Raw genomic sequence first — 113,872 nt, forward strand, 5'->3', positions numbered from 1 at the left:
TCAGGTTCTTGCCCACCAACTCCCCCACGACCGTGTCGATCGGTCCGAGGAAGCGGTGGGAGGGCTTGAACCCCAGCGGCACGGCAGCCATGTTGATCTCCCGCAGCACCCGGGTGCGCAGCCCCGACGGGGCTTCCGCCGGTCCCTGCTGGAGCGCGAAGATCGCGGTGCGGATCTCCTGGATCGTCACGTCCAGCTCGTCCACCGCCTTGCCCACCCCGTCACGGACCTCCGGGACGATGGACCGGCGCTGGGCGCCCTCCAGCATCATCCCGGTGGCGAACAGCCTCTGGATCACAAGGTCGTGCAGGTCCCGGGCGATGCGGTCGCGGTCCTCGAACACCGCGAGCCGCTCCCGGTCGCGCTGGGCCTCGGCCATCATCAGCGCGAGGGCGGCCTGGGAGGCGAACTGCGTGGCCAGGGTCCGTTCGGCCTCGCTGAACGGCCGCTTGCCGCGCGCCCGGGGGGTGACCAGCGCACCCAGCACCCGCCCCCCGCTGTGCAGCGGCAGCATCATGCAGGGCCCGTACTGGCTGGTCAGCTTGCTGATCATGCGGGGATCGGCGGCAGCGTCGTCCACGAACACCGGCTCGCCCGCGAGCAGCTTGTCCACCACGGGGCTCTCGGCCGGGATCACCACTCCGAGCGAGGTGGCCGGGTTCTCGGCGGAGACGGCGACGATCTCCATCCCGCCCTCCTCGGCGGGCAGGAGCACGATCCCGGCGGCGGAGTCGGCCAGCCGGCGGGCCTGCTCCGCCACCACCACGAGCGCGTCGTCCGCGTCCCCGCCGGACAGCAGGGCGGTGGTGACGGCCACAGAGCCGTCGATCCACCGTTCGCGCTGGGTGGCGGCCTCGTACAACCGGGCGTTGCCGATGGCGATACCCGCCTCGGTGGCCAGCACCCGGACCATGTGGACGTCGTAGTCGTTGAACTCGCCGCCGCTGTTCTTCTCGGCGAGGTACAGATTGCCGAAAATCTCCCCCTGCACCCTGATCGGGACGCCGAGGAAGGTCTTCATGGGCGGGTGATGGGCGGGAAAACCCTCCGAACGCGGATCCTTCGTCAGGTCGGGGAGCCGCACCGTGTCGGGGTGGGAGATGAGGGCGCCGAGCAGGCCCCGCTTCCCGTCCGGCCGGTGCCCGATCTTCTTCGCCAGCGCGCTGCTGACGCCGAAGGTGACGAAGTCCGACAGTCCGCGGCCCTCGGTGTCGACGACACCGATCGCCGCGTACCGGGCATCCGCCAGCTCGGCCGCCGTCTCGCAGATGCGGTCGAGAGTGGAGTGCAGTTCGAGGCCCGTACCGACCGAGCGCATGGCCTCCAGCAGCTGCGGTACCCGAGCGGTCAGCTCAGTGGACAGCCCCTGGAGACTCCTGGTGGCCTGGGTCGCGGCCTCCAGCGGGTCCGGCGTTTCACGTGGTGGTTCCGGTGACTCCTGAGACTCCTGCACTGACATGCCCTTGAGACTAGTTAGTCCCGTTTATTGGGGAAAGTCGGCCTGAGGAATCTCGGCCAAGGCCCCGTCGGCCTGGCGCTCACGTTCCAGGAGCCGCCGCAGGGGGCCTTCGAAGGCGGCCAGCTCCTGGTACCCGCCGCGCTGTACCACCGCGCCACGGTCCAGGACGAGTACCTCGTCCACCGCCTCCAGACCTGCCAGCCGGTGCGTGATCAGCACCGTGGTCCTGCCCTCCGTCGCCGCGAGCAGGTCCGCGGTCAGGGCGTCCGCGGTGGCCAGGTCGAGGTGCTCGGCCGGCTCGTCGAGGACCAGCACGGGGAAGTCCGCGAGCAGCGCCCGGGCCAGGGCCAGCCGCTGGCGCTGCCCGCCGGAGATCCGCTCCCCGTGCTCGCCGACCAGGGTGTCCAGGCCGTCCGGAAGGCTGTCGGCCCACTCCAGCAGCCGGGCTGCGGCAAGGGCCTCGCGCAGCTGCTGGTCGGTCGCGCCGGTCCGGGCCAGGCGCAGGTTCTCCCGTACCGAGCTGTCGAAGATGTGCGCGTCCTGGGCGCACAGGCCCACGAGGCGGCGTACATCGTCGCTGTCGAGCGTGCGCGCGTCGGTCCCGCCCAGGGTGTACGAGCCTTCGCGCTGGTCCAGGAACCGCAGCAGGACCTGCGCCAGCGTGGTCTTGCCCGAGCCCGAGGGCCCCACGACCGCGATGCGCCGGCCGGCCTCCAGCGTCAGGTCCAGTCCGTGCAGGGCGTCCCGCTCCTGGCCGGGGTGCCGGGCGGCGAGGCCGGCAAGACGCAGCGGGAAGGGCGAGCCGGGCGCCTCCTGCGCCCGGTCCGGCTCCGAGACCGGGGCCGGAGCGTCGATGACCTCGTAGACCCGCTCGGCGCTACGGCGCACCCGCTGCCGGTACTGGACGGCCAGCGGAAGTCCGGTGACGGCCTCGAAAGCGGCCAGCGGAGTCAGGACGACCACCGCCATGGCCACCCCGGAGAGCCGGCCGCCGGCCACCGCGTTCGCGCCGAGGAGGGCGGCCGCCACCACGGTCAGTCCGCACACCAGGGCGGACAGGCCGCCGCCGAGGCCCGTGGCGGCGGCCCCGCGCGAGGCGATGGCGGTCAGCGTCCGGTCGGTCTCCCGCGCGGCCGCCTTCCGCCCGGCCAGCGCACCGGCGACGGTCAGCTCGGCGGTACCCGTGAGCAGATCGGCCACCCGGGTGGCGAGCTCGCCCCGGGCGGGCGCCAGCCGCCGCTCGGCACGGCGCGCGCAGGCTCCGCTGAGCAGGGGCACTCCGACACCCGCGGCGATCAGGCCGAGGGCGAGCGCGGCCCCGGCTTCGGGCAGCAGCCAGGCGGTGAAGGCCACCGACCCGGTGCCGACGAGCACGGCGGTGCCGACCGGCAGGAGCCAGCGCAGCCAGTAGTCCTGGAGGGCATCGGCGTCGGCCACCAGCCGGGACAGCAGGTCCCCGCGCCGCTGCTCGCGCAGTCCGGCGGGCGCGATCCGCTCCAGCCGCCGGTACACCGAGACCCGCAGGTCCGCGAGCATCCGCAGCACGGCGTCGTGCGATACGAGCCGCTCGGCGTACCGGAAGACGGCCCGCCCGATGCCGAAGGCGCGGGTGGCCGTGACGGCCACCATCAGGTACAGCACCGGCGGCTGCTGCGAGGCCCGCGAGATCAGCCACCCGGACACGGCCATCAGGCCCACGCTGCACCCGACGGCCAGCGCCCCGAGCAACAGCCCGAGCCTGAACCGCCCCTGCCAGGCCGCGGCCACTTCTCGTACCCGCCTGAGCGGATCACGCCCGCCCGAGTCGGTGCCCGCCGCCTTCGCCGCCCGCTCGGGAGCGGCCCCGAGGATCCACTCCCCGGGATCGGTGGCCCCGGCTTCCGGGTTCCGCACCGGCTGCGGGGTCGGCTGGACCCGGACCGCGTCCGATCCGGCCACGGGGGAGAGCCCCTCGGGACCCGCTCCCACCGCGACGACCCGGTCCGCTAGGGCCAGCAGCGCCGGCCGGTGCACGACCAGCAGGACGGTCCGCCCGACCGCGAGCCTCCGTACGGCCTCGACGACCCCGGCCTCGGTCTCCCCGTCCAGCGCGGCGGTCGGCTCGTCCAGCAGCAGCACCGGCCGGTCCGCCAGGAAGGCTCGCGCCAGCGCCAGCCGCTGCCGCTGCCCGGCCGACAGGCCGACCCCGCCCTCGCCCAGTGCCGTTTCGGCCCCCCGGGGCTGCGCGGACACGAACTCCCAGGCTCCGGCGTCCTTCAGCGCCTCGGCCACGGCTTCGTCGGAGGCCCCGGGCCTGGCCAGCCGCACGTTCTCCGCGATCGTCCCCGCGAACAGGTGCGGCCGCTGCGGCACCCACGCGATCCGCTCCCGCCACCGCTCCGGGGCCAGCTCGGCCAGATCCACACCGCCGGCCGTCACCTGCCCGGCGGTCGGTGTCACGAAGCCCAGCAGAACCTGGAGCAGCGTGGACTTGCCCGCGCCGCTCGGCCCGGTCAGGGCCACGCACTCGCCCGGCTCGACGACCAGCGAGACCGGCCCGGGTGAGTCCTCGCCCCGCCCCTCGTACCGGACGGCGACCCCGTCCAGCTCGATCCGCAGTGGCGTCCCGGCGGGCAGCACGGCGGAGCCCTGCCCCTGCGCGTCCGGGGTCTCCAGCACCTCGAAGATCTCCTCCGCGGCCGCCAGTCCCTCCGCGGCCGCGTGGTACTGCGCGCCCACCTGGCGCAGCGGCAGATAGGCCTCCGGTGCCAGGATCAGGATGACGAGCCCGGTGTACAGGTCGAGATCCCCGTGCACGAGCCGCATGCCGATGGTCACCGCCACCAGTGCCACCGACAGCGTGGCGAGCAGTTCCAGCGCGAACGAGGACAGGAAGGCGATGCGCAGTGTCCGCATCGTGGCCTGGCGGTAGTCGTCGGTGATCTTGCGGATCGACTCGGCCTGGGCCTTGGCCCGGCCGAAGACCTTCAGGGTCGGGAGTCCGGCCACCACGTCCAGGAAGTGCCCTGACAGCCGCGACAGCAGCCGCCACTGGCGGTCCATCCGGGACTGGGTGGCCATGCCGATGAGGATCATGAACAGCGGGATCAGGGGAAGCGTGACCACGATGATGGCCGCCGACACCCAGTCCTCGGTGACGATCCGGGCGAGCACCGCCACGGGAACGACCACCGCGAGGCCCAGTTGGGGCAGGTAGCGGGAGAAGTAGTCGTCGAGGGCGTCCACACCCCGGGTGGCCAGCGCCACCAGCGAGCCCGTGCGCTGCCCGCTCAGCCAGCCCGGCCCCAGGTCGGCCGCCCGGTCCAGCAGGCGGCCCCGCAGCTCGGACTTCACCGCGGCGCTCGCCCGGTGGGAGGCCAGCTCCGTGAGCCAGGCGATCGATCCGCGCCCCAGCGCCACTGCCGCGAGCAGCAGCAGTGGCGTCCGGAGCAGTTCCCCGTCCAGCCCCTTCTCGAAGGCACCGACCACGATCTCGGCGATGAGCATCGCCTGACCGACGACCAGCCCCGCCCCGGCAAGCCCGAGGGCCACCACCGCTCCCAGGAAGAGCCGGGTGGAGCGGGCGTACCGCAGCAGGCGCGGGTCGATCGGTTTCACGTGAAACATCCCCTCGGCAGGGTCAAGCGGACGGGGTTGCCCCCTGCTCGAACAGCTTGAGCAGGCTCAGCGCCTCAGTGCGCGTCAACGATGTGCTGCGTACCGATGCGCTTGCGGAACACCCAGTAGGTCCAGCCCTGGTAGAGCAGGACGACCGGGGTGGCCACGCCTGCGCACCAGGTCATGATCTTCAGCGTGTACGGGCTGGACGAGGCGTTGGTGACCGTGAGGTTCCAGGCGTCGTTCAGCGAGGACGGCATGACGTTCGGGAAGAGCGTCAGGAAGAGCATGGCCACGGCGGCCGCGATGGTCACTCCGGACAGGGCGAACGACCAGCCCTCACGGCCGGCCAGGTTGAAGCCGAGGGCTCCCACCAGTGCCGCCACCGCGACGACCATGGCGATCAGGCTCTTGCCGTCACCGCGCGAGGCCTGCGTCCAGATCAGGAAGACCAGCGCCAGGACGGCGGTGACCACACCCAGCCGGGTCGCCAGCTTCCGCGAGCGGTCCCGGATGTCACCCACGGTCTTGAGCGAGGCGAACACCGCACCGTGGAAGGTGAACAGGGTGAGCGTGACCAGGCCGCCGAGGATCGCGTACACGTTGAGCAGGTCGAAGAAGCTGCCGACGTACTCCTTGTGCTGGTCGATCTTCACGCCGCGCACGATGTTGGCGAAGGCCACGCCCCAGAGGAACGCGGGGATCAGCGAGGTCCAGAAGATCGCGTGTTCCCAGTTGGTCTGCCACTTGTCCTCGGGGCGCTTGTGCCGGTACTCGAAGGCGACACCGCGAACGATGAGGCAGACCAGGATGATCAGCAGCGGCAGGTAGAACCCGGAGAACAAGGTCGCGTACCACTCGGGGAAGGCGGCGAAGGTGGCGCCGCCGGCGGTGAGCAGCCAGACCTCGTTCCCGTCCCACACGGGGCCGATCGTGTTGATCAGGACCCGCTTCTCCGTGCGGTCACGGGCGAGCAGCTTGGTCAGTACGCCGATCCCGAAGTCGAAGCCCTCCAGGAAGAAGTAGCCGATCCACAGGACGGCGATGAGCACGAACCAGACGTCGTGAAGTTGCATGGTGTGGTCTCCTCAGCCTCAGTACGAGAAGGCCATCGGCCGGTCGGAATTCTTGTCGTCCCCGCCGATCTTGGTGGGCGGGTTGAGATCGTCCTCGGTGAGCTCGGGCGGGCCGGTCTTGACGTACTTCACCAGCAGCTTGACCTCGATCACGGCGAGCACGGCGTAGAGCAGGGTGAAGACGGCCATCGAGGTGATGACCTCGCCCTGCGAGACGCTGGGCGAGACCGCGTCCCTGGTCCGCAGGACGCCGTAGACCACCCACGGCTGGCGGCCCATCTCGGTGAAGATCCAGCCCCAGGAGTTGGCGATCAGAGGGAAGCCGAGCGTCCAGATCGCGGTGAGCCAGTACAGGCGGGTGAACCGCGGGCTCAGCGCCGTGTGGAACGGAACCAGGTGGGGCCGCTCGTCCTCACCGGTCCGCAGCGCCGCCGGCAGCAGGAACTTGCGCCGCGTCAGCCACAGGCCGATGGCTCCGATGGTGAAGGAGGCCATTCCGAAGCCGATCATCCAGCGGAAGCCCCAGTAGGCCACAGGGACCTCCGGCCGGTAGTCGCCGGGGCCGTACTTCTCCTGCTCGGCCTTGTTGACGTCGTTGATGCCGGGCACGTAGGAGTCGAAGGTGTTGTCCGCGAGGAACGACAGCAGGCCGGGCACCTCGATGGCGACCTTGTTGTGGCCCTTGTCGACATCGCCGTAGGCGAAGATCGAGAAGGGCGCGCCCTTCTCGCCGTCCCACAGCGCCTCGGCGGCGGCCATCTTCATAGGCTGCTGCTTGTACATGATCTTGGCGAGGGTGTCGCCGCTGATCGCGGTGAGCAGGCCGCCGACGACCACGGCGATCAGACCGAGCCGCAGCGAGGTCCGCATCACCGGGATGTGCTTCTTGCGCAGCAGGTGGTAGGCGGCGATGCCCACCATGAACGCGCCACCGGTCAGCAGCGCCGCGGTGAGGGTGTGGAACACCTGCGCCAGGGCGGTGTTCTGGGTGAGGACGTGCCAGAAGTCGGTGAGCTCGGCCCGGCCGGTCTCCGGGTTCATGCGGTATCCGACCGGGTGCTGCATCCAGGAGTTCGCCGCGAGGATGAAGTACGCGGAGAGGATCGTGCCGATCGACACCATCCAGATGCACGCCAGGTGGATCTTCTTCGGCAGCTTGTCCCATCCGAAGATCCACAGGCCGATGAACGTGGACTCGAAGAAGAAGGCGATCAGCGCCTCGAAGGCCAGCGGGGCACCGAAGATGTCACCGACGAACCGCGAGTAGTCGGACCAGTTCATGCCGAACTGGAATTCCTGGACGATGCCGGTGACGACGCCCATCGCGATGTTGATCAGGAAGAGCTTGCCCCAGAACTTCGTGGCCTTGAGGTACTTCTCCTTCTCGGTCCGCACCCAGGCGGTCTGCAAGATCGCGACGAGCGCGGCGAGCGAGATCGTCAGTGGGACGAAGAGGAAGTGATAGACGGTGGTAATACCGAACTGCCATCGCGCCAGGGTTTCTGGCGCCAGAGCTTGGTCCACGTCGTCGTCTCCTTCGGGTCGCCGTGGTCACAGCCGCAGTCTGCCTGTCATGTTCCGCCCAATCAGGGACGAAGCAGGACACGCTTGTGAACGCGTTCACATTCACAAGCATTATGGCGCACGCCCTTTTCGGACTTCTGAGCGGGGTCCCCTCTAGCCAACAGATTCAACAGATTGTTGAATGCGGCACATGAAGATTCGACTCTCCTGGCCTGCGGGCCAGCTCACCGCGACCCTCGAAGAGACCCCGACCAGCAAGGCACTGGCCGAGGCCCTGCCGATTTCTGCCTCCGCCAACACCTGGGGCGAGGAGGTCTACTTCGACACCGGCGTCTCCGTGGCCGTGGAGCACGACGCCCGGCAGGTCGTCGACCCGGGCACGGTCGCGTTCTGGACCGAGGGCGACGCGCTCGCGCTGCCCTACGGCCCGACACCCATCTCACGCGGAGGCGAGAGCCGCCTGGCGAGCCCGTGCAACGTGCTCGGCTCGATCGACGGCGACCCCCGCCTGCTGGCCACCGTCCGCGACGGCGACCCGATCCGCGTGGAACTCGCCTAAGCGAGTCGGACTGCTCAGAGCTCCTTGAGGAACGCCTCCGCCGTGTGCAGGAAGATGTCGTTCGCCTCGGTCTCACCGATCGTGACCCGCAGGCCCTCGCCCGCGAAGGGCCGGACCACCACACCGGCCTTCTCGCAGGCCGCCGCGAACTCGGCGGTCCGCTCCCCCAGCCGCAGCCACACGAAGTTGGCCTGCGTGTCCGGGACCACCGTCCAGCCCTGCGCGAGCAGCGTGTCGTACACGCGCTTGCGCTCGCAGACCAGCGAACCGACCCGCCCCAGCAGCTCGTCCTCGGCGCGCAGCGAGGCGACGGCCGCGTCCTGGGCCAGCTGGCTGACGCCGAAGGGAACCGCCGTCTTGCGCAGCGCCGCGGCCACCGGCTCGTGCGCCACCGCGAAGCCGACGCGCAGGCCGGCCAGCCCGTACGCCTTGGAGAACGTACGCAGCACGCACACGTTGGGGCGGTCTCGGTAGAGCCCGATGCCGTCCGGGACGTCCGTGTCGCGGACGAACTCGCGGTAGGCCTCGTCCAGCACGATCAGGATGTCCGAGGGGACCCGGTCCAGGAACCGCTCCAGCTCCGCACGGCGCACCGCGGTGCCGGTGGGGTTGTTGGGGTTGCAGACGAAAATCAGCCGGGTCCGGTCGGTGATCGCCTCGTACATCGCGTCCAGGTCGTGCACGTCGCCGTCGGTCAGCGGGACCTGAACGGAGGTGGCACCCGAGATCTGCGTGATGATCGGGTAGGCCTCGAAGGACCGCCAGGCGTAGATCACCTCGTCGCCCGGGCCGGCCGTCGACTGGATCAGCGACTGGGCGACGCCCACCGAGCCCGTGCCCGTGGCGATGTGCTCGACGGGCACCCCGAACCGCTCCGCGAGCTCGTTCACCAGCCCGGTGCAGGCCATGTCGGGGTAGCGGTTGAAATGGCTCGCGGCCGCGACCGCGGTCTCCAGCACTCCCGGCAGGGGCGGGTACGGGTTCTCGTTCGAGGACAGCTTGAACGCGACGGGTCCGCCCGCGGCCGCGGGCTTGCCCGGCTTGTAGGTGGGAATGCCATCCAGCTCGGCGCGCAGCTTCGGGCTCTTCTCGCTCACCGCAGGTCCTCCTCGACCGTCCCGTCGACGTCGCCGTCGACTCAATACTGCTCACCTTATGAGGATTCCGCCGATCCGAGAATGGCAGGCGCCAGGAACACGGGGGGAGCGCACGCATATATGCGTGCGCCGGTGGCCTGCGCCGTGGCGCGCGTCCCTCGTGCAGGTGAGTTGAGACCGGCCCGATCCCGCAGCGGTTTGGCATGCCCGTACCCACCGACAAGCCACACGCTCACTCTCAGCAGCCAAAAACCTTCTTTTCCAAGGTCATTGGGGGTGGCGAAACATGCAGAATCGTGCCTGTCAACGGGTGCATATGCACCCGGACCACCCACCCCACCGAGCCCTACTATCGGCTCGCCATGACAGCAGCAGGGAAGCATCAGGTGAGCCGGACCGAGACCACCCGGCGGGTCGGCGGTCGACAGGGCCGAGCCGGCATCAGGGACGTGGCCGCCGCGGCGGGCGTCTCCATCACAACCGTCTCCGACGCGCTCAATGGCAAGGGGCGGCTGCCCGACGCCACCCGCCGCCACGTTCGCGAGGTCGCCGACCGGCTGGGCTATCGCCCGTCCGCCGCCGCCCGCACCCTCCGTACCGGCAAGTCGGGTCTCATCGGCCTGACCGTGACGACGTACGGGGATGAACCTTTCACCTTCACCGAATTCGCGTACTTCGCCGAGATGGCCAGGGCGGCGACCTCCGCCGCGCTCGCCCGCGGCTACGCCCTCGTCATCCTCCCCGCCACCTCACGACACGACGTCTGGTCCAACGTGGCCCTCGACGGCACCGTCGTCATCGACCCCTCCGACCACGACCCCGTGGTCAGCGAGCTCGTCCGCCAGGGCCTGCCCGTGGTCTCCGACGGCCGCCCGGCCGGGTCCCTCCCCGTCACCGCCTGGGTCGACAACGACCACGAGGCCGCCGTACTCAATCTGCTCGACCACCTCGCCGCCGCGGGCGCCCGCCGGATCGGGCTGCTCACCGGCACCACCACCGACACCTACACCCGGCTCTCCACCACCGCGTACCTCAACTGGTGCGAACGCGTCGGCCAGGATCCCGTCTACGAGTCCTACCCCGCCCACGACCCGTGCGCGGGCGCGGTGGCCGCCGACCGGCTGCTCGCCCGGCCCGACCGGCCCGACGCCGTCTACGGGCTCTTCGACCCCAACGGCACCGATCTGCTCGCCGCCGCCCGTCGCTACGGGCTACGCGTCCCCGAGGACCTGCTGCTCGTCTGCTGCAGCGAATCGACCGTGTACGCCAACACCGAACCGCCCATCACCACCCTCTCCCTCAAGCCGCGCCGCATCGGCACAGCCGTCGTACAGCTGCTGATCGACGCGATCGAGGGGGTCGACACGGGCCGTCCCGTCGAACAGGTCGTCCCGACCGAACTGATCATCCGGACCTCCTCGCAGCGCAGGCAACCCCGTACGACCGTCAGCCCACCCCGCTCACCGGCCCAGGACTGAACACCCCCGACGACCGGGACCGGCCGCCACACCGGCGGGGCTGATGGGCCCGCCGAGGATTTCAACAACACCGATATCGGGAGAAATCGGCAGGAAGGACCGGCTCCGGACAGGATTCACCACCCCTGGTGCGTCACAGAGCGCGAGCCGCATTCCTATGATGGGCGCACGACATCACGGACCCTCCGCCTCGGAGGTCAGGAGGGTCCGCAGGTGTACGGCAGCGCGACGGTGGTGGAGGGGTCGATGACTCAGGGGGCCGGTCAGGGACCCGCGATGCGGACGGACACGCTGCGGGACTTCCGCGTGCCGGTCACCGAACCCGCCCCGTATGCGGCGTCCGTCGGCCTGCCCGACGAGCAGCCCGTCTACGGCGAGTACCCCGCTTACTACGACGAGGGCGGGCTTGTGCACGCACATCCCGGGTACCAGCCGGAGGTGGCCACGCACCCGGCGAACGGTCCCGCGACGCACCCCGCGGCCGACCACGTCCCCTTCCAGCGGACCGCCGCCGAGCACACGGGCACCGTTCCCGCCCCGGCGGCCGCTTCCGGCACCCCCGTGGAGCCCGAGGACGAGGAGCCCGACGAGGGGTACACCCCCACCCAGCGCGACCTCCCCGTCATCGGCCGCGGCGCCCAGGGCGGCCCCGGCGACACGGTCCAGGTCCAGTACGTGCCCCAGGACCCCGCGACCGCCGGTCCCGGCCCGCTGTACGTCGTCGGCGACGTACACGGCTACCTGGACGAGCTCGTGACCGAGCTCCAGGCCCAGGACCTGATCGACGCCGACTGCCGCTGGTCCGCCGGCAACGCCCGGCTCTGGTTCCTCGGCGACTTCACCGACCGCGGTCCCGACGGCATCGGCGTCATCGACCTCGTCATGCGGCTGTCCGCCGAGGCCGCAGCCGCCGGCGGCTACTGCAAGGCCCTCATGGGCAACCACGAACTGCTGCTCATCGGCGCCAAGCGGTTCGGCGACACCCCGGTCCACTCCGGCGCCGGCACCGCGACCTTCCAGGCCGCCTGGCTGCTCAACGGCGGTCAGCGCACGGACATGGAGCGCCTGGAGGACGTGCACCTCCAGTGGATGTCGCGGCTCGACGCGGCCACCCTCGAGGACGGCCACCTGCTGCTGCATTCCGACACCACCGCATACCTCGACTACGGCAGCTCCATCGAGGACGTCAACGACACCATCCACGAGCTGCTCAACCGCAATGACGCAGACATCACGTGGGATCTCTTCCGGAAGTTCACCAAGCGGTTCGCCTTCCGCGACGAGGAGAGCGGCCCGCAGGCCGTACGGGAGCTCCTGAGCACCTACGGCGGCGGCCGCGTCGTGCACGGGCACAGCCCCATCCCGTACCTGCTCGGCGAAGTGGGCGGGGAGGACGGCGACCAGCCCCGCGGTCCGGAGGTCGTGGACGGGCCTCACGTGTACGCGGACCGGCTTGCCATCGCGATGGACGGCGGGGTCACGATGGCGGGCAAACTGCTGGTCGTGCAACTACCTCTGCGCGACTGAGCGTTCGCTGAGCGGGGTATTTCCGGAAAGCCCCTGTCACCTCGTGGCATGGGCGCTCTACCATCGCTCTATCCGTAGCAGGCTCTCCTCCGTTTGTGCCGGCGCCCGGGTCTACGCGGGCATACCGGCTTGTACGGAGCATCGGGGGATGCACATGACCAGCGCTCCGCACCTGCTCACCGAAGACCGACCGGAGTTCGATCGGCTCCTCGACGAGGCGCTGCGCACAGCGAACGAACGGCCCGAACTCGCCTCTCTGGGCGAACGGCTGAACGCCGAACAGTTGCGCACCATGGCCATGGGGGCCAGCGCGATCCTGACGGCCGCGGCCGCCGCCGAGTACGACCACTTCGTGAAGGTCCGCGAGGAGCTGCGCGACGAGGCCCTGTCGACGCCCGGGACAGCAGGGGAGTACGACTCCACCGGGCAGGAGGGCGGCGCGGGAATCAGCGCGGTCGTCGCGGTCCTGGCGCCGGTCCTGGCCGGCACCGCCATGCTGATCTTCCTGCTGGTGGGCTACAGCCTCAAGATGATCGAACCAGAACCGGCGTTCGCCAGAACCATGCTGACGGCGGGTTGGCTCTTCGGTGCGCTCACCGTCGCCGCCCTGCTGTTCGCGGTGATCGGCCTCCTGGTGACGGCCATCCGCAACAGCTCCACCGAGGTGGCCGCCGACGAGACGGTGGCGATACCCGACGAGCTCTCGCGCGCCCGGGAGGCCTGGCGCAACGCCCTGCTGGAGCGCGGCATCATGCCGTTCCTGCGGGACGCCCTGGCCGACCCGAGCACGGGTCCGGGCTCGCGGGTCCACCGGCTGCCTCCCAGCAGAATGCCGAACCTCGGCTACACGGCACCCGACTTCACCAGTCCGGGCACTTCGGGGGAGAGCCGGCCCGGCTACTCGCCGCCGGACTTCACCAGCCCGGATTTCGGGAGCCCGGGCCGCGAACCGGAGTAGTCCACCACGGCTGCTCGCGGGCGCGCCCTCGCCCGGAGCCGGTCGGGAGTGCCCGTTTCACGTGAAACATCCGGCTCTGTTTCACGTGAAACATCGCCCCACTCCGCCGTCTAGCCCGCTGCCCGGTCCCCGAGAGCACGTCGGCGCTGCGCGGGGTCCGTCAGCGCCGGCGGACTCCAGACCCCGTCGGGGTGGTAGAGATTGCGGCCCGGAGCCACGATCTCGTCGATCCGGTCCAGTACGGCGTCATCGAGGACCAGCCCGGCGCCCTTGACCAGCGACTCCATCTGCTCCATGGTGCGCGGCCCGATGATCACCGAGGTCACGGCCGGGTGCGCGACGGGGAAGGCCACGGCCAGCTCCGGCAGGGTGCAGCCGATGCTGTCGGCGAGCTCGACGAGCTGCTCCACGGCCTCCAGCTTCGCGATGTTGCCGGGGATCGCCGGGTCGAACCGCGCGGGCGTCAGTGCCGCCCGCCCGGACGTCAGGTCCACGGGGCCGCCGAGCCGGTACTTGCCGCTCAGGAACCCGGAGGCGAGCGGGCTCCAGGTCATGACGCCCATCCCGTACCGTCGGGCCACGGGCAGTACATCGGCCTCGATACCGCGCGCCAGGATCGAGTACGGCGGCTGCTCGGTGCGGAACCGCGCCAACGCCCGCCGCTCGGAGACGTGGTGCGCCTCTACGAGCTCCTCGGCCGGGAAGGTCGAGCATCCGAAGGCCCGGATCTTCCCGGCCCGCACCAGATCACCGAGGACCGACAGGGTCTCCTCGACATCGGTCCCGTGGTCGGGCCGGTGCACCTGGTAGAGGTCGATCCAGTCGGTGTCCAGCCGCCGCAGGCTGTCCTCCACGGCCCTCACGATCCACCGCCGCGAGTTCCCGCTGCGGTTGCGGCCCTCCCCCATCTGGAAGTGCACCTTGGTGGCGAGCACGACGTCCTCACGCCGGCCCTTGAGGGCCTTGCCGACGATCACCTCGGACTCCCCGGCGGAGTACATGTCCGCGGTGTCGACGAAGTTGATCCCCTGGTCGAGTGCGGCGTGGATGATCCGCACACAGTCCTCGTGGTCCGGGTTCCCCACGGACCCGAACATCATCGTGCCGAGGCAGTGCGCGCTCACCTCGATGCCGGTGCCGCCCAGATTCCTGTATCGCATGGTCATAGCGGCGGACTCTAGGAGCTGGAGCGCACTCCAGCGCAAGGAGATATGTCAGATGCCCGATTGGAGGGCAGGCGGCGGCGCCGCCACTGTCCGATCCCCCCGGTCCGGACAGTGACAGCACCTCGCCCTGCGTCAGTCCGCCAGCGGCAGGTAGACGCGGTTGCCCGCGGCGGCGAACTCGGCGGACTTCTCCGCCATGCCCGCCTGGATCTCCTCGGCCTTCAGGTCACCGCCGTGCTCACGGCGGATGTCCTGGGAGATCTTCATCGAGCAGAACTTGGGACCGCACATGGAGCAGAAGTGCGCGGTCTTGGCCGGTTCGGCCGGGAGGGTCTCGTCGTGGAACTCGCGGGCCGTGTCCGGGTCGAGGGCCAGGTTGAACTGGTCCTCCCAGCGGAACTCGAACCGTGCGTCCGACAGGGCGTCGTCCCACTCCTGGGCACCCGGGTGACCCTTGGCCAGGTCCGCCGCGTGGGCGGCGATCTTGTACGTGATGACGCCGGTCTTCACGTCGTCCCGGTTGGGCAGGCCCAGGTGCTCCTTGGGCGTGACGTAGCAGAGCATCGCGGTGCCCCACCAGGCGATCATCGCGGCGCCGATACCCGAGGTGATGTGGTCGTACGCGGGTGCGACGTCCGTGGTCAGCGGGCCGAGCGTGTAGAACGGCGCCTCCTCGCAGATCTCCTGCTGGAGGTCGATGTTCTCCTTGATCTTGTGCATCGGGACGTGGCCCGGGCCCTCGATCATGGTCTGGACGTTGTGGCGCTTGGCGATGGTGTTCAGCTCGCCCAGCGTCTTCAGCTCGGCGAACTGCGCCGCGTCGTTCGCGTCCGCGATGGAGCCGGGGCGCAGGCCGTCGCCCAGCGAGTACGTGACGTCGTACGTCGCGAGGATCTCGCAGAGCTCCTCGAAGTTCGTGTAGAGGAAGTTCTCCTTGTGGTGCGCGAGGCACCACGCGGCCATGATCGAGCCACCGCGGGAGACGATGCCGGTCTTGCGGCGGGCGGTCAGCGGCACGTACGGCAGGAGCACGCCGGCGTGGACCGTCATGTAGTCGACGCCCTGCTCGGCCTGCTCGATGACCGTGTCCTTGTAGATCTCCCAGGTCAGGTCCTCGGCACGGCCGTCGACCTTCTCCAGCGCCTGGTACAGCGGCACGGTGCCGATCGGCACGGGCGAGTTGCGCAGCACCCATTCGCGCGTGGTGTGGATGTTGCGACCGGTGGAGAGGTCCATGACCGTGTCGGCGCCCCACTTGGTCGCCCAGGTCATCTTGTCGACCTCCTCCTCGATGGAGGAGGTGACCGCCGAGTTGCCGATGTTGGCGTTGACCTTCACCAGGAACCGCTTGCCGATGATCATCGGCTCGATCTCCGGGTGGTTCACGTTCGCCGGAAGCACCGCGCGACCTGCGGCGATCTCCTCGCGGACGACCTCGGGGGAGACGTTCTCGCGGATCGCGACGTACTCCATCTCCGGGGTGATCTCGCCCCGGCGGGCGTACGCGAGCTGCGTGACGGCGGCGCCGCCACGGCCCCGGCGGGGCTGGCGGGGGCGGCCCGGGAAGACCGCGTCGAGGTTCTTGAGGCCACCGCGCGGCGAGGTGTGCTTGATGCCGTCGTCCTCGGGGCGCACGGGACGGCCCGAGTACTCCTCGGTGTCCCCGCGACCGATGATCCAGTTCTCCCGGAGCGGGGCCAGGCCCCGGCGTACGTCGGTTTCGATCTGGGGGTCGGTGTACGGCCCGGACGTGTCGTAGAGCGTGACGTCCTTGCCGTTGGTGAGGTGGACCTGACGGACCGGCACCCGAATGTCGGGGCGGGAGCCCGCCACGTAGCCCTTGTGCCAGCCCGGCTGGCGCTCGGTCTGGCCGTCGGCGTCCTGGCTGACGGCAGGCGTGCGTGCGTCCTGAATGGTCATGAGACCTGATCTCCCTACGCCGGCATTACCCGGTAACAGGTTCGGCGGTCGACGCAGCCTCTTCCCGTACGTGTCATTTCGACGCGCGTACGGTGATCAGCGCCCTCTCAGCCCGGTGCTCCGAGCTCCCGCGTTGTGCAAAGGTGCCCCCACGCTAGCGTCATCTGTGGCGTGCTGAACAGTGGGCCCCCTCATCTCTTGCGATGATCGGCCGGTGACGTCCTCGCCGCAGACCCCCACCGACCCCACCGAGCCCCCGGGTCACACCGGCCACGGGCACTCGTCCCACGGACATGAGCCGGCGCCCTCCCACGGCCATTCCCACAGCCACGGCCACGGTCCGGCGGCACCGGTCTCCAAGCACCTGCGCAAGGTCATCGCTGCCGTACTGATCCCCTTCGCCACCGCCGTCTTCATCGGCATGGTCGTGCTCTGGCCGGGCGGCGCCCCCGGCCACGAACGCACCGGCGTCGGCTTCGACCGCCAGACCCAGCAGGGCAAGGTCGTCTCCCTGGCTCAGGTCGACTGCAAGTCCGTGAACGCCTCGCAGGTCCCGCCCACGGGAGACACCTCCACCCCGGAGGGCCGCGAGGCCCAGGCGGCACAGACCGGTGAGTGCAAGAAGGCCACCATCGAGGTGAGCACCGGCCCGGACAAGGGCCGCACCTTCATCGAGATCGTCCAGCCCGGTGCACCACGGCAGTTGACGGACGGCCAGAAGGTGGTCGTCGCGTACGCGCCGGATGCGCCCCGGGACCTCCAGTACTCGGTGATCGACGTGAACCGGAAGTTGCCGCTGGCAGTGCTGGCGGGCATCTTCGCCCTCGCGGTCGTGGTGGTCGGACGGATGCGCGGCCTGTTCGCGCTGATCGCGCTGGCCATCAGCTTCACCATCCTGACCCTCTTCATCCTCCCGGCGATCCTCCAGGGCTCGAACCCGCTGCTCGTCGCGGTGATCGGTGCCAGCGCGATCATGCTGATCGCCCTCTACATGTGCCACGGGCTGACCGCGCGTACCTCGGTCGCCGTCCTGGGCACCCTGGTATCGCTGCTGCTGATCGGCCTGCTGGGCTCGGTGTTCATCGACTGGGCCTTCCTCAGCGGCAACACCGACGACAACACGGGCTTGATCCACGGGCTCTACCCGGAAATCGACATGAGCGGTTTGCTGCTGGCGGGCGTGATCATCGGATCTCTCGGCGTACTCGACGATGTGACGGTCACCCAGACCTCAGCCGTCTGGGAACTCCACCAGGCCGACCCGGAGATGGGCTCCCGCGCCCTGTACCGGGCGGCGATCCGGATCGGCCGCGACCATATCGCCTCCGTGGTCAACACCCTGGTACTGGCCTACGCGGGCGCGGCACTCCCCCTCCTGCTGCTGTTCTCGATCGCGAACAGCAGCATGGGTTCGGTGGCGAACAGCGAGCTGGTCGCGGAGGAGATCGTACGAACCCTCGTGGGCTCGATCGGGCTCGTGGCCTCGGTACCGGTCACCACGGCACTGGCCTCACTGGTCGTCTCCGCCGACCGGCCGGGAGCCCCGGGCACCGCGCCGGCCTCGGGGCCAGTCCTCGGCGGCCGGGGCCGGCGGCGGCGCAAGCGCTGAACCGTCAGCCCGCGTTCTGCTCGTTCTGCTGCGATTCGGCGAGGATCTTGCCCAGCGCCTCGTCAAGGTTTCCCTCGAAGTCACCCAGATTGCGTTCCTGACCGAGCGGAACAAGCCGGTCGGTGCGGTCGAGGAACGCGACGAGCGGAGCCGCACCGGCCCGGAACAACGCCCGGTCACCGCCGACCTGCAGCCGGATGTGCACATCCGACAGTTCCTCCGGATGAGTGGGGGCGATGTGCACATCGCCGTCACCGCATGGCTTGTTGATGCCGTCGAGGAGAAGTTCCCGGCCGAACGCCCAGGTCACGGGCGCATCTCCGGGAAGGTGGAAAGTCAGACGCACTGCGTAGGGGTCACGAGCGTCGTATCGGAGTTCCACCGGAATCCGGAACGAGAGCTCCTCGGAAACGAGGAAGCTCATCATGACCTCTGCCTGTACCGACTCGCGCATTGCCTACCCCGCTGTTGTGGAAGTGGCCAGGAATGGTCCCCCAAGGCCCTCTTGACAAGAGTGGTGGAAGCGCTAGCAGATCACAAGGAGTGAGTTTTCAGATACTGATAGAGAACGAGAGGGTGCTCAACAGCGCGCCTACTTCACTCCGTAGTCGATCGACCGCATAGAGCAACCGATCTGCCTGGTGCAAAGGGAGGGAAATCGCCATAGTTGCGGCGGTATCGCCCGCCGTAATGGGAATGGCCGCGCATACCGTCCCGAGGGAGTACTCCTCACGCTCCGTAACGGGCTGCATCCGCTCCAGGGATCCGATGCGGTGCTCCAGAGCGCGCAGGTCCCGCACGGTATAGGGAGTGAGCGCATCGACCGGGTACCGGTCGTAGTGGTCCTTGCGCGCCTTCTCGTCGAGCTGGCCCAGCAGGCACTGGCCGATGGCGTGCGCGTGGCCGGTCTCGCGGAAATCGGCCCACTCCTCGCAGGCCGGTCTGGCCGGGGTGTCCGACACGCCCACGACCTCGATCTCACCCTCGCGGTAGACCGCGAAGTAGACGGGAGTCCCGACGGCGTCCCGGAAGTGTGCCAGCGAGTCGAGGATCATGCTGCGACGTTTCTGCTGAAGTCCCCCTTCGGCCAGCCGCCCCGCGGCATCACCAAGGACGAAGACCCCGCTCTCACGGCGCAGATAGCCCTCGTGCGTCAGGGTGCGCAGCAGGTGGTACGCGGTGGGAAGCGGGAGCCCTGCCTCACGTGCCAGCTGTTTCGCCGGGGCACCCCCGCTATGGGAACCCACCGCTTCGAGCAGCCTCAGCGCCCGCTGCACCGAACCGATCAGAGTCGGTACACCGGCGTTGGGAACCGAAGACAAAGCTCACCCCCAGGCGTGGCGGCGGGCCTTGGGGAGGCCCACCCTGCGGGGGCCGCCCCCGCTCAGGCCGCGGTCCTGGGGGTCACCATCGTCGGCTGTCCAACGTAGCCGCGGGTCGGAGCGGCAATGCCGGCTTTCGGTGCCCAGGGGGACGGCACAGATTGCCACTCTATCCGCCGATTCCCGAGGTGTGAGGGGTTTCGCGCCCCACGTTCCCTCACCTGGGTTAATCCCGGCACCGGCCGGAGCGGGAGGCTCTACCACTCCCCCGAAGAGGACTTCGCACCGCTGCCGGTGACCTTCTTGACCACGAAGATCAGGCCGCCGACAAGAGCGACGAAGAGCAGCAGCTTGAAGACGAACGCAATCAGCGTGCCGAGGATCGTGGTGATCACCCCGCCGAACACGAACAGCGCCAGCAGCGGTACGGCGACCCACTTGACCCACCAGGGCATGCTCACGAATGTCGCTCGGATCCCGTCCATGTCCTCAACCTCTTCCTCGTCCGTGACTTCCTGCTCTCGATGCTAGGAGTCCACGGCTCGGCGCGGAGGCTCGCGAGCCCCTGCAACCCCCTGATCCGCCCCCTAGGGGGATCAGGGGTCCGACCCTCAGCTCTCGGGGGGCGAGAAGACGACCATCACCTTCAACGGCTCGGTGATGTGGTGGAACTTGTGGGGCACTCCGGCCGGCACGTAGACGACGCTGCCGTTGGCCACCGTCTGCGTCTCCTCCCCGACCGTGATCGAGGCCCGGCCGCTCACCACGAAGTACACCTCGTCCTGGCGGTGCGGCTGCTGCGGGTCGGTCTGCCCCGCGTCGAGTGCGTACAGCCCGACCGACATGTTCCGCTCCCGCAGGAACTGCAGATAAGCGCCGTCGTTGGCGGCCCTCTCCGCTTCGAGCTCGTCCAGCCGGAAGGCCTTCATCGTTCTCGTACCTCTTGCTCTGTGGTGCCGTGGGATCCGCTGATCTGCCGATGTGCCACGGGAATCTTCTCTGCAACGATCAGACACATGACGAATTTCGTAGTCAAGACGCTCGCCAATGCGGCGGCCCTGGCGGTCGCCATCTGGCTGCTCGCCGGCATCACCCTCGACGACGGCAGCAGCACGGGCCGTCGCGCCCTCACGCTGATCCTGGTCGCGCTGGTCTTCGGCCTGGTCAACTTCATCGTCAAGCCCGTGGTGAAGCTGCTCTCGCTGCCGCTGTTCATCCTCACCCTCGGACTCTTCACCCTCGTGGTGAACGCCCTGATGCTGCTGCTGACCTCCTGGCTGGCCGGGAAGTTCAACCTCAGCTTCCACGTCGACGGGTTCTGGACCGCCGTCCTGGGCGGTCTGATCATCTCCGTCGTCTCCTGGGCCGTGAACATGGCCCTGCCCGACAAGAACTGAGCGGCCGGCCCATGTACCGCGTGTGCTTCGTCTGCACGGGAAACATCTGCCGCTCGCCCATGGCCGAGTCGGTCTTCCGCGCCCACGTCGCCGACGCCGGCCTCGCCCACCGGGTCGAGGTGGACAGCGCCGGCACCGGCGGCTGGCACGAGGGGGACGGCGCCGACCCGCGCACCGTGTCCGTGCTGGTGGCCGCCGGCTACGACCAGGACCACCGTGCCCGGCAGTTCCGGGCCTCCTGGTTCGACCGGCTCGACCTGGTCATCGCGCTCGACGCCGGACACCTTCGGGATCTCCGGGCGCTCGCGCCCACCCCCGAGGACGCCGCCAAGGTCCGGCTGCTGCGGTCCTACGATCCGGCAGCCACCGGCGCCCGTGCGGACGTGGCGGATGGCACGCCGGACGGCGGGCTGGACGTACCGGATCCGTACTACGGCTCCCTCGACGGGTTCGAGGAGTGCCTGGAACTGGTCGAGGCCGCGAGCCCCGGCCTGCTGAACGCCGTACGCGCGGCGGTGAAGGAGCCCATCCCGTGAACGACCAGCCCATCCCCGGAACAACCGGATACGGCGACGGGACCCGGGCAGTCCGCGCCGGACTGCCCGAGCCCGTCAAGAACGAGCCGACCCTGCCCGGGCCCGTCTTCGCCGCGCACTTCCACCTCCCCGGCGACGTGGAGGGCCCGTACACCTACGGCCGCGACACCAATCCCACCTGGACCCTGCTCGAACGGGCGATCGGCGAGCTGGAGGACCCCGGCCACGAGGGGGTCGAGACGATCGTCTTCGCCTCGGGCATGGCCGCGATCTCCGCCGTCCTCCTCTCCCAGGCCCGCACCGGCGACACCGTCGTCCTCCCCGACGACGGCTACCAGGCACTGCCGCTGCTCGGCGAGCAGCTGGCGGCGTACGGGATCCACGTGCGCACCGCCCCGACCGCCGGCGAAGCCCAGCTCGCGCAGCTCGACGGGGCCCGGCTGCTGTGGATCGAGACCCCGTCCAACCCGGGGCTAGACGTATGCGACGTACGACGCCTCGTGGCGGCCGCGCACGCCGGGGGGACCCTGGTGGCCGTCGACAACACCCTCGCCACCCCCCTCGGGCAGCGCCCCCTGGAACTCGGCGCGGACTTCTCCGTCGCCAGCGGCACCAAGGGCCTCACCGGCCACGGCGACCTGCTGCTCGGCTACGTGGTCTGCCGCGACCCCGAACTCGCCGCGGCGGTCCGCCGCTGGCGCAAGATCGTCGGCGCGATCCCGGGTCCCATGGAAGCCTGGCTGGCCCACCGCTCCCTGGCCACCATCCAGCTGCGCGCCCAGCGGCAATGGGCCAACGCGCTGGCCGTCGCGGAGGCGCTGGCGGACCGGGCGGACGTGGCCGGACTGCGCTACCCGGGCCTCGCGTCGGACCCGTCGCACAAGACGGCGACCCGGCAGATGAGCGGCTTCGGGTCCGTCGTCTCCTTCACCCTGGCGGACCGCGCGCACGCGGAGCGCTTCATGGCCGCTCTGCGCCTGGTCGAGGACGCGACGAGTTTCGGCGGAGTACGGTCCACGGCCGAGCGGCGCGGGCGGTGGGGCGGCGACGCCGTGCCGGACGGCTTCATCCGCTTCTCCGCCGGGGCCGAGGACACCGAAGACCTGGTCACCGATGTGCTGCGGGCCTTGGATTCCGCTGGTCAGAGCCTCTGAGCAGGGGCGGAAACGCGGTCCGAGCCTCCCCCCTAGTGGCTCGGACCGCTTCGGGTTCCGCGCGCGAAGAACCACGCCCACAAGGCTAGTTGACTCTGCGTCAGAGTCCAATCACGGTAACGACAGGGGCCTATCGGCATATTTATAGTTGAAGGCCCCCACCGAGAGGGGCCCTCATGGACCTGGCCCTGCTGCGTACCTTCGTGGCCGTGCACCGGGCCGGCTCGTTCACCCGGGCCGCCGCCCTCCTCGGGCTGTCCCAGCCCGCCGTCACCTCGCAGATCCGCACCCTCGAACGCCAGCTGGGGCGCCCCCTCTTCCACCGGCGCGCCCGCGGTGTCACACCCACGGCCATCGGGGACGAACTCGCCCACAAGGCCGCCCCGCACCTGGACGCGCTGCTGCGGATCACCGAGATCGAACGGGAGGCCGCCGGAGGCTTACGCACCCTGCACGTCGCCGGTCCGCCCGAGTTCCTGTGCCTGCGGGTCCTCCCCGCCCTCGCACCCCTGGTCGGCCAGGGTCAGACCCTGCGGACCGCCATGACCACCGACGCCGAGGAGACCCTCGACGGGCTGGCCTCCGGACAGCACGACATCGTGGTCACCACCGCCCGCCCCCGCGGCGGACTGTTCACCGCCACCGCCCTCTGCGACGAGGAACAGGTCCTGGTCGCCGCGCCCTACTGGGCCGCCCTCGTCGATACGGAACTGCTGCGCGACAAGAGCCCGGCCGCACCGGCCGCCCTCGACGGGATCCCGGTCGTCGAAGTCCACGAGAGCCTGCCCCTCGTCACCCGCTACTGGGCCGCCGTCTTCGACTGCCTTCCCGAGGCCGCCGCCACGGTGGTCGCACCCGACCTGAGGGCGGTACTGGAATGCGTACGGGCCGGTGGCGGTCTCGCCGTCCTGCCCCGCTACCTGTGCCAGGACGCCCTCGACCGCCGGCAGATCGTCCCGCTGCTGGAGCCCGCCGTGCCGCCGCTGCGCACCTGGTTCCTCGCCGTACGGACCGGCAGCCTCGCCCTCGCCCACCTCGCCCGGGCCCACGACCGGCTGCTGCGCGCCGCCGTGGACTGGTGAGCGGCCGGGCTCGGGCCCGCGCGTGTTTCGCAGGCCCGCGTTTCAGAAGCGGAACTGTGGGCCAACCTTCTCCCATGACCGAACGTCCCGTGGTCAAACGCACCGCCCGCGCGATCCTGCTCGACGGTGACGACCTGATCCTCATCAAGCGCACCAGGCCCGGCGTCGACCCGTACTGGCTCACCCCAGGCGGGGGAGTGGAGTCCTCGGACGCCACCGTCGTCGACGCACTCCACCGGGAGGTCCACGAAGAACTCGGCGCGAAGATCTCTGATGTGGTGCCCTGCTTCGTCGACACCGTGGAGCACATCGCCGGTGGTGGGGTGACCGGCGTGAAGGTGCAGCACTTCTTCGTCTGCCACCTCGAGTCGATGGATCCCGCCCAGCGGCACGGCCCCGAGATCGACGAGCCCGAAGGCGAGTACGAGATCGTCCGCGTCCCGTTCAGCCGGGTCGGCATCGCCGCCGTGCACCTCGTCCCGCTGTCCCTGCGTCACTACCTCGACGGCAACATCGAAGGCGTGCGCGCCATGCACGCCCCCGACCTCGGCTGAGTTCCTCCAGGAGCCGGCGGGCACCGGTCTCAGCCCGCGACGCCCGCCAGCTCCTCCAGCGCGTCGTAGCGGATCCGCTCCCCGGGGATCCCGATCCTCTTGAGCGCGTCCACACCGCTGCGGATCATCGCCGGCGGCCCGGAGATGAAGGCGTCGTACGAGCTCCACGGCCCGTGTTCGCCGACCGCCTGCGGCAGCTGCCCGGCCAGCCCCTCACCGATCACCGGACGTACCGACAGCCACGGGTGCGAGCGCTGGAGTCCGAGCAGGGTGTCCTTGTCGTACAGGTCGTGATCGCTGCGTGCCCCGAAGAACACCTCCATCGGGCGCCGCTCACCGTGCTCGGCGACGTCCTCGATCAGCGCCTTGATCGGGGCGATCCCCGTCCCTCCGCCCAGGCACAGCATGCCGTTGTCGTTCGAGTGGTCCACCACCATCGACCCCGCCGGCGGACCCAGGCGCAGTACGTCCCCCGGCTGCGCGTGCCGCACCAGGGCGTTGGAGACCCAGCCCGCCGGAACGGCCTTGATGTGGAAGGAGAGGAGGCCGTCCGCGCGCGGGGCCGAGGCGAAGGAGTAGTGCCGCCAGACCCTCGGCCACCACGGGGTCTCCAGGCTCGTGTACTGGCCGGCGAGGAACGGATACGGCTGGTCGGGGCGGACCGTGAGCACGGCGATGTCCGAGGTGCGCAGATCGTGGGAGACCACCTCCGCGTGCCACCATGCCGGGGTCTTGCGCTCGTCCTCGGCCGCCGCATCGATCATGATCTGGGAGATCGCGGTGTACGTACGCACCCACGCGGCCTCGGTCTCCGGCCCCCAGGTCAGCTCCGCGTACCGGGCCAGCGCCCCGATCAGGGCTTCGCCCACCACCGGATAGTGGGCCGCCATGGTGCCGTACTTGCGGTGGCCGGTGCCCAGCCGGCGCAGATAGGGGACGAGTACCTCGGGGTCGTCGATGTGCTCCGCAGCGGTCAACAGCGCCTTCAGCAGCCGGTCGCGCTGCGTGTCCATCGCGGCGGGGAACATGCCCCGCACCTCGGGATGCCCCGTGAACACCAGGGCGTAGAAGTACGAGGTCACCTTCTCGGCGACGGGCGCGATCTCCGCGAGGGTCCGGCGGATGAGCACGGCATCGGGGGAAGGCTCGGTCGCACCGCCCCCGGAAGGTATCCGGCCCGTCCGCCGTCTTGCCGATCTTGGGGGCGGAGCTTCCATGCGGTGCCTCGCTTCAAGCATCTCGGTCGGTCTGCACACCCCACGGTCTCGAATCCGTGGTTCCGGGTTTCACAGCGTGCCAGCCACCCCATGGCCCTGCGGGGGAATGCGAGAATTCCGGGTTTCGAACCCTCTTTCCCCTTAAGATGCGTCAACTCCCGGGCGTGCCACCCCCAGAAGCTGGTATGCCTCACGCAGGTCCCGGCCCTCGTACACGTACGTCGCTCGCGCCGCCAGATACGGCCTCGCGTTGATCGCCACCGACCTCGGCACCGCCTCGAAGAGCACGGAGTCGGTCAGGGAATCCCCGTACGCGACGCACTGGTCCCGGGTCACGCCGAACCGGGCACACAGCCGGTCCGCGATGCCGACCTTGCCCTCGGGGGTCAGGATCCCGGACACGTCCAGGGGCCCCGTGAAGGGCACCTCCGGGTAGACGGAGCCGTGCGCGGCATCCGCGCCCCATTCCAGGAGCAGCTCCACGAAGAACGAGGGGGACAGGGAGATCACCGCACAGTGATCGCCTCGTTCACGGATCTCCTGCCAGACGTCGCGGATCCCCGCCAGCCAAGGGGCGCCGTCGAATGCCGCCCGGACATGCGCGGGAGTCAGCTCCGACCACAGTGCGTGCGCCGCCACGGAGAACTCGTGCGGCCCGATCTCCAGCGCGGCGAACGCCCGCTCCAGCTCGGCGATCTCGTCGGTCAGGCCAAGCTGCCGGGAGATCTCCACGGGTGCGGCCGAGCCGTACATCAGGGTGCCGTCGAGGTCGAAAAGGTGGAGGAGCTTCATGGCTGTCGAGGCTAGCTCCTGTGTTTCACGTGAAACAGCGTGTTTCACGTGAAACGAAGCCTGCCTCACCGGAACGGTCCGATGTTTCACGTGAAACATCGAGCCGTTTCACGTGAAACGTCGAGGTCGCCCCCGCGCTCTCCTCGTTCAGCCGACTTTCCAAATCTCTGGACTCCCCGGCAGCTGATGATCCACTCTGGGCCGGTGACACCACCACAGCTCACCGACCTACCGATCCGCGCGCTGACCATGGACGATCTCCGTCACTGCGCCGACCTCTCCGAAGACCGCGGCTGGCCCCGCGAGGAACACAAGTGGGGACTGCTCCTCGCCGCCGGCGACGGCTACGGCACCGACGCCCCCGATGGACGAGGACTCGCCTCGGCTTGCGTGGTCAGCCGATACGGCGGTACCTCTTCCGCCCCGGAACTCGCCGCCATCGGAATGGTCCTCGTGGCTGACCGGTACGCCCGTCAGGGTCTGGGCCGACGTCTGATGGCCCATGTCTGCGACGATGTGCTCAAGGGCGTCGCACTCACCCTCCACGCCACCCCCTACGGCCGCCCTCTCTACGAGGAGCTCGGATTCGACACCACCGGCCGCGCGGAAATGCTCAAGGGCGCCTTCCGGCCGGAGCCCCCGGCCTCCGGGGCCCGCGCGATCCCGGTCAGGCCGGCAACGGCCGAGGACCTGCCGCGGATCATCAGGCTGGACACCGAGGTGTTCGGCACCGACCGGACGCACATGATCACGCGGCTGCCCGCCTTCGCGGACCGGCTCCTCGTCGCCGAGGACAGCGCCGGTGAGCTCACCGGCTACGCCGCCATCTGGCCCAACATGGAGACCCATGTCGTCGGCCCGCTGATCGCCCACGACACCTCCGTGGCCCAGGCCCTCGTGACCGCCCTGGCCGCCGCCACCGACCGGCCCCTGCGGACCGATGTCGACGTGCGGCACGAGGAACTCCTCGGCTGGCTCAAGGACCGCGGGCTCGACTCGGTCGCCTTCAACTCCGTGATGACCCGCGACATCCCCGGACTGCCCGGCGACTGGACCCGCCGCTGGGCACCGCTGACCGTCGCCGCAGGCTGAGAAAGGAACCACCGTATGACCGCCCCCACCACTCCCGAGCTCGCCATCCGCCCCGCCACCGAGGCCGATCTGCCCGCAGTCGTCGCCATGCTGGCCGATGACCCGCTGGGTGCGACCCGCGAGTCCCCGGACGACCTCAGCCCGTACATCGCCGCTCTCAAGCGGCTCACCGACGACCCCAACCAGCACGTCGTGGTCGCGGTCCGCGGAGACCGGGTCGTGGGCACGCTCCAGCTCACCATCGTCCCCGGCCTCTCCCGCAAGGGAGCCACCCGCTCCATCATCGAAGGCGTCCGTGTCCACGCCGACGAACGCGGCAGCGGCCTGGGAACCCGGTTCATCGAATGGGCGATCGAGCAGTCGCGCCTGGAGAACTGCCAGTTGGTCCAGCTGACCTCCGACGTGACGCGAACCGATGCCCACCGCTTCTACGAGCGGCTCGGCTTCACCGCCTCCCACGTCGGCTTCAAACTGCAGCTCTGACCGGCGTTCCGAAGGGCCGGACCGCTGACAGTGGTCCGGCCTACGATCTGGAGGATGAGCGCCAGCCTTCCTCTCGTCACCACCGCCGAGCGCCGCCACCGCCTCGGCCGCCGACATCGTCTGGCTCCATCGGCCCGCGCGGCCGGCGTGCCCGAGGCGGCGGACGCGGTCGTCGCCCTGCACGCCACCGATGCCGCGACGGTGTTCCTCTCCGCCCGGGCCCGGCTCACCGAAGGCCGTCCCGCCGTGATCGAACAGGCCCTCTACGAGGACGTGAGTCTCGTCCGGCTGCTCAGCATGCGCAACACCCTCTTCGCCGTCTCCACCGAACTGGCCCCTTACGTGGACGCGTCCTCCGCCCGGGGCATCGCGGCCAAGGAGCGCAGGGCCCTCCTCAAGCACCTCGAGGAGGACGGACAGGGCCTGGACGCCGAGTGGCTGGCCCGTGCCGAGGCGGCCGCGCTCGATGCCCTCGACGCCCGTGGCGCCACCACCGGCAGCCAGCTCTCCGCCGCCGTGCCCGCCCTGCGGCAGAAGATCACCATCGGCCGCGGAAAGAAGTACGAGACCGAGACCGGCGTGGCGACCCGGGTGATCCGCCTGCTGGCCGCCGACGGCCGGATCCGCCGTGACCGTCCGCGCGGTTCGTGGACCTCCAGCCAGTACCGCTGGGTCCATACGGAGCCGTGGCCGGCCCTGCCGGCCGCCGATGCCCGCGCCGAGATCGCCCGTCGCTGGCTGCACGCCTACGGCCCGGCCACGGAGGCCGACCTCAAGTGGTGGACCGGCTGGACCCTCACCGACGTACGCAAGGCCCTCGCAGCCGTCGGGCCCGACCGGGTACGCCTGGACGACGGCAGCACCGCCCTGGTCAGCCCCGGTGACACCGGACCCGAACCCGCCCCGGAGCCCTGGGCGGCGCTGCTGCCCGGCCTGGACCCCAGCGGCATGGGCTGGGCCGACCGCGGCTTCCACCTCGACCCGGCCCACCGGACCGCCCTCTTCGACTACGCGGGCAACATCGGCCCGACCGTCTGGTGGAACGGCGAGATCGTCGGCGGCTGGGCCCAGCGCCCCGACGGAGAGGTCGTCTGGCGGCTGCTGAGCGACCCCGGTCACGCCGCCGAGAAGGCGATCGCCGCCGAGGCCGCCCGCCTCGCCGAATGGATCGGCGAGGCCCGCATCACGCCGCGCTTCCGCACCCCGCTGGAGCGTGAGCTGGTGGTCTAGGGGGCAAGGCGGTCCAGGAGGCCGGCGGTCTAGGAGGCCGGCGGTCCGCCGGTGTCTCTAGCCGATGCCCCGCCAGCCCTCGGGGTCGACACCGCCGGGGACCGGGGACTGGGGGTCGTAGGGTTCCCGGGTGAACACGAACGACCCCAGGTCGAGGTGGCTCACCGCGCCGCCCTCCCGGCGCACGGCCCGCAGCGTCTCTCCCGCGTAGTAGCCGTTGAGGCCCGTCCAGCTGCCATCGGCCTCCGCACGGAACCTGGCCGTACGGCCCGTCGCCCCCACCGGCGCCAGTTCCAGCATCCCGTCGTACGTCAGCCGGATCACCTGGGCCGAAGTGCCCCAGTACCAGGGACCGCAGAGCTCAAGGGCCACCGGATCCGCCTCTCGGAACGGCCGCCACGGCTCCGGGAACCGGGGCTCCGCGTCCGCCACGATCGCCACCAGGTCAGCGGCCACCGCCGTGGCCGGCAGCCCCGACGTGCAGTTGGCCAGCACCACCACCGCCAAGTCGTCCGGCTCGCTCAGCCACAGCCCCGCGACGAACCCGGGCAGCGAACCGCTGTGCCCCACGAGCCGGCGCCCGCCACCGTCGATCAGCTGAAGCCCGAGTCCGTAGCCGAAGTCGGCCGAACCCGGCTCCGGGGGAGCGGCCGCCGTACGCATCTCCCGCAGCGATCGCGCGTTCAGCACCCGCTCGTCGCCCTGCACGAGGAACACCGCGAACCGGGCCAAGTCCCTTGCGGTGGACCACAGCTGGCCGGCCGCAGCCATCAGTCCCAGGTCCTCCAGCGGCTCGGGCATCATCACGTCCGCCCAGGGGTGCACCGCCCAGCCCCCCGCATGCGGGGCCTGCGGCTGCGCCGTCGTACGGTCCAGCCCGAGCGGCTCCAGGACCTCGGCCCGCAGCACCTCCTCCCACGGCTTCCCGCGCACCGCCTCCACGAGGGAGCCCAGCAGCGTGTAGCCCGGGTTGGAGTAGTGGTGCCGCGTGCCGGGCTCGTGCCGGAAGGGCCGGTCGCCCAGCACGTCCGGGAGCCCCGGCCGCAGCGCGGCCGGGGACCGTTCCCACCACTCCCCCGGCGTCTCCGCCGCCAACCCGCCCGTATGGGCGAGCAGCTGGCGGACGGTCACCTCGCCGACGCCGGTCCCCGGAAGATGCTTCTCCACCGGATCCCCGAGCTCCAGCAGCCCCTCGTCCCGCAGTCGCATCACCAGGACAGCGGTGAACGTCTTGCTGATCGAGCCGATCCGGTACTGCACGTTCCCGTCCGGGCCGTGGCCCTCGACGCTGGTCCGGGATCCCTCCCAGACCACCTCACCGCCGCGGGCCACGGCGGCCACCACGGACGGGGCACGTCCGTCGCGCTGCGCGACGGCGATGCGGTGGCGCAGAGCGCGCCGGGTGGCTGGGAGCAGTTCCAGGTCTTCAGAAAGGGCGTTCATGATCCCTAGGTTCCCCGACGGGAAAGTCACCGCGCCACTTGTATTCACCGCAGGGTGCGGGGTCTGGAGACCGCCAGGCGAGGACGGCGGGCATCGACGTGCCGGCGTCACCTCGAGATGCGGGCTTCAATGCCGTCGAGCAGGAAGTCGAGGCCCATCCGGAAGGTGTGGTCGGCGTCCAGGTGGGCGGCATCGCGCACCACCGTGGCCAGGGCGGGGAACCGGCCCGTGGCGAAGGTCCGTTCCAGATAGGGCCCTAGTGAGGCCTGCCAACGCTTCTCGTCCATCCCGGTGGCCCGCTCGGCACGCCGCTCGGCGATCTCCCGACGCACCGCGCCGATCGCGTAGGCGTTGACTGCGGCGACCACCGGCATGATGGCGTCCAAGCCGACCTCGCCCAGTGCGGCCACCACGGTCTCCCCACTGGCCAGCGCGTGCGGCCCGAGCTGGGGTCGGCCGCCCAGTAGATCGGCGAGCCATTCGTGCTCGTGAGCGGCGTGGCGAATGGCTTCGGCTAGAGACCGGAGGACCTCCCGCCAGCCGTCTCCGGCCGGCCGGATCTCGGCGTGGACGGCGTCGACCATCAGGTCGAGCAACTCCTCCTTGCTGGCGATGTAGCCGTACAGCCGCATCGGACGGACGTCCAGCGCGGTGGCCACCTTGCGCAGCGACACCGCGTCCAGGCCGTCCTCGTCGGCCAGCTGGATCGCCGCTCGCACGATCCGCTCCCGGCTCAACGGGGCCGGAACGGGTCGATTCGGCGGCTCCGGCCTCTCCCACACCAACATGCCGCTCACCATACATCGCATCGGGCGATACAGTGTATCGACCAGTACGGCGTATCAAGGGAGACGACCATGACCATCGCCATCGTCGGAGCCGGCCTCGGCGGCCTGGCTCTCGCCCGTGTGCTGCACGTGAACGGCATAGATTCCGTCGTCTACGAACGGGAATCGTCACGCGGTGCGCGCGGCCAGGGCGGCATGCTCGACATCCACTCCGGCCAGCGGGCGCTGCACGAGGCCGGTCTGATCGACCAGTTCCACGCGATTGCCCGCGGCGAAGGCCAGGACATGCGTCTTCTAGAGCCGGATGGCACCCTGCTGCTCCAGGAGGACACGCCCGACGACGCCCCGCTCGAGCGACCCGAGGTCGACCGCGCCGATCTGCGCGACCTGCTGCTGGATTCCCTCCCCGATGGCGTGGTGCGCTGGGGGCACGCGTTCCGATCCGCCGACAACGGCCTGCTGCACTTCGCCGACGGCAGCAGTGCGAGGTATGACCTGCTGGTCGGCGCGGACGGCGCGCAGTCCCGGGTCCGCGCGCTGCTCACCGACGCCCGCCCGGTACATATCGGCCAGAACGTCGTCGAGGTCGGCATTCCCGATATCGACCGCACACACCCCGACCTCGCGGCCATGGTCGGGCGCGGCAGTTACTGGGTGCTCGGCAACGGAATGTCCCTGGCGGCGCAGCGCAACGGCGACGGCCGCGTTCGCATCGGCCTCAGCTTCTACAACACCGCCGAGGACTGGTTCGCCACCAGCGGGATCCCGTTCGACGACCCGGCCGCCGCCCGGGCGCGGCTGATCGACCTTCTCCCCGGCTGGGACCCACGGTTCACCGCGCTGATCGCCGCCTGCGACGACACGGTCGTGCCACGGGCGATCACCACTCTCCCGGTCGGCCTGACCTGGCCGTCGACGCCGGGCGTCACGCTGCTCGGCGATGCCGCGCACCTGATGCCGCCGGTGGGAGAGGGCGCCAACATGGCGCTGCTCGACGGCGCCCTACTCGGTCTCGCGCTGGCCGCGCAGCCGGACGACCTTCCCGCCGCCGTCGAAGAGTACGAACGCGAGATGTTCGAACGCACCAGCGCTGCCGCCCGGATGTCCGCGGACATCCAGGAATTGCTCATGTCGCCGGACGCCGCCCAGAAAATGCTCGCGTTCTTCCAGCCTGGCTGAAGGCAGCCAAACGCGACCAGGAAACCTGGCCGCGCCTCGCCTGCACGGGACGGCTACGTGTTGGCCATGTCCACGAAGCGGGAGTAGTGGCCCTGGAAGGCGACGGTGATGGTGGCCGTGGGGCCGTTACGGTGCTTCGCCACGATCAGGTCCGCCTCGCCCGCGCGGGGGGACTCCTTCTCGTACGCGTCCTCGCGGTGGAGCAGGATGACCATGTCGGCGTCCTGCTCGATGGAGCCGGATTCACGCAGGTCGGAGACCATCGGCTTCTTGTCGGTGCGCTGCTCGGGACCACGGTTCAGCTGGGAGAGCGCGATCACCGGGACCTCCAGCTCCTTGGCCAGCAGCTTGAGGTTTCGGGACATGTCCGAGACCTCCTGCTGACGGCTCTCGGGACGGCGGGAGCCACCGGACTGCATCAGCTGGAGGTAGTCGATGACGACGAGCGAGAGGTCGTTGCGCTGCTTGAGCCGGCGGCACTTCGCCCGGATCTCCATCATCGACAGGTTCGGGGAGTCGTCGATGTACAGCGGGGCGGCGGAGACATCCGGCATCCGGCGGGCCAGCCGGGTCCAGTCGTCGTCGGTCATGGTGCCCGAGCGCATGTGGTGCAGCGCCACCCGGGCCTCCGCCGAGAGGAGGCGCATCGCGATCTCGTTGCGGCCCATTTCGAGGGAGAAGATGACGCTCGGCAGGTTGCTCTTGATCGAACAGGCCCGGGCGAAGTCCAGTGCGAGGGTGGACTTACCCATGGCGGGACGGGCCGCGATGACGATCATCTGGCCGGGGTGCAGGCCGTTGGTCAGCGAGTCCAGGTCGGTGAAGCCCGTCGGGACTCCCGACATCTGGCCGCTGCGCGATCCGATCGCCTCGATCTCGTCGAGGGCGCCTTCCATGATGTCGCCGAGGGGCAGGTAGTCCTCGGAGGTGCGCTGCTCGGTGACGGCGTAGATCTCGGCCTGGGCGCTGTTGACGATCTCGTCGACGTCGCCGTCGGCCGCGTATCCCATCTGCGTGATCTTCGTACCGGCGGCGACGAGACGCCGCAGTACGGCTCTCTCGTGGACGATCTCCGCGTAGTACTCGGCATTGGCCGCGGTCGGAACGGACTGGACCAGGGTGTGCAGGTACGAGGCCCCGCCGACCTTGCTGATCTCGCCGCGCCGGGTCAGCTCGGCGCCGACCGTGATCGGGTCGGCCGGCTCGCCCTTGGCGTAGAGGTCGAGGATGGCCTGGTAGATCGTCTCGTGGGACGGCCGGTAGAAGTCGTGGCCCTTGAGGACCTCGACCACGTCGGCGATCGCGTCCTTGGAGAGCAGCATGCCGCCGAGAACCGACTGCTCGGCATCGAGGTCCTGCGGGGGGACGCGCTCGAAGCCGCCACCGCCACCGTCCCACGAGCCGCCCTCGCGGCCCCGGTCCTGCTGCTCGTCCCCGCGGCCGCGGCCTTCGCTGTTACGGCGCGAGCGGGTGGGCAGACGGTCACCTGGACCGCTGTCGGCCCAGGGGTCGTCCATGGGCTCGGGCATGCTCACCGGGCCGCCTCCTCCCGTCCGCCAAGCGGACCTCGCCGTGTCACTCTTTCTACGACACGGCTCTGACAAATGGGGTGCCCGGATCGGCTCTCGGCGCGTCGGGGCAACGAACCACGGTAGGCCCGCGAGCGACGTCAGCCAATCTTGTTATCCACAGGGTGTGTGGATGAGATGTGGACGACGGCGCCAATGCTGTGGGTAACTCCCCCGAAGCTGTGCACGGACCGGGGGACGACGCTGTGGACAAAATCACCTGACCCACCCCCACACCCCATCTGACCTGGCATTTCTCCTCTCCCGAGCCGTGGGGAAGAAAAATCTTGGCCACGGTCTCGAGATCGCCTCCAACGGGGTGCGGAGAACGCGCAAGTCAACGCGTCGGTAAGGATCCAAAGGGTCTTGCATCCATTACCTGTGGAAGATTAGATTGAGCACATGACACAGGCCCCCACAGCACCGAAGGCTGCCCCGAGACGGCACGACCGCGAGATACTCGCTATCGCGGTCCCCGCGTTCGGAGCCCTCGTCGCCGAACCCCTCTTCGTGATGGCCGACAGCGCCATCGTGGGGCACCTGGGCACCCCCCAGCTGGCCGGCCTGGGCGTCGCAGCCGCTCTGCTCATGACCGCCGTGAGCGTCTTCGTCTTCCTGGCCTACGCCACCACGGCGGCCGTCGCCCGGCGGGTGGGAGCGGGTGACCTCCAGGCCGCCATCCGGCAGGGCATGGACGGCATCTGGCTCGCCCTGCTGCTCGGCGCGGCCGTCGTCGCGGTCGTCCTGCCTGCGGCGCCCTGGCTGATCTCCCTCTTCGGGGCCTCCGACAACGTCGCGCCCTATGCGATCACCTATCTGCGGATCTCCGCCCTCGGCATCCCCGCGATGCTCATGGTGCTGGCCGCCACCGGCGTCCTCCGCGGCCTCCAGGACACCCGGACCCCGCTGTACGTGGCCATCGGAGGCTTCACCCTCAACGGCGTCCTGAACGTCGCCTTCGTCTACGGCGCCGGTCTCGGCATCGCCGGCTCCGCCTGGGGCACGGTCATCGCCCAGTGCGCCATGGCAGCCGTCTACCTGTACGTGGTCGTCCGCGGCGCCCGCAAGAACGGCGCCTCCCTGCGTCCCGACCGGGCGGGCATCCGGGCCTGCGCGCAGGCGGGCGTACCCCTGCTGGTCCGCACCCTGTCACTGCGCGCGATCCTGATGATCGCCACCGCCGTGGCTGCCCGGCTGGGCGACGCGGACGTCGCAGCGCACCAGATCCTGCTGTCCCTCTGGACCCTGCTCGCCTTCGCCCTGGACGCGATCGCGATCGCCGGGCAGGCCATCATCGGCCGCTACCTGGGTGCCGGGGACACCGAGGGGGCCAAGGCCGTCTGCCGGCGCATGGTGCAGTGGGGAATCGCCGCGGGCATCGTGCTCGGCCTGCTGGTCGTCCTGGCCCGCCCCGTCTTCATCCCGCTGTTCACCAGCGACCCGGCGGTCGAGGACGCGCTGCTGCCCGCGATGCTGGTCGTCGCCCTCTCGCAGCCCGTCTCCGGAATCGTCTTCGTCCTCGACGGAGTCCTGATGGGCGCGGGCGACGGCCGCTACCTCGCCTGGGCCATGCTGCTGACCCTCGCCGTGTTCGCCCCGGCCGCTCTCCTGCTCCCGGCCCTGGGAGGCGGTCTGACGGCCCTCTGGTGGGCCATGGCCCTGATGATGCTGGTCCGGATGGCCACGCTCCAGCTGCGCTCCCGCTCGGGCCGGTGGCTGGTCGCCGGGGCCACGCGCTAGCCCGCGACCGCTCGGGCACCCCGGCCGCCCCGTCACTCGGCTGTCATCCTCGGGCCCCATGTTTCACGTGAAACATGGGTCCGCGCGGGAGCCGGCCGTGTTTCACGTGAAACATCGCCCCGCCCCGCCCCGGGAACGACGAAGGGCCGCACCCCCAAGGGGTGCGGCCCTTCGTGCGCAGCACTTAGGCGGCGACGACCTCGATGCCCACGTTCGCGAGGACCTCGGCGTGCAGACGCACGGAGACCTGGTACGAACCGAGGGTCTTGATCGGCGAGCCCAGCTCAACGCGGCGCTTGTCGACCTTCGGGCCACCGGAAGCCTCGATCGCCGTGGCGATGTCGGACTGCGTGACGGAACCGAAGAGACGACCGGCGTCACCCGAGCGGGTGGCCAGACGGACCTTGACGGCCTCGAGCTTGGCCTTGACCTCGTTGGCCTGCTCGATGGTCGAGATCTCGTGGATCTTGCGGGCGCGGCGGATCTGCGCCACGTCCTGCTCGCCACCCTTGGTCCAGCGGATCGCAAAGCGACGCGGGATCAGGTAGTTGCGAGCGTAGCCGTCCTTGACGTCGACGACGTCGCCAGCGGCACCGAGGCCATTGACCTCGTGGGTCAGGATGATCTTCATTAGTCGGTCACCCTTTCCTTATCGCGCGGTGGACGTGTAGGGCAGCAGCGCCATCTCACGGCTGTTCTTCACGGCCGTGGCGACGTCACGCTGGTGCTGCGTGCAGTTGCCGGTAACGCGGCGGGCACGGATCTTGCCGCGGTCGGAAATGAACTTCCGCAGCATGTTCGTGTCCTTGTAGTCCACGTACGCGGTCTTGTCCTTGCAGAACGCGCAGACCTTCTTCTTAGGCTTGCGCACAGGCGGCTTCGCCATTGTGTCTCTCCTGTGTGATCAAGAAGTGGGGATGCGAGCTGCCCTAGAAGGGCGGCTCGTCCGAGTAGCCACCGCCGGAGCCGCCGGAGCTTCCGCCCCAACCGCCCCCGCCGCCGCCCTGCTGCGCCTGGCCACCGGCCGGCGCGCTGGACGACCACGGGTCGTCGGAGGGAGCTCCGCCGCCCTGAGGCGCGGCACCGCTGGGGGCTCCGCCCCAGTTGCCACCGCCGCCGCCCTGCTGCTGACCGCCGCCGTATCCACCCTGGCCACCGCGACCGGTGGTCTTGGTGACCTTGGCCGTGGCGTTCTTCAGGCTGGGGCCGACTTCCTCGACGTCCAGCTCGTAGACCGTGCGCTTGACACCCTCACGGTCCTCGTACGACCGCTGCCTCAGCCGGCCCTGCACGATGACGCGCATGCCCCGCTGAAGGGACTCGGCGACGTTCTCGGCCGCCTGCCGCCACACCGAGCAGGTCAGGAACAGGCTCTCGCCGTCCTTCCACTCATTGGTCTGGCGGTCGAAGGTGCGGGGGGTGGACGCGACACGGAACTTCGCGACCGCCGCACCCGAGGGGGTGAAGCGCAGCTCGGGGTCGTCGACGAGATTGCCGACGACCGTGATGACGGTCTCGCCTGCCATGGATGAACCTCTCGGCGGGGATTTGCTGCTGGGCTGCTGTGCTACTCGTTCCCGATTACCGCTGAACCGAAGTTCAGTGGGTCTCGGGGCGAAGGACCTTGGTCCGGAGAACCGACTCGTTCAGGTTCATCTGTCGGTCAAGCTCCTTGACGACCGCAGGCTCGGCCTGAAGGTCGATGACCGAGTAGATGCCCTCGGGCTTCTTCTTGATCTCGTAAGCGAGACGACGACGGCCCCAGGTGTCGACCTTCTCGACCTTTCCGTTGCCCTCACGGACGACGGAGAGGAAGTTCTCGATCAGCGGGGAGACAGCGCGCTCCTCGAGATCGGGGTCGAGGATGACCATCACTTCGTAGTGACGCATGTGGAACCCACCTCCTTTGGACTCAGCGGCCACGGTCGTTCCGTGGCAGGAGGGTCGTGATGCGTACGCACGGCATCCAGAGAACAGACACCGCGCAGACCGTACAGACTACCTGCTCGACTCCTTCCGGTTGAAATCCGGCGGGAGAAGGCCACACTCTGTATCCATCGGGTGTGCTCGGTGCTATGCCTCCGACTCCTTCGGAGGCGGCCCGCAGCACCGGTCCGCTTCAGCCAGGAGGTGCCTTCCGATGGCACAGGCAATGCGACCCCAGTCCTCCATCTCGCTCTTCGCGACCGACGGCAAGCCCCACCCGCTTCAGGACACCCTGATGGCGGTCACCCTGGTCCTCGGCGCCGTGGCGTTCATCACGGGCTTCTTCCACCATCTGCACCTGCTCAGCTCGTGGACCGGGCTGATCGGGATCCTGACCGGCGCCTACGGACAGTTCATCTCGGAGACGACACGCGAGCGCTTCGCACTGATCATCGGGCTGGGCGCCGCGGCCGTGGGCTTCTACCTCGGCATGGCACACGGCGGCCTCTTCGGCGGCTGGGCGGGCTGACCGGGTTCCTCCGCGAGGGGGGCGCCGGCCGCCACAGGCCCGGGCCCGGCCCGTCCCCCATAAGGGTGGCGCCCCCGTCGCAGTAGGCTTCGCGCCATAGCCAGCGAAGCCGCCGGAGGAGACACCCCGCATGAGCCTGTCCCTGAGGACCATCAGCCGAGAGCAGCATCTGGGGTACCTCCAGAGCCTGCCCTCCGCTAGCCACTGCCAGGTCCCGGCGTGGGCCGACGTGAAGAACGAGTGGCGCTCGGAGAACCTCGGCTGGTTCGACGGGTCCGGTGAACTCGTCGGTGCCGCCCTCGTGTTGTACCGCCAGCTGCCCAAGGTGAAGCGCTACCTCGCGTACCTCCCCGAGGGCCCGGTCATCAACTGGTACGCCCCGAATCTCGAGGAGTGGCTGCAGCCGATGCTGGCGCACCTCAAGCAGCAGGGCGCCTTCACCGTGAAGATGGGCCCGCCCGTCGTCATCCGCCGCTGGAACGCGACCGCGATCAAGGCCGGCATCCAGGACCCGGACGTCAAGCGCCTGCGCGACGTGGAGGCCTCGGTCATCGAGCCCCGCGCCTTCGAGGTGTCCGACAAGCTGCGCCGCATGGGCTGGCAGCAGGCCGAGGACGGCGGCGCCGGATTCGGCGACGTCCAGCCCCGCTACGTCTTCCAGGTGCCGCTGGCCAACCGCTCGCTGGACGATGTCCTCAAGGGCTTCAACCAGCTGTGGCGCCGCAACATCAAGAAGGCCGAGAAGGCCGGCGTCGAGGTGGTCCAGGGCGGCTACGACGACCTGCCGACCTGGCAGCACCTGTACGAGATCACGGCCGAGCGCGACAAGTTCCGCCCGCGCCCGCTCAGCTACTTCCAGCGCCAGTGGACGGCCCTCAACTCCGAGGACCCCAACCGGATGCGCCTGTACATCGCGACGCACGAGGGGGAGCCGCTGGCAGCCGCCACGATGCTCACCGTCGGCCAGCACGTCTGGTACTCGTACGGCGCCTCCGCCAACCACAAGCGCGAGGTGCGTCCCTCGAACGCGATGCAGTGGCGGATGCTGCGCGACTCGTACGCGCTCGGGGCGAGCGTCTATGACCTGCGCGGCATCAGTGACACGCTGGACGAGAACGACCACCTGTTCGGTCTGATCCAGTTCAAGGTCGGCACGGGCGGCGAGGCCGTCGAGTACGTCGGCGAGTGGGACTTCCCGCTCAACAAGGTGCTGCACAAGGCGCTCGACATCTACATGTCGCGCCGCTGACCGGCACTTCCGCCCCACCCATACACACAGCACCGCTGCACCAAGCGGCTTTCCAGAGAGGCTCCGGACGGGCATGGCGCTCACGCTCTACGTCGACACCGCGCGCTGGCGTGCGCACCAGAAGCAGGTCGCGGACCAGTTCCCCGGGTTGATCCCGGTCTGCAAGGGCAACGGCTACGGCTTCGGCCACGAGCGGCTGTGCGAGGAGGCGACCCGTATGGGCGCCGACGTCCTGGCCGTCGGGACGACGTACGAGGCCGCGAGCATCAAGGACTGGTTCGGCGGTGACCTGCTGGTCCTCACCCCGTTCCGGCGGGGCGAGGAACCGGTGCCGCTGCCGGACCGGGTGATCCGCTCGGTGTCCTCGGTGGACGGGGTCCGCGGCCTGGTCGGCGCCCGCGTGGTCATCGAGTGCATGAGCTCGATGCGCCGCCACGGCGTCTCGGAGCAGGACCTGGGCCAGCTCCAGTCCGCGATCGAGGACGTCCGGCTGGAGGGCTTCGCCCTGCACCTGCCGCTGGACCGCCCGGACGGCTCCGACGCCGTCGAGGAGGTCATCGGCTGGATGGACCGGCTGCGCGCGGCCCGCCTGCCGCTGCACACCATGTTCGTCAGCCACCTCAAGGCCGAGGAACTGGCGCGGCTCCAGCAGCAGTTCCCACAGACCCGTTTCCGGGCCCGTATCGGCACCCGGCTGTGGCTCGGCGACCACGAGGCGACGGAGTACCGCGGCGCGGTCCTCGACGTCACGCGCGTGGCCAAGGGGGACCGTTTCGGCTACCGGCAGCAGAAGGCCGCCTCCGACGGCTGGCTGGTCGTGGTCGCGGGCGGCACCTCGCACGGGGTGGGCCTGGAGGCCCCCAAGGCCCTGCACGGGGTGATGCCGCGCGCCAAGGGCGTCGCCCGCGCCGGTCTGGCCACCGTGAACCGGAACCTGTCGCCGTTCGTATGGGCGGGCAAGCAGCGCTGGTTCGCGGAGCCCCCGCACATGCAGGTGTCGATCCTGTTCGTGCCCTCGGACGCGAGTGAACCCAAGGTCGGCGACGAGCTGGTGGCGCACCTGCGCCACACCACCACGCAGTTCGACCGGGTGCTCGACGCCTGAGTCTCGCGGTCAGTCCCTGGGGCCGAGGCCCCAGTCGACCCGCTGTCCCTCCGAGGGCGTCGCGTAACGCGGCGCCCTCGCGGCGTCCGACAGCACGAAGACGTCCTCCGCCCCGTCCAGGACACCGCCGGAGGGGTCGTCCGAGCCGTCGCGCCGTACGACGTCGCGTTCGGGCATCAGGACGTCGCGTACGACGACCGCGCAGAGGTAGACCGTCGCCAGGAGATGCGCGGCGATAGCCACCTGGTAGCCCTCCACGGGCAGGCCCTGGTGCTTGTCCCCGCTGGTCGTGTAGGCGAGGTAGAACCAGATCCCGAGGAAGTACACGACCTCGCCGGCCTGCCAGATCAGGAAGTCCCGCCAGCGCGGGCGGGCCAGTGCGGCCAGCGGGATGAGCCACAGCACGTACTGCGGCGAGTAGACCTTGTTGGCCAGGATGAAGGCGGCCACGACCAGGAAGGCCAGCTGCGCGAAGCGCGGGCGGCGGGGGGCGGTCAGCGTGAGCAGCGCGATCCCCGCGCAGAGCAGCAGCGTCAGGACGGTGGCGTAGGTGTTGGCGTCCGTCATGGGGTTGCCGGAGCGCTGGGAGATCAGCAGCCAGACGGAGCCGAAGTCGATGGGCCGCTCCTGGCTGAAGGTGTAGAACTTCTTCCAGCCGTCCCAGGCGAAGTACATGACGGGCCCGTTCACGACGAGCCAGGCGCCGGCCGCCCCCAGGAGGGCTTGCAGGAAGGCGCGCCATTTCCCGGCCCGCAGGCAGAGCACGAAGAGCACGCCGAGCAGCAGCACCGGGTACAGCTTCGCCGCGGTGGCCAGGCCGATGAACACGCCGAACAGCACGGTCCGGCCGCGGGACCACATGAGCATCGCCACCGCGGTCAGGGCGAGGGCCAGCAGGTCCCAGTTGATCGTCGCGGTGAGCGCGAAGGCGGGCGCGAGGGCCAGGAGCAGGGCGTCCCACGGCCGGCGGCGGTGGGTGCGGGCGACGCACACGGCGATGACCGCGGTGCAGACCATCAGCATGCCCGCGTTGACCATCCAGTACATCTGCTCCCGGTGCTGCATGGAGCCGCTGCCGGGGGTCAGCCAGGCGGCGATCTGCATGAAGAATCCGGTGAGCACGGGGTACTCGAGATACTCCATGTCGCCGGAGAGCTTGTCCCAGTAGGGGACGAGGCCGTCGGCGAAGCCGCGTACGACGTACAGGTGCGGGATGTCGGAGTAGCAGGCGTGGGTGTACTGCGAGCCGGCACCGCGGAACCACGCCCAGTCGTAGCAGGGCAGCTTCTGCACCATGCCCAGCGCGAACATGCCGAGCGCGACGAGGACCACGACCCGGACGGGGCTCAGCCACTGGCCGCCCAGCCGGGCATGGCGCCCGATCGGGCCGCCGATGAGCTCGCTGCCGGCCGCGGCGACCTCGTCCTGCTGGGTGGGCAGTACGGGCCGTTCCTCGTGCACCTTCGTCATGCGCTCATCCTGCCGTACCGGGCCGGGCACGGGGGAGGGCCGCCGCACGGTGTGCGACGGCCCTCGTCAGGACGGCGGCGGCCGGTCAGTCGCCGGTGCCGGTCGTGGTGCCCCAGCTGGTACCGCCGGGGCGGCCCGGTTTGTGCGAGGTGGGCGAGGACGGGAACCCGCTCCCGCCGCCGGTACCGCCGGACGATCCGCCGTTGGCACCCCCGTTGGCACCGCCGTTGCCGGCACCGCCGTTGATCATGCCGCCGTCGGTGTTGCCTCCGTTGGTGTTGCCGCTGTTCGTCCCGCCCGTGGTGTTCGGGTCGCAGTACAGCTGCCACGGCTTGCAGGACGGCTTGCCCCCGTTGGACGGGGACGGGGACACCGTCGGCGGGGAGCTCGACGGAGACGGCGAGGGCGAGGCGGAGGGCGAGGCGGAGGGCGACGGCGGGGCCGGGGTGGGGGCGCCCGAGGCGTTCGCGACGACGCCGATCTCGTCGGGCTCCGGGAAGTCCTTGACCGGGGTGCCCTTGAGCGCCTCGCTCATGTACTCCGTCCAGATCACGGCCGGGATGTCACCACCGTGGATGGAGGGGATGCCGCCCACGCCGTTCATGGACTGCAGCCCCTGGCCCTTCGCGTTGGGGTCGCTGCGGAACAGGGTGACGGCGGTGGACAGCTCCGGGGTGTAGCCGACGAACCAGGCCGACTTGTTCTTGTCGGTGGTTCCGGTCTTGCCCGCGACCGGCCGGTTCAGCTTCTTGGCCTTGGTACCGGTGCCGTTCTCGACGACGTTCTCCAGCACCTTGGTGATGTTGTCCGCGATGGAGTTTTCCATGGCCCGCTGCGGCTTGGGGGCCTCGAAACCGGGCAGCGGCTTGCCGTCCTTCTCCACGCTGGTCACGGAGAACGGCTCGTGGTGGGTGCCCGAGGCGGCGAAGGTGGCGTACGAGTCGGCCATCCGGATGGCGCTGGGGGTCGAGGTGCCGAGCGCGAACGAGGCGTCGTCGTTCGGGTTCATCGACTCGTCGAGGATGCCCGTGGACTTGGCCACCTCACGGACCTTGCTGTGGCCGACGTCGAAGACGAGCTGGGCGAAGGGCACGTTGATGGAGTCCTCCATCGCCTTGTTCAAGGTCACGTACCCGTAGGCTTCCGTGCTCTCGTTCTTCTGCCGGAACGGCTGCCGGTCGCTGCCCAGCAGCGGCTTCCCCTCACGGTTGTTGATCACCGTGAGGTCGTTGGCGTTGTACTTGCTGTCGACCGACAGGCCCTTGCCGTTCGAGTTCTGGGTGCCGTACTGCATCGCCGCCGCCAGCACGTACGGCTTCCAGGTCGAGCCGACCGGCACGCCGCGGGTGTCCGCGTTGTTGGTGAAGTACTTCTTGTCCATGCCCGGGCCGCCGTACAGGGCCACGATCGCACCGGTCTTCGTGTCCACCGAGGCGGCGCCGAACTGCACGAACGTGTCGGTGCCGGGCCGGAGCTTCTCGTCGAGGAAGCCGTTGCGGGTGTCCTCGACGGCCTTGGACAGGGCGTCCACCTTCGGCTTCTCGAAGGTGGTGTGGATCTGGTAGCCGCCGATGGCCATCTCGTCCGCGGTGATGTGCAGCTTGCGCATCATGTACTGCTTGGCCGTCTCGACCAGGTAGCCGGTCTGGCCCGACAGCCCGCGCGCCTGCTCGGACTCGACGCGGGCGGGGAACTCCGTGTACTTGGCGCGCTCGGACTTGTCCATCCGGCCCACCTCGACCTCGCGGTCGAGCACCCAGGCCCAGCGCTTGCGGGCCCGCTCCTCATTGAGCTGGGGGGTGGCCACGGCCCCGATGCCGCCGTCCGGGTTGTACAGGTTGGGGCCCTTGAGCACGGAGGCCAGGAAGGCGCTCTCCGAGGGGTTCAGGTCCTTGCAGTCCTTGCCGAAGTAGGCGCGGGCCGCGGCCTGGATGCCGTAGGCGTCCCGGCCGTAGTAGGCGGTGTTGAGGTATCCCGCGAGAACGGTGTCCTTCGGCTCGGAGACACCGAGCTTTATCGAGATGAAGAGCTCGGTGACCTTCCGCTTGAGCGTCTGCTCGGAGTCCAGGTAGGTGTTCTTCACGTACTGCTGGGTGATGGTCGAGCCGCCCTGGGTGGAGCCGCCCGCGGCCATGTTCACCACGGCACGGGCGATACCCATCGGGTCGACGCCCTTGTCCGTGTCGAAGGACTCGTTCTCCGCGGCGATCACGGCGTTGCGCATCGACAGGGGGATCTGGTCGATCTGCACGATCTGCCGGTTCATCGAACCGCCTGTCGCGACCATCTGGCTGCCGTCGGCCCAGAAGAACACGTTGTTCTGGGCCTTCGCCGCCTTGTTGACGTCGGGCTTGTTCACCATGGCGATACCGACGCCGGCGCCCGCGATGACCACCGCGAAGAACCCGAGTGCGGTGCCGCTCACGAACTTCCAGGACGGGACGAAGCGCTTCCAGCCGTCCCTGTCGGAGCGCGGGTAGTTGATGAGCCGGTTGTCCGGGCGGCCCGTACCCTTCCCGCGTCCGCCCGCCTTGCCCCCGCCCCGGCCTCGGGCGGCGGGACCTCTCTGGGCGGCTCTGCGGGCGTCCGCCCGGCTGCCGTGGGCTGACGGCTCTCCGTACGGCGTGCTGGGCGACGCGGTGGGGACGCCACGCCCCGTCCCGGCGCCACGGGCGGGGCGCTGCTGGCCGGCCCGGCGGGACGCGGCGCGGCCGCCGCCCTGGGGCTGCGGCGGTTTGCGGCGATGCTCGCTCATCGAACGACTACTCCTCGGGCAGGCGAGTGGCCTGGAAGCGGCAGGTCAATTCCGGTCCCCCCGGTGTCATGCCGCACAGACTACGCACGGTCAAAACCCAACCAGTGCCGAAGTTCACCCCAAATCAGGCAACTTGTGTACGACGAATTGGTGATGTGACGCCGGTCACCACATCACCCCTTGTCGCCGGAGGCCACCCGTTCTATCGTCTGGATGTATCGAGTCGATACATCAGCTCGACATAAACTCAGAGGCAGAGGAGGAGCAGGCGGATGAGCAGGCGCTCAGGCATCCTCGAGTTCGCCGTCCTCGGCCTGCTTCGCGAATCCCCCATGCACGGCTATGAGCTCCGCAAGCGGCTCAACACCTCGCTGGGGGTGTTCAGAGCGTTCAGCTACGGAACGCTGTATCCCTGCCTCAAGACGCTCGTCGCCAACGGCTGGTTGATCGAAGAACCGGGCAACGCCCCGGAGGACGCTCTCGCCGCTTCACTCGCAGGGCGCCGCGCCAAGATCGTCTACCGGTTGACGGCAGCAGGTAAGGAGCACTTCGAAGAGCTCCTCTCCCACACCGGCCCAGACACCTGGGAGGACGAGTCCTTCGCCGCCCGCTTCGCCTTCTTCGGTCAGACCGAGCGAGAAGTGCGCATGCGGGTGCTGGAGGGCCGCCGCAGCCGGCTGGAGGAGCGTCTGGAGAAGATGCGCGCCTCACTCGCCCGTACGCGGGAGCGGCTCGACGACTACACGCTTGAGCTGCAGCGTCACGGAATGGAATCCGTGGAGCGCGAAGTGCGGTGGCTGAACGAGCTCATCGAGAGCGAGCGGGCGGGACGGGATCAGAGACGACCCGGTCCGTCCGACGAAACTGCAAAGTGAGACCTGCATCTCGCAGGCCTCGTCCGAGAACAAACAGGGAGCAACCGGAATGGGTTCGGTTCGCGTAGCCATCGTCGGCGTGGGCAACTGCGCCGCCTCGCTGGTGCAGGGCGTCGAGTACTACAAGGACGCCGACCCGGCGGCCAAGGTCCCCGGTCTGATGCACGTCCAGTTCGGCGACTACCACGTGCGTGACATCGAGTTCGTCGCCGCGTTCGACGTCGACGCGAAGAAGGTCGGCCTCGACCTCTCGGACGCCATCGGCGCCAGCGAGAACAACACCATCAAGATCTGCGACGTCCCGAACACGGGCGTGACCGTGCAGCGCGGCCACACCCTGGACGGTCTGGGCAAGTACTACCGCCTGACCATCGAGGAGTCCGCCGAGGCTCCGGTCGACGTGGTCCAGATCCTCAAGGACCGCCAGGTCGACGTCCTGATCTGCTACCTGCCCGTCGGCTCCGAGGACGCGGCGAAGTTCTACGCCCAGTGCGCCATCGACGCCAAGGTCGCCTTCGTCAACGCCCTCCCGGTCTTCATCGCCGGCACCAAGGAGTGGGCTGACAAGTTCACCGAGGCCGGTGTCCCGATCGTCGGCGACGACATCAAGTCCCAGGTCGGCGCCACCATCACGCACCGCGTGATGGCGAAGCTGTTCGAGGACCGCGGTGTCCGTCTTGAGCGCACCATGCAGCTCAACGTCGGCGGCAACATGGACTTCAAGAACATGCTCGAGCGCGACCGCCTCGAGTCGAAGAAGATCTCGAAGACGCAGGCCGTCACCTCGCAGATCCCGGACCGCGAGCTGGGCGAGAAGAACGTCCACATCGGCCCGTCCGACTACGTCGCGTGGCTCGACGACCGCAAGTGGGCCTACGTCCGCCTTGAGGGCCGCGCGTTCGGCGACGTCCCGCTGAACCTCGAGTACAAGCTCGAGGTGTGGGACTCCCCGAACTCCGCCGGTGTCATCATCGACGCCCTGCGCGCCGCGAAGATCGCCAAGGACCGCGGCATCGGTGGCCCGATCCTCTCGGCTTCGAGCTACTTCATGAAGTCCCCGCCGGTTCAGTACTTCGACGACGAGGCCTACGCGAACGTCGAGAAGTTCATCAAGGGCGAGGTCGAGCGCTAAGCGGCTCGCAGCGTTCAGCAAGACGCAGCCCGAAGCCCAAAAGTCCCCGCGGACACCTGGACTTCGACTGTTCTTCCGCCGAGGGTCCCCGGGCAATGTGCCCGGGGACCCTCGGCGTATGTGACCCTTGCCCTCATGCCTGCCGTACGTGATCTGCGCGTACTCCTGCGCCTGAGGGATTTCCGCAACCTGCTCGCCGTACGGCTGCTCTCCCAGGCAGCCGACGGCGTCTACCAGGTCGCCCTCGCCACCTACGTGGTGTTCTCCCCCGAGAAGCAGGCCTCGCCCGCGGCCATCGCCTCGGCCATGGCAGTACTGCTGCTGCCCTACTCGGCCATCGGCCCCTTCGCCGGCGTACTGCTCGACCGCTGGCGGCGCCGCCAGGTCTTCCTCTACGGCAACCTGCTGCGCGCCTTCCTCGCCTGCGTCACCGGCGTGCTGATCGTCGCGCAGGTCCCCGACTGGCTGTTCTACGCCTCGGCCCTGTCCGTGACCGCCGTCAACCGCTTCGTCCTGGCCGGGCTCGCCGCGTCCCTGCCCCGGGTCGTCGGCCCCGACCAGCTGGTCACCGCGAACGCGCTCTCCCCCACCGCCGGAACCCTCGCGGCGACCGCCGGAGGGGGTCTGGCCTTCCTCGTAAGGCTGCTGGCCTCCGACTCCAACGCCCTCGTCGTGCTGCTCGGCGCCGGGCTCTACCTGTGTGCCGCGCTCGTCTCCCTGCGCCTGGCCATCGGGCTCCTCGGGCCCGACCACCCCGCGGGCCGGCTCCACCCGTCCGTGGCCGAAGGAGTGGTCCTCACCGTGCGGGGCATGGCCGAGGGCCTGCGGCACCTGGCCGCCCGCCGGGAGGCCGCCCAGGCGCTCACCGCGATGACCATGATGCGGTTCTGCTACGGCGCCCTCACGGTGATGCTGCTGATGCTCTGCCGCTACTCCTGGTCCCAGAACGAATCCGACGGCCTGGCCCTGCTGGGCATCGCCATCGGGGTCTCCGGCGCGGGATTCTTCGCGGCCGCCGTCATCACGCCCTGGGCGGTCGGCCGCCTCGGCAATCTCGGCTGGATGACCTTCTGCGCCGCGGTGGCCGCCGTCCTCGTCCCTGCCCTCGGCCTGTTCTTCGCCGTCGGCCCGATGCTCGTCGCCGCCTTCGTCCTCGGCCTCGCCACCCAGGGCGCCAAGATCTCCACCGACACCGTCATCCAGTCCACGGTGGAGGACGAGTTCCGCGGCAGGGTCTTCTCCGTCTACGACGTGCTGTTCAACGTGGCCTTCGTCGGCGCGGCCGCCGTGTCCTCGCTCATGCTCCCGGTCGACGGGCAGTCCGTGACCCTGCTCGTGAGCGTGGCTCTCCTCTACGGCCTCACGGCGGCGCTGCTACGACGGCAGGGGCGACGTTTCACGTGAAACATCGCCCCTGAAAGCCCCTGCAAGCCCCTGCAAGCGGCCGCTGAAGGCCTCGGCCGAGCGATGTTTCACGTGAAACATCGCTCGGCCGGTGCGACTCAGGCCTGGCCGGCCCACCATTCCTTGAGGGCCGCCACCGCCGCCTCACGCTCCATCGGGCCGTTCTCCAGGCGGAGCTCCAGCAGGAACGCGTACGCCTTGCCGATCACCGGACCGGGACCGACGTCCAGCACCTGCTGGATCTCGTTGCCGTCCAGGTCGGGCCGGATCGCGTCCAGCTGCTCCTGCTCCTGGAGCTGCGCGATCCGCTCCTCCAGGCCGTCGTAGGTCCGCGAGAGCGCGTTGGCCTTGCGCTTGTTGCGGGTGGTGCAGTCGGACCGGGTGAGCTTGTGCAGGCGCTCCAGCAGCGGGCCGGCGTCGCGGACGTAGCGGCGCACCGCGGAGTCGGTCCACTCGCCGTCTCCGTAGCCGTGGAAGCGCAGGTGCAGCTCCACCAGCCGGGACACGTCCCTGATCATGTCGTTGGAGTACTTCAGCGCGGTCATGCGCTTCTTGGTCATCTTCGCGCCCACCACCTCGTGGTGGTGGAACGAGACCCGGCCGTCGCTCTCGAACCGGCGGGTGCGCGGCTTGCCGATGTCGTGGAGCAGGGCAGCCAGTCGCAGCACCAGGTCCGGGCCGTCCTCCTCCAGGTCGATCGCCTGCTCCAGCACGATCAGCGAGTGGTCGTACACGTCCTTGTGCCGGTGGTGCTCGTCACTCTCCAGCCGCAGGGCGGGCAGCTCGGGCAGTACCCGGTCCGCCAGCCCGGTGTCCACGAGCAGGCCCAGGCCCTTGCGGGGGTGCGCGGACAGCAGGAGCTTGTTCAGCTCGCCCTGCACCCGCTCCGCCGAGACGATCTCGATCCGCTCGGACATGGCCGTCATCGCCGCCACGACCTCGGGGGCGACCTCGAAGTCCAGCTGCGCCGCGAAACGGGCTGCGCGCAGCATCCGCAGCGGATCGTCCGAGAAGGAGTCCTGCGGGGTGCCAGGCGTGCGCAGAACGCCTTCCTGGAGGTCCACCAGGCCGCCGTGCGGGTCCACGAACTCCTTCTCGGGCAGCGCGACCGCCATCGCGTTCACCGTGAAGTCCCGGCGGACCAGGTCGGCCTCGATCGAGTCGCCGTAGGAGACCTCGGGCTTGCGCGAAGTGCGGTCGTACGACTCCGAACGGTAAGTGGTCACCTCGATCTGGAAGCCGAGCTTCTGCGCCCCGACCGTGCCGAAGGCGATGCCGACGTCCCAGACCGAGTCGGCCCAGGGCCGGATGATCTTCAGGACGTCCTCGGGGCGGGCGTCCGTGGTGAAGTCGAGGTCGTTGCCGAGACGCCCGAGCAGCGCATCGCGAACGGACCCTCCGACCAGGGCGAGGCGGAAGCCCGCCTCCTGGAACCGGCGGCCGAGCTCGTCGGCGACAGGGGCGACCCGCAGCAGTTCACTGACCGCGCGGAGCTGCACCTGACTCAGGGCACTGGGGTTGTCTTCATTGGCGTTCGGCACAACAGAAAAGGGTACGTGGCCCGCCCGGCCCGGGCCGCCGTGTTTTGCGGGCACCCCGCGCGCACCGCCCCGGGAGGGGGGCCGATCATGTGGAGCAAGGCGCGGCACTCGCACACAGCGGGCCTCGTTACCATGCGTGGACGCACAACCGACGACCACTGACACTTCGAGGACGGGCGAACGCGTGGCCGAGGCGGCAGACATCCAGGGGGCAATCCCCGCCCCTGCCCGGCGCCGCTGGCTCCGGAGGGCAGTCGTCATGCTCGCCGGGACACCGGTTCTCGCCGCCCTGGTCTATGCCCCCGCGCCGCCGGCCCAGGCCGCGGAGTCGCCCGTGGACATCCAGCTGGGTGAGGTGAGCCCCAGCGCTCCGGTCAAGACCGACACGCTGACGATCTCCGGCACCGTGGTCAACAACGGCCGCGAGACGATCAAGGGCGCCCACGTCGGGCTGCGGGTCGGGCCCGTGGTCGGGGACCGCTCGGCCATCGACGAGGTGGCGGAGCGCAGCGGCTTCCGCCCCGGCGCGGATCCGGCCGAGATCGACCCGGCCTTCGCGGTGAAGATCGACTCGCTGCCCTCCAAGGTCAGCCAGAACTTCACGATCAAGGTGCCGGTGAACAAGCTGGACCTGGGCAACGACGGCGTCTACCAGCTCGGCGTCTCCGTGTCCGGGGAGACCGACAGCCGCCGGTACGAGCAGGTGCTGGGGATCCAGCGGACCTTCCTGCCCTGGCAGCCCGAGGCTGCCGCCAAGCGCTCCTACCTCACCTACGCGTGGCCGCTGATCGCCACCACCCGTGTGACCGCGGAGACCGGCTCGGACGAGACCCAGACGCCGGTCTTCCTCAACGACTCCCTCGCCACCGAGCTGGCTCCGGGCGGCCGCCTGGAGCAGATGGTCTCGCTCGGCAAGGACCTGCCGATCACCTGGGTCATCGACCCCGACCTGCTCTACACGGTCGACGCGATGGCCAAGGGCTACCGGATCCGTAACCCCGACCCCGCCGGGAAGCCCATCCAGGGCAAGAACAAGGCCGTCGCCGAGAAGTGGCTGAGCGACCTGGAGACCGCGGTACAGGGCAAGAAGGTCGTCGCGCTGCCCTTCGCCGACCCCGACATCGCCTCCCTCGCCCACCGCGGCAAGGACGTCTCCGGCACCCTGGGGCAGCTGCGGCCCGCCACCGACAAGGCGAAACAGGCGGTGGAGACGGTCCTGCACGTCACCCCGTCCACGGACTTCTCCTGGCCGGTGAACGGCGCCATCGATCCTTCGATCGTCAACGTCGCGACCTCGGCCGGGGCGCACAACGTCCTGACCCGCAGCGACAGCCTCCAGGAGACCGGCGCCCTCGGCTACACGCCCACGGCCGCCCGCCCCATCGGTACGGGCACCACCGCCGTCGTCGCCGACGCCCAGCTCTCGACCGCGTTCGAGGGCGACATGCTCAGCGCCGGGAACTCGACCCTGGCCGTGCAGCAGTTCCTCGCCCACAGCCTCGCGCTCAACCTGCAGGGCAGCGAGGACCAGCGCAGCTTCGTCGTCACCCCGCAGCGGATGCCGTCCGTCAGCCAGGTCCAGACGATGGCCGCGGCCCTGCGCGCGCTCCAGGGCGGCCGCTGGAGCCAGCCCGCGGACCTGGAGGCCGCAGCCGCCGCCAAGCCCGATCCGGGCGCCGCCACGCAGGTTCCCGGCGCCGGCCAGTACCCGGAGTCCCTGAGCAAGCAGGAACTGCCGGTGTCGGCGTTCGAGAAGATCCGCACCACGCAGAACACCCTGGACCACTTCAAGGTCATCCTCGCGGCGCCGGAGCGCGTGGAGATCCCCTTCGGCAACACCACCAACCGGGAGATGTCCACCTCCTGGCGCGGCCGCCCCGAGGAGGCCGCCATCTACCGGGACGAGGTGCAGGAGTACCTGATCGGTCTGACCGAGAAGGTCAAGGTCATCCCCAAGTCGGACGCCACTTTGTCCGGGCACAGCGCGACCATCCCGGTCAGCGTCCAGAACAGCCTGGTCCAGGACGTCCACAACCTGGTCCTGCGCGTGAAGTCGGCCAACCCGACCCGTCTGATGTTCGGCGACAGCGGGGTGGCCGAGCAGGAGGTCACCGTCCAGGCCGACCACAGCCAGACTCTGAAGTTCGATGCCAACGCCACCGCGAGCGGTCCCGTGGAGGTCACGGCGCAGCTCTTCACCAAGCAAGGCGTCCCCTACGGCAAGGAACGCAAGTTCACCGTCGAGGCCACCGAGATCACGTCCACCGTCATGCTCGTCATCGCGGGCGGCGTGCTGCTGCTCGTCCTCGCAGGCGTCAAGATGTATGCCAGCCGCAAGCGCGTCGCGGCTCGTGCCTCCGCCGAGGAGAGCACGCAGCCGAGTGACGAGTCCCCGGACACCGGACCGCAAAGCAACAGCGGGTCCGGCGCGGGTGAGACAGTGGACCGTTAAAGCGATGCCGTGGCCGGTCGGCCTGGGGACGATGAGGTGGGGTTTCGATGAACGCGCCGTACGACGGTGACCGCGCGCAGGGCACTGGTGGGCCAGCGCCCTCCCAGGGCACTGCTCCGGGTGCCCCGGTGCCCGGGCAGGTTCCTCCGCCCGCACCCGCGCCGGATCACGACCCGTATGTCCAGGATGCCTACGACTACGACCCCTACCGGTCGCAGGACCTGTCGGCTCAGGACCCCGTCGCCGAGGTCCTGTACGACCGGGCCTCGCACCCTCCGCCGCCGCCGGGCACCTACCAGGAGCCCGGACCGCTCTACGCGGCCCCGCAGGCCCCTTCCCACGGCCCGGACCCGCGGATCTGGGCACAGACCCCGCCGCCCGAGCCGGACGGTCCGTCCCGCCACATGCCGTACGGGGACCACGCCGCCACCACCCAGTTCGTCGGCGTGGACTCCCTGGTGACCCAGGCCGCGGAGGACGAGCCGGAACCGAACGCCTTCGCCCACCTCTACCGGGACCAGGAAGCGGCCCCCCGCACTCCCGCCGAGGAGGCACCCGTCGCTGCCCCGGCTCCGAGCAAGCCCGCCGGGCGGGCCTCCAGCCTGATGAAGTCCAGCGCCCTGATGGCCGCCGGCACGATCGTCTCCCGTATCACCGGCTTCCTGCGGACCCTCGTGATCGGCGGCGCCATCGGCGTCGTCACGCTGAACGACACCTACCAGGTCGCCAACACCCTGCCGACGATGATCTACGTCCTCGTCGGCGGCGGCGCCCTCAACGCCGTCTTCATCCCGCAGCTGGTCCGTGCGATGAAGAACGACGACGACGGGGGAGAGGCCTACGCCAACCGCCTGCTGACCCTCGTCGTGGTCCTGCTGGGCGCCGTCACCACCATCTGCGTGCTCGCCGCGCCGCTGTTCATCAGCATGATGTCGCAGAAAATCGCCGACAATCCGGACCGGATGGAAGTCGCGGTCGCCTTCGCCCACTACTGCCTGCCGACCATGTTCTTCATGGGCGTGCACGTGGTCCTGGGTCAGATCCTCAACGCCCGGGGCCGGTTCGGCGCGATGATGTGGACCCCGGTCCTCAACAACATCGTCGTCATCGCCACGTTCTGCACCTTCATCTGGGCCTTCGGCGGCTTCACCAGCACCGGCGTGACCGAGTCCAGCATCACCCCCGAGGGCGTCCGCCTGCTGGGCCTGGGCACCCTGCTCGGCCTCGTCGTCCAGTCCCTCGCGATGGTCCCGTACCTGCGCGACGCCGGCTTCAAGCCGCGCCTGCGCTTCGACTGGAGGGGCCACGGCCTCGGCAAGGCCGCCGGCCTGGCCAAGTGGACCTTCTTCTTCGTCCTCGCCAACCAGCTCGGCCTGGTCGTCGTCACCCAGCTCGCCACCTGGGCGGGCGAGGTCGCCGACAAGCAGGGCCACGGCGGTACCGGCATCACCGGCTACAACTACGCCCTGCTGCTGTGGCAGATGCCGCAGGCCATCATCACCGTCTCCGTCATGACGGCCGTCCTGCCGCGCATCTCCCGCTCCGCCCACGACGGCGACGCCGCCGCGGTCCGCGACGACATCTCCTACGGTCTGCGCACCTCCGCCGTCGCGATCGTGCCCTGCGCCTTCGCGTTCCTCTCGCTCGGCGTCCCGATGGCCACGCTGCTGTACGCCGGTTCCGGCGCGGACGACGCCCAGAACATCGGCTTCATCCTCATGGCCTTCGGCCTGGGCCTGATCCCGTACTCCGTCCAGTACGTCGTCCTGCGCGGCTTCTACGCCTACGAGGACACCCGGACGCCCTTCTACAACACCGTCATCGTCGCCGCCGTCAACGCGGGCGTCTCGGCCCTCGCTTTCGTGGTCCTCCCCGAGCGCTGGGCCGTCGTCGGCATGGCCGCCGCCTACGGCCTCGGCTACGCCGTCGGTGTCGGTGTCGCCTGGCGCCGCCTGCGCACCCGGCTCGGCGGGGACCTCGACGGCGCCCACGTGATGCGCACCTACACTCGCCTCATCGGCGCCTGCGTACCGGCGGCCGTCGTGGCGGGCGCCGCCGCCTACGCGGTCACCCAGTGGCTGGGCAACGGAGCCGCCGGCTCCCTCGCAGCCTTGGTGGCCGGGTTCATCGCCCTGGCCGCCGTGTTCCTCATCGCCGCGAAGCGGATGCGGATCGAAGAGCTCAACGCGATGGTCGGAATGGTCCGCGGCCGACTGGGGCGCTGATGCACAGACCCGTCGATGGTCAAGCACCCCATCGCGTGTCGTGCACAGCGCCGGACTGTGGGCACAATTGGCATGGCTTCGCAGACTGGCCGACAGCGCGCAACGGATGGGGAGGCAGGGACGACGGTGGCGGAACGTAGCACAGCTGCCGTCGACGTGGCCGACAACGGCGGCGACGAGCCGCCGGCCGCAGAGGCGGCCAAGGCCACGGCCGACGGGGTGGACACCCAGAACGGACGAGCCGCGGACGGATCCATGCCCGAAACGGATGGCGAACGCACCAACCCGGCCCCGGTGGCCGCACCAGAACTGCACAGCGGCCACAAGCTCGCCAGACGCTACCGTCTCGAGGAGTGCGTCACCCGTCTGGACGGATTCAGCAGCTGGCGCGCGATGGACGAGAAACTGCGCCGAGCGGTCGGCGTCCATCTCCTGCCCGCCGACCACCCCCGGGCCCGGGCCGTGCTGGCCGCCGCCCGTTCCTCCGCCTTGCTCGGCGACCCCCGGTTCGTCCAGGTCCTCGATGCCGTCGAGGAGAACGACCTCGTCTACGTCGTCCACGAGTGGCTGCCCGACGCCACCGAGCTGACCGCGATCCTGGCCCTGGGCCCCCTGGAGGCCCACGAGGCCTACCAGCTCGTCAGCCAGATCTCCCAGGCCATGACCGCCGCGCACCGCGAGGGTCTGGCCCACCTGCGGCTGACGCCCAGCGCGATACTGCGCACCTCCACGGGCCAGTACCGGATCCGCGGCCTCGCCGTGAACGCCGCCCTGCGCGGCATCACCAGCGACACCCCGCAGCAGGCCGACACCGAGGCCATCGGTGCGCTCCTGTACGCCGCCCTCACCCAGCGCTGGCCGTACGAGAACGACGCCTACGGCCTGGCCGGCCTGCCCAAGGGCGTCGGCCTGATCGCACCCGACCAGGTCCGCGCCGGCGTCCACCGGGGCCTGGGCGAGCTCGCCATGCGCGCGCTCGCCAACGACGGGGCCACGGCGTCCCGTCAGGAGCCCGCCTGCACCACCCCGGAGGAACTGGCCAAGGCCGTCGCCGCGATGCCCCGCATCCGGCCGCCGGAGCCCGCCTTCACCGCACCGCCCGAGTACCAGCACACCACCTACCAGCAGGGCAGTTACGGCCGTCCCGCGCACTCGGGTCTGAGCACCGTGCAGAGCCTCGCCGTCACGCCTCCGCCGCCTCCGCTGCAGAGCCGTACCGGCCGGGCCCTCAAGTGGGGCGTCGCCGCCCTGCTGATCGCCGCCCTCGGCCTGGGCAGCTGGCAGCTCGCCGACACCCTCCTGAACCACGGCAGCCAGGGCGGCAACAACGGCAGCACCAACACGCAGACCGACAAGAGCGACGACGCCCCGAAGAAGCCGGAGCCGGGCAAGCCGCTCGCGCTCTCCCACGCCCGCGTCATCGCCCCCGACGGGGACGCGGTCAAGCCGGAGGACGCCGGAAAGTCCGTCGACGGTGACGCCGGAACGGCCTGGATCACCCCGCGGTACGTGGGCTGGGCCAACTTCGGCAACCTGGAAGGGCGCAAGGACGGCAGCGGCATCATCGTCGACCTGGGCAGCGTCCAGAACGTGTCCGGGCTCGACATAGACCTGTACGTCCCCGGGCAGCGGGTCCAGGTCAGCGCCGCGGCCCCCGACGCCTCCGCACACGAGTCCTTCTCCGACTTCACCCAGCAGATCACCAAGCCGGAGAACACCGGCAAGAAGCTCCAGAGCACGCTGGAGACCCCGATCCGGACCCGCTACGTGCTGGTCCACATCACGGAACTGCCCTCCGACGGCACGGGCGGCTACCGGGGAGGCATCAGCGAGATCAAGGTGCTCGGTACGGGTTCCTGAAGCATCCGCCGTACGGGGAAGCCGCGTGGCCGGACCGGGATCCCGTCCGGCCACGCGGCTTTCCCGTACGGTCGCGCGGCAAGTGGCCCTCGTGCTCGGCCGACGCAGGCCCTAATCTCCATCCCGGAAGGGAGCGAGGTGTGACGCACGAAGCAACGGCAGACGGCCGCAGCGACCAGGAACTCCTGGCCCTGCACGCCGCCGGGGACCCCGACGCCTTCGGCGAGCTCGTACGCCGTCACCGGGACCGGCTGTGGGCCGTGGCCCTGCGTACCCTCGGCGACCGGGAGGAGGCCGCCGACGCCGTGCAGGACGCCCTGGTCTCCGCCTACCGGGCCGCCCACACCTTCCGGGGCGAATCAGCCGTCACGACCTGGCTGCACCGGATCACCGTCAACGCCTGCCTCGACCGCGCCCGCAAGGCCGCCTCCCGCAGGACCTCCCCGATCGACGACACGGACCGCCTGGAGCGCCTCCTGGAGCCCCATGAGTCCGCCGAGGCCCCGGCGGAGCGCCAGGACCTCCATCGCCAGCTGCTGGCCGCCCTCAGGACCCTTCCCGCCGATCAGCGGGCCGCGCTCGTCCTCGTCGACATGCAGGGATACCCGGTGGCCGAAGCGGCCCGCATCCTCGATGTCCCGACCGGCACCGTGAAAAGCCGGTGCGCACGCGGCCGGGCAAAACTCGTACCGATGCTCACTCATCTGCGCGCCGATGCCGGGGATAACACCGCCACCGAGCGGGGAAGGAACCGGACGCCGGGCACAGCCGTCCCACCGGCGGCAGAACCCAGGCATCCAGACCCAGACGCAGTGAAGGGCGGAGGTGGACGACCGTGAGCCCCACAACCGGCACGACCGGCACGATCCGGCACCCGGACGTCTCGGAGATCTCCGACCTGACCGAAGGGTTGCTCTCCCCGTCCCGCACCGCCGAGGTGCGCCACCACCTCGGTGAATGTGCCCTGTGCGCCGACGTACGCGCCTCCCTCGAGGAGATCCGCGCCCTGCTCGGCACCCTGCCGGGGCCGCCCCGCATGCCCTCCGACATCGCGGGCCGGATCGACGCCGCCCTCGCCGCCGAAGCGCTGCTCGACTCCACCTCCCACCGGAACGAGGCCGCGGCCGACAGCGCGTCCCTCGCCGACGGCGATGTTTCACGTGAAACATCGCCCGCCCGGCTCCCCGGAACCGAGGCCCGACGGCCCTCCGGTCACCCGGCCGGCCCAACCGGCCCAGGACGCCGCCGGGCCCGCCGCAGGATCGCGGTGCTCGCCGGACTGGCCGGAGCCGCCGCCTGCGCCCTCGCCGTCATCCTGGTCAACGGCCTCACGGGCACCACCTCGCACGACACCGCAGCCCGCACCGACGCGGCGACGTCCGTACGCCCGCCCTCCGCTGACGGCTCGTACACGGCCCAGGGACTCCAGGACAGCGTCCGGCAGCTCCTCTCCGCCGGAAACGAGCAGAGCGGTCAGGGGGAGAAGAACAACACGTACGGGATGGAGAACACCTCTCCCGGGCTCGCCCCCGCCGACCGCCAGGCCTCCCCGCTCCCGCCCTGCGTCCAGGCCGCCACCGGTCGCCCGGACACCCCGATCGCCGTGGAACGCGGCAGCTACCAGGGCGCCGACGTCTACCTCGTCGTCCTGCCGCACAAGGGGGACCCCGCCAGGGTCGACGCCTACCTGATCGGCAGCAACTGCGAGAACACCCCGGTGTCCAGCCCCGCGAAGCCCCTCCTGACCAGCACGTATCCCCGGACCTGACACGTTCGGGGCGGCACTGGGAAAAGTGGGGAATGCGCGCGCCGTAGGATCCGTTGGGTGGGGTGAAGGTCCGCACCGGCCCCCGGTAGGCAGCACGCAGTCCGCAGAGACGAGGAAAGAACCCGTGAGCGACGTACGAAACGTGATCATCATCGGCTCCGGGCCGGCCGGTTACACGGCCGCCCTGTACACCGCACGCGCTTCGCTCAACCCCCTGGTCTTCGAAGGTGCCGTCACCGCCGGCGGTGCCCTCATGAACACCACCGAGGTCGAGAACTTCCCCGGATTCCAGGACGGGATCATGGGTCCTGACCTGATGGACAACATGCGTGGCCAGGCCGAGCGCTTCGGTGCCGAGCTCGTGCCCGACGACATCGTCGCCGTCGACCTCACCGGTGAGATCAAGACCGTGACGGACACCGCCGGCACCGTCCACCGCGCCAAGGCCGTCATCGTCACGACCGGTTCCCAGCACCGCAAGCTCGGCCTCGCGAACGAGGACGCCCTGTCCGGCCGCGGTGTCTCCTGGTGCGCCACCTGTGACGGGTTCTTCTTCAAGGACCAGGACATCGCCGTCGTCGGCGGCGGCGACACCGCGATGGAGGAGGCGACCTTCCTCTCCCGCTTCGCCAAGAGCGTCACGATCATCCACCGTCGCGACAGCCTGCGCGCCTCCAAGGCCATGCAGGACCGCGCCTTCGCGGACCCGAAGATCAAGTTCGCCTGGGACAGCGAGGTCGCCGAGATCCACGGCGAGCAGAAGCTCTCCGGCCTCACCCTGCGCAACACCAAGACCGGTGAGACGTCCGAGCTGCCCGTGACCGGCCTCTTCATCGCCGTCGGCCACGACCCCCGCACCGAGCTGTTCACCGGCCAGCTGGACCTGGACGACGAGGGATACCTCAAGGTCGACGCGCCGTCCACGCGCACCAACCTCACCGGTGTCTTCGGCGCCGGCGACGTCGTGGACCACACCTACCGCCAGGCGATCACCGCCGCCGGTACCGGCTGCTCGGCCGCCCTCGACGCGGAGCGCTTCCTCGCGGCCCTCGCGGACGCCGAGAAGGCCCACGCGGCCGTCTGACCCCGAACCACCCCCCTCACCCCACACCCCTGCAGGAAGGTTGGAGGCCGCTGTGGCTCTCAAGACTGTGACCGACGCCGACTTCGACACCGAGGTCCTGACCAGCGACAAGCCCGTGCTGGTGGACTTCTGGGCCGAATGGTGCGGCCCGTGCCGCCAGATCGCCCCGTCCCTGGAGGCCATCGCGGCCGAGTACGGCGACCAGATCGAGATCGTCAAGCTCAACATCGACCAGAACCCGGGCACGGCTGCCAAGTACGGCGTCATGTCGATCCCCACCCTGAACGTCTACCAGGGTGGCGAGGTCGTCAAGACCATCGTCGGCGCCAAGCCGAAGGCCGCCATCCTGCGCGACCTCGACGGCTTCATCGAGGTCAAGGCCGTCTGACGCAGCGATGTTTCACGTGAAACGGGGCCGCCCCTCCCAGGGGGCGGCCCCGTTCGCGCATGGTCCCGCGGTTGTCCGGCGGTTATCCGTTCGCACATGCCCCACCGCTGTCACAGCGGGCGCAGCGCCGGCTCCGTTCGAGCGCGCGCCCCACCCAGTAGGCGGTCCAGCGCCAGCTCCACGTCTTCCTTCCACGACAGCGTCGAGCGCAGCTCCAGCCTCAGCCTCGGGTGCACAGGGTGAGGCCGTACCGTCTTGAAGCCCACCGACAGCAGGTGGTCGGCAGGCAGCAGACACGCCGGGCGCTCCCAGCGGGCGTCCCCGAACGCTTCGATCGCTTTGAAGCCCCGTCTCAGCAGATCCTTCGCGACCGTCTGGACCATCACCCGCCCCAGGCCCTGCCCCTGATACCCGGGCATGATCCACGCGGTGATCAGCTGCACCGCGTCCGGAGACACCGGACTGGTCGGGAACGAGTTCGACCGCGGCACGTACGCCGGCGGCGCGTACAACACGAAGCCCACCGGGACCTCGTCGACGTAGACCACCCGGCCGCACGATCCCCACTCCAGCAGGACGGCGGAGATCCACGCCTCCTTCTCCAGCTCCGGAGTGCCCGCCTTCACGGCGGCCTCACCGCTGACCGGATCCAGCTCCCAGAACACGCAGGTGCGGCAACGTCGGGGCAGGTCCTGGAGGTTGTCCAGCGTGAGCGGTACCAACCGACGACCCATACACGCATCGTATCCGGTACGGCAAAAGGGCGGGCCGTACCGGATGTCCGGCACGTCCCGCCCCTCGACTCCTCGTGGGCCTTGCGGCCTACTCCCCGGACAGACCCTGCTCGAGCACGCGTCCCTCGCCCGGGGCCAGCGTCCCCAGAATCCGCTCCAGATCCTCCATCGAGGCGAACTCGACGGTGATCTTTCCCTTCTTCTGGCCCAGGTCCACCTTCACCCGGGTCTCGAAGCGGTCCGACAGACGGGTCGCCAGCTCACTGAGCGCCGGAGCGACCCGGGTACCCGCCCGCGGCCCCTTCGGCTTCACGGTGCTCGTCGGCTCCGAGCCCATCAGGGTCACGATCTCCTCGACCGCGCGCACCGACAGCCCCTCGGCGACGATCCGGTGCGCCAGCTTGTCCTGAACCTCGGAGTCCTCCACCGACAGCAGCGCCCGCGCGTGGCCCGCGGACAGCACACCCGCCGCCACCCGGCGCTGCACCGAGGCGGAGAGCCTCAGCAGCCGCAGCGTGTTCGACACCTGCGGGCGCGAACGCCCGATCCGGTCCGCCAGCTGGTCGTGCGTGCACTTGAAGTCCCGGAGCAGCTGGTCGTACGCGGCCGCCTCCTCCAGGGGGTTCAGCTGCGCCCTGTGCAGGTTCTCCAGGAGGGCATCCAGCAGCAGCTTCTCGTCGTCCGTGGCCCGGATGATCGCCGGAATGGCGTCCAGCCCGGCCTCACGGCACGCCCGCCAGCGCCGCTCGCCCATGATCAGCTCGTAGCGCCCGGGCGAGGACTGCCGCACCACCACCGGCTGGAGCAGGCCCACCTCCTGGATGGAGGTCACCAGCTCCGCCAGCGCGTCCTCGTCGAAGACCTCGCGGGGCTGCCGCGGGTTCGGTGTGATCGCGTCCATCGGAAGCTCCGCGAACGTCGCCCCCGCTACCGCACCGACCTCCGGCGCCGCCTGCTCAGGCACACTCGCCAGGGCGACCGTCGGCGATGTTTCACGTGAAACATCGGCCTGCGCCAGCGCGGCGAGCTTCGCCGCGGCGACACCCCGCTCCGAAGTCAGTACCGGCACCGCTGACGGAGACGTCGACCCGGCGCCCACTCCCGGTGCCTGCTGTTCCTGGGGAGCGCCGGGAATGAGCGCGCCGAGCCCCCGCCCCAGACCCCTACGTCGCTCACTCACTGGATCCCCTCCGCCATGCTCTGCGTGCTGTTCGTGCCCGCGCCCAGATGGGCATGCTGGGCGTCGTAATGGATTCCGGCTCCCCGCAGCGCGATTTCCCGCGCCGCCTCCAGGTAGGAGAGGGAGCCACTGGAACCCGGATCGTACGTGAGTACCGTCTGCCCGTAGCTCGGAGCCTCCGAGATGCGCACCGAGCGCGGGATGCTCGTCCGCAGCACCTCCTTGCCGAAGTGCGTACGGACCTCCTCCGCCACCTGCGAGGCCAGCCGCGTCCTGCCGTCGTACATCGTCAGCAGGATGGTGGAGACGTGCAGCGTCGGGTTCAGGTGCGCCCGCACCAGGTCCACATTGCGCAGCAGCTGCCCCAGACCCTCCAGGGCGTAGTACTCGCACTGGATCGGGATGAGCACCTCGGCGCCCGCGACCAGCGCGTTCACCGTCAGGAGACCCAGCGAGGGCGGGCAGTCGATCAGGATGTAGTCGAGCGGCTGCTCGTACGCCTGGATCGCCCGCTGAAGCCGGCTCTCACGGGCCACCAGAGACACCAGCTCGATCTCGGCTCCTGCCAGATCGATCGTGGCCGGGGCGCAGAACAGGCCCTCGACGTCCACCACCGGCTGGACGACCTCCAGCAGCGGCCGGCTGTCCACGAGCACGTCGTAGATGGACGGCACATCCGCGTGGTGGTCGATACCCAGAGCCGTGGAGGCATTGCCCTGCGGGTCGAGGTCGATCACCAGCACCCGCGCACCGTGCAGGGCGAGCGAGGCCGCCAGATTGACGGTCGTCGTGGTCTTGCCCACGCCGCCCTTCTGGTTGGCCACGACCATGATCCGGGTCTGAGCCGGGCGGGGCAGGCCTTCACCCGCACGCCCCAGCGCGTCGACCGCCAGCTGGGCGGCTCGGCCGATCGGGGTGTCTTCGTTGTCTACAAGGGGCGGAGGCGATGTTTCACGTGAAACATCCTCGCCCGGCGATTCAGAGCGGGGACCGGGGACCGGATCGGCCATCGGCCCCGCGAGGTTGGCGTCGGACCGCACGGTGTCACTCTCCTCGGCATCAGGCTCGCGATGAACAGAGCCTGCCATGTCACCGGGGCCGCGAACCAGCGGGGCCCGAACTCCTGTGGATGAATCCACCGATGTGGACAACTCCGTCCCCCCTGCGGCCTTGTGTTGGCGGGGGGACGCAGCCGCACGACCGCGGCTGATGATTCCGTGCAGCAGAGAGCGACGTTTCACGTGAAACACGATGCCCGGACCGGCTCTCCAGGCCGCTACGACACTCCGAAATCCATACCTATAGGGCCCAACACGCCTGAAATCCCCCCGGAAACCGGGGGCACTCGAGTATCAGCGCCTCCGGCGCGTGCGCCCCACCCGGGCAGCCTTAGCCCGCTTGGCCGCGAACCTCACCCCACCGGGGCTCTCGCCCACCTCGACCCGGACCACCGTCGAGAGGGGGTCCACGACGCCCTCGCCCACGTGCAGCACCGAGGTCTTCACCACACCGAGCTTAGCCAGCGCGACCTTCGCCGCCACCAGCTCCTCCTCGGCGGTGTCGCCCTTCAGGGCCAGCATCTCGCCGTACGGCCGCAACAGGGGCACGCCCCATCCGGCCAGCCGGTCCAGCGGAGCCACGGCGCGTGCCGTCACCACATGGACGGGCTGGAGCGTGCCGAGGACTTCTTCGGCCCGCCCGCGCACGACGGTGACATGGTCGAGGCCGAGCAGTTCCACGGCCTCCTGGAGGAAATTCGTACGCCGCAGCAGCGGCTCCAGCAGGGTGATCTTCAGATCCCGGCGTACCAGAGCCAGCGGAATGCCCGGCAGTCCGGCGCCGGAGCCCACATCGCACACGGTGACGCCTTCGGGCACCACCTCGGACAGCACCGCGCAGTTCAGCAGGTGCCGCTCCCACAGCCTGGGCACCTCACGCGGGCCGATCAGACCGCGCTTGACTCCCGCGTCCGCCAGCAGCTCCGCGTACCGCACGGCTTCCGGGAAAAACTCGCCGAATACCGCACGCGCCTCTTCAGGCGCCGGGGGAAGCTCAGCTGCCTCCGTCACGGGGACCGTCCTTCCGTACAGAACTCACTCTTCGAACAACGGGTACTGCCAGGCTTACAAACATCGGCCCCGCCTGCGACACAGACGGGGCCGACCTCACGCTCTCCCGATCAGGCAGGGAGTACAACGACGAAGCGCTGCGGCTCCTCGCCCTCGGACTCGCTCTTCAGACCGGCGGCCGCCACGGCGTCGTGGACGACCTTCCGCTCGAACGGCGTCATCGGAGCCAGCTTCAGCGGCTCACCCGAGGCCTTCACATCCGCCGCGGCCTGGGCGCCGAGCGCTGCCAGCTCCTCGCGCTTCTTCGCACGGAACCCGGCGATGTCCAGCATCAGACGGCTGCGGTCGCCGGTCTCCCGGTGCACGGCGAGGCGGGTCAGCTCCTGCAGAGCCTCCAGGACCTCACCGTCACGGCCGACGAGCTTCTGCAGATCACGGCCGGCGGAGTCGCTGACGATCGACACCGCGGCCCGGTCGGCCTCGACGTCCATGTCGATGTCGCCGTCCAGGTCGGCGATGTCCAGCAGGCCCTCGAGGTAGTCGGCCGCGATCTCACCCTCCTGCTCAAGGCGGGTCAGGGTGTCGCCGCCCTCAGCGGCGGCGGTGGTGGTGCCTTCCGTCACGGGAGGGGCTCCTTCTTACTTCTTGGAGGGCTTGCTGGGGGGCGTCTGACGCTTCGACTTCGGCTGCCGCTTCGGCTGCTGCCGCTTGGTCGCGACACCGCCGCTCGCCGCGTCCGCATCAGCCGTGGCCTCAGCACTCTTGACCACGGAGCCGTCCGGCTGGGCGGCCATGCCCTGCTTGGTCAGGGCGGTGATGAACTTGCGCTCGTTGTCGTTGCGGTCCGGGCCCTTGGCCACGATCGCCGCGACGATCTTCTTCTTGCCGCGGCCCTTGATGGCGCCGTGCGTGGTGACGTGCTTCACGAGGCGGGTCAGGTACTGGTCCTGCGCCTTGCTGCCCGGCGTCGGGTTCTGGTTGATCACGTACATCTGCTGGCCCATGGTCCACAGGTTCGTGGTCAGCCAGTAGACGAGGACACCGACGGGGAAGTTGATGCCCATGACCGCGAAGATCACGGGGAAGATGTACATCAGCATCTTCTGCTGCTGCATGAACGGCGTCTTGACCGAGAGGTCGACGTTCTTCTGCATCAGCTGGCGCTGCGTGTAGAACTGCGACAGCGACATCATCACGATCATGACCGCGGTCACGATGCGGACGCTGGTCGCCGAGGCGCCCAGGGCGGCGATCTCCTCAGCGCTGTTCGTGAACTTCGCCGCGAGCGGGGCACCGAAGATGTGGGCCTGGCGCGCGCTCTCGAGCAGCGTGTCGTTGATGTAGCCGATCGGCTTGCCGTTGGCGATGTTCGCGAGCACGTGGTACAGCGCGAAGAAGAACGGCGACTGCGCCAGGATGGGAAGGCACGAGGAGAGCGGGTTGGTACCCGTCTCCTTGTACAGCTTCATCATCTCTTCGGACTGACGCTGCTTGTCGTTCTTGTAGCGCTCCTGGATCGCCTTCATCTTCGGCTGGAGCGCCTGCATGCCACGCGTCGACTTGATCTGCTTCACGAAGAGCGGGATCAGGCAGATACGGATCAAGATCACCAGGGACACGATGGACAGGCCCCAGGCCCACCCACTGTCCGCACCGAAGATCGCCCCGTAGAGCGCATGGAACTGGACGATGATCCACGACACGGGTGTGGTGATAAAGCTGAACAGACTGGCAATCGTGTCCACTAATCAGGCTCCTTGAGCATTGCGAGATCTACGCAACGCACTGCGCAGCTGCTCGTGCCAACGCGGGCGTTTCCGGGGTGGGACATGATCCACACCACCCGGGGACCACGGATTGCACCGCAGGATCCGCCAGGCGGTCAGAACCGTCCCCTTCACCGCACCATGCCGGTCGATGGCCGTGAACCCGTAGTGCGAGCACGAGGGGTAGTAACGGCACACCGGCCCGAGCAGCGGACTGATCGTCCACTGGTACAGCTTGATCAAAGCGAGCAGCGGGTACTTCATCGAGCCGCGCCTCCCAGGAGCCGCTGCAAGGCGACATCCAGGTCACGGGCCAGCTCGTCGAGGCCGGCATCACCCGCTCCGGGCAGAGCCCGCACCACCACCAGGCTACCGGCGGGGAGCTGGGCGAGCCGTTCACGGACAAGATGGCGCAAACGGCGCTTCACCCGGTTACGTACGACGGCGTTGCCGACAGCCTTGCTGACGACGAAACCCGCACGCGTCGAGGGATCGATCTCCCCCGGCTCGTGCGGGTCCGTTGCACCGCTTGTACGTAGGTGTACGACGAGGAGCGGGCGTCCAGCCCGCCGGCCCCGTCGTACCGCGCTCGCGAAGTCCTCGCGCCGCCTCAGCCGGTTTTCGGGAGACAGCACGACGTCACGACCTGCGTGTTGGTTACGCGGAAAGGGCGGCGCGGCCCTTGCCACGGCGGTTCGCGAGAATCGCGCGACCGGCGCGGGTACGCATCCGCAGGCGGAAGCCGTGGGTCTTGGCACGACGGCGGTTGTTCGGCTGGAAGGTGCGCTTGCTCACTCGGGGGCTCCAGAGAATGAATCGTTGTGGCGGGACATCGCCTGGCTGTCACCGTGCGCCCACGAAGGAATCTCGCGTGTTCGCCCGAGTGGCACCGCTACATGATCACAATCAGTGATCTTCGCCCATCGGTAGGCAGGCGGCAGCAGCCATCGACAACTCGACCTCGTTACGGTACGCGCGGCTACGCCATCCGGTCAAACCGGGGCTCCCTGGCCCCACACTGTGCACAGGCTGTGGACAACGACTTGAACCCTGGCCTCCGGCCTGACTACCGTTGCCTGATCCCGGATTTTTTGTCCCGACCGTCCCAAAGAACCACACATTCGTGGGACCGGGACCTGTGAGAGAGCGTGCTCTGTGGCTGACGTACCTGCCGATCTTGCCGCAGTGTGGCCACGCGTGCTCGAGAAGCTCCTCGGGGAGGGGCAGCAGGGCATCGAGCCCAAGGACAAGCAGTGGGTCGAACGCTGCCAGCCCCTGGCCCTCGTAGCCGACACCGCCCTGCTCGCCGTCCCCAATGAATGGGGCAAGCGCGTCCTCGAGGGCCGGCTCGCGCCGCTCATCAGCGATGCCCTCAGCCGGGAGTGCGGCCGCCCCATCCGGATCGCCATCACCGTGGACGACTCCGCCGGCGAGCCCGCGCCCCCCGCCCCGTCCTCCCCGCAGCAGCGCGAGTCCTACGAGCCCTACGGCGGCCAGCGCCCCGGCGGCCACACCGGACCGGGCGGCCACACGGGCCCCGGCGACGACCAGCTCCCCACCGCCCGCCCCGCCTACCCGGACTACCAGCAGCAGCGCCCCGAGCCCGGCGCATGGCCCCGCAACGGCCAGCAGGACGACTACGGCTGGCAGCAGCCCCGGCTCGGCGGCTTCCCCGAGCGGGACCCGTACGCGTCCCCGCAGCCGGGCTACCTCCAGCAGTCCGAGCCCTCCGGCTACGACCAGGGCGGCTACGAACAGCAGCAGTACGAACAGTCCCCGTACGAGCAGCAGCAGTCGCACCAGCAGCACCAGTACGAGCAGCAGCAGTACGAACAGCCCTCCCCGCGCCCGGCCCCCAGCCGGCCCGCGCCCTCGGCCCCGTCCGGCGGCTCGACGTCGGGCCCGCTGGAGCCGACCGCCCGGCTGAACCCGAAGTACCTCTTCGACACCTTCGTCATCGGCGCCTCCAACCGGTTCGCGCACGCCGCAGCCGTGGCCGTCGCCGAGGCGCCGGCGAAGGCGTACAACCCCCTCTTCATCTACGGGGAGTCGGGGCTGGGCAAGACGCACCTGCTGCACGCCATCGGGCACTACGCGCGGAGCCTCTACCCCGGCACCCGGGTGCGGTACGTGAGCTCGGAGGAGTTCACCAACGAGTTCATCAACTCCATCCGCGACGGCAAGGGCGACGCGTTCCGCAAGCGCTACCGCGAGATGGACATCCTGCTCGTCGACGACATCCAGTTCCTCGCGAGCAAGGAGTCGACGCAGGAGGAGTTCTTCCACACCTTCAATACGCTCCACAACGCCAACAAGCAGATCGTGCTCTCCTCCGACCGGCCGCCCAAGCAGCTCGTCACCCTGGAGGACCGGCTCCGCAACCGCTTCGAGTGGGGCCTGATCACCGACGTCCAGCCGCCCGAGCTGGAGACCCGTATCGCGATCCTGCGCAAGAAGGCCGTCCAGGAGCAGCTCAACGCCCCGCCGGAGGTACTGGAGTTCATCGCCTCCCGCATCTCGCGCAACATCCGCGAGCTCGAGGGGGCGCTGATCCGGGTCACCGCGTTCGCCAGCCTCAACCGGCAGCCGGTCGACCTGGGACTGACGGAGGACGTCCTCAAGAACCTGATCCCGGGCGGCGAGGACAGCGCGCCCGAGATCACCGCCTCCGACATCATGGCCGCCACCGCCGACTACTTCGGGCTCACGGTGGACGACCTGTGCGGCTCCTCGCGCAGCCGGGTCCTGGTCACGGCGCGGCAGATCGCCATGTACCTGTGCCGGGAGCTCACCGACCTCTCCCTGCCCAAGATCGGGGCCCAGTTCGGCGGCCGCGACCACACCACCGTCATGCACGCGGACCGCAAGATCCGCGCTCTGATGGCGGAACGCCGCTCGATCTACAACCAGGTCACGGAGCTCACCAACCGCATCAAGAACGCCTGACGCGGGCTCTCCGGAGCCGTTTGAGGGCCCCTCACGGGGTCCTCAAACTCATCTACAGGGCGCTCCCGGACCACAGCGGGGGCGCCCTTCTTCGTCCGCGCGCCCCTCGTCTGTTCGAATACGCCCCCGCAGAGCCAAGTCATCCACAGATTGGTGGACTTTCTTCCGTCCACAGCCTGGGGACGGGTTCCGTCGCCCACAATCTGTCCACAGGGGTGCGGGTTGAGCGACCATCAGGCCAGCTCACCGGCCTGTGGAATTGTGAGCAAGGACTGTCCACAGCCTGTGGACAAAAAAAGTATCCACAGGTTCGTCCACGCCTCTGTCCACCGCCGACCCACAGGTTCCCGCATCCTGTGCACAGGTTCTGCGGACTTCTCCACACCGTTGTCCACTGTTCGGCAACGACGGCCCCCCTGTCACCGTCCGGAGTGAAAGCCGTCACACGGATGTCGACGTTTGGTCTGTGGAGTACCGGGGGAAAGCTGGGGACACACCTGTGGAGTAGTCGGGGTCATCTGGGGATGGCCTGTGCAGAACTTTTCGTTCTCCACAGAGACACCGTGTTTTCCACCGGTGCCACCCACAGGGTGTGGGGATAAAAAACGAGGGTTGACCTGCGAGAACGGGCTTATCCACCGTTTCCACAGGCCCTACTACTACCCCCATAGAGAGTTAGCTCGGATTCGGTTTTCAAGCAGGTCCTGTGCACAACTCGGTGGACGGCCGTCCCGACGCCTCGCTCCCGACTTGACCGCCAGCAGCAACGACTGTCGGCGCCGTACGTCAGACTGGTCCCCGGCATCGAGGCCTGAGACGTCGAGCCATCGAGACACTGAGGCGTCGAGAGCCGACGAGAAGGCCGGCAGACGAGCGAGCAACAGCAGGAGGCGGTTCCGGTGAAGATCCGGGTGGAGCGCGACGTACTCGCGGAGGCGGTGGCTTGGGCTGCCCGTAGCCTCCCGGCCCGGCCGCCGGTGCCCGTTCTCGCGGGCCTGCTGCTGAAGGCCGAGGAGGGCACGCTGTCCCTCTCCGGCTTCGACTACGAGGTCTCGGCCCGCGTCTCCGTCGAGGCGGACGTCGAGGAGGACGGCACCGTCCTGGTCTCCGGCCGGCTGCTCGCCGACATCTGCCGCGCCCTCCCCAACCGCCCGGTGGAGATTTCCACAGACGGTGTACGGGCGACCGTGGTCTGCGGCTCCTCGCGGTTCACACTCCACACCCTGCCTGTGGAGGAATACCCGGCGCTGCCGCAGATGCCGACCGCGACCGGCACCGTGCCCGGTGAGGTCTTCGCCTCCGCCGCCGCCCAGGTCGCCATCGCCGCCGGCCGCGACGACACGCTGCCCGTGCTGACCGGTGTCCGCATCGAGATCGAGGGCGACCGCGTCACCCTGGCCTCCACCGACCGCTACCGCTTCGCGGTCCGCGAGTTCCTGTGGAAGCCGGAGAACCCGGACGCCTCGGCCGTGGCCCTGGTGCCCGCCAAGACGCTCCTGGACACCGCCAAGTCCCTGACCAGCGGTGACACCGTCACCCTGGCGCTGTCGGGCTCCGGTGCCGGCGAGGGCCTCATCGGTTTCGAGGGCGCGGGCCGCCGCACCACCACCCGGCTGCTCGAAGGCGACCTGCCGAAGTACCGGACCCTCTTCCCGACGGAGTTCAACTCCATCGCGGTGATCGAGACCGCCCCGTTCGTCGAGGCCGTCAAGCGCGTGGCGCTGGTCGCCGAGCGCAACACCCCGGTCCGCCTCAGCTTCGAGCAGGGGGTGCTGATCCTGGAGGCCGGTTCCTCCGACGACGCACAGGCTGTGGAGCGCGTCGACGCGAAGCTGGAGGGCGACGACATCTCGATCGCCTTCAACCCGACCTTCCTGCTGGACGGCCTGAGCGCGATCGACTCGCCCGCCGCGCAGCTGAGCTTCACCACGTCCACCAAGCCCGCACTGCTCAGCGGCCGCCCCGCGGTCGACGCGGAAGCGGACGAGGCGTACAAGTACCTGATCATGCCGGTGCGCCTGTCCGGCTGAGTGCGCCCCGTCGGGCCCGGTCTCGCAGTCGCGGGGCCGGGCCCGACGGCGTCCGGGGCGTCCGTGGGGCCCCGGAGCGCGGCCCGGCGTAGGCTCGGAGCCGGGACGGACCCCGGGAATCCAGGGGCCCCCGGCATAGACGGCCACAACGCTTAAGGAACCACCTGATGGAGCTTGGTCTCGTCGGTCTCGGCAAGATGGGCGGCAACATGCGCGAGCGCATCCGCCGCGCAGGCCACACCGTCATCGGATACGACCGCAACCCGGACCTCGCCGATGTCCACAGCCTGCGGGAACTTGTGGACAGCCTGCAGGCCCCCCGCGTCGTGTGGGTGATGGTCCCGGCAGGTGCGGCGACGCAGTCCACCGTCGACGAGCTCGCGGAACTGCTCTCGATCGGCGACATCGTCGTCGACGGCGGCAACTCCCGCTGGACCGACGACGAGAAGCACGCCGCGGAGCTGGCGACCAAGGGCATCGGCTTCGTCGACTGCGGGGTCTCCGGCGGCGTCTGGGGCCTGGAGAACGGCTACGCGCTGATGTACGGCGGCGCGAAGGACCACGTCGCGCGCGTCCAGCCCGTCTTCGACGCCCTCAAGCCGGAGGGGGAGTTCGGGGCCGTGCACGCGGGCAAGGTCGGCGCCGGCCACTTCGCGAAGATGGTCCACAACGGCATCGAGTACGCCATGATGCAGGCCTACGCCGAGGGCTGGGAGCTGCTGGAGAAGGTGGACTCGGTCACCGACGTCCGCGAGGTGTTCCGGTCCTGGCAGGAGGGCACGGTCATCCGTTCCTGGCTGCTGGACCTCGCCGTGAACGCGCTGGACGAGGACGAGCACCTGCAGCAGCTGCGCGGGTACGCGCAGGACTCCGGCGAGGGCCGCTGGACGGTCGAGGCGGCCATCGACAACGCCGTGCCGCTGCCCGCGATCACCGCGTCGCTGTTCGCGCGCTTCGCGTCCCGCCAGGACGACTCCCCGCAGATGAAGATGATCGCCGCGCTGCGCAACCAGTTCGGCGGGCACGCGGTCGAGAAGAAGCAGTAGCCGCTCAGCGCACCTGATCAACAGCAACAAAGCGAGAAGCAGGAAGCCGGGGGAGGTCGGCGCCGTATGCATGTTTCGCATCTCTCACTGGCCGACTTCCGCTCGTACGCCCGGGCCGAGGTTCCCCTCGGCCCGGGCGTCACGGCTTTCGTGGGCCCGAACGGCCAGGGCAAGACCAACCTGGTCGAGGCCATCGGCTACCTGGCCACACTGGGCAGCCACCGGGTGTCCTCCGACGCCCCGCTCGTACGCATGGGCGCGGACCGGGCGATCGTCCGCGCCGCGGTGACGCAGGGCGAGCGCCAGCAGCTGGTCGAGCTGGAACTGAACCCGGGCCGCGCGAACCGCGCCCGGATCAACCGGTCCTCGCAGGTCAGGCCCCGGGACGTGCTGGGGATCGTACGGACGGTGCTCTTCGCACCGGAGGACCTGGCCCTGGTGAAGGGCGACCCCGGTGAGCGGCGCCGCTTCCTCGACGAGCTGGTCACCGCCCGCTCGCCCCGGATGGCGGCGGTCCGCTCCGACTACGAGCGGGTGCTGAAGCAGCGCAACACCCTGCTGAAGTCGGCCGCCATGGCGCGCCGCCACGGCGGGCGGTCCATGGACCTCTCCACCCTCGACGTGTGGGACCAGCACCTCGCGCGCGCGGGCGCGGAGCTGCTGGCGCAGCGCCTCGACCTGATCGCGACGCTGCTGCCGCTGGCCGACAAGGCCTACGAGCAGCTCGCGCCCGGCGGCGGCCCGCTCGGGCTGGCGTACCGGTCGTCGGCCGGAGAGGCGGTGGACAGCGGTGCGGCCCGGACCCGGGAGGCGCTGTACGAGGCGCTCCTCGCGGCGCTGGCCGAGGTCCGCAAGCAGGAGATCGAGCGGGGCGTGACCCTGGTGGGCCCGCACCGCGACGACGTGCTGCTGCGCCTCGGCGAGCTGCCGGCGAAGGGGTACGCGAGCCACGGCGAGTCCTGGTCGTACGCGCTGGCGCTGCGGCTGGCCTCGTACGAGCTGCTGCGCTCGGAGGGCAGCGAGCCGGTGCTGATCCTCGACGACGTGTTCGCGGAACTGGACGCCCGGCGCCGGGAGCGGCTGGCGGAGCTGGTGTCCCCGGGCGAGCAGGTGCTGGTGACGGCGGCGGTGGACGACGACGTTCCGGGCGTGCTGTCGGGGACGAGGTTCGGGGTGTCCGGCGGTGAGGTGACCCGGCTGTGAGCGAAGAGGACAAGCAGCCCCCGCGCAAGACCCCGGAGCTCTCCGGGGTGGATCTGGCGCGGCAGGCCCTGGCGGCGGCGCGGGAGCAGGCGCGCGCCCGGGGCAACACGGCGACGGGGAAGAAGCGGCAGCAGCAGCCGGGCCTGCGCTCGGGCGCGCGCGCCGACGGCCGGGACCCCATGCCGCTGATGGCGGCGCTGGACCGGCTGCGGACCGAACGCGGCTGGGAGATGCCGATGGCGGTGGCGGGCGTGATGGAGCGCTGGGCGGAGATCGTCGGCCCGGACATCGCCGCGCACTGTGAACCGGAGCGGTACGAGGACCGTGAACTTCTCGTGCGGTGCGATTCCTCGGCATGGGCGGCGCAGCTGAAACTGCTGGCTCCGCAGCTCGTGGCCCGGCTCAACGCCGAGCTGGGGCAGGGCACGGTCCGGCTGCTCAACGTGCACGGTCCGGGCGGCCGGGCCAAGCGGTACGGCCCGTGGCGTGCGCCGGGTTCCAAGGGGCCGGGCGACACGTACGGATGACGGGGCCGGGCCCGACGGCCCGGGGCCGGCCCAGCCCGGGCACGGGGGAGCCCCGGGCTCCCAGCCCCAGGCTCCCCGTGCCCGCTGAGCGGTGCCCCGCGGCCCGCCCCGCGCACGTAGATCACGACCCGGCGACGAGCCGGCGACGGTCCGGTTCCGGCCGGGCCGCGGCCGTTGCGCCGGACGGTCTCCCCGGCGCTCTTGCGGGTGGCGTCCCTCACCGTAGCGGGAGGTTGACAGCCCGAAGCGCTCAATGCCCGTGTGAGCCTCTTTGAGCCCCTCCCCGGATATGGGGAGTCGGAGAGAGGAGGTTCAGGGCGGCACATGCGGACTCAGGTACCGGCAAACCCCCATTCAGGTCCGTGGTACCGGTAGACTGAAGCGAATCCCGCCCAGTTGCGGGATCCCGCTGACAAACGCTGACAACGCAGATCGACGCAGCCGCTCCTGCTTGCATGCCTGCTGGCCCGGAGTACGGCCTGTGCTGTGCCAGAAAGGGCGCTTCGTGGCCGATTCCGGCAACCCCAACGACAACCAGTCCACCGCCGGCGAGAACGGCGAACCCGTTGCGTACACCGGCAATCAGATCCAGGTCCTCGAGGGCCTGGACGCGGTCCGCAAGCGGCCCGGCATGTACATCGGCTCGACCGGCGAGCGCGGTCTGCACCACCTCGTGTACGAGGTCGTCGACAACTCCGTCGACGAGGCACTGGCCGGGCACGCGGACACCATCGACGTGACGATCCTCGCCGACGGCGGGGTACGCGTGGTCGACAACGGCCGAGGCATCCCGGTCGACATCGTTCCGTCCGAGGGCAAGCCCGCCGTCGAGGTCGTGCTGACCGTCCTGCACGCGGGCGGCAAGTTCGGCGGCGGCGGCTACGCCGTCTCCGGCGGTCTGCACGGTGTGGGCGTCTCCGTCGTGAACGCGCTGTCGACGAAGGTCGCGGTCGAGGTCCGGCGCGACGGCTACCGCTGGACCCAGGACTACAAGCTCGGCGCCCCGACCGCGCCGCTGGCCAAGAACGAGGAGACCGAGGAGACGGGCACCTCGGTCACCTTCTGGGCCGACCCCGACATCTTCGAGACGACCGAGTACTCGTTCGAGACGCTCTCCCGTCGCTTTCAGGAGATGGCCTTCCTCAACAAGGGCCTGACCCTGTCGCTGACGGACGAGCGCGACTCGGCGAAGGCGACCGTCGGCGCCGACGACCCGGACGTGGAAGAGCCCACGGCGCGCACCGTCAAGTACTACTACGAGGGCGGCATCGTCGACTTCGTGAAGTACCTGAACTCGCGCAAGGGCGAGCTGATCCACCCGACCGTCATCGACGTCGAGGCCGAGGACAAGGAGCGCATGCTCTCGGTCGAGATCGCGATGCAGTGGAACTCGCAGTACACCGAGGGCGTCTACTCCTTCGCGAACACGATCCACACCCACGAGGGCGGTACGCACGAGGAGGGCTTCCGTGCGGCCCTGACGGGTCTGGTCAACCGCTACGCGCGCGAGAAGAAGCTGCTGCGCGAAAAGGACGACAACCTCGCCGGCGAGGACATCCGCGAGGGTCTGACGGCGATCATCTCGGTGAAGCTGGGCGAGCCGCAGTTCGAGGGCCAGACGAAGACCAAGCTGGGCAACACCGAGGCCAAGACCTTCGTGCAGAAGGTCGTCCACGAGCACCTCAACGACTGGTTCGACCGGAACCCGGTCGAGGCCGCGGACATCATCCGCAAGTCGATCCAGGCGGCCACGGCGCGCGTCGCGGCCCGCAAGGCCCGTGACCTGACGCGCCGCAAGGGGCTGCTGGAGAGCGCCTCGCTGCCGGGCAAGCTGTCGGACTGCCAGTCGAACGACCCGACCAAGTGCGAGATCTTCATCGTCGAGGGCGACTCGGCCGGCGGCTCCGCGAAGTCCGGCCGCAACCCGATGTACCAGGCCATCCTGCCGATCCGCGGCAAGATCCTGAACGTCGAGAAGGCCCGTATCGACAAGATCCTCCAGAACACCGAGGTCCAGGCGCTGATCAGTGCCTTCGGTACCGGTGTGCACGAGGACTTCGACATCGAGAAGCTCCGCTATCACAAGATCATCCTGATGGCGGACGCCGACGTCGACGGCCAGCACATCAACACCCTGCTGCTGACCTTCCTGTTCCGCTTCATGCGGCCGCTGGTCGAGGCCGGGCACGTGTACCTCTCGCGCCCGCCGCTGTACAAGATCAAGTGGGGTCGGGACGACTTCGAGTACGCGTACTCCGACCGCGAGCGCGACGCCCTGGTCGAACTGGGCAAGGGGCAGGGCAAGCGGATCAAGGAAGACTCGATCCAGCGCTTCAAGGGTCTGGGCGAGATGAACGCCGAGGAACTGCGCATCACCACGATGGACGTCGACCACCGCGTGCTCGGCCAGGTCACCCTGGACGACGCCGCGCAGGCCGACGACCTGTTCTCGGTGCTGATGGGCGAGGACGTCGAAGCCCGGCGCTCCTTCATCCAGCGCAACGCCAAGGACGTTCGGTTCCTCGACATCTGAGTCGGTCCTCGCTGACCGCCTGAAAGGACTTCTGACCAGCAATGGCCGACGAAACCACCCCCACTGCGGAGAACCCCGCGGAGGAGCAGCCCGTCCTGCGCATCGAGCCCGTCGGGCTCGAGACGGAGATGCAGCGCTCCTACCTCGACTACGCGATGTCCGTCATCGTCTCGCGCGCGCTGCCCGACGTACGGGACGGTCTCAAGCCCGTCCACCGCCGTGTGCTCTACGCGATGTACGACGGCGGCTACCGGCCCGAGAAGGGCTTCTACAAGTGCGCCCGCGTCGTCGGTGACGTGATGGGCACCTACCACCCGCACGGCGACTCCTCGATCTACGACGCACTGGTCCGCCTGGCCCAGCCGTGGTCGCTGCGCATGCCGCTGGTGGACAGCAACGGCAACTTCGGCTCCCCGGGCAACGACCCGGCGGCCGCGATGCGCTACACCGAGTGCAAGCTGATGCCGCTGGCCATGGAGATGCTCCGGGACATCGACGAGGAGACCGTCGACTTCACGGACAACTACGACGGCCGCAACCAGGAGCCGACGGTCCTGCCGGCGCGCTTCCCGAACCTGCTGGTGAACGGTTCCGCCGGTATCGCCGTCGGTATGGCCACCAACATCCCGCCGCACAACCTGCGCGAGGTCGCGGCCGGCGCCCAGTGGGCGCTGGAGCACCCGGAGGCCTCGCACGAGGAGCTCCAGGACGCGCTCATCGAGCGGATCAAGGGCCCGGACTTCCCGTCCGGCGCCCTGGTCGTGGGCCGCAAGGGCATCGAGGAGGCGTACCGGACCGGTCGCGGCTCCATCACGATGCGCGCGGTGGTGGAGGTCGAGGAGATCCAGAACCGCCAGTGCCTGGTGGTCACGGAGCTGCCGTACCAGACCAACCCCGACAACCTCGCGCAGAAGATCGCCGACCTGGTGAAGGACGGCAAGATCGGCGGCATCGCCGACGTGCGCGACGAGACCTCGTCGCGGACGGGTCAGCGCCTGGTGATCGTGCTCAAGCGCGACGCCGTCGCCAAGGTCGTGCTGAACAACCTGTACAAGCACACCGACCTGCAGACCAACTTCGGCGCGAACATGCTGGCGCTGGTGGACGGGGTGCCGCGCACCCTGTCGATCGACGCGTTCATCCGCCACTGGGTGCAGCACCAGATCGAGGTCATCGTCCGGCGCACGCGCTTCCGCCTGCGCAAGGCGGAGGAGCGCGCCCACATCCTGCGCGGTCTGCTCAAGGCCCTGGACGCGATCGACGAGGTCATCGCGCTGATCCGGCGCAGCAACACGGTCGAGATCGCGCGCGAGGGCCTGATGGGCCTGCTGGAGATCGACGAGATCCAGGCGAACGCGATCCTGGAGATGCAGCTCCGCCGCCTGGCGGCCCTGGAGCGGCAGAAGATCGTCGCCGAGCACGACGAGCTCCAGGCCAAGATCAACGAGTACAACGCGATCCTGGCCTCCGAGGAGCGCCAGCGGCAGATCGTCAGCGAGGAACTGGCGGCGATCGTCGAGAAGTTCGGCGACGACCGGCGCTCCAAGCTGGTGCCCTTCGACGGCGATATGTCCATGGAGGACCTGATCGCCGAAGAGGACATCGTCGTCACGATCACGCACGGCGGCTACGTCAAGCGCACCAAGACCGAGGACTACCGCTCGCAGAAGCGCGGCGGCAAGGGCGTGCGCGGCACGAAGCTGAAGCAGGACGACCTGGTCGACCACTTCTTCGTCTCCACCACGCACCACTGGCTGCTGTTCTTCACGAACAAGGGCCGCGTCTACCGGTCCAAGGCGTACGAACTCCCGGACGCCGGCCGCGACGCGCGCGGGCAGCACGTGGCGAACCTGCTGGCCTTCCAGCCGGACGAGAAGATCGCCCAGATCCTCGCGATCCGCGACTACGACGCGGCGCCCTACCTGATCCTGGCCACCAAGGGCGGCCTGGTGAAGAAGACGGCGCTCAAGGACTACGACTCGCCCCGTTCGGGTGGTGTCATCGCGATCAACCTCCGGGAGACCGAGGACGGCAGCGACGACGAGCTGATCGGCGCCGAGCTGGTGTCCGCCGCGGACGACCTGCTGTTGATCAGCAAGAAGGCGCAGTCGATCCGCTTCACGGCGACCGACGACGCGCTGCGTCCGATGGGGCGCGCGACCTCCGGTGTGAAGGGCATGAGTTTCCGCGGCGGGGACGAACTGCTCTCCATGAGCGTGGTCCGGCCCGGTACGTTCGTCTTCACCGCGACCGACGGCGGCTACGCCAAGCGGACGGCAGTGGACGAGTACCGCGTCCAGGGTCGTGGTGGTCTGGGCATCAAGGCAGCCAAGATCGTGGAGGACCGCGGTTCGCTCGTCGGCGCGCTGGTGGTCGACGAAACGGACGAGATTCTCGCCATCACGCTCAGCGGTGGTGTGATTCGTACGCGCGTCAACGAAGTCAGGGAGACCGGCCGTGACACCATGGGCGTCCAGCTGATCAACCTGGGCAAGCGCGATGCAGTGGTAGGCATCGCCCGCAACGCCGAGGCCGGTCAGGAAGCTGACGAGGTCGACGACAGCGAGAACGAGATCGGGACCGAGGCAGCCGACGGACAGGCCGCCGAGGCCGCCGAGGGCACGCAGCCTTCGGCTGGGGAGCACGAGGAGTAAGTCGTGAGTGGAGCCACGGGCGCCGGACCGGCCAAGACTGGAGCGAACGGTGCCCGTGGCCCTGCCGCGGACTCCCAGGGGGGAACCGTGACGGATACCCGAGGACCGAAGCCCAAGTCGAAGGCGGACGCGGGCCAGGACCGGGCCGAACAGCCGTACCAGCCTGCGCAGGCCTACCCGGCGCCCTCGGGCCCGGGTGCGCCGCGCGCGGGCCAGGGAGCCGGTGCGCAGCGCCAGGCGCGCACGGGGGCCCGTACGGCTCCCCGGACGCGCAAGGCGAGGCTGCGGGTGGCCAAGGCCGACCCGTGGTCGGTGATGAAGGTCAGCTTCCTGCTGTCGATCGCGCTGGGCGTGTGCACGGTCGTGGCGTCGGTGGTGCTGTGGATGGTCATGGACGCGATGGGCGTCTTCTCGACCGTCGGCGGCACGATCAGCGAGGCGACCGGCTCGAACGAGAGCAACGGGTTCGACCTCCAGTCGTTCCTGTCGCTGCCCCGTGTTCTGATCTTCACCTCGGTGATCGCGGTCATCGACGTGGTGCTCATGACCGCGCTGGCGACGCTCGGATCCTTCATCTACAACCTGTCGGCGGGCTTCGTGGGCGGCGTGGAGCTCACGCTGGCCGAGGACGAATGACCGCTGACTGACCTGCGGGGATGTCTCCGGGGAACGGATTTTGGCTCGACCGGGTCTGTGCGCTAACCTTCAGGAGTCAGCGCGCAGCGCGGATGGGGCTATAGCTCAGTTGGTTAGAGCGCATCCCTGATAAGGATGAGGCCACAGGTTCAAATCCTGTTAGCCCCACAGTGTCGAAGACCCCCAGGCCATAGGCCTGGGGGTCTTTGTCGTTCGGCCAGTTGAAGGCTCACCAGATAACTGATCGGTATCGGTCGGTGTGTATTGTTGGGCGCCAGAAGTCCCCAACGTCAACGAAAGACGAGGTCGCGCGGTGAAGAAGCTGCTCCTGGTCGCACTGGCCGCCATCGGCGGGCTCCTCGTGTACCGCCAGATCCAGGCGGACCGCGCCGAGCAGGACCTGTGGACGGAGGCAACTGACTCCGTGCCTTCTGGTTCTGGCGTGTGAGACCCACGATTGATCCCATGAAGCCCCGGCTGCCGCTGCTGCCGGGGCTTTGTGCTGTTCTGTGACGAAAACTTGCATTATGCAAAGATTTGGCTTGCGCGAGCAAATTCGGGGTGCGGTGTGATGGGTCGGGGACGTCAGGTACGGAGAGCGGTGCTGGCGGGCGTCGCCGTCACGGCGCTCGCGGCGGGACTGCCCGCGGTGGCGCAGGCGGCCCCCTCCGCGCCCGGCACGCAGCCGCAGCCGGTGCCCGCCTACCGTCCCGCGGACGGGGCGAAGAAGGCCGAGGGCAAGCCGTCGACCGCGGACACCCCGCTGCTGGAGACCGGGACGGTCTACGAGGACTCCATCGGCCCGGGGGAGCGGTACTACCAGCTCCGTCTCGACGCCGCGTCAGACGTGTACGTCTCGGCCGTGGTCCGGCCCCCGTCCGGCGTCAAGGTCGGCTACAGCGACGGCATCGAGGTCGAGATCATCACCCGGGAGGGGCGGCGCTGCCCCGGCTACGGGCGGGCGTCCTTCGGCTACGACCCGGTCCCCGTCAGCGCGGCGGCGGTCCGGGTGGTCCGGGAGGACGCCGAATGCCAGACCGCCGACACCTACTACGCCAAGGTCACGCGCAGTGTGGTGAAGGATTCGGACCAGGGGCGGTGGCCGGTGGAGCTCCTCGTCCAGCGCGAGCCGGCCGTCGGCGCGGGCAGCGTCCCCACCGTCGCCCCCAGCGTCCGGCCCTCGGCCTCGCCGACGCTGCCCGGCGGCGAGGCGGTGGGCCGGACCGGCGGCACCGGCTTCAACGACGCCCGCGCCCTCTCCGCCGGGGTCTGGCGCGATGAGCTCAGGCCCGGGCAGACCCGCTACTACCGCGTCCCGCTCGACTGGGGACAGCAGTTGGGGCTCGGAGCGGAGATCGCGGCCGCCAGGATGACGAAGCAGTACGCATCGGCCTCGAACGGACTCACCGTCTCGGTCTACAGCCCGTACCGCGCGCTGGTCGACTCCAAGGACGCCTCGTACGACGGCAAGCAGGCCGGAGTCACCCTGCCGAAGACGGCGCCGGTGGCGTACGAGAACCGCTTCTCCGACGATGCCGAGGTGCGCGGGACGCGAGTGGCCGGCTGGTACTACGTCGCCGTGACCCTGGGCGGGAAGGTCGGGGAGTTCACCGAGGACGCCACCCCGGTGCCGCTGACCCTGCGGATGGACGTCATCAGCGGGCCGGGCAAGGCGCCCGCGTATCAGGAGAGCCTGAGCGGCTCGGGGTTCGGGGTGGGCGCAGCCGACCAGGCCGCCGCCAAGGACGGGCTCACCGGGCCGGAGGCCGCCGCGGCGGAGGACACCCGCTCGGTGATGCGGGTGGTGGCCGCCGGGGGCTTCGGGACCGGGACGGTGCTGCTGCTCGTGCTCGGGGGATGGTTCCTGCTGTCCCGGCGGCGCCCGGCCGGCTAGGGCCCAGGACCGGGAGGGACCAGGACCGGGAGAGACCAGGACCGGGAGGGGTGGCCTAGATCCGGGTCAGGGCCCAGACGCCCACGGCGAAGCAGAGCAGTGCGGCCGTGACGATCCCGGCGGTGACCTTCGCGGGGGGCGCGGGGATCCGGCCGGCGCGGGCGGGCGCCGCGACCGCGTACGGGGTGGTGGCCGGCTCGGGCGCCGGGCCGGGCACGGCCGGCGGCGGGAGGTGGAAGCTGCCCGTCTGCGAGGGGCCGTACGCCGTCGGCGGCGGGCCGTACGAGTCCTGCGGCGCGGGCGGCGCCGCGTACGCGGCCGGGGTGGACGCCGAGGGCGTGGCCGGGGCCGGAGCCGCCGGGGCCGGAGCCGCCGGGGCCGGAGCCGCCGGGGCCGGACGGGCGGTGCCGCGCGGGTCGGCCGGGGTGGCTTCGCCCGCGGCCCGAGCGGGCGCGGGGGCCACGGCGGCGGTCGGTCCCCCGGGGGTCACCGCGGCGGTGCTCTGCGGGCCCTGGGGGCCGAAACCGGCGGGGAGCGGGCCGAGTTGGTCGAACACCTCCACCGGGTCCTCGTCCGGGGCGGGGGGCGGGAGCAGCTCCACGGCCTCGGCAAGGGCCTTGCGGGCCCCTGTGGCGGTCTTGAAGCGGGTCTGGGGATCCGGCTGCAGGAGGTTCGAGATGACGTCCCACAGCGGCGCTGGGACGCCTTCGGGGGCGTCGGGGGTGCCGTGGGCGAGGAAGTGCTCGACCAGGGCCTGGGAGTCGGGCTTGCGGCCCTGGAGGAGGTACAGGGCGACCAGCCCGGCGGCGAAGAAGTCGGCGGGGAAATCGGGTTCGGCGCCCAGCAGTTGCTCGGGCGCGAAGTAACCCGGCGTGCCGACGACGTAGTTGGTCTCGGTGAGCCGGGGCTCGCCCTTGCGCATGGAGATGCCGAAGTCGGACAGCCGCAGGTGCGGCCGCCCGGTTCCAGTGGCCTCCATCAGGATGTTGGCCGGTTTGATGTCGCGGTGGACGACGCCCTCCGCGTGGACCGCCGCCAGCCCCGACAGGAGCTGGTCGAGCAGCGCGCACGCGAAGCGGGGCGGCAGCGGACCGTAGTCCCCGATGACGTGGGCGAGGGACCCGCCGGCGACCAGGTCCATGGTGAAGAGGACCTTGTCGTCGTCCGCCGCCCAGCTGGCCGGCGCGAGCACGTGCGGATGATCGATCCGCAGGGCCTGCTCGCGCACGAACCGCAGCAGGGTGTGGGCGTCACTCTGCAGGAGGACCTTCGCGGCGACGTACCGCCGGCGGCGGTGGTCCCAGGCGCGCCATACGGCTCCCGCTCCACCGCGGCCGATCGGGTCGATCAGCTCGTACCGGCCCGCGAAGACCTCACCCATCGCTGTGCCCGTCCCCCGTCGTCAGCCGTGTGTCAGTTCTGGTGGGACTCGTAGTGAGCCACCGCGTCGGCGGTGCGGCCCGCCCCGTACACCCGGAGGAACTCTGCCAGTTCCGGGTGGGTGGGAGCGAGGGTGTCCGCGGCGTCGATGATGTCCCCGGCCGCGGAGACCGAACGCAGCAGCGACTGGATCTCGCGGACCACGCGCTTGACGGTGGGTGCACCCGAACTGGTGGGGGTCTGCCCGCTGTTGCTGAGGACGGAGCCGCCCTGGGTCTTCTTGATCTCGTCCATCCGGTCGGTGGCCTCCCCCGCGCTGACGCTTCCGTCGGCCACCTGGCCGGCGAGGTCCTGGAGGGCCTGGACCCGCTGGACCACGGCCGGGTTACCGATCTTGGCGCGCTGGCCGCTCATCAGCTGGGACAGCATCGGCGCCGACAGTCCGAGGACGGCAGCGAGGCGAGCCTGGTTCAGGCCGAGGTCATCTATGAGCCGGCGGAAGAGAGCTCCCAGCGGCTCCCCGTACCAACTGCGCTGGAGCTCTCTGGCTCTGGCCGTGGCCTCTTGCTGTACTGCGTCCACTCTTACTACTCCCCTTCGCTGGTGCGAACCTCGCGAGCATCTTACGGAGAGTGGTCGCGGGGCGGGAGTCCCTATCATTTTGCGGGATGAGGGGGTAGACCCGGTACTCTGTTCTGCGGAACGGCCACTCTTTCACCGGGGACGGTCGCGCCTTCTTCTCGGGGCCTTAGCTCAGTTGGTAGAGCGCTGCCTTTGCAAGGCAGATGTCAGGAGTTCGAATCTCCTAGGCTCCACACGATAGAACCCCTCTGACCTGCGGAAACGTTGGTTTAGGGGGGTTTTTTCGTGCGCGCATGTGCGCACGTAGGGATTTGGGCTGCCAGTAACAGATCTCCCGGCCTCGGGCGGGGGCCATCGGCCAGGCGGGTGGCATCATGCTTGCATTGATGAAACTATCTTCGATGCAAGTCTCTGATGAGGTCCAGCGGAGGTGTTTGCCATGAACGGGTTCATCGGCCGTCGTAACGAACTCGGTCTCTTGGAGGACCTGCTGTCGCCAGTGCGGACTGGTGGGCGCAGTGGTCGGCCCGGGCGAGCGGTGCTGATCCGGGGGCGGCGGCGCGTGGGTAAGTCCCGGCTTGTGGAAGAGTTCGTGGAACGCGCAGGGATCGCGCACCTATTCTTCACTGCGGTTGGCGGTTCGAGAGAAGAGGACCTGGCGGGATTCACGGCGGAAGTCGCTGCTTCTAGCCTCCCCGATGCCGACCGCTTCGCAGACTTCGCGGCCCCGCAGACCTGGGACGCGGCCCTCGCCCTGCTTGCCTCTGCCCTGCCGACGGATGCGCCCAGCATCGTGGTAATGGACGAGATGCCCTACTTGGTGCGTGAGGACCCGAGTTTCGAAGGTGCGCTACAGAAGGCCTTTGACCGGACTCTGTCCAAGTTGCCGGTACTTCTTGTGCTGATCGGTTCCGACATCGCCATGATGGAGCAGCTCAACACCTACGGCCGACCTTTCTACCAGCGAGGCACGGAGATGGTCGTCCCCCCACTGACCCCGGCGGACGTTGCGCGCATGCTGGACCTGCCGCCGGCGGACGCCTTCGACGCCTATCTCGTCAGTGGCGGGCTTCCGCTGATCCTGGAGGAATGGCCGCAGGGAGTGAGCCTCTGGGATTATCTGGGCCTCGCTCTGCGTCGGCCCACCTCGGCGCTGTTGGTGAGCGGAGAACGCACGCTGGCGGCAGAGTTCCCCACTGAGGCGCAGGCGCGGACCGTACTCGGCGCCATCGGCCACGGTGAACGCACCTTCACGCTGATCGGCCGGGCTGCGGGTGGCCTCAACCCCGGATCGGTGACGCGTTCTCTGGACCTCCTTACCGGTCGCCGCATGGTCGCCGCCGATCTGCCCCTGTCGACGCGGCCCAGCCGCGAGACCCGCTACCGGATCGACGATCCGTACCTGCGCTTCTGGCTCTCCTTCATCGGTCCTGGCATCCCGGCTGTCGAGCGGGGTCGTGGTGACCTGGTCCTGGAGACGATCCGTGCGGGCTGGACATCCTGGCGCGGCAGGGCTGTCGAACCGGTCGTCCGCGAGAGCCTGTGGCGTCTGGCCGATGACCGGCTCCCTGAGGGCACCAACACCGTCGGCGGCTACTGGACCCGTACCAACGATCCGGAGATTGACATCATCGGCGCCGACCGGGCACCTATCGCCAAGAAGATCACTGTCGTGGGGTCGATCAAGTGGCTTGAGAACAAGCCCTTTGATCACCGTGACTTGGCGCGGTTGATCAACCATCGCGCCCAACTCCCGGGTGCGGATGAGGACACCCCGCTCCTCGCGGTTGCCCGCAGCGGCTGCACTGCCGAAGGTATTGACCATCTGCTGCCCGAGGACCTAATCCAGGCGTGGAGCTCAGACTGATTCAGGTGTCGTCCAGGAATGTCTACCTGGGTGGCACGCTGTAGCGCACCAGCGCTCTGGGATACGTCAGCACTCGGGGTCTTGCTGCTCCTCAAAAAGAGCGAGTAGACCGAGGGGGCGACATCACGGATCACGCCGAGGTGGAGCGTGAACGCCACCTAGATCTATCCGGCGGGGGTGTCAGCGGCCAGTCCGCATTCCCCACGTACGGCCAGTTGCTGCGTGTACGTTCCGTGATGCTTGTGCGATCCGAAGCGGAGCTTCGAGGGCCACGTGGTCACCTGCCGCGGCAATCTAGCGAGCCTGACCGTTGGGGTTTCATCGTGCGTCGGGTCAGCTCCATCCGGCGCTCTTGAGGACACTGGCGCGACGGCCGAGGGCGGCACCTTGGTGGTGTCGATGGTGAAGTCTGCGATGGCGGCCTGATCGAGGATCTGGTGGAGCTGGCTGGCCCGTTCCAGGTGCCAGGGCTGGGACCCGGGGTCGTTGTTGGCCTCATGGCGGCGCCTGAGCCGAGTGTGCACAGCGGGGAGGCCGCGGTTAGGCGGCAGATCGGAGCGGCATGCCGATCGCAGCCTGGTAGCCGGGGCGCTCGGCCGCGTTCTCGGCGACCCCGGCCAAGACGATCCGCCGCACACCGGCGTCGAGGTAGTTGGCGGTCACGCCGCGCAGGTTGCGCAGCAGCAGGCGGGAGTTGCACGGGTCGTCGTCGGAGGCGGGCCAAGACTGGCAGAGAGGCGGTCCGGGTCCATGGCCGCGTGCGGCATCCCCGCGTCGGCGAGAAGGCGCCAACCAAGTCGGCAATCGAGGTCTTGCCGACACCGACGGTCCCGGTGATCAGCAGCGCACGCGGCTTTGCCCCGTCCAGTGACGACCGCCCCCACGAGCGAAGGTAACTGTTACGTAACGCCTAGATGGCCTTTTTGGGGCAATTGGTGGGTATTTATCCAGCCGATTGACGCCATTTCACCTCCACTCAGAGTGTCCTGGGCGATAATCCAGCCTGGTTTTTCAGGCTGGATTATCTATCCTGTAGGCATGGTCGAGGGAGGAGGAACGATGGACGACGGTTCGTTGTCGCTGGGCTCCGACATCACCCGCGAGGAACTGCGCGCCCGATTTGGGGGGCCCACGCAAGGCGCGATCTCGCCGTCCAAGACAAGCGGCAGGATCATGCTCTTCACGGGACCGTCCACCGAGACCACAGATCTCGAAGGTTGGGGGTCCGACGGCTGCTTCCACTTCATGGGCCTAGGTGCCTCCGGCAACCAGGTCATGAAGCAGGGCAACCGATCCCTGGCCAACCACAAGCAAGAAGGCCGCCAACTGCACCTCTTCATCCAGGCGCCGGACCCGGGCCGCCCAAGGCGGTACCGCTACGTCGGCCAGTTCGAGCTCGACCCATCCAACCCGCACTACAAGGCGGACGCGGTCGGCCTAGATGGAGCGATGCGAAGCGTGATCATCTTCCGTCTTCGCGCGGTGGGGGAGATCAGCACCTACGGACCTCGTCTCGCAGTTACACCAGCACAGGAACTGAGGGTTCAGGCCGCACCTCTCCGTCTATCCCGAGAGGCTGTGAGCACGGTGCGGCCGTCCGTCGTCCGTACTGAAAGTCTGCTGAGCCATGAGTACGCCCGTTACCTGCGCTCTCTCGGGCGTGACGTATCCCAAATCCAGATCAGCGTCGCAGGCGAAGCCGGCGCGTTGATTCCCGATCTTCTGGATGTGACTGAGAACCGGCTGATCGAAGTGAAGTCCAACGCCACCCGCAGTGCGGTACGAGCCGCCATCGGGGCCCTGGTGGACTACCGGCGCTTCCTCAACCCCACACCACGGCTCGTGCTGCTAGTCCCTGACAAGCCGCGCGAGGACCTTCTCGATCTCTGCGCGTCTCTGTGTATTGAGGTCATCTGGCGCGGCCCGAACTGGGGGTTTGTATCGAGCGATGACTGACGGTTGAGGCGGCAAGCGCACTGACATGCGTCGCCGTCTCAACCGCCTCGCGGCTTCCACAGGGTTCCTAGGCGCTGTGGCTGCCGATACCCATGTCCAGCGAAGAACAGGAGCGCACCCAGTATGAGCGATGGCACGGTGCAGGTCGAAGACAGCGGACCCGACCCGGCAAGGGCGTGGATGTACGGAGGAGCCTTGGCGGCCGGCGTCCTGCTGGTCCTGGCCGGGGACGTGACCCCGCTGGAGGCGTCGGGATTCGTCTCACCGTTCCTGGTGATCTACGAGCAGCGCCGGTAGCAGTGGAGGGGCGGCCGCGCCGTGGCCGCCCCTCGGCGATGCAAAACACCTCCGTGCTCAGGTGTCGGGGCAGCGAGGTGGGTGCTCCGAGCTAGTGCCCGGGCCTGCCTCTTGTGGTGCCCGTACCCCACGCGTCACGGACGAGCACCAGCGGCGCCACCCCAGGCAAGGCGACTGGATCACAGCCCTCGGGGCTCCTTGGAGAGCCCGTTTTGCGTTCTGCGATGACGGCTGCGCGGAGCGGGCGGACCTCCATGTGCACGGCCCCGGGATTGGGTAGGGTTGAGCGGGATCGAGCAGGGCTGAATGGGATCGAGAGCCCGGTATGTCGTGCAAAACCGCAGGTCAGCGTGGTCTTGATACCGGTTCGAATCTCCTAGACTCCACAGCACAAACACCCCCTGACCAGCGGAAACGCCGGACGGGGGGTGTTTTTTTCGTGCTCGGTGACGGTGTTTCACGTGAAACATCAGCCGCGGCGGGGGCTCCGCAGCAGGGTCGCGGCCAGGGCGATGGCGGTCAGGAGCAGGGCCGCGCCGATGCCGAACGCGAGGTGGTATCCGCCGGTGAGGGCTTCCGCCGAGCTGCGGCCGGCCGAGGCCAGGCTCTCGGTGCGGGAGGCGGCCAGGGTGGACAGGACGGCCACGCCTAGGGCCATGCCGATCTGCTGGGTGGTGTTGAACAGGCCCGAGGCGAGGCCCGCGTCCTCCTCGGCGGCGCCCGACATGCCCAGGGCGGTGAGGGCCGGCAGGACCAGGCCGCCGCCGGAGATGAGGAGCATCACCGGGAGCAGGTCGCTCACGTAATCGGCGTCGACGGGCAGCCGGACCAGCAGGGCCATGGCCCCGACCAGCAGGGCGAGACCGGCCAGCAGTACGTTGCGCGGGCCGAAGCGGGAGTTCAGCCGGGCGGAGACGCCGAGCGAGACGGCGCCGATCATCACGGCGGCGGGCAGCATGGCCAGGCCGGTGGCGGCCGCTCCGTAGCCCAGGACCTTCTGCATGTAGAGGGCGACCAGGATCTGGAAGGAGAACATCGCGCCCATGATCAGGACTTGGATGAGGTTCGCGCCGACCACGGTGCGGTGGCGGAAGATCCGCAGCGGCATCAGCGGGGTGCGCGCCTTGGCCTGACGCAGGACGAAGGCGGCGAGCAGGGCCAGGGAGAGGGCCCCGAAGCCCAGGGTGTGCGCGGAGAGCCAGCCGTACCGCTCGACCTCGACCACGCTGTAGATGCCGAGCATCAGTCCGGCGGTGACCAGCACGGCGCCGATGACATCGGCCCCGGCCCGCAGGCCCGGCCGTGCCTGGGCACTGTCGGCGGGGAGCGCGGGCAGTGCCAGCAGCAGGGCGGCGAGCCCGATGGGCAGGTTGATGAAGAAGATCCAGTGCCAGTCGAGGGCGTCGGTCAGGACCCCGCCGGCCACCTGGCCCAGCGAGGCTCCGACGGCTCCGGTGAAGGAGAAGACGGCGATGGCCTTGTTCCGCTCCCGGGCCTCGGTGAACAGGGTGATCAGGATCCCGAGGCTGACGGCGGAGGTCATCGCGCTGCCGATGCCCTGGAGGAACCGGGCGGCTATCAGTACCGCGGGGGAACCGGCGAACCCGGCGAGCAGCGAGGCCGCGGTGAAGACGGCGGTGCCGGCCAGGAACATCCGCTTGCGGCCGATGAGGTCCCCCAGCCGGCCGGCGAGGAGCAGCAGGCTGCCGAAGGCGATCAGGTAGGCGTCGACCACCCAGCTGAGGCCGGCCGGGGAGAAGCCGAGGTCGTTCTGGATGGCGGGCATCGCGACGGTGACGATGCTTCCGTCGAGCACCGTCATCAGCATGCCGGTGGAGATCACGGCGAGGGCGGTCCAGCGGGAGCGCAGGGCCCGGGCGGGGGGTGCGGCGGTGGGGGTGACGGGGGGCGCGGGGACATCCGTGGCGGCAGGCATCGGCTTCTCCATCGGTGTGGTCGACCGCTCGGTGTGGGCGACTGATGCGACCGTAACAGATGGTTCCGTTGCAGACTATTTATTTCGGACTGATTGTTAGAGTGGAGCCATGACTGCCATGGCGCCCGCCCGGACCGAGCCCGACCTGTCGTACCTCCTGGACCACACCAGCCATGTCCTGCGCACCCGGATGGCGGCGGCCCTCGGCGAGATCGGGCTGACCGCCCGTATGCACTGCGTCCTCGTGCACGCGGTGGGCGAGGAACGCACCCAGATCCAGCTCGCGGAGATCGGGGACATGGACAAGACGACGATGGTGGTGACCATCGACGCCCTGGAGAAGGCCGGACTGGCCGAGCGGCGGCCGTCCGGCAAGGACCGCAGGGCCCGGATCGTCGCCGTCACGGACAAGGGCGCGGCGATGGCCGAGCAGAGCCGGCGGATCGTCGACCAGGTGCACGCCGACGCCCTGGGCTCGCTGCCCGCCCCGGACCGCGAAGCCCTGCTGCGGGGTCTGAAGCTCCTCGTCGAAGGCGCCCTGGACGCGCCCTCCGAGAGCCCCCGACCGGCGCGCCGGGCCCGGCAGTAGCGCCCGGAGGACGCCCGCGGCCGGACCGGGCCATCGCCCGGACGGCCCAGTCACGCGGCCGGTCGGCGCCCGGTGTCCGAGAGTGGGTGGAGGCACTCAGCCCTGGGGGCTACACCACGCCGGAGGCGTACACACCATGGGAATCTTCGACTTCCTGAAGTCCGACAAGAAGAAGGCGCACGAGGCCGCCGAGAAGGCGCAGGAGCAGGTGCAGCAGCAGGCCGCCGCCGCGCCCGCCGCACCGAAGGCGCCGGGCGGCGACCTCGGCGGGAAGTACACCGACGCCGCCTCGGCCACCAAGGCGGCCGCCGAGCGGATGGCCGCCACCGCCCCGCCGAAGCCCGCACCGGCCCCGCCGAAGCCCGCACCGGCCCCGCCGAAGCCGCCCGCCGCCCCGGTGGCGCACCACACGCCCACCCCCGCGTCCGCGGCGCACAAGGCCGTCCCGGCGGCGCCCATGCCGAAGCCGGCGCCCGCCGCGAAGAAGCGGACGTACACGGTCAGGTCCGGCGACTCGCTGTCCGCGATCGCCCGCCGCGAGCTGGGCAACGAGGCCCGCTGGCGGGAGCTCTACGCCATGAACAAGGGCGTCGTCGGCTCCAACCCCGACCTGATCCGGCCGGGCATGGTGCTCACGCTGCCCAACTGACCGGCAGGGCACGGGGAAGGGCCCGGATCCACTGGATCCGGGCCCTTCCCCGTGCCCTGCCGCCTGCCGCTGTGCCGGTGCGTCAGTTCTTCTGCTCGTCGGCCGAGCCCGCCTCGCTCTCCTTCGCCGCCAGCTCGTCGTCGAAGGAGGCCGGGGCGGCGTCGCGGGACCCCAGCTCCGTGGCCACCGGCGGCTCCACGAGCCAGTCCGGGTTCGACTGCTGGTCCCACCACTTCCAGGCCGCGAAGACGCCGCCGGCCACCAGGCCGACCAGCGCGACGCCCTTGAGGATCCTGCCGGTCCGGGCCCGCCGCTCGTGACGGCGCACCAGCCGCCGGACCTCCTTCGCCGACACCTGGCCGCGCAGGGCCGCCAGCGCGGCGGTCGAGCGGGAAGCGGCCTCCTCGGCGACCGGCTGGGCCGCCGCGAGCGCGCTCTCGATGCGCGGCTGCGTGTATTCGGCGGCCTGGCGCGCGGCCCGGCGGGTGTGGTGCACCGCCTGCGTGGCGGCCCGGTCCACGTTCGGCGGCACGTGGGAGCGCGCCGACTTGATGCGGGGGTGCAGATGGCAGTCGTACGTCGTGCGGGCATGGCGTGCGGCCTCGCCGGCCGCGTACGAGATCTTCGGCGCCAGCAGCTCGTTCGCCTCTTGCGCGTAGTGCACAGCCGCGTCCTTGGCGGTTCCTGCGTACGGCGCCACCACTTCCGCTGCGTGCCGCACGGTCTCCCTGGCGCTCTCGGCTGCCGCGTGCACGCTGTCCTTGCGGGTCACGGGAATTCCTCCTCCTCGGTGGCGGACACAGTTCACCTTTCCACCCTTTGTCGGATCATGCCTGTCATGACGTCGACCGGCGCGCGCGACAGGGCATACGGGTGGATGATTTCTCTGCCGTACGGCGCCCCGTGGGAGGATCAGGCCTCACAGCGATCACTATGGAAGGCAGATCCGTGGCCGAGAAGCTCTACGCCACCCTGAAGACCAATCACGGCGACATCGAGTTCGAGCTTCTGGAGAACTTCGCTCCGAAGACCGTACGGAACTTCGTGGAGCTCGCCACCGGTACCCGTGAGTGGACCCGGCCCACGGACGGTCAGAAGACCACGGACCCGCTCTACGACGGCACGGTCTTCCACCGGATCATCAGCGGCTTCATGATCCAGGGCGGTGACCCGCTCGGCAACGGCACCGGCGGCCCCGGCTACCAGTTCGCGGACGAGTTCCACCCCGACCTGGCCTTCACCAAGCCCTACCTGGTCGCCATGGCCAACGCGGGCCCGGGCACCAACGGCTCGCAGTTCTTCATCACCGTGGCGCCCACCGCCTGGCTGACCCGCAAGCACTCCATCTTCGGCGAGGTCACCGACAAGGCCAGCCAGAAGGTGGTGGACGCCATCGCCGGGCTGCCGACCAACCCGCGCACCGAGCGCCCCCTGGACGACGTGATCATCCAGTCCGTGGTCGTCGAGAAGCGCTGAGCCCGCCCGCGCGCCGGCCCGCTGCCCGGACGCCGGGAACCTTTGCGCCCCGCCCGTCCGTCCTGGATATACCTGGTTTCGTACCGGACGGCGGGGCGGCACCTCCCCCTGCCCCGCCGCTGATCGAGGGGACCGATGGACACCGACCGCCTGCCGGGCTGTTACCGCCACCCGGACCGCGACACGGGCATCAGCTGCACCCGCTGTGAGCGCCCGATCTGCCCCGAGTGCATGATCAGCGCCTCGGTCGGCTTCCAGTGCCCCGAATGCGTCCGCGCGGGCTCCGGTACGGGCCACGGCCCCGCCGCGAACGCGCCGCGCACCATCGCGGGCGGGGTGGTCGCCGCCGACCCGCACCTCGTCACCAAGACCCTGATCGGCATCAATGCCGCGGTGTTCTTCGTGGCGCTGCTGGTGCCGGGCACGGCCGTCCGGCTAAAGCTGCTCGGCCGCTACGTGGAGTTCTGGGGCGCGCCCCTCGAAGGGGTGGCCACCGGTGAGTACTACCGGCTGGTGACCTCGGTGTTCCTGCACACGCAGTGGTGGCACGTCATCGGCAACATGCTCGCCCTGTGGGTGATCGGCGGTCCGCTGGAGGCGGCCCTCGGCCGGGCCCGCTACCTCATCCTCTACCTGCTGTCGGGCCTGGGCGGCAGCGCCCTCGTCTATCTGCTGACCGCGCCGAACACCCCGACCCTCGGCGCGTCGGGGGCCGTCTTCGGCCTCCTCGGCGCCACCGTCGTGCTGGCGCGCCGGCTGCGCTACGAGATGCGCCCGGTCATGATCATGGTCGGGCTGATGGTGCTGCTGACCTTCGTGCGGATCGGGGACATGAGCGTGTCCTGGCAGGCCCACATCGGCGGCCTGGTCACCGGTGCGCTGATCGCGCTGGGCCTGCTCGCGCCCGCCACGGGCAGGAAGCGCACGCTGATCCAGTGGGGGACCTGTGCGGCGGTGTTCCTGCTGGCCGCCGGTCTGATCGTGGTCCGTACGGCGGAACTCACCGCACTCACCTGATCACACCGGCGTCAACTCTCCACAGAGTTATCCACAGATCTTCTGTCTTTTCCTCAGGTGTGGATGACGCTGTGGATAACTCATGGGGAGAGCTTCCATGGGCGGCGCTGGTGCGCTAAGAGCGCGGCCCTACTTCCACTGCGTGGAGACGCCGAATCCGGCCGCAATGAATCCAAAACCAACCACAATGTTCCAATTGCCCAGCGATTCGATCGGCAGCTGGGTATCGGTCACGTAGAAGACGACGATCCAGGCGAGACCGATCAGGAAGAACGCCAGCATGACCGGGGCCACCCAGCTGCGGTTCGTCAGCCTGATCGCCTGCGGCTGCCGCGTGGGCGGCGGGGTGTAGTCGTCCTTCTTGCGGATACGTGACTTCGGCACGAGGGGCTCTCCTGTCGATGCGCTGGGGACCTTGCCTCCCCCGGGCGTCCGTTAGCGTAGTGGACCTGTGGCGTTGAAGGAGAAGGGTACGTTGAGCGATTCCGACGACTCCTCCGCGGGTCCCCGTCGCCGGGCCAGACCGGTCCGGCTGCTGACGGCCGCCGTTTTCGCACTCGCCGGCCTCATCTTCGTCACCAGCTTCAACACCTCCAAGGGTACGAACATCCGCACGGACGCGTCACTCCTGAAGCTGTCCGACCTCATCCACGAGCGCAGCCAGAACAACGCCGAGCTGGAGCAGACCACCGCCGCCGTGCGCAGCCAGGTGGACGCCCTCGCGGAGCGCGACGACGGCAGTACCAAGGCCGAGGACGCCAAGCTGGCCGCCCTGCGTGCGGCATCGGGCACCGAGGAGCTGACCGGCAAGGGGCTGACGGTCACCCTCAACGACGCGCCGCCGAACGCCACCGCCCGCATCCCCAACGTCCCCGAACCCCAGCCCAACGACCTGGTCATCCACCAGCAGGACCTCCAGGCCGTGGTGAACGCGCTGTGGCTCGGCGGCGCCGAGGGCATCGAGGTCATGGACCAGCGGCTGATCTCCACCAGCGCCGTGCGCTGCGTGGGCAACACCCTGATCCTCCAGGGCCGGGTCTACTCGCCCCCCTACAAGGTGTCGGCGGTCGGCGACCCGGGCGCGTTGCGCAAGGCCCTCGCCGCCTCCCCCGCCCTCCAGAACTACCAGCTGTACGTGAACGCGTACGGCCTCGGCTGGAAAGTGGAGGAGCACAAGACGCTGACACTGCCCGCCTACTCCGGCACAGTGGACCTCCACTATGCGAAGCCCGTGGAATCCGCCACGCCCTGACGCCGTACTCCGCCTGCTGGTACGGACGTTCAGCGAGGTGTGCCTGACGGCCGGCACCCTGATCGTGCTGTTCGTGGCGTACGTACTGCTGTGGACCGGGGTCAAGGCCGACCGGGCCATGGACGGGGAGATGGCCCGGATGCGCGAGAGCTGGTCCGCGCCCGCGAGCGCCCCGGCCCCGGCCGCCGCCCCGCAGCCGGCGCCCGCCGCGCCGCAGCAGCAGGAGCCCGCGCGGTACCCCGAGGGCCGGGCCTTCGCCGAGATGTACGTCCCGCGCTTCGGCCCGGACTGGAACAAGCCCGTCCTGGAGGGGACCGGCACCGAGCTGCTGAAGAAGGGCCTGGGCCACTACCCGGGCACCGCCCGCCTCGGCGAGACCGGGAACTTCGCGGTGGCGGGGCACCGCCGGACGTACGGGGACCCCTTCAAGGACGTCCCGGAGCTGCGCCGTGGGGACACCGTGATCCTCAAGGACGCCACGACCTGGTACACGTACACCGTCCGGGCCGAGGCGCTGCGCACCCTCCCCGACGAGACCGGGGTGGTCGACCCGGTGCCGGAGCGCTCGCCCTTCCACGCCCCCGGCCGCTACCTGACCCTGACCACCTGCGATCCGGAATGGGGCCACAGCCACCGGCTGGTCGTCTGGGCGGAACTGACGGGGACCCGCGGCGCCGCCGAGGGCCCGCCGGAGGGTTTGCCGAGGTGACCCCTGCGGTCGGGCCGCTGCCTTTAGGCTGTTGCGGTACCGCCCCTGCGGTGCGTGGGACGAAAGGGATGCGGACGGAATGTACGGCTGGATCTGGCGGCACCTGCCCGGCAACGCGTGGGTACGCGCGCTGATCTCTCTCGTACTGGTCCTCGCGGTGGTGTTCGTGCTGTTCCAGTACGTCTTCCCGTGGGCCGAGCCGCTTCTTCCGTTCAACGATGTGACGGTGGACGAGGGATCGGGAGCCACTCCGTGAGCGCGCGCATTCTGGTTGTCGACAACTACGACAGCTTTGTCTTCAATCTGGTCCAGTACCTCTACCAGCTCGGCGCCGAGTGCGAGGTGCTGCGCAACGACGAAGTGGAACTGGCGCACGCGCAGGACGGCTTCGACGGCGTGCTGCTCTCGCCGGGACCCGGCACCCCCGAGGAGGCCGGCGTCTGCGTCGACATGGTCCGGCACTGCGCCCGGACCGGGGTCCCGGTCTTCGGCGTCTGCCTCGGCATGCAGTCGATGGCGGTGGCGTACGGAGGGGTCGTGGGCCGGGCGCCCGAGCTGCTGCACGGCAAGACCTCGCCCGTGGTCCACGAGGGGCTCGGGGTCTTCGAGGGGCTGCCCTCGCCGTTCACCGCCACCCGCTACCACTCGCTCGCGGCCGAGCCGCAGACCCTGCCCGACGTGCTGGAGGTCACGGCCCGCACCGAGGACGGGATCATCATGGGGCTCCGCCACCGGGAGCACGACGTCGAGGGCGTGCAGTTCCACCCCGAGTCGGTGCTCACCGAATGGGGCCACCGGATGCTCGCCAACTGGCTCGTGCGCTGCGGTGACGCGGGCGCCGTCGGGCGCTCGGTGGGGCTGGCCCCGGTGGTGGGCAAGGCCGTCGCGTGACGGCGGTCGCGCCGTCCGCGCCCACGGAGGGCCGGGCCGCGCGGCGCAAGGCAGCACAGGAGGCCGCGAAGCGCACGCACGCACGTGCGCGCAGGCGGGGCGGGCGCCGGCGGCGGCGCCCGCGCTCCGGCGGTCCCGTGGTGGTGCTGAGCCGGGCGTTCGGCGAGCTCTTCATCACGACCGGGCTGGTCATGCTGCTGTTCGTCACCTACCAGCTCTGGTACACCAACGTGCTGGCCGAGCGGACCGCGGACGGGGCCGCCGGCTCGCTGCGGCAGAACTGGGAGCGGGATCCGGGCGGGGCGGCCGCGCCGCCGCCGGTCGCGGCCTTCGAGCCGGGGCAGGGGTTCGCGATCATGTACATCCCGAAGCTGGACGTGAAGGTGCCGGTCGCGGAGGGCATCAGCAAGCCGAAGGTGCTGGACAAGGGGATGGTCGGGCACTACGGCGAGGGCGCGCTGAAGACGGCGATGCCCTCCGACAAGCAGGGCAACTTCGCGGTGGCCGGGCACCGGAACACCCACGGGGAACCGTTCCGCTTCATCAACAAGCTGGTGCCCGGTGACCCGATCGTGGTGGAGACCCGGGACGCCTACTACACGTACGAGATGACCTCGGCCCTGCCCCAGACCTCTCCGTCGAACGTGTCGGTGATCAAGCCGGTGCCCGAGGGATCGGGCTTCACCAGCGAGGGCCGGTACATCACGCTGACGACCTGCACCCCTGAGTTCACCAGCACCTACCGGATGATCGTATGGGGCAGGATGGTCGAGGAACGCCCCCGCAGCCAGGGCGCTCCCCCCGCGCTGAAGAGCCCGTGAGCCGGCTGACCGGCCGTACGTCGTAGAGGACGAATCCGCAGTGTCTCGTGCCCGTCGCCGCCGTTCCGCACCGCCGCCCCGCAACCGCGGCGCGCTCGCCGGGTTCCTGAGCCTGCTGGGCGAACTCCTGATCACGGTGGGCCTGGTCCTGGGCCTGTTCGTGGCCTACTCGCTGTGGTGGACGAACGTCCTCGCGGACCGGCAGGCCGCGGCGAAGGGCGACGCGGTCCGCGAGCAGTGGCAGCAGTCGCCGCCCGCGGCGCAGAAGCCCGCCGAGCCGGGGGCGCTGGACACCCAGGGCGGCATCGGCTTCCTGCACGTCCCGGCGATGAAGAACGGCGAGGTGCTGGTCAAGCCCGGCATCGCGCCGGACGTCCTGAACGACGGGGTCGCCGGCTACTACACGGAGCCGGTCAAGTCGGCGCTGCCGTGGGACGAGAAGGGCAACTTCTCGCTGGCGGCGCACCGGGACGGACACGGGGCCAAGTTCCACAACATCGACAAGCTGAAGAACGGCGACTCGATCGTCTTCGAGACGCGCGACACCTGGTACGTGTACAAGGTCTTCGCGGAGCTGCGCCAGACCTCGAAGTACAACGTGGACGTCATCAGCCCGGTCCCGAAGGAATCCGGCAAGACCGCTCCCGGGCGCTACATCACGCTGACCACCTGCACGCCCGTCTACACGTCCAAGTACCGGTACATCGTGTGGGGCGAGCTGGAGCGGACGGAGAAGGTGGACGAGAAGCGCACTGTGCCGGCGGAACTGCGCTGAGCCCCCGGCACGGTCCGCTGCCGAGCCCGCTCCACGGCCCTGGAAGGGGCCTGTGGACGGCTGTGGGGCCTCGGTGACGGCAAAGGGCCCGGCCCCCTCTCGTCGAGAGGGGGCCGGGCCCTTTTTACGTTCGCGTTCCCTTCGCGCGGAGGCGACGGGAGCGGTCAGCGGCGGGTGCCGCCCGTCAGGCCTCCGAAGAAGCCGCCGCCGTTGTTGCCGTCCTGCTGCTTGGGGAACGTACGGACGTTGATGACGGTGCCCGCGGGCTGCTGGGTGCCGGCGGCCGGGATCGAGTCGATCACCACGGCGTCGTCGTCCGACGCGCCGCTGAGGACCGCCCCGAAGACCAGGTTGTTCGCCTGAAGCGTCAGCTTGGCCTGGGCCACGGTCAGGTTCGTCAGCGGCGGCACCGCGACCGCCGCTGACTGGGGCTTGGCGATGCTGACGTTGACCGGCGTGTCCTTCGCGAGCGACTCGCCGGGCTTGTACTGCTGCTGGAAGACCGTCTTGGGCGCCGTCCCGGGGGGCGCGTCGGCCTCGGTGACGCTGCCCAGCTTGAGCTTGGCGTCCTGGAGGGCCTTGGCCGCCGCTTCCCTGTTCTTGCCGGTGAGGTCCGGGACGGTGCCCTTGGAGATCTCCTTGGCCACCGTCAGCGTGACGACTGACCCCTTCTCGGCTTCGGTGCCCGACTTCGGGGACTGGTCCAGGACGATGCCGGCGGGGCGGTCGGACTCCACGGTCTTCTTCTCGACCTGGAACTCCTTGGCCTTCAGCTGCGACTCGGCCGTCTCGAACTTCAGGCTGATCACATCGATCACCGGCACCTTGGGCGCACCCGAGGAGATCTTGACCTTGACGGCCGTGCCCTTGTCCGCCTTGGTGTCGGCGGCCGGGCTCTGCTCGCAGACGTTGCCCTTCGGCTGGTTGTCGCACGGCATCTCGCCGACCTGCTCCACCGTGAGGCCGATGTTCTTGCCCCGCTCCTGCGCCGCCGCCAGGGTCTCGCCGACCAGCTTGGGCACGGTGGGCCGGTTGTCGGCGGTGTGGCTGAAGAGGGCCTGGCCGATCAGGATGGCGCCGACCAGGACGAGCACGCCGGCGAGGGCCAGCAGGATCGTCGAGGCCCGGCTCTTCTTCTGCGGCCGGCGGCCGTGGCCGCCCTGGTCGTAGCCGCCGTGGCCCTGGTCGCCGTACCCGTATCCGCCGTCGCCCGGAGTCGGCGGCATCATCGAGGTCTGGCCGGAGTCCGCGGGGCGCAGGGCGGTGGTGGGCTGGTCGTAGCCCTGGTGGCCGTAGCCGCCCTGGTCGGGGTAGCCGTAGCCGGCCGCGCCCATGGAGGCGGTGGCCGCGACGGGCTGGCCGTCGAGGCAGGCCTCGATGTCCGCGCGCATCTCGTCGGCGGACTGGTAGCGGTAGTCGGGATCCTTGACCAGGGCCTTGAGGACGATGGCGTCCATCACGGGCGTGATCTCGGGGTCGAAGTTCGACGGGGGCTGCGGCTCTTCCCGTACGTGCTGGTAGGCGACGGCCACCGGGGAGTCGCCGACGAACGGGGGCCGCACGCTGAGCAGCTCGTACAGCAGGCAGCCCGCGGAGTAGAGGTCGGAGCGTGCGTCGACCTGCTCGCCCTTGGCCTGCTCCGGGGAGAGGTACTGGGCGGTGCCGATGACGGCGGCGGTCTGCGTCATGGTCATGCCGGAGTCGCCCATGGCCCGGGCGATGCCGAAGTCCATGACCTTGACCTGGCCGGTGCGGGTGAGCATCACGTTCGCGGGCTTGATGTCGCGGTGCACGATGCCGGCGCGGTGGGAGTATTCGAGGGCCTGGAGGATGCCGATGGTCATTTCCAGGGTGCGCTCGGGCAGCAGCTTGCGGCCGGAGTGCAGGAGCTCGCGCAGGGTGGACCCGTCGACGTACTCCATCACGATGTACGGGATGGAGATGTTGTCTACGTAGTCCTCGCCGGTGTCGTAGACGGCGACGATCGCCGGGTGGTTGAGCGATGCGGCCGACTGGGCCTCGCGGCGGAACCGGGCCTGGAAGGACGGGTCGCGGGCGAGGTCGGCGCGCAGGGTCTTGACGGCGACGGTACGGCCGAGCCGGGTGTCGTGACCGAGGTAGACCTCGGCCATGCCACCGCGGCCGAGCACGTGGCTCAGCTCGTACCGGCCGCCGAGGCGACGCGGCTCTTCCATAACTTGCAGCCCTCTCCGTCAGTCCCGACCGCACCGGTGTGTGGTCCGGCGGTGTGCTGTTCGCGCAAAGGCTACCGGCCGATCGTCGGTGATCGGTTCGTGACCACAGGCTGATACCGGACCGGTACCGTGTGCTCCGATCCGGACCGGATCAGCGGTCCGGACCAGCCTTCGCGCTGTCGTCGGCGCTCATCCCTTGTTCTTCAGTACGGCTTCCATGACGGCCTTGGCGACCGGTGCGGCCAGGCCGCCGCCGCTGATGTCGTCGCGGGCGGTGCCCTCGCTGTCCTCGACGACCACGGCCACGGCGACGGGCGAGCTGCCGTCCGGGTTCTCGGCGTAGGAGATGAACCAGGCGTAGGGGCGCTTGGCGTTCTTCTCGCCGTGCTGGGCGGTGCCGGTCTTGCCGCCGACGGTGACGCCCTTGATCTTGGCCGGGGTTCCGGTGCCGTTCTCGACGACGTTGACCATCATCTGCTGGACCTTCTGCGCGTTGGCGGCGGAGAGGGGCCGGCTCATCTCGTGGGGCTCGTGCTTCTCGATCGTGTCGGTGTTCGGCGCGGTCAGCTCGTCCACCATGTAGGGCTTCATCAGCTTGCCGTCGTTGGCGATGGCGGCGGTGACCATGGCCATCTGGAGCGGGGTCGCGGCGGTGTTGAACTGGCCGATCGCGCTCTGCGCGTTGCCGTCCTTGCCCATGGTCTTGTCGTAGACGCTGGCGAAGGCGCGCACCGGGGTGTCGATGGTGCTGTTGAAGCCGAACTTCTGGGCCGTCTCCACCATCTTGTCCCGGCCGACCTTGTCGCCCAGGTTCGCGAAGACCGAGTTGCAGGAGACGCGGAGCGCGTTGTTCAGCGAGGACTTCTCGCAGCCGCTCGCGTGGTTGACCATCGGGGTCTTGGTGCCCGGCAGGATGTACGGCTCGGGGGTGTCCGTCGGGTCGTCGATGTTGTTGACCACGCCGTTTTCGAGGGCGGCGGCGGCCGTGACGACCTTGAAGGTGGAGCCCGGCGGGTACGTCTCGCGCAGGGCGCGGTTGACGAGGTTCTTGTCCTCGCTGTCGTTCAGGTCGCGCCAGGCCTTCCCGTCCTCCTTGGAGAACCCGGCGAAGCTGGACGGGTCGTAGGACGGGGTGCTGACCAGGGCCAGGATGGCGCCGGTGCGCGGGTCGATCGCCGCGACGGCGCCCTTCTTGGTACCGAGCTTCTCGTAGGCGGCCTTCTGCGCCGCCGCGTTCAGCGTGGTGACGACGTGGCCGCCCTGCTTCTTCTCGCCCGTGAACATGCCGATGGTGCGGTCGAAGAAGAGCCGGTCGTCGTTGCCGGTGAGGATGCCGTCGTCCAGCGACTCCAGCTGCGTGGAGCCGAAGGCCTGGGAGGCGTAGCCGGTCACGGGCGCCCACAGGGGGCCGTCGAGGTAGGTGCGCTTGTACTTGAAGTCGCTGCCGTTGGTGACGGCGGACCCGGTGATCGGGTTGCCCTCGACGATGATGTTGCCGCGCTCGGTGGCGTACTGGGCGATCTGGACCCGGCGGTTCTCCTTGCGGGTGCTGAGCTCCTCGGCCTGGACGTACTGGAGCCAGTTGGTCCGCACCAGCAGCGCGAGGACGAGCAGCCCGCAGAACAGCGAGATGCGGCGCAGGGGCTTGTTCATGACGGTCGGACCACCTGGGTCATCTCGGCGTCGGGGGACGGGGCGGGGGCCGGGGCAGGTCGGCGTGCGGTGTCGCTGATCCGGATGAGGATGGCGATGAGCACCCAGTTCGCGAGGACGGACGAGCCGCCCGACGCGAGGAAGGGCATGGTCATACCGGTGAGGGGGATGAGGCCCATGACCCCGCCCGCGACGACGAAGATCTGCAGGGCGAAGGCGCCGGAGAGGCCGATGGCGAACAGCTTGCCGAAGGGGTCCCGGGCGGCGAGCGCGGTGCGCACGCCGCGCTCGATGATCAGGCCGTACAGCAGGAGGAAGGCCATCACGCCGGAGAGCCCGAGCTCTTCGCCGACGGTGGAGAAGATGAAGTCGGAGTTGGCGGCGAAGCCGATGAGGTCGGAGTTGCCCTGTCCCCAGCCGGTGCCGAGCACGCCGCCGGAGCCGAAGCTCATGATCGACTGGCCGACCTGCTCGCAGGCGCCGGACTTGGCGTAGCAGGCGAAGGGGTCGAGCCAGGCGGTGACGCGGGCCTTGACGTGGCTCGCGGTCGTGCCGACGACGACGGCGCCGCCGACCGACATGAGCAGGCCGATCACGATCCAGCTGGTGCGCTCGGTGGCCACGTACAGCATGATCACGAACATGCCGAAGAAGAGCAGCGAGGTGCCGAGGTCGTTCTCGAAGATGAGGACGAGCAGGCTCATCGCCCAGATCATCAGGATCGGGCCGAGGTCACGGCCGCGCGGCAGGTAGAGGCCCATGAAGCGGCGGCTGGCCAGCGCCAGGGCGTCGCGCTTCACCATCAGGTAGCCGGCGAAGAAGATCGCGATGACGATCTTCGCGAACTCGCCGGGCTGGATGGAGAAACCGCCGACGCTGATCCAGATCTTCGCGCCGAAGACGTCCGCGCCCAGGCCCGGGATGACGGGCAGGATCAGCAGGACGAGCGCGGCCGCCATGGAGATGTACGTGAACCGCTGGAGCACGCGGTGGTCCTTGAGGACCAGCAGCACGACGGCGAAGAGGGCGATGGCGAGCCCCGTGTACATCATCTGCCGGGGGGCCGACTCGGAGAAGGTGCCGAACTGGCGCTTGGCCAGGTTCTGCAGCCGCTCCGACTGGTCGAGGCGGTAGATCAGGACCAGGCCGAGGCCGTTGAGCAGGGTGGCGATCGGCAGGAGCAGCGGGTCGGCGTACTTCGCGTAGCGGCGTACGACGAGGTGCGCGAGCCCGGCCAGGACGCCGAGGCCGAGCCCGTAGGCGAGCATGCCCGGGGGCAGCTTCCCGTGGATCGACAGACCCACGTTGGCGTAGGCGAAGATCGGGATGACCACGGCGAAGCCGAGCAGCAGGAGCTCGGTGTTCCGCCGGCTCGGCGCCTCGATGGCGCCGATGGTGGTCGTGTTGGTGACAACGCTCATGGTGTGGCAGGCCCCCTGTGCCCGCATATCTCTACTGCTTTTCGCACTGGGCGGCCAGCTGCTGCTCCGCGGGAGTCAGGCTGGGGCCGGGTGTCGGGCTGGGCTGCGCCTCGGCGGCACGGCGGGCTTCGTCCTTCTTGCAGGCGGACGTCTGGGCGCCGAGCTCGTCGATCTTCTTGCGGGCGCCGTCGAGGCTGCCCTCGCTGATGGTGGCTTCGACCAGCTTGCGCTTGAAGGGCGGCAGGTACTTCAGTTCGATGTCGGGGTGGTCCGTCTCCACCTTGGAGAGGTGGATCCAGGCGAGGTTCTGGCTGATGCCGCGGTACAGCGCGACATGCTCACCCTTGACGCCGACGTAGTACTGGGTCTGGGTCCAGCGGTGCCCGGCGTAGAGCCCGCCGCCGACCACGCCGGCCACGAGCAGCAGGAGCAGCGTGCGGGTGGTCCACTTGCGCCCTTTGCTGCGGCGCCTGCGCGGGTGGTCGTACGTGTCCTCGTAGCCGGAGTCGGCGTCGTACGCGTCGGGTTCGCCGAAGCTGCCGTATCCGCCGCCGCCCTGGTTCTGGTCGGGGTAGCCGTAGCCAGGGGCCTCGCCGCTGCCGGGAGGGCCGAAGGAGCCCGCGGGCGGGGGGGCCTGGCGGCCGAGCCCGGAGGCGCGGCCGGCCGGGGTCTGCATGGCGTTGCCGTCGAAGAGCTGGTGCTGGTTCTCGGCGACCGCGCCCACGACGACCGGGGTGTCGTTGAGCTGGGCGGCGAGGGTGTCGCCGCTGTCGGTGTCGAGGACGTCGGCCACGATGCAGGTGATGTTGTCGGGACCGCCGCCGCGCAGGGCGAGCTGGATCAGTGCCTGCACGGTCTCGTGGGGGCCGTGGTAGTCGGCGAGGGTCTCTTCCAGGGTCTGGTGCGAGACGACGCCGGAGAGCCCGTCGGAGCAGATCAGGTAGCGGTCGCCCGCCCGGACCTCGCGGATGGAGAGGTCGGGCTCGACGATGTCACCGCTGCCGAGCGCCCGCATGAGCAGGGAGCGCTGGGGGTGGGTGGTCGCTTCCTCTTCGGTGATGCGGCCCTCGTCGACGAGGCGCTGCACCCAGGTGTGGTCCTGGGTGATCTGCGTGAGGACCCCGTCGCGGAGCAGGTAGGCGCGGGAGTCCCCGACGTGGACGAGGCCGAGGCGCTGCCCGGTCCACAGGAGGGCGGTGAGCGTGGTGCCCATGCCCTCCAGCTGGGGGTCCTCCTCGACCATGACGCGCAGCTGGTCGTTGGCCCGCTGCACGGCCACGCTGAGCGCGGTGAGGATGTCGGAGCCCGGGACGTCGTCGTCGAGCTGCACGAGGGTGGAGATCACCTCGGAGCTCGCGACCTCGCCGGCGGCCTGGCCGCCCATGCCGTCGGCGATCGCCAGGAGGCGGGGACCGGCGTAGCCGGAGTCCTCGTTCCCCTCGCGGATCATGCCCTTGTGCGATCCGGCGGCGAACCGCAGGGACAGACTCATGCGCACCTGCCCTGTCGACGGATCTGCCTCCGGGTACAACCGGTCTCGAGCCACACTGCCCACCCTCCGGTCGGGAGCGCGTTCGGGTCGCAGTCCCCGGTGGGACGGACCGCCGCGGCTCGCTCGCTCCGCTCGCTCATTCTCGTACTACTTCCGCAGCTCGATGACGGTCTTGCCGATGCGGATCGGGGCGCCCGGCGGAATGGGCGTCGGGGTGGTCAGCCGGGTCCGGTCGAGATACGTGCCGTTGGTGGACCCGAGATCCTCGACGATCCACTGGCCGTCACGGTCTGGGTAGATCCTGGCATGACGGCTCGATGCGTAGTCGTCGTCCAGCACGATCGTGGAGTCGTGGGCCCGTCCCAGCGTGATCGTCTGCCCGGCGAGGGCCACGGTGGTACCCGTGAGGGTGCCCTCCGAGACGACCAGCTTGGTCGGCGCACCGCGGCGCTGGCGCTGCTGCGGTGGTGCCGCCTGCCGCCCCTGCTGCTGCGTAGCGCTGTTGGCGCCGCCGCGGCGGGAGCCGCGTTGCGTGACTCTCGTTCCGAAGAGGTCGCTGCGGATGACCTGAACGGCCACGATGACGAACAGCCACAGAACGGCCAGGAAACCCAACCGCATGACCGTCAGGGTCAGCTCTGACATTGCCCCCGCTTCACCCTTCGGCTTGCCGGTAAATGATGGTGGTGCTGCCCACGACGATCCGCGAGCCGTCGCGGAGCGTAGCGCGGGTGGTGTGCTGCCCGTCCACCACGATGCCGTTGGTGGACCCGAGATCCTGGATCGTCGGGGGCGTTCCGGTCCGGATCTCACAGTGCCGGCGGGATACGCCGGGGTCGTCGATCCGCACATCGGCCTCGGTGCTTCGGCCGAGTACGAGCGTGGGGCGCGAGATCTGGTGGCGGGTGCCGTTGATCTCGATCCAGCGGCGCGTGGTGCCGGGGCCGCCGGAAGTCGTGGGAGCCGCTCCGCCGGGACCGGGTGCGGTCCTGCGGGCGCCGGGTCCGCCGGGGGGCGGGGCGCTGGGCATGGGCGGGGCCGCGACCGGGGGGTACCCGTAGCCGCCCTGCTGCTGGTTCTGGGGTGCCTGGCCCTGCCCCTGGGGGGAGCCCGGCTGGGAGGTGCTGGAGGCAAGGGTACGGCTGCGGACGCGGTAGAGCCCCGTGTCGAGGTCGTCGGCCTTCTCCAGGTGGACCTTGATGGGGCCCATGAAGCTGTAGCGCTGCTGCTTGGCGTAGTCGCGGACGAGGCCCGCGAGCTCGTCGCCGAGCTGGCCGGAGTAGGGGCTCAGGCGGTCGTAGTCGCCGGCGCTGAGCTCCACGATGAAGTCGTTGGGGACGACGGTCCGCTCGCGGTTCCAGATGGTGGCGTTGTTGTCGCACTCCCGCTGGAGGGCTCCGGCGATCTCCACCGGCTGGACCTCGGACTTGAACACCTTGGCGAAGGTGCCGTTCACCAGACCTTCGAGTCGCTGCTCGAACCGCTTCAGAACTCCCATGGGGCACCTCCTCCGTCGTTGTCGCCCTGTACTGCTTACTGATCGTATCCACGCGTGGCGGATTCGGCTGGTTCCCCTTCGGCCTCGTGCTGAGGAGTGTTGGTCCTCACAAGCGATCGTAGGGGCGCTCCAGGGACAGTGTCCCGCACCCGGCCCGGAGTGCGGGAGGGGCTGTCGGGGCCGAGGTGGGAGCTGCGGGGAAAGGGATGTGATTCCACCCCGTCCGCCGTGCTAATGTTTCGACGTCGCCAGGGGAACGGCCCGAAAGGGAAGAACCGCTGGTAGCTACTCGGGCGAGTGGCGGAACGGCAGACGCGCTGGCTTCAGGTGCCAGTGTCCTTCGGGACGTGGGGGTTCAAATCCCCCCTCGCCCACAGCACAGGAGCCCCGCTCCGGAGAAATCCGGTGCGGGGCTCCTTCGTTGTGTCCGAACTGACGGGGTGTGTCTTGTCTCGGACCGGCCGGTGTGGCGGCCGTCTCATCGGGCACGTCCGGCTGACGGGGTGTTCGACTTTCGTCGAGCGGGGCGCGACGAAAGAGGGCACCCGGCGGCCTGTTGGGGACTCTAGGGTCGGGCGCGTGGATGCGACCGTGAGGATGCGTACGGGCTGGGACTGGCTGAAGGGGCCCGAGCCCTGGTCCCGGCGGATGCTGGCGGGGGACCTGGCGATCGCCGCCGTGCTGGCGCTGCTCGGCCTGGGGGTGGAGGAGCTCGACAACGGCAGCGGGCTGCGGATGGCGGTCAGCGGCGCGGTCGTGGTGGTGCTGACCCTGCTGCGGCGGCGGATGCCGGTGGCCACCCTGGTCGTGGGAGCGGCCGTCGCGCCCTTCCTTCCGGGGACCTTCCTGGTCATGAGCCTGCTGGCCTGGTCGGCGGGGCGCCGGATCGTGGGCGTCGGCAGGGCGCTGGGCGCCTTCACGGTGGCTTTCGTCGTGGAGATCGGCCTCAGCGTGGTGCAGCAGTGGGCGCAGATGAAGCCCCTGCTGGTGATCGTCTTCTCCACCCTGATGTTCCTTGCGTCGACGGTGATGCCGGGTCTGGCCAGTCGGTACTGGTCGCAGCGCCGGACCCTGCTGCGGGCGCTGCAGGAGCGCAACGGACAGCTGATGCGCGAGCGCGCGATGGTCGCCGGGCAGGCCCGGCTGCGGGAGCGGCAGCGCATCGCCCAGGACATGCACGACAGCCTGGGGCACCAGCTGGCGCTGATCTCGGTTCACACCGGTGCGCTGGAGGTGGATCCGCACCTCACCGACCGCCAGCGCGAGGCGGTGGGAGTGCTGCGCGGGGCGTCGGTGGCGGCGATGCACGAGCTGCGCGAGGTCGTCGGGATCCTGCGGGACGGCGTCGAGGCGCCGGTACCCGTGGAGGAGGCGGCGCAGCCCGCGGCGCGGGGGATCGCGGGGATCGCCGGGATCGTGGAGGCGGCGCGCGGTGCCGGGACCGACGTGCGGCTCACCACGGCGGGGCGGCCCAGGCCGCTGGGCACGGCGTGCGATCACGCGGCGTACCGGATCGTGCAGGAGGCGCTGACGAACGCGTACAAGCACGCTCCGGGGGCGCCGATCACGGTCGAGCTGCGGTACGAGGACGACTCGCTGGTGGTGGAGATCGCCAACGGGCCGTCCGCCGGTCCGGGCGCCGGCGAGGTGGTCTCGGGCGGGCAGGGCCTGACGGGGCTGCGCGAGCGGGCCCGGCTGGTCGGCGGCATGGTGCACGCGGGCGCGGCCGAGGGCGGCGGATTCCGGGTGGCCGGGGTGCTGCCCTACGGGGCGGAGCCGGCCGGGATGGAGGTCCCCGACGACTTCGGGCAGCAGGCCCAGGCGCTGGGCCTCGCGGGCGCCCCGCCGATGGACTGGGCGGCGGTGGACCGGGAGCTGGCGGTCCGGGTGCGCAGCCGCACGGGAGGGGTGGCGCTGGGCTGCGGGATCGCGTTCGCCGCAGTGGTGCTGCTCGTGATCGTGATCGGGGCGGGCGTGGCACTGATGGTGGGATCCGCCGGCGACGCGATGATCCGCAGGGCCGACTACGACGCGGTGCAGGTGGGTGAGCCGGAGAACGTGGTCCGCGGGCGGCTGCCCGACGGGGACAGCTTCATGACCGCGGGGCTGGACCGCAAGGGTCCGCAGCGGCCGGAGGGCACGGACTGCCTGGAGCTGCTGTCGGAGGACGACTCCAGGCTGACCACCGATACGGTTTTCCGGTTCTGCTTCAAGGACGGCAAGCTCGTCGAGAAGCAGTCGTTCGAGGTCAATCAGTAGGAGCGCGGGTGACAGCCAAGGTGATCCGAGTGGTGATCGCTGACGACGAGCCGCTGATCCGGGCCGGGATCAGGATGATCCTGACCTCGGCTCCGGACATCGAGGTCGTCGCGGAGGCGGCGAACGGCCGGGAGGCGGTGGAACTGGCCCGCGCGCACGCCCCGGACGTGGTGCTGCTCGACATCCAGATGCCGGTGATGGACGGGCTGACGGCGCTGGTCGAACTGCGCCGGGCGGTGCCCGAGGTACGGGCGCTGATCCTCACCACCTTCGGCGAGAAGGAGAACGTGCTGCGGGCCCTGAGCCAGGGCGGCGCCGGGTTCCTGCTGAAGGACTCGGCGCCGGGTGAGCTGATCGGCGCGGTACGGGCGGCCGCGGCCGGGGACGCCTACCTCTCCCCCGGGGCGACCCGGCACGTCGTCGACCAGCTGGCCTCCGGGCAGGCCGCCGGGCGCGGCGAGGAGGCCCGCCGCCGGGTCGCGGAGCTGAGCGAACGGGAGCGCGGGGTGCTGGCGCTGCTCGGCGAGGGGCTCTCCAACGCGGACGCGGGACGGCGGCTGCACATGAGCGAGGCCACGGTGAAGACATACGTGAGCCGGATCCTGGCCAAGCTGCGGTGCGAGAACCGGGTGCAGGCGGCCCTGCTGGCCAGGGACGCGGGGCTGTAGATACGGTCAGCCCCGATTGATGATGTTGGCCGAGTTTGACGGTTACGGGCGGGGGCGGCAGGCATGGCGGCGGAACCGGTACAGCGCGCGGGTGCGGTGGACGTGACGGACGGCGGGCGGATACCGGTGGTCGACGGGTTCGCCCCGCGCCTCGTGGCCGGGTCGCCCCGGCAGGCAGGCAAGGCCCTGCGGGTGCGCGTACCGCGCGGGGCGCACGCGCGCTTCGAAGCGCCGGCCGACCGGCCGGACGCCGTGCGGGCCGTCGAGGAGTCCAACGTCGGCCGGGTGCCGGAACTGGCGCCGATACGGGTCGGCCGGATGGCCGCCAACCCCTTCGCGTTCCTGCGCGGGTCGGCCGGGCTGATGGCGCACGACCTGTCCGGCGGTCCGGTGACCGGGGTGGGCGCGCAGATCTGCGGTGACGCGCACGCGGCGAACTTCGGCCTGTACGGGGACGCGCGGGGCCGGCTCGTCATCGACCTGAACGACTTCGACGAGACCGTTTTCGGCCCCTGGGAGTGGGACGTCAAGCGGCTCGCGACCTCCCTGGTGCTGGCCGGGCGGGTGGCCGGGGCCGACGAGGACACCTGCCGGGCGGCCGCGCTGGACGCGGTCGGCGCGTACCGGCGGACCATGCGGCTGCTGGCCAAGCTGCCCGCGCTGGACTCCTGGAACGCCATCGCGGACGAGGAACTCGTCTCGCACACCGATGCCCGCGATCTGCTGGGGACGCTGGAGCGGGTCTCGGAGAAGGCCCGCAACAACACCTCGGCCCGCTTCGCGGCCAAGTCGACCGAGGTCGGGCCCGACGGCCGGCGGTTCGTCGACGCGCTGCCCGTGCTGCGCCGGGTCGGCGACCCGGAGGCGGCCGCCGTGGCGGCCTCGCTGGGCCCGTACCTGAACACCCTCCAGGGGGACCGGCTGCCGCTGCTGGCCCGGTACGCCATCCACGACGTGGCCTTCCGCGTGGTGGGCACCGGAAGCGTCGGCACGCGCTCGTACGTGGTGCTGCTGCTGGATCACCTGGGCGAGCCGCTGGTGCTCCAGGTGAAGGAGGCCCGCCCTTCGGTACTGCTGCCGCACCTGCCCGGGCTGGGCTTCGACGCCGCGCCGGAGGAGCACGAGGGGCGGCGGGTGGTGGCCGGACAGAAGCGGATGCAGGTGGTCTCGGACATCCTGCTGGGCTGGACCACGGTGGAGGGGCGGCCCTTCCAGGTCCGGCAGTTCCGCAACCGCAAGGGCAGCGTGGACCCGGCGGCGCTGGCCGCCGACCAGTTCGACGACTACGGACGGATGACCGGCGCCCTGCTGGCCCGGGCGCACGCGCACAGCGCCGATCCGCGGCTGCTCGCCGGGTACTGCGGCAAGAACGACGAGCTGGACGAGGCGATGGCCGCCTTCGCGGTGGCGTACGCGGACCGCAGCGAGGCCGATCACGCGGTGCTGGTGGCGGCGGTGAGGAACGGGCGGATCGCGGCGGAGGCCGGGGTCTGAGCGGGTCACGGTCCCGGGTCGATGTTTCACGTGAAACATCGGCCCGCTCGCACCGGCCTTAGGCTGGCCGGGTGAGCGAGCAGCAGACTGATCAGACGGTCCCGGTCCCCGAAGAGCCCGGCGACGTCGGCCATGCGGCCGGTGCCGCCGCCGACGTTGGTGCCGCGAGCGACTCCGGCGGCGCGGCCGCCGGCGCCGGAGCCGGCTCCGGTGGCGCCGCCGGTGCGGGTGGCGGCGCGGATGCCGGTGACGAGCGGCCGGAGGCGCGGCTGGACCGGGCCGTGCGGGCCGCCGAGCAGGCGCTGATCGAGTTCGAGATCGCGGTGGAGACCTTCCGGGTGGAGGTCGAGAACTTCTCGCGCCTGCACCACCAGAAGCTCGGCCCGATGTACTCGCGGCTCGACGAGCTGGACGCGCTGATCGCGGAGGCGAAGGCGGCGCGCAGCGGTGATCCCGAGGACCTGCGGCGGGCGCACGAGGCGCGCGCCCTGGTGATGCCGATGCCCGGGGTCGAGGAGCTCTTCCACGACTGGCTGGGCTCCGACGGGATCTCCGACGACGCGTCCGCGATGCTCACCGAGCGGCCGGTGCGTCCGCCGGAGCGGGTGCGGCCCTCGGAGGAGGTGCGCAGGCTCTACCGCGAGCTGGTCCGCAAGGCGCACCCGGACCTCGCGCAGGACGAGGCCGAGCGCGAGCGCCGCGACGCGTTCATCGTGCGGGTCAACGCGGCGTACGGGCGCGGCGAGGAGCAGGTGCTGCGGGAGCTGGCCGAGGAATGGGCGGCGGGCCCGGTACCGGAGGCCGCGCGGCCGAGCGAGAGCGAGGAGCTGTACGCGCGGCTGGAGTGGCTGGCGCGGCGCAAGGAGCTGCTGGCGGTGGTGGCGCGGGAGCTGGAGGACAGCGCGATCGGGTCGATGCTGCGGATGGCGCCGGAGGACCCGGACCGGCTGCTGGAGGAGATCGCGGAGCAGCTGCTGGCGCAGGTCGCCGAGCGTGAGGCCGAGCTGGCGGTCATCGCCGCCGGGTGAGGCCCCCGCCCCGGCGCGGGGGTCGGATAGGTTGGCAGCGAGATCTGCGACGAGAGAAGGCGACAGCTATGAACTTCGGACCGCTTCCCTCGGTGGACGCCGCCGCGGTGCCCTCCGAAGGCTTTGTCCTGGACGTCCGCGAGGACGACGAATGGGCGGCCGGGCACGTCGAGGGCGCGCTGCACATCCCGATGAGCGACTTCGTCGCCCGCTTCGGTGAGCTGACGGAGGCCATCGAGGACGGCGGCCGGGTGCACGTGATGTGCCGGGTCGGCGGCCGTTCCGCGCAGGTCACCCAGTACCTCGTGCGGCAGGGCATCGACGCCGTGAACATCGACGGCGGGATGCAGGCCTGGGACGGTGCCGGGCGCCCGATGGTGACGGACAACGGGAACCCGGCCTTCGTGCTCTAGGCCTTCTCGGGCCGGTGCGTCAGGCGAGGGGGTGGGCGGCCAGCAGGTCGCCCAGCGCCTCCTCGTGCGCTGCGGCGGGGCCCAGCTGGAGTTCCAGCTGCTTGGCCCAGGCGTGGTAGCGGTGCAGGGGGTAGTCGGTGTCGGCTCCGAAGCCGCCGTGCAGGTGCTGGGCGGTCTGCACGACCCGGCGTACGCCCTCCGAGGCCCAGATCTTGGCGACGGCGACGTCCCCGGCGCTCGGCAGCGGGCCGCCCGCGCCGCCCGTCGCCGCGTCGAGGCGCCAGGCGGCCTGCCAGAGGGTGACTTCCATGGCGCGCAGGTCGATGTAGCGGTCGGCGGCCTGTACGGCGACGGCCTGGAAGGTCGCCACCGGGAAGCCGAACTGTTCCCGCTTGCCGGTGTACTGGCTGGTCATCGTGAGTGCGCCCTCCCCGAGGCCGAGCGCGAGCGCGCAGGTCCCGGTGGCCAGCAGCTGGCGGAGCCGGTCCCAGGCGCCGGGCGCGTCGATGAGGTGCGCCGCGGGTACCCGTACGCCGTCCAGGGCGAGTTCGGCGAGCCGCTCCCCGCTGGTCGAGTACTGGTCCGCGAGGGTCAGCCCCTCGGTGGTGCGCGGGACCAGCGCCAGGACGGCCTCGCCCTCCCCGGCATGGGCGGGTACGGCGATCCAGTCGGCGTTGTGTGCCCAGGCGACGGAGGTCTGGACCCCGTCCAGGACCCAGTCGGGGCCGTCCCGCCGTGCGGTGACGGCGAGTTCGGCGGGATCGTGCCCGGTGCGCCCGTGTGCGGCGGCGGTGAGGACGAGCGTCCCCCGCCCGGCGCCGGGCAGCAGGGCGGCGGTCAGTTCGGGGCTGCCGTGGGCCTGGACGGCCATGGCGGTCGCGCAGTGCTCCAGCAGCGGCACCCGGGCCAGCACCCTCGCGGCCTCCCGCAGCACCAGGCAGAGCGCGATGGTGTCGAGCCCGGCCCCGCCGTGCTCCTCGGCGAGGACCAGGCTCAGCAGGTCGGAGCCGGCGAGCTTGGCCCACAGGGGCCGGTCGAACTCCTCGGCGACGGCCCCCGGGGAGAGCGCGGGGCTGGGCACGCTGTCGGGCGCGACATCCGCGAACACGGCCTTGGCCGCCTCGACGGCGGCCTGCTGTTCCTCGGTGAAGGTGAAGTCCACTGCCTGTCCTCCCGCGCGCACCGGATCCCGTTCTGATCTGACGGAGCGTCAAGATAGAACAGGTTCTGGAAAATGCACAGCCCCGGGGGGACGGGCGGGCCGGCTCAGCGGTCGAAGTCGATCTCCACTTCCTCCGTCACCGCATGGGACTGGCAGGCCAGGACGAATCCGGCCTCCGTCTCCTCCGTCTCCAGCGCGAAGTTCCGGTCCATCCGGACCTCGCCCGACACCAGGAACGCCCGGCACGTGCCGCAGACCCCGCCCTTGCAGGCGTACGGGGCGTCCGCGCGGTTGCGCAGCACCGCGTCGAGCAGCGACTCGCCGTCCTGGACCGGCCAGGTGCCCGAACGGCCGTCGAGCCGCGCCGTGACCCGGCCGTGCGACGCGGCCGCCGTCCGGGCGGGGGCCTGCGGGGCGGTGTCCTCGACGTGGAAGATCTCCTCGTGCACCCGGGTCCGTACGACCCCCAGGGCGCCCAGCGCCTTCTCCGCGCCCTGCACCAGGCCGTACGGGCCGCACAGGAACCAGCCCGTCACCTCCGCCACCGGCAGCAGCGCGGGCAGCAGGGCCGTCAGCCGCTCCTCGTCCAGCCGGCCGGAGGGCAGCCCGGCCTCCTGCTCCTCCCGCGAGAGGACGGTGACCAGCTGGAAGCGCTCCGGGTAGCGGTCCTTGAGGTCCGCGACCTCCTCCAGGAACATCGTCGAGGCGGCCGTACGGTCGCTGCGCACCAGGCAGAACCGGGCGTCGGGCCGCGCCGCGAGCAGCGAGGCGGCGATCGACAGCACCGGGGTGATCCCGCTGCCGCCGACGATCGCCGCGTAGTGCGCGCCGGCCGGGGCCGCGGCCGGGTCCAGTACGAACCGTCCGGCCGGAACCATCACGTCCAGCACGTCACCGGCGGCGATCTCCTTGTGCGCGAACGTGGAGAACTCCCCGCCCTCCACCAGCCGCACTCCGACCCGCAGCAGAGCGGGGCCACCGGCGCCGGGGGCGGGCGAGCAGATCGAGTACGTGCGGCGGATCTGCGCACCCTCGGGCCCGCTGCGGCGCAGCGTGAGGTGCTGGCCGGGGGCGTGGACGTACTCGGCGCGCAGTTCCTCGGGGACCCGCAGGGTCAGCGCCACCGAGTCGTCGGTGAGCCGGTCGACCGACGCCACCGTCAGGGAGTGGAACGCGCCGTGGCGTGCGGGGCGCGCGGACACCGACGCGGGTGACGGCGGGGACACGGCCATCTACAGCTCCTTGAAGTGGTCGAACGGTTCGCGGCAGGCGGTGCAGCGGCGCAGCGCCTTGCATGCGGTGGAGGAGAACCGGCTGAGCAGCTCGGTGTCGGTCGATCCGCAGTGGGGGCAGCGGACCGACAGGGTGAGCGGGACCGGTCCGCCCGCGGAGTGGGGGCGGGGCGGGGCGATACCGAACTCGGCCAGCTTGCGGCGTCCTTCGGCGCTGATGTCATCGGTCGACCAGGCGGGGGCCAGGACCGTCCGCACCCGGACATCCGGTATGCCGTGGCCGTTCAGCGCCCGCTCGATGTCGGCGGCCATGGCCTCGATGGCCGGGCAGCCGGTGTACGTGGGGGTGAGGGTGACCTCGACATGGCCGTCCTCGTGCATCCGCACCCCGCGCATCACGCCCAGCTCGGCGAGGGAGAGCACGGGCAGCTCGGGGTCGGGGACGGCCCCGGCCAGGTCGGCCAGCTCCGCCTCCAGCCGCGTCATCTCCGTGCCGCTGGTCACCATGACGCCCCCGGGTGGCTGCGGTGCAGGTGCTGCATCTCCGCGAGCAGCCGCCCGAACGGCTCGGTGTGCAGTCCCTGCCGACCGGCCCCGGCCGCCCAGGCGCCCGTACGCGGGCCCTCGGGGAG

General features: G+C 69.9%; 103 protein-coding genes, 3 tRNA genes and 1 pseudogene (2 of these 107 running past the window's edge). 59 read left to right on the forward strand and 48 right to left on the reverse strand.

All coding sequences use genetic code 11. The features are described from left to right. The 4 genes from ACZ4TG_RS05045 to ACZ4TG_RS05060 form a co-directional block, all read right to left on the reverse strand. Positions 1 to 1,459: the 5' portion of a sensor histidine kinase gene (locus ACZ4TG_RS05045; protein ID WP_468159944.1), read on the reverse strand. The gene continues 278 nt to the left of window position 1, outside the view; only the first 1,459 of its 1,737 coding nucleotides appear in the window; it begins with the start codon at positions 1,457 to 1,459; the stop codon falls past the left edge of the window. A 24-nt stretch (positions 1,460 to 1,483) separates the two neighbouring features. After that, positions 1,484 to 5,056, reverse strand: coding sequence for a thiol reductant ABC exporter subunit CydD (gene cydD / locus ACZ4TG_RS05050; protein ID WP_468159945.1), 3,573 nt, complete (start codon positions 5,054 to 5,056; stop codon positions 1,484 to 1,486). Between the two features lie 74 nt (positions 5,057 to 5,130). Continuing rightward, complete coding sequence (gene cydB / locus ACZ4TG_RS05055; protein WP_468159946.1) at positions 5,131 to 6,132, reverse strand: cytochrome d ubiquinol oxidase subunit II; 1,002 nt, start codon at positions 6,130 to 6,132, stop codon at positions 5,131 to 5,133. Between the two features lie 18 nt (positions 6,133 to 6,150). Further along, a complete protein-coding gene (locus tag ACZ4TG_RS05060; RefSeq protein WP_468159947.1) occupies positions 6,151 to 7,656 on the reverse strand; it encodes a cytochrome ubiquinol oxidase subunit I in 1,506 nt (501 codons plus the stop codon). 190 nt (positions 7,657 to 7,846) lie between these two features. Between ACZ4TG_RS05060 and ACZ4TG_RS05065 the strand changes: the two genes are divergently transcribed. Further along, positions 7,847 to 8,215 carry a cyclophilin-like fold protein gene (locus ACZ4TG_RS05065; RefSeq protein WP_468159948.1) on the forward strand — a complete coding sequence of 123 codons (369 nt, stop codon included), beginning with the start codon at positions 7,847 to 7,849 and terminating at the stop codon, positions 8,213 to 8,215. A gap of 14 nt (positions 8,216 to 8,229) precedes the next feature. Here ACZ4TG_RS05065 and hisC read toward each other — a convergent pair whose 3' ends face one another. After that, positions 8,230 to 9,312 (reverse strand): histidinol-phosphate transaminase, encoded by a 1,083-nt coding sequence (hisC, locus tag ACZ4TG_RS05070; protein ID WP_468159949.1) that lies wholly within the window; start codon positions 9,310 to 9,312, stop codon positions 8,230 to 8,232. A gap of 362 nt (positions 9,313 to 9,674) precedes the next feature. Between hisC and ACZ4TG_RS05075 the strand changes: the two genes are divergently transcribed. The 3 genes from ACZ4TG_RS05075 (at position 9,675) to ACZ4TG_RS05085 (ending at position 13,275) form a co-directional block, all read left to right on the forward strand. Beyond that, complete coding sequence (locus tag ACZ4TG_RS05075) at positions 9,675 to 10,790, forward strand: LacI family DNA-binding transcriptional regulator (RefSeq protein WP_468159950.1); 1,116 nt, start codon at positions 9,675 to 9,677, stop codon at positions 10,788 to 10,790. Positions 10,791 to 11,066: 276 nt separating this feature from the next. Beyond that, the gene (locus tag ACZ4TG_RS05080; RefSeq protein WP_468159951.1) at positions 11,067 to 12,317 is read left to right on the forward strand and encodes a metallophosphoesterase; all 1,251 of its coding nucleotides are present in this window, start codon (positions 11,067 to 11,069) and stop codon (positions 12,315 to 12,317) included. A gap of 148 nt (positions 12,318 to 12,465) precedes the next feature. Beyond that, entirely contained in the window at positions 12,466 to 13,275 is an 810-nt protein-coding gene (locus ACZ4TG_RS05085; protein ID WP_468159952.1) for a hypothetical protein, read from the forward strand. Positions 13,276 to 13,385: 110 nt separating this feature from the next. Here ACZ4TG_RS05085 and ACZ4TG_RS05090 read toward each other — a convergent pair whose 3' ends face one another. Both ACZ4TG_RS05090 and thiC read right to left on the reverse strand, forming a co-directional pair. Beyond that, positions 13,386 to 14,435 (reverse strand): aldo/keto reductase, encoded by a 1,050-nt coding sequence (locus ACZ4TG_RS05090; RefSeq protein ID WP_468160427.1) that lies wholly within the window; start codon positions 14,433 to 14,435, stop codon positions 13,386 to 13,388. A 138-nt stretch (positions 14,436 to 14,573) separates the two neighbouring features. Beyond that, positions 14,574 to 16,361 carry a phosphomethylpyrimidine synthase ThiC gene (thiC, locus tag ACZ4TG_RS05095; protein WP_468159953.1) on the reverse strand — a complete coding sequence of 596 codons (1,788 nt, stop codon included), beginning with the start codon at positions 16,359 to 16,361 and terminating at the stop codon, positions 14,574 to 14,576. 181 nt (positions 16,362 to 16,542) lie between these two features. Between thiC and ACZ4TG_RS05100 the strand changes: the two genes are divergently transcribed. After that, on the forward strand, positions 16,543 to 17,970 hold the full coding sequence (locus tag ACZ4TG_RS05100) for a YibE/F family protein (RefSeq protein WP_468159954.1): 1,428 nt from the start codon (positions 16,543 to 16,545) through the stop codon (positions 17,968 to 17,970). 4 nt (positions 17,971 to 17,974) lie between these two features. Here ACZ4TG_RS05100 and ACZ4TG_RS05105 read toward each other — a convergent pair whose 3' ends face one another. The 4 genes from ACZ4TG_RS05105 to ACZ4TG_RS05120 all read right to left on the reverse strand — a co-directional run bounded on the left by ACZ4TG_RS05105 (position 17,975) and on the right by ACZ4TG_RS05120 (position 20,221). After that, on the reverse strand, positions 17,975 to 18,424 hold the full coding sequence (locus ACZ4TG_RS05105) for an SsgA family sporulation/cell division regulator (protein ID WP_468159955.1): 450 nt from the start codon (positions 18,422 to 18,424) through the stop codon (positions 17,975 to 17,977). Positions 18,425 to 18,521: 97 nt separating this feature from the next. Then, entirely contained in the window at positions 18,522 to 19,247 is a 726-nt protein-coding gene (locus ACZ4TG_RS05110) for an IclR family transcriptional regulator (RefSeq protein WP_468159956.1), read from the reverse strand. Positions 19,248 to 19,549: 302 nt separating this feature from the next. After that, positions 19,550 to 19,777 carry a DUF5326 family protein gene (locus ACZ4TG_RS05115; protein ID WP_468159957.1) on the reverse strand — a complete coding sequence of 76 codons (228 nt, stop codon included), beginning with the start codon at positions 19,775 to 19,777 and terminating at the stop codon, positions 19,550 to 19,552. 126 nt (positions 19,778 to 19,903) lie between these two features. Further along, the gene (locus tag ACZ4TG_RS05120) at positions 19,904 to 20,221 is read right to left on the reverse strand and encodes a cupin domain-containing protein (RefSeq protein WP_468159958.1); all 318 of its coding nucleotides are present in this window, start codon (positions 20,219 to 20,221) and stop codon (positions 19,904 to 19,906) included. A gap of 87 nt (positions 20,222 to 20,308) precedes the next feature. Here ACZ4TG_RS05120 and ACZ4TG_RS05125 point away from each other — a divergent pair, with 87 nt between their 5' ends. The 5 genes from ACZ4TG_RS05125 to ACZ4TG_RS05145 all read left to right on the forward strand — a co-directional run bounded on the left by ACZ4TG_RS05125 (position 20,309) and on the right by ACZ4TG_RS05145 (position 24,015). Further along, complete coding sequence (locus tag ACZ4TG_RS05125; RefSeq protein WP_468159959.1) at positions 20,309 to 20,689, forward strand: phage holin family protein; 381 nt, start codon at positions 20,309 to 20,311, stop codon at positions 20,687 to 20,689. 11 nt (positions 20,690 to 20,700) lie between these two features. Further along, the gene (locus ACZ4TG_RS05130; RefSeq protein ID WP_468159960.1) at positions 20,701 to 21,225 is read left to right on the forward strand and encodes a low molecular weight protein-tyrosine-phosphatase; all 525 of its coding nucleotides are present in this window, start codon (positions 20,701 to 20,703) and stop codon (positions 21,223 to 21,225) included. Further along, positions 21,222 to 22,379 (forward strand): cystathionine gamma-lyase, encoded by a 1,158-nt coding sequence (locus ACZ4TG_RS05135; protein ID WP_468159961.1) that lies wholly within the window; start codon positions 21,222 to 21,224, stop codon positions 22,377 to 22,379. The genes ACZ4TG_RS05130 and ACZ4TG_RS05135 overlap by 4 nt, the downstream gene beginning before the upstream one ends. Positions 22,380 to 22,555: 176 nt before the next feature. Then, positions 22,556 to 23,461: a LysR family transcriptional regulator gene (locus tag ACZ4TG_RS05140; protein WP_468159962.1), complete on the forward strand. Its 906-nt coding sequence runs from the start codon at positions 22,556 to 22,558 to the stop codon at positions 23,459 to 23,461. A gap of 74 nt (positions 23,462 to 23,535) precedes the next feature. Then, on the forward strand, positions 23,536 to 24,015 hold the full coding sequence (locus tag ACZ4TG_RS05145) for an NUDIX domain-containing protein (RefSeq protein ID WP_468159963.1): 480 nt from the start codon (positions 23,536 to 23,538) through the stop codon (positions 24,013 to 24,015). Positions 24,016 to 24,044: 29 nt separating this feature from the next. On the opposite strand, the gene ACZ4TG_RS05150 is transcribed toward ACZ4TG_RS05145, so the two are convergent. Both ACZ4TG_RS05150 and ACZ4TG_RS05155 read right to left on the reverse strand, forming a co-directional pair. Beyond that, on the reverse strand, positions 24,045 to 25,253 hold the full coding sequence (locus ACZ4TG_RS05150) for a globin domain-containing protein (RefSeq protein WP_468159964.1): 1,209 nt from the start codon (positions 25,251 to 25,253) through the stop codon (positions 24,045 to 24,047). A gap of 120 nt (positions 25,254 to 25,373) precedes the next feature. Beyond that, on the reverse strand, positions 25,374 to 26,024 hold the full coding sequence (locus ACZ4TG_RS05155; RefSeq protein ID WP_468159965.1) for an HAD family hydrolase: 651 nt from the start codon (positions 26,022 to 26,024) through the stop codon (positions 25,374 to 25,376). 204 nt (positions 26,025 to 26,228) lie between these two features. On the opposite strand from ACZ4TG_RS05155, the gene ACZ4TG_RS05160 reads away from it, so the two are divergent. Genes ACZ4TG_RS05160 through ACZ4TG_RS05170 form a run of 3 tightly spaced genes read left to right on the forward strand, consistent with a single transcriptional unit; the run spans position 26,229 to position 28,829 of the window. After that, entirely contained in the window at positions 26,229 to 27,116 is an 888-nt protein-coding gene (locus ACZ4TG_RS05160; protein WP_468159966.1) for a GNAT family N-acetyltransferase, read from the forward strand. A gap of 15 nt (positions 27,117 to 27,131) precedes the next feature. After that, positions 27,132 to 27,599: a GNAT family N-acetyltransferase gene (locus ACZ4TG_RS05165; RefSeq protein ID WP_468159967.1), complete on the forward strand. Its 468-nt coding sequence runs from the start codon at positions 27,132 to 27,134 to the stop codon at positions 27,597 to 27,599. Positions 27,600 to 27,653: 54 nt separating this feature from the next. Next, positions 27,654 to 28,829, forward strand: a complete 1,176-nt coding sequence (locus tag ACZ4TG_RS05170) for a winged helix DNA-binding domain-containing protein (RefSeq protein ID WP_468159968.1) — start codon at positions 27,654 to 27,656, stop codon at positions 28,827 to 28,829. Positions 28,830 to 28,886: 57 nt separating this feature from the next. On the opposite strand, the gene ACZ4TG_RS05175 is transcribed toward ACZ4TG_RS05170, so the two are convergent. Both ACZ4TG_RS05175 and ACZ4TG_RS05180 read right to left on the reverse strand, forming a co-directional pair. Further along, positions 28,887 to 30,272 (reverse strand): serine hydrolase domain-containing protein, encoded by a 1,386-nt coding sequence (locus ACZ4TG_RS05175; RefSeq protein WP_468159969.1) that lies wholly within the window; start codon positions 30,270 to 30,272, stop codon positions 28,887 to 28,889. 107 nt (positions 30,273 to 30,379) lie between these two features. Further along, positions 30,380 to 31,060, reverse strand: coding sequence for a TetR/AcrR family transcriptional regulator (locus tag ACZ4TG_RS05180; protein ID WP_468159970.1), 681 nt, complete (start codon positions 31,058 to 31,060; stop codon positions 30,380 to 30,382). A 69-nt stretch (positions 31,061 to 31,129) separates the two neighbouring features. Here ACZ4TG_RS05180 and ACZ4TG_RS05185 point away from each other — a divergent pair, with 69 nt between their 5' ends. Next, complete coding sequence (locus tag ACZ4TG_RS05185; RefSeq protein ID WP_468159971.1) at positions 31,130 to 32,239, forward strand: FAD-dependent oxidoreductase; 1,110 nt, start codon at positions 31,130 to 31,132, stop codon at positions 32,237 to 32,239. A 53-nt stretch (positions 32,240 to 32,292) separates the two neighbouring features. Here ACZ4TG_RS05185 and dnaB read toward each other — a convergent pair whose 3' ends face one another. Then, the gene (gene dnaB, locus ACZ4TG_RS05190; protein ID WP_468160429.1) at positions 32,293 to 33,756 is read right to left on the reverse strand and encodes a replicative DNA helicase; all 1,464 of its coding nucleotides are present in this window, start codon (positions 33,754 to 33,756) and stop codon (positions 32,293 to 32,295) included. A 453-nt stretch (positions 33,757 to 34,209) separates the two neighbouring features. On the opposite strand from dnaB, the gene ACZ4TG_RS05195 reads away from it, so the two are divergent. After that, positions 34,210 to 35,547: an MATE family efflux transporter gene (locus ACZ4TG_RS05195; protein WP_468159972.1), complete on the forward strand. Its 1,338-nt coding sequence runs from the start codon at positions 34,210 to 34,212 to the stop codon at positions 35,545 to 35,547. Between the two features lie 184 nt (positions 35,548 to 35,731). On the opposite strand, the gene rplI is transcribed toward ACZ4TG_RS05195, so the two are convergent. From rplI to rpsF, 4 genes are all read right to left on the reverse strand, one after another. Beyond that, positions 35,732 to 36,178: a 50S ribosomal protein L9 gene (gene rplI / locus ACZ4TG_RS05200; protein ID WP_468159973.1), complete on the reverse strand. Its 447-nt coding sequence runs from the start codon at positions 36,176 to 36,178 to the stop codon at positions 35,732 to 35,734. 18 nt (positions 36,179 to 36,196) lie between these two features. Beyond that, entirely contained in the window at positions 36,197 to 36,433 is a 237-nt protein-coding gene (gene rpsR, locus ACZ4TG_RS05205; protein WP_005315025.1) for a 30S ribosomal protein S18, read from the reverse strand. Between the two features lie 43 nt (positions 36,434 to 36,476). After that, a complete protein-coding gene (locus ACZ4TG_RS05210; protein ID WP_468159974.1) occupies positions 36,477 to 37,073 on the reverse strand; it encodes a single-stranded DNA-binding protein in 597 nt (198 codons plus the stop codon). Positions 37,074 to 37,146: 73 nt separating this feature from the next. Continuing rightward, positions 37,147 to 37,437 carry a 30S ribosomal protein S6 gene (rpsF, locus tag ACZ4TG_RS05215; protein WP_004950685.1) on the reverse strand — a complete coding sequence of 97 codons (291 nt, stop codon included), beginning with the start codon at positions 37,435 to 37,437 and terminating at the stop codon, positions 37,147 to 37,149. A gap of 250 nt (positions 37,438 to 37,687) precedes the next feature. Here rpsF and ACZ4TG_RS05220 point away from each other — a divergent pair, with 250 nt between their 5' ends. From ACZ4TG_RS05220 to ACZ4TG_RS05230, 3 genes are all read left to right on the forward strand, one after another. Beyond that, on the forward strand, positions 37,688 to 38,002 hold the full coding sequence (locus ACZ4TG_RS05220; RefSeq protein WP_468159975.1) for a hypothetical protein: 315 nt from the start codon (positions 37,688 to 37,690) through the stop codon (positions 38,000 to 38,002). Between the two features lie 130 nt (positions 38,003 to 38,132). Continuing rightward, the gene (locus ACZ4TG_RS05225) at positions 38,133 to 39,251 is read left to right on the forward strand and encodes a lipid II:glycine glycyltransferase FemX (RefSeq protein WP_468159976.1); all 1,119 of its coding nucleotides are present in this window, start codon (positions 38,133 to 38,135) and stop codon (positions 39,249 to 39,251) included. Positions 39,252 to 39,324: 73 nt separating this feature from the next. Further along, complete coding sequence (locus tag ACZ4TG_RS05230; protein ID WP_468159977.1) at positions 39,325 to 40,356, forward strand: alanine racemase; 1,032 nt, start codon at positions 39,325 to 39,327, stop codon at positions 40,354 to 40,356. A gap of 9 nt (positions 40,357 to 40,365) precedes the next feature. Here ACZ4TG_RS05230 and ACZ4TG_RS05235 read toward each other — a convergent pair whose 3' ends face one another. Both ACZ4TG_RS05235 and ACZ4TG_RS05240 read right to left on the reverse strand, forming a co-directional pair. After that, entirely contained in the window at positions 40,366 to 41,826 is a 1,461-nt protein-coding gene (locus ACZ4TG_RS05235) for a glycosyltransferase family 87 protein (protein WP_468159978.1), read from the reverse strand. An 85-nt stretch (positions 41,827 to 41,911) separates the two neighbouring features. Beyond that, positions 41,912 to 44,581: a transglycosylase domain-containing protein gene (locus tag ACZ4TG_RS05240; protein WP_468159979.1), complete on the reverse strand. Its 2,670-nt coding sequence runs from the start codon at positions 44,579 to 44,581 to the stop codon at positions 41,912 to 41,914. 272 nt (positions 44,582 to 44,853) lie between these two features. Here ACZ4TG_RS05240 and ACZ4TG_RS05245 point away from each other — a divergent pair, with 272 nt between their 5' ends. The 3 genes from ACZ4TG_RS05245 to ACZ4TG_RS05255 all read left to right on the forward strand — a co-directional run bounded on the left by ACZ4TG_RS05245 (position 44,854) and on the right by ACZ4TG_RS05255 (position 47,992). After that, positions 44,854 to 45,456: a PadR family transcriptional regulator gene (locus tag ACZ4TG_RS05245; protein ID WP_136210355.1), complete on the forward strand. Its 603-nt coding sequence runs from the start codon at positions 44,854 to 44,856 to the stop codon at positions 45,454 to 45,456. 49 nt (positions 45,457 to 45,505) lie between these two features. Further along, on the forward strand, positions 45,506 to 46,588 hold the full coding sequence (locus ACZ4TG_RS05250) for an inositol-3-phosphate synthase (protein WP_362043965.1): 1,083 nt from the start codon (positions 45,506 to 45,508) through the stop codon (positions 46,586 to 46,588). A gap of 135 nt (positions 46,589 to 46,723) precedes the next feature. Then, a complete protein-coding gene (locus ACZ4TG_RS05255) occupies positions 46,724 to 47,992 on the forward strand; it encodes an MFS transporter (RefSeq protein ID WP_468159980.1) in 1,269 nt (422 codons plus the stop codon). Between the two features lie 98 nt (positions 47,993 to 48,090). On the opposite strand, the gene ACZ4TG_RS05260 is transcribed toward ACZ4TG_RS05255, so the two are convergent. After that, complete coding sequence (locus ACZ4TG_RS05260; protein ID WP_468159981.1) at positions 48,091 to 49,533, reverse strand: CCA tRNA nucleotidyltransferase; 1,443 nt, start codon at positions 49,531 to 49,533, stop codon at positions 48,091 to 48,093. A gap of 184 nt (positions 49,534 to 49,717) precedes the next feature. Between ACZ4TG_RS05260 and ACZ4TG_RS05265 the strand changes: the two genes are divergently transcribed. The 7 genes from ACZ4TG_RS05265 to trxA all read left to right on the forward strand — a co-directional run bounded on the left by ACZ4TG_RS05265 (position 49,718) and on the right by trxA (position 59,310). Then, entirely contained in the window at positions 49,718 to 51,985 is a 2,268-nt protein-coding gene (locus ACZ4TG_RS05265) for a DUF6049 family protein (RefSeq protein ID WP_468159982.1), read from the forward strand. Between the two features lie 47 nt (positions 51,986 to 52,032). After that, positions 52,033 to 54,210 (forward strand): murein biosynthesis integral membrane protein MurJ, encoded by a 2,178-nt coding sequence (gene murJ / locus ACZ4TG_RS05270; protein WP_468159983.1) that lies wholly within the window; start codon positions 52,033 to 52,035, stop codon positions 54,208 to 54,210. 126 nt (positions 54,211 to 54,336) lie between these two features. Next, positions 54,337 to 56,070: a protein kinase family protein gene (locus ACZ4TG_RS05275; RefSeq protein ID WP_468159984.1), complete on the forward strand. Its 1,734-nt coding sequence runs from the start codon at positions 54,337 to 54,339 to the stop codon at positions 56,068 to 56,070. Between the two features lie 140 nt (positions 56,071 to 56,210). Then, positions 56,211 to 56,909 (forward strand): RNA polymerase sigma factor SigM, encoded by a 699-nt coding sequence (gene sigM, locus ACZ4TG_RS05280; protein ID WP_468159985.1) that lies wholly within the window; start codon positions 56,211 to 56,213, stop codon positions 56,907 to 56,909. Next, complete coding sequence (locus ACZ4TG_RS05285; protein ID WP_468159986.1) at positions 56,906 to 57,838, forward strand: anti-sigma factor family protein; 933 nt, start codon at positions 56,906 to 56,908, stop codon at positions 57,836 to 57,838. Before sigM ends, ACZ4TG_RS05285 begins: the two co-directional genes overlap by 4 nt. Before the next feature lie 124 nt (positions 57,839 to 57,962). Beyond that, positions 57,963 to 58,922, forward strand: coding sequence for a thioredoxin-disulfide reductase (gene trxB / locus ACZ4TG_RS05290; protein ID WP_468159987.1), 960 nt, complete (start codon positions 57,963 to 57,965; stop codon positions 58,920 to 58,922). 40 nt (positions 58,923 to 58,962) lie between these two features. Next, complete coding sequence (gene trxA, locus ACZ4TG_RS05295; RefSeq protein ID WP_468159988.1) at positions 58,963 to 59,310, forward strand: thioredoxin; 348 nt, start codon at positions 58,963 to 58,965, stop codon at positions 59,308 to 59,310. Between the two features lie 110 nt (positions 59,311 to 59,420). Here the strand turns inward: trxA and ACZ4TG_RS05300 are convergent, their stop codons facing one another. From ACZ4TG_RS05300 to rpmH, 9 genes are all read right to left on the reverse strand, one after another. Further along, positions 59,421 to 60,044, reverse strand: a complete 624-nt coding sequence (locus ACZ4TG_RS05300) for a GNAT family N-acetyltransferase (protein ID WP_468159989.1) — start codon at positions 60,042 to 60,044, stop codon at positions 59,421 to 59,423. A gap of 88 nt (positions 60,045 to 60,132) precedes the next feature. Further along, positions 60,133 to 61,224 (reverse strand): ParB/RepB/Spo0J family partition protein, encoded by a 1,092-nt coding sequence (locus tag ACZ4TG_RS05305; RefSeq protein WP_468159990.1) that lies wholly within the window; start codon positions 61,222 to 61,224, stop codon positions 60,133 to 60,135. Beyond that, positions 61,221 to 62,312 (reverse strand): ParA family protein, encoded by a 1,092-nt coding sequence (locus ACZ4TG_RS05310; protein WP_468159991.1) that lies wholly within the window; start codon positions 62,310 to 62,312, stop codon positions 61,221 to 61,223. Before ACZ4TG_RS05310 ends, ACZ4TG_RS05305 begins: the two co-directional genes overlap by 4 nt. A 264-nt stretch (positions 62,313 to 62,576) precedes the next feature. Then, the gene (rsmG, locus tag ACZ4TG_RS05315) at positions 62,577 to 63,293 is read right to left on the reverse strand and encodes a 16S rRNA (guanine(527)-N(7))-methyltransferase RsmG (protein ID WP_468159992.1); all 717 of its coding nucleotides are present in this window, start codon (positions 63,291 to 63,293) and stop codon (positions 62,577 to 62,579) included. Between the two features lie 110 nt (positions 63,294 to 63,403). Further along, a complete protein-coding gene (locus tag ACZ4TG_RS05320) occupies positions 63,404 to 63,916 on the reverse strand; it encodes a Jag family protein (protein ID WP_136210325.1) in 513 nt (170 codons plus the stop codon). 15 nt (positions 63,917 to 63,931) lie between these two features. Continuing rightward, the gene (gene yidC, locus ACZ4TG_RS05325; RefSeq protein ID WP_468159993.1) at positions 63,932 to 65,038 is read right to left on the reverse strand and encodes a membrane protein insertase YidC; all 1,107 of its coding nucleotides are present in this window, start codon (positions 65,036 to 65,038) and stop codon (positions 63,932 to 63,934) included. A 3-nt stretch (positions 65,039 to 65,041) separates the two neighbouring features. Next, complete coding sequence (yidD, locus tag ACZ4TG_RS05330) at positions 65,042 to 65,323, reverse strand: membrane protein insertion efficiency factor YidD (RefSeq protein WP_078950077.1); 282 nt, start codon at positions 65,321 to 65,323, stop codon at positions 65,042 to 65,044. After that, positions 65,320 to 65,694, reverse strand: coding sequence for a ribonuclease P protein component (rnpA, locus tag ACZ4TG_RS05335; RefSeq protein WP_468159994.1), 375 nt, complete (start codon positions 65,692 to 65,694; stop codon positions 65,320 to 65,322). Before rnpA ends, yidD begins: the two co-directional genes overlap by 4 nt. A 22-nt stretch (positions 65,695 to 65,716) precedes the next feature. Beyond that, positions 65,717 to 65,854, reverse strand: coding sequence for a 50S ribosomal protein L34 (gene rpmH / locus ACZ4TG_RS05340; protein WP_008741645.1), 138 nt, complete (start codon positions 65,852 to 65,854; stop codon positions 65,717 to 65,719). Between the two features lie 618 nt (positions 65,855 to 66,472). Between rpmH and dnaA the strand changes: the two genes are divergently transcribed. The 11 genes from dnaA to ACZ4TG_RS05395 all read left to right on the forward strand — a co-directional run bounded on the left by dnaA (position 66,473) and on the right by ACZ4TG_RS05395 (position 80,528). Further along, positions 66,473 to 68,005: a chromosomal replication initiator protein DnaA gene (dnaA, locus tag ACZ4TG_RS05345; RefSeq protein WP_468160431.1), complete on the forward strand. Its 1,533-nt coding sequence runs from the start codon at positions 66,473 to 66,475 to the stop codon at positions 68,003 to 68,005. 899 nt (positions 68,006 to 68,904) lie between these two features. Continuing rightward, on the forward strand, positions 68,905 to 70,035 hold the full coding sequence (dnaN, locus tag ACZ4TG_RS05350; protein WP_030153167.1) for a DNA polymerase III subunit beta: 1,131 nt from the start codon (positions 68,905 to 68,907) through the stop codon (positions 70,033 to 70,035). 167 nt (positions 70,036 to 70,202) lie between these two features. Further along, positions 70,203 to 71,081, forward strand: a complete 879-nt coding sequence (gene gnd / locus ACZ4TG_RS05355) for a phosphogluconate dehydrogenase (NAD(+)-dependent, decarboxylating) (protein WP_468159995.1) — start codon at positions 70,203 to 70,205, stop codon at positions 71,079 to 71,081. Positions 71,082 to 71,147: 66 nt separating this feature from the next. Further along, on the forward strand, positions 71,148 to 72,284 hold the full coding sequence (gene recF / locus ACZ4TG_RS05360) for a DNA replication/repair protein RecF (protein ID WP_468159996.1): 1,137 nt from the start codon (positions 71,148 to 71,150) through the stop codon (positions 72,282 to 72,284). After that, positions 72,281 to 72,811, forward strand: a complete 531-nt coding sequence (locus tag ACZ4TG_RS05365; protein WP_468159997.1) for a DciA family protein — start codon at positions 72,281 to 72,283, stop codon at positions 72,809 to 72,811. Before recF ends, ACZ4TG_RS05365 begins: the two co-directional genes overlap by 4 nt. A gap of 481 nt (positions 72,812 to 73,292) precedes the next feature. Further along, a complete protein-coding gene (gyrB, locus tag ACZ4TG_RS05370; protein WP_468159998.1) occupies positions 73,293 to 75,344 on the forward strand; it encodes a DNA topoisomerase (ATP-hydrolyzing) subunit B in 2,052 nt (683 codons plus the stop codon). Positions 75,345 to 75,385: 41 nt separating this feature from the next. Next, complete coding sequence (gyrA, locus tag ACZ4TG_RS05375) at positions 75,386 to 77,998, forward strand: DNA gyrase subunit A (protein ID WP_468159999.1); 2,613 nt, start codon at positions 75,386 to 75,388, stop codon at positions 77,996 to 77,998. Between the two features lie 3 nt (positions 77,999 to 78,001). Then, positions 78,002 to 78,634, forward strand: a complete 633-nt coding sequence (locus ACZ4TG_RS05380; protein WP_468160000.1) for a DUF3566 domain-containing protein — start codon at positions 78,002 to 78,004, stop codon at positions 78,632 to 78,634. 94 nt (positions 78,635 to 78,728) lie between these two features. Beyond that, positions 78,729 to 78,802 (forward strand) — tRNA-Ile (locus ACZ4TG_RS05385). Positions 78,803 to 78,947: 145 nt separating this feature from the next. Beyond that, the gene (locus ACZ4TG_RS05390; RefSeq protein WP_208809277.1) at positions 78,948 to 79,082 is read left to right on the forward strand and encodes a DLW-39 family protein; all 135 of its coding nucleotides are present in this window, start codon (positions 78,948 to 78,950) and stop codon (positions 79,080 to 79,082) included. 123 nt (positions 79,083 to 79,205) lie between these two features. Further along, positions 79,206 to 80,528: a hypothetical protein gene (locus tag ACZ4TG_RS05395; RefSeq protein ID WP_468160001.1), complete on the forward strand. Its 1,323-nt coding sequence runs from the start codon at positions 79,206 to 79,208 to the stop codon at positions 80,526 to 80,528. Between the two features lie 55 nt (positions 80,529 to 80,583). On the opposite strand, the gene ACZ4TG_RS05400 is transcribed toward ACZ4TG_RS05395, so the two are convergent. Together ACZ4TG_RS05400 and ACZ4TG_RS05405 are read right to left on the reverse strand one after the other, a co-directional pair. Next, on the reverse strand, positions 80,584 to 81,909 hold the full coding sequence (locus tag ACZ4TG_RS05400) for a serine/threonine-protein kinase (RefSeq protein ID WP_468160002.1): 1,326 nt from the start codon (positions 81,907 to 81,909) through the stop codon (positions 80,584 to 80,586). Positions 81,910 to 81,941: 32 nt separating this feature from the next. Next, entirely contained in the window at positions 81,942 to 82,490 is a 549-nt protein-coding gene (locus ACZ4TG_RS05405) for a helix-turn-helix domain-containing protein (RefSeq protein WP_468160003.1), read from the reverse strand. 160 nt (positions 82,491 to 82,650) lie between these two features. On the opposite strand from ACZ4TG_RS05405, the gene ACZ4TG_RS05410 reads away from it, so the two are divergent. Together ACZ4TG_RS05410 and ACZ4TG_RS05415 are read left to right on the forward strand one after the other, a co-directional pair. Then, positions 82,651 to 82,723, forward strand: a tRNA-Ala gene (locus ACZ4TG_RS05410). A gap of 206 nt (positions 82,724 to 82,929) precedes the next feature. Beyond that, positions 82,930 to 84,357 (forward strand): ATP-binding protein, encoded by a 1,428-nt coding sequence (locus tag ACZ4TG_RS05415; RefSeq protein ID WP_468160004.1) that lies wholly within the window; start codon positions 82,930 to 82,932, stop codon positions 84,355 to 84,357. Positions 84,358 to 84,897: 540 nt separating this feature from the next. Here ACZ4TG_RS05415 and ACZ4TG_RS05420 read toward each other — a convergent pair. Beyond that, a complete protein-coding gene (locus ACZ4TG_RS05420) occupies positions 84,898 to 85,020 on the reverse strand; it encodes a hypothetical protein (protein ID WP_468160005.1) in 123 nt (40 codons plus the stop codon). 396 nt (positions 85,021 to 85,416) lie between these two features. Here ACZ4TG_RS05420 and ACZ4TG_RS05425 point away from each other — a divergent pair, with 396 nt between their 5' ends. After that, positions 85,417 to 86,313: an SRA domain-containing endonuclease gene (locus ACZ4TG_RS05425; protein WP_468160006.1), complete on the forward strand. Its 897-nt coding sequence runs from the start codon at positions 85,417 to 85,419 to the stop codon at positions 86,311 to 86,313. A gap of 123 nt (positions 86,314 to 86,436) precedes the next feature. Beyond that, positions 86,437 to 86,610, forward strand: coding sequence for a hypothetical protein (locus tag ACZ4TG_RS05430; RefSeq protein WP_468160007.1), 174 nt, complete (start codon positions 86,437 to 86,439; stop codon positions 86,608 to 86,610). Between the two features lie 469 nt (positions 86,611 to 87,079). Here the strand turns inward: ACZ4TG_RS05430 and ACZ4TG_RS05435 are convergent, their stop codons facing one another. Further along, the gene (locus ACZ4TG_RS05435) at positions 87,080 to 88,546 is read right to left on the reverse strand and encodes an MFS transporter (RefSeq protein WP_468160008.1); all 1,467 of its coding nucleotides are present in this window, start codon (positions 88,544 to 88,546) and stop codon (positions 87,080 to 87,082) included. A 109-nt stretch (positions 88,547 to 88,655) separates the two neighbouring features. Between ACZ4TG_RS05435 and ACZ4TG_RS05440 the strand changes: the two genes are divergently transcribed. Both ACZ4TG_RS05440 and ACZ4TG_RS05445 read left to right on the forward strand, forming a co-directional pair. Next, the gene (locus ACZ4TG_RS05440; RefSeq protein WP_468160009.1) at positions 88,656 to 89,135 is read left to right on the forward strand and encodes a MarR family winged helix-turn-helix transcriptional regulator; all 480 of its coding nucleotides are present in this window, start codon (positions 88,656 to 88,658) and stop codon (positions 89,133 to 89,135) included. A 136-nt stretch (positions 89,136 to 89,271) separates the two neighbouring features. Next, positions 89,272 to 89,784, forward strand: a complete 513-nt coding sequence (locus ACZ4TG_RS05445; RefSeq protein ID WP_468160010.1) for a LysM peptidoglycan-binding domain-containing protein — start codon at positions 89,272 to 89,274, stop codon at positions 89,782 to 89,784. Positions 89,785 to 89,866: 82 nt separating this feature from the next. Here the strand turns inward: ACZ4TG_RS05445 and ACZ4TG_RS05450 are convergent, their stop codons facing one another. Continuing rightward, a complete protein-coding gene (locus tag ACZ4TG_RS05450) occupies positions 89,867 to 90,556 on the reverse strand; it encodes a DUF5324 family protein (RefSeq protein WP_468160011.1) in 690 nt (229 codons plus the stop codon). 176 nt (positions 90,557 to 90,732) lie between these two features. On the opposite strand from ACZ4TG_RS05450, the gene ACZ4TG_RS05455 reads away from it, so the two are divergent. Both ACZ4TG_RS05455 and ACZ4TG_RS05460 read left to right on the forward strand, forming a co-directional pair. Continuing rightward, a complete protein-coding gene (locus ACZ4TG_RS05455; RefSeq protein ID WP_468160012.1) occupies positions 90,733 to 91,260 on the forward strand; it encodes a peptidylprolyl isomerase in 528 nt (175 codons plus the stop codon). Between the two features lie 135 nt (positions 91,261 to 91,395). Then, entirely contained in the window at positions 91,396 to 92,277 is an 882-nt protein-coding gene (locus tag ACZ4TG_RS05460) for a rhomboid family intramembrane serine protease (RefSeq protein WP_468160013.1), read from the forward strand. 129 nt (positions 92,278 to 92,406) lie between these two features. On the opposite strand, the gene crgA is transcribed toward ACZ4TG_RS05460, so the two are convergent. Next, on the reverse strand, positions 92,407 to 92,661 hold the full coding sequence (gene crgA, locus ACZ4TG_RS05465; RefSeq protein WP_190185596.1) for a cell division protein CrgA: 255 nt from the start codon (positions 92,659 to 92,661) through the stop codon (positions 92,407 to 92,409). A 91-nt stretch (positions 92,662 to 92,752) separates the two neighbouring features. Between crgA and ACZ4TG_RS05470 the strand changes: the two genes are divergently transcribed. The 6 genes and pseudogenes from ACZ4TG_RS05470 (at position 92,753) to ACZ4TG_RS05495 (ending at position 96,725) form a co-directional block, all read left to right on the forward strand. After that, the gene (locus ACZ4TG_RS05470; RefSeq protein ID WP_468160014.1) at positions 92,753 to 93,529 is read left to right on the forward strand and encodes a DUF881 domain-containing protein; all 777 of its coding nucleotides are present in this window, start codon (positions 92,753 to 92,755) and stop codon (positions 93,527 to 93,529) included. After that, positions 93,498 to 94,238: a class E sortase gene (locus tag ACZ4TG_RS05475; RefSeq protein WP_468160015.1), complete on the forward strand. Its 741-nt coding sequence runs from the start codon at positions 93,498 to 93,500 to the stop codon at positions 94,236 to 94,238. Before ACZ4TG_RS05470 ends, ACZ4TG_RS05475 begins: the two co-directional genes overlap by 32 nt. Before the next feature lie 79 nt (positions 94,239 to 94,317). Beyond that, positions 94,318 to 94,494, forward strand: a complete 177-nt coding sequence (locus ACZ4TG_RS05480; RefSeq protein WP_030011120.1) for a hypothetical protein — start codon at positions 94,318 to 94,320, stop codon at positions 94,492 to 94,494. Next, positions 94,491 to 95,129, forward strand: coding sequence for an aminodeoxychorismate/anthranilate synthase component II (locus ACZ4TG_RS05485; RefSeq protein ID WP_468160016.1), 639 nt, complete (start codon positions 94,491 to 94,493; stop codon positions 95,127 to 95,129). Before ACZ4TG_RS05480 ends, ACZ4TG_RS05485 begins: the two co-directional genes overlap by 4 nt. 140 nt (positions 95,130 to 95,269) lie before the next feature. Then, positions 95,270 to 95,950: pseudogene (locus tag ACZ4TG_RS05490) on the forward strand (class E sortase); the annotation flags it as partial. 40 nt (positions 95,951 to 95,990) lie between these two features. Then, positions 95,991 to 96,725 (forward strand): class E sortase, encoded by a 735-nt coding sequence (locus tag ACZ4TG_RS05495; RefSeq protein WP_468160017.1) that lies wholly within the window; start codon positions 95,991 to 95,993, stop codon positions 96,723 to 96,725. Positions 96,726 to 96,889: 164 nt separating this feature from the next. Here the strand turns inward: ACZ4TG_RS05495 and pknB are convergent, their stop codons facing one another. From pknB to ACZ4TG_RS05525, 6 genes are all read right to left on the reverse strand, one after another. Beyond that, positions 96,890 to 98,920 carry a Stk1 family PASTA domain-containing Ser/Thr kinase gene (gene pknB / locus ACZ4TG_RS05500; RefSeq protein ID WP_468160018.1) on the reverse strand — a complete coding sequence of 677 codons (2,031 nt, stop codon included), beginning with the start codon at positions 98,918 to 98,920 and terminating at the stop codon, positions 96,890 to 96,892. A gap of 189 nt (positions 98,921 to 99,109) precedes the next feature. Beyond that, a complete protein-coding gene (locus ACZ4TG_RS05505; RefSeq protein ID WP_468160019.1) occupies positions 99,110 to 100,573 on the reverse strand; it encodes a peptidoglycan D,D-transpeptidase FtsI family protein in 1,464 nt (487 codons plus the stop codon). Further along, positions 100,570 to 101,994 carry an FtsW/RodA/SpoVE family cell cycle protein gene (locus ACZ4TG_RS05510; protein WP_468160020.1) on the reverse strand — a complete coding sequence of 475 codons (1,425 nt, stop codon included), beginning with the start codon at positions 101,992 to 101,994 and terminating at the stop codon, positions 100,570 to 100,572. The genes ACZ4TG_RS05505 and ACZ4TG_RS05510 overlap by 4 nt, the downstream gene beginning before the upstream one ends. Before the next feature lie 31 nt (positions 101,995 to 102,025). Beyond that, complete coding sequence (locus ACZ4TG_RS05515) at positions 102,026 to 103,486, reverse strand: PP2C family protein-serine/threonine phosphatase (RefSeq protein WP_468160021.1); 1,461 nt, start codon at positions 103,484 to 103,486, stop codon at positions 102,026 to 102,028. Positions 103,487 to 103,633: 147 nt separating this feature from the next. Continuing rightward, positions 103,634 to 104,131 carry an FHA domain-containing protein FhaB/FipA gene (locus tag ACZ4TG_RS05520; RefSeq protein ID WP_468160022.1) on the reverse strand — a complete coding sequence of 166 codons (498 nt, stop codon included), beginning with the start codon at positions 104,129 to 104,131 and terminating at the stop codon, positions 103,634 to 103,636. Between the two features lie 10 nt (positions 104,132 to 104,141). Further along, complete coding sequence (locus tag ACZ4TG_RS05525) at positions 104,142 to 104,984, reverse strand: FhaA domain-containing protein (protein WP_468160023.1); 843 nt, start codon at positions 104,982 to 104,984, stop codon at positions 104,142 to 104,144. Between the two features lie 291 nt (positions 104,985 to 105,275). Here ACZ4TG_RS05525 and ACZ4TG_RS05530 point away from each other — a divergent pair. The 6 genes from ACZ4TG_RS05530 to ACZ4TG_RS05555 all read left to right on the forward strand — a co-directional run bounded on the left by ACZ4TG_RS05530 (position 105,276) and on the right by ACZ4TG_RS05555 (position 110,846). Then, positions 105,276 to 105,358, forward strand: a tRNA-Leu gene (locus ACZ4TG_RS05530). 223 nt (positions 105,359 to 105,581) lie between these two features. Then, positions 105,582 to 107,243: a sensor histidine kinase gene (locus ACZ4TG_RS05535; protein ID WP_468160433.1), complete on the forward strand. Its 1,662-nt coding sequence runs from the start codon at positions 105,582 to 105,584 to the stop codon at positions 107,241 to 107,243. A gap of 8 nt (positions 107,244 to 107,251) precedes the next feature. Beyond that, positions 107,252 to 107,911, forward strand: coding sequence for a response regulator transcription factor (locus ACZ4TG_RS05540; RefSeq protein WP_468160024.1), 660 nt, complete (start codon positions 107,252 to 107,254; stop codon positions 107,909 to 107,911). A gap of 63 nt (positions 107,912 to 107,974) precedes the next feature. Then, the gene (locus tag ACZ4TG_RS05545) at positions 107,975 to 109,405 is read left to right on the forward strand and encodes a DUF2252 domain-containing protein (RefSeq protein WP_468160025.1); all 1,431 of its coding nucleotides are present in this window, start codon (positions 107,975 to 107,977) and stop codon (positions 109,403 to 109,405) included. 71 nt (positions 109,406 to 109,476) lie between these two features. Then, positions 109,477 to 110,433 carry a J domain-containing protein gene (locus tag ACZ4TG_RS05550; RefSeq protein ID WP_468160026.1) on the forward strand — a complete coding sequence of 319 codons (957 nt, stop codon included), beginning with the start codon at positions 109,477 to 109,479 and terminating at the stop codon, positions 110,431 to 110,433. A gap of 68 nt (positions 110,434 to 110,501) precedes the next feature. Continuing rightward, on the forward strand, positions 110,502 to 110,846 hold the full coding sequence (locus tag ACZ4TG_RS05555; protein ID WP_267801881.1) for a rhodanese-like domain-containing protein: 345 nt from the start codon (positions 110,502 to 110,504) through the stop codon (positions 110,844 to 110,846). 19 nt (positions 110,847 to 110,865) lie between these two features. On the opposite strand, the gene ACZ4TG_RS05560 is transcribed toward ACZ4TG_RS05555, so the two are convergent. The 4 genes from ACZ4TG_RS05560 to paaC form a co-directional block, all read right to left on the reverse strand. Then, positions 110,866 to 112,008: an acyl-CoA dehydrogenase family protein gene (locus ACZ4TG_RS05560; RefSeq protein ID WP_468160027.1), complete on the reverse strand. Its 1,143-nt coding sequence runs from the start codon at positions 112,006 to 112,008 to the stop codon at positions 110,866 to 110,868. 104 nt (positions 112,009 to 112,112) lie between these two features. Next, positions 112,113 to 113,240: a 2Fe-2S iron-sulfur cluster-binding protein gene (locus ACZ4TG_RS05565; RefSeq protein ID WP_468160028.1), complete on the reverse strand. Its 1,128-nt coding sequence runs from the start codon at positions 113,238 to 113,240 to the stop codon at positions 112,113 to 112,115. After that, positions 113,241 to 113,747, reverse strand: a complete 507-nt coding sequence (paaD, locus tag ACZ4TG_RS05570; RefSeq protein ID WP_468160029.1) for a 1,2-phenylacetyl-CoA epoxidase subunit PaaD — start codon at positions 113,745 to 113,747, stop codon at positions 113,241 to 113,243. It lies immediately after the preceding gene. Further along, positions 113,741 to 113,872: the end of a 1,2-phenylacetyl-CoA epoxidase subunit PaaC gene (paaC, locus tag ACZ4TG_RS05575; protein WP_468160030.1), read on the reverse strand. 627 nt of this gene lie beyond the right edge of the window; 132 of the gene's 759 nt are visible here — the last part of the coding sequence; its start codon lies beyond the right edge, outside the window; its stop codon occupies positions 113,741 to 113,743. The genes paaD and paaC overlap by 7 nt, the downstream gene beginning before the upstream one ends.

It is taken from the genome of Streptomyces sp. NPDC028314, from assembly GCF_055565795.1.

Coding starts and splice junctions, on each gene's coding strand:
- ACZ4TG_RS05240 (WP_468159979.1), bottom strand. CDS start 44,581: ATGAGCGAGCATCGCCGCAAACCGCCGCAGCCCCAGGGCGGCGGCCGC.
- rpsF (WP_004950685.1), bottom strand. CDS start 37,437: ATGCGTCACTACGAAGTGATGGTCATCCTCGACCCCGATCTCGAGGAG.
- ACZ4TG_RS05395 (WP_468160001.1), top strand. CDS start 79,206: ATGGGTCGGGGACGTCAGGTACGGAGAGCGGTGCTGGCGGGCGTCGCC.
- ACZ4TG_RS05145 (WP_468159963.1), top strand. CDS start 23,536: ATGACCGAACGTCCCGTGGTCAAACGCACCGCCCGCGCGATCCTGCTC.
- ACZ4TG_RS05525 (WP_468160023.1), bottom strand. CDS start 104,984: ATGGGAGTTCTGAAGCGGTTCGAGCAGCGACTCGAAGGTCTGGTGAAC.
- ACZ4TG_RS05425 (WP_468160006.1), top strand. CDS start 85,417: ATGGACGACGGTTCGTTGTCGCTGGGCTCCGACATCACCCGCGAGGAA.
- ACZ4TG_RS05460 (WP_468160013.1), top strand. CDS start 91,396: ATGGACACCGACCGCCTGCCGGGCTGTTACCGCCACCCGGACCGCGAC.
- ACZ4TG_RS05475 (WP_468160015.1), top strand. CDS start 93,498: ATGCGAAGCCCGTGGAATCCGCCACGCCCTGACGCCGTACTCCGCCTG.
- ACZ4TG_RS05175 (WP_468159969.1), bottom strand. CDS start 30,272: ATGAACGCCCTTTCTGAAGACCTGGAACTGCTCCCAGCCACCCGGCGC.
- ACZ4TG_RS05170 (WP_468159968.1), top strand. CDS start 27,654: ATGAGCGCCAGCCTTCCTCTCGTCACCACCGCCGAGCGCCGCCACCGC.
- rpsR (WP_005315025.1), bottom strand. CDS start 36,433: ATGGCGAAGCCGCCTGTGCGCAAGCCTAAGAAGAAGGTCTGCGCGTTC.
- ACZ4TG_RS05105 (WP_468159955.1), bottom strand. CDS start 18,424: ATGCGCGAGTCGGTACAGGCAGAGGTCATGATGAGCTTCCTCGTTTCC.
- ACZ4TG_RS05515 (WP_468160021.1), bottom strand. CDS start 103,486: ATGAGTCTGTCCCTGCGGTTCGCCGCCGGATCGCACAAGGGCATGATC.
- pknB (WP_468160018.1), bottom strand. CDS start 98,920: ATGGAAGAGCCGCGTCGCCTCGGCGGCCGGTACGAGCTGAGCCACGTG.
- ACZ4TG_RS05155 (WP_468159965.1), bottom strand. CDS start 26,024: ATGAAGCTCCTCCACCTTTTCGACCTCGACGGCACCCTGATGTACGGC.
- ACZ4TG_RS05510 (WP_468160020.1), bottom strand. CDS start 101,994: ATGAGCGTTGTCACCAACACGACCACCATCGGCGCCATCGAGGCGCCG.
- ACZ4TG_RS05065 (WP_468159948.1), top strand. CDS start 7,847: ATGAAGATTCGACTCTCCTGGCCTGCGGGCCAGCTCACCGCGACCCTC.
- ACZ4TG_RS05535 (WP_468160433.1), top strand. CDS start 105,582: ATGCGTACGGGCTGGGACTGGCTGAAGGGGCCCGAGCCCTGGTCCCGG.
- yidD (WP_078950077.1), bottom strand. CDS start 65,323: ATGAAGTACCCGCTGCTCGCTTTGATCAAGCTGTACCAGTGGACGATC.
- ACZ4TG_RS05120 (WP_468159958.1), bottom strand. CDS start 20,221: ATGAAGGCCTTCCGGCTGGACGAGCTCGAAGCGGAGAGGGCCGCCAAC.
- murJ (WP_468159983.1), top strand. CDS start 52,033: ATGAACGCGCCGTACGACGGTGACCGCGCGCAGGGCACTGGTGGGCCA.
- ACZ4TG_RS05505 (WP_468160019.1), bottom strand. CDS start 100,573: ATGAACAAGCCCCTGCGCCGCATCTCGCTGTTCTGCGGGCTGCTCGTC.
- ACZ4TG_RS05310 (WP_468159991.1), bottom strand. CDS start 62,312: ATGGCAGGCTCTGTTCATCGCGAGCCTGATGCCGAGGAGAGTGACACC.
- ACZ4TG_RS05140 (WP_468159962.1), top strand. CDS start 22,556: ATGGACCTGGCCCTGCTGCGTACCTTCGTGGCCGTGCACCGGGCCGGC.
- ACZ4TG_RS05555 (WP_267801881.1), top strand. CDS start 110,502: ATGAACTTCGGACCGCTTCCCTCGGTGGACGCCGCCGCGGTGCCCTCC.
- ACZ4TG_RS05520 (WP_468160022.1), bottom strand. CDS start 104,131: ATGTCAGAGCTGACCCTGACGGTCATGCGGTTGGGTTTCCTGGCCGTT.
- ACZ4TG_RS05415 (WP_468160004.1), top strand. CDS start 82,930: ATGAACGGGTTCATCGGCCGTCGTAACGAACTCGGTCTCTTGGAGGAC.
- ACZ4TG_RS05435 (WP_468160008.1), bottom strand. CDS start 88,546: ATGCCTGCCGCCACGGATGTCCCCGCGCCCCCCGTCACCCCCACCGCC.
- ACZ4TG_RS05400 (WP_468160002.1), bottom strand. CDS start 81,909: ATGGGTGAGGTCTTCGCGGGCCGGTACGAGCTGATCGACCCGATCGGC.
- thiC (WP_468159953.1), bottom strand. CDS start 16,361: ATGACCATTCAGGACGCACGCACGCCTGCCGTCAGCCAGGACGCCGAC.
- ACZ4TG_RS05220 (WP_468159975.1), top strand. CDS start 37,688: ATGGCACAGGCAATGCGACCCCAGTCCTCCATCTCGCTCTTCGCGACC.
- ACZ4TG_RS05225 (WP_468159976.1), top strand. CDS start 38,133: ATGAGCCTGTCCCTGAGGACCATCAGCCGAGAGCAGCATCTGGGGTAC.
- ACZ4TG_RS05080 (WP_468159951.1), top strand. CDS start 11,067: ATGCGGACGGACACGCTGCGGGACTTCCGCGTGCCGGTCACCGAACCC.
- gyrA (WP_468159999.1), top strand. CDS start 75,386: ATGGCCGACGAAACCACCCCCACTGCGGAGAACCCCGCGGAGGAGCAG.
- ACZ4TG_RS05440 (WP_468160009.1), top strand. CDS start 88,656: ATGACTGCCATGGCGCCCGCCCGGACCGAGCCCGACCTGTCGTACCTC.
- ACZ4TG_RS05130 (WP_468159960.1), top strand. CDS start 20,701: ATGTACCGCGTGTGCTTCGTCTGCACGGGAAACATCTGCCGCTCGCCC.
- ACZ4TG_RS05250 (WP_362043965.1), top strand. CDS start 45,506: ATGGGTTCGGTTCGCGTAGCCATCGTCGGCGTGGGCAACTGCGCCGCC.
- ACZ4TG_RS05255 (WP_468159980.1), top strand. CDS start 46,724: ATGCCTGCCGTACGTGATCTGCGCGTACTCCTGCGCCTGAGGGATTTC.
- ACZ4TG_RS05185 (WP_468159971.1), top strand. CDS start 31,130: ATGACCATCGCCATCGTCGGAGCCGGCCTCGGCGGCCTGGCTCTCGCC.
- ACZ4TG_RS05165 (WP_468159967.1), top strand. CDS start 27,132: ATGACCGCCCCCACCACTCCCGAGCTCGCCATCCGCCCCGCCACCGAG.
- ACZ4TG_RS05180 (WP_468159970.1), bottom strand. CDS start 31,060: ATGTTGGTGTGGGAGAGGCCGGAGCCGCCGAATCGACCCGTTCCGGCC.
- ACZ4TG_RS05230 (WP_468159977.1), top strand. CDS start 39,325: ATGGCGCTCACGCTCTACGTCGACACCGCGCGCTGGCGTGCGCACCAG.
- cydB (WP_468159946.1), bottom strand. CDS start 6,132: ATGCAACTTCACGACGTCTGGTTCGTGCTCATCGCCGTCCTGTGGATC.
- ACZ4TG_RS05210 (WP_468159974.1), bottom strand. CDS start 37,073: ATGGCAGGCGAGACCGTCATCACGGTCGTCGGCAATCTCGTCGACGAC.
- ACZ4TG_RS05235 (WP_468159978.1), bottom strand. CDS start 41,826: ATGACGAAGGTGCACGAGGAACGGCCCGTACTGCCCACCCAGCAGGAC.
- recF (WP_468159996.1), top strand. CDS start 71,148: ATGCATGTTTCGCATCTCTCACTGGCCGACTTCCGCTCGTACGCCCGG.
- ACZ4TG_RS05150 (WP_468159964.1), bottom strand. CDS start 25,253: ATGCTTGAAGCGAGGCACCGCATGGAAGCTCCGCCCCCAAGATCGGCA.
- ACZ4TG_RS05480 (WP_030011120.1), top strand. CDS start 94,318: ATGTACGGCTGGATCTGGCGGCACCTGCCCGGCAACGCGTGGGTACGC.
- paaD (WP_468160029.1), bottom strand. CDS start 113,747: ATGGTGACCAGCGGCACGGAGATGACGCGGCTGGAGGCGGAGCTGGCC.
- gnd (WP_468159995.1), top strand. CDS start 70,203: ATGGAGCTTGGTCTCGTCGGTCTCGGCAAGATGGGCGGCAACATGCGC.
- ACZ4TG_RS05085 (WP_468159952.1), top strand. CDS start 12,466: ATGCACATGACCAGCGCTCCGCACCTGCTCACCGAAGACCGACCGGAG.
- ACZ4TG_RS05300 (WP_468159989.1), bottom strand. CDS start 60,044: ATGGGTCGTCGGTTGGTACCGCTCACGCTGGACAACCTCCAGGACCTG.
- ACZ4TG_RS05195 (WP_468159972.1), top strand. CDS start 34,210: ATGACACAGGCCCCCACAGCACCGAAGGCTGCCCCGAGACGGCACGAC.
- ACZ4TG_RS05075 (WP_468159950.1), top strand. CDS start 9,675: ATGACAGCAGCAGGGAAGCATCAGGTGAGCCGGACCGAGACCACCCGG.
- dnaB (WP_468160429.1), bottom strand. CDS start 33,756: ATGGACGACCCCTGGGCCGACAGCGGTCCAGGTGACCGTCTGCCCACC.
- ACZ4TG_RS05115 (WP_468159957.1), bottom strand. CDS start 19,777: ATGGACGGGATCCGAGCGACATTCGTGAGCATGCCCTGGTGGGTCAAG.
- ACZ4TG_RS05125 (WP_468159959.1), top strand. CDS start 20,309: ATGACGAATTTCGTAGTCAAGACGCTCGCCAATGCGGCGGCCCTGGCG.
- ACZ4TG_RS05565 (WP_468160028.1), bottom strand. CDS start 113,240: ATGGCCGTGTCCCCGCCGTCACCCGCGTCGGTGTCCGCGCGCCCCGCA.
- ACZ4TG_RS05445 (WP_468160010.1), top strand. CDS start 89,272: ATGGGAATCTTCGACTTCCTGAAGTCCGACAAGAAGAAGGCGCACGAG.
- rplI (WP_468159973.1), bottom strand. CDS start 36,178: ATGAAGATCATCCTGACCCACGAGGTCAATGGCCTCGGTGCCGCTGGC.
- ACZ4TG_RS05545 (WP_468160025.1), top strand. CDS start 107,975: ATGGCGGCGGAACCGGTACAGCGCGCGGGTGCGGTGGACGTGACGGAC.
- ACZ4TG_RS05245 (WP_136210355.1), top strand. CDS start 44,854: ATGAGCAGGCGCTCAGGCATCCTCGAGTTCGCCGTCCTCGGCCTGCTT.
- ACZ4TG_RS05430 (WP_468160007.1), top strand. CDS start 86,437: ATGAGCGATGGCACGGTGCAGGTCGAAGACAGCGGACCCGACCCGGCA.
- ACZ4TG_RS05090 (WP_468160427.1), bottom strand. CDS start 14,435: ATGCGATACAGGAATCTGGGCGGCACCGGCATCGAGGTGAGCGCGCAC.